Raw genomic sequence first — 115,343 nt, forward strand, 5'->3', positions numbered from 1 at the left:
GCAGACTCAAAGGGTTCTCCCCCAAGCAGCAGAATACGCGCACCCTCATGCAATTCCACGGTAATTTCGGTTACACCAGGCTCTAGTGCCAACATGTTGTCATCATTTAATTCATGACCATTGATAACCGCAGTACCTTCCAATGCCAAAAAGCCATATTCAAATTTAGGATTAAGTGACAAACGCGTCGAGGTAGAAACAGAAGCTCTCATATCGACACCCAACAGCTCCGTATGAACTTTTACAGGGGAAACCACCTGCAAGAACTCGCCCACCAACACTGTAAACTCAACTTGATCCTGCTCTAAAGTGGGTAATTCTGGATAATGATCGAAACGCGGCGCCATATTCTGCTTGTCATCAGGTAAAGCAATCCAGAGTTGTGCTGCATGCATATGGGTTTCTGTCGCAGGGGCAACTTCGGTATGAGAAATACCGTATCCAGCAGTCATCAAATTCACTTGTTTGGGGCGAATCAACTGTTTTGATCCTAAACTATCGGTATGCATCATCGTACCTTCAATCATCCATGTGAAGGTTTGCAAACCAATATGTGGATGCGGCCCTACATCTAAACCATCCCCTTGCGGAAAGCTAACTGGACCAGCATGATCCAAGAAGCACCATGCTCCGATCATACGTTTGTGTCGACTAGGCAAGGCACGTTTAATAATGGTCCCTTGGCCGATTTCTGCTGAACGTAAAGGAAACTCTTGAATAAATTGGTTAATATATTTTTCGCAGTCGTCTGAATCTGAGAGTTCAATATAGTTACTATTGGTCATATTGTTATCCTAAATTATGTTTTTCCAATACCATCAGCATAGCGATAACATCTGCAAACGACCAGTTCAATTTAAGATTTGCATGCAAATCTTTATCTGTAAGATAAAAATTCCATACAATAAAATACGGCTGTCTATATAATGACATCGCATTTATCTAATAAAATGAAAAAATATGAACAAGAACAAAGAATTTGGCTTTACATACCTATTTTAATGAAAAGTGTGCATTTTATATACAAAACTGTGATTAATGTTTATTATTTCATAAGAATACATTGTAGATACAATGGAGCAGTAGCCTATGATTAAAGGAGGAGATGGACAGGCTGAATTGAGTCATAAGCACAGCATTGAATTAGAAAACCGCAATAAAATTCAGCATACCCCTGAAAATAATTACATTTTACCATCCCAATTATGCGAACCTGAAAATCGTGCAGCAATCGTGAGTGCATTACAAGACCACAATGCTCCCCTTCCTCCGCAATTTGAGGAGTGTTATTACAGTTATCAGAACGTGCATCAACGACACCATTTAAGACAAATTAATTTTTTAGCACAACTGTCCTTTCTTTGTTATTTTTTTGCAGATTGGTTTTTATTGCCCGATATTGTCTATATTTCAGGCATAGCACGCACAAGCGCAGTGCTGAGCTTTATGCTACTGAATTGGGTCATGTTTAAATACTGTAAAAATATTCTGACCTTAGACTTATTACTGCCGATCTCGAGTGCCTTTGCTGCCACAGTATGGTTCTGGCTACTCCATCAATCCGACAACTCGAGTGTTTATTTTTATCAATATGCTTCGGTCATTTTTATCTTGTTGGGTTGTTTATCTATTCAAGTCCGCTTTCGACCTTCAGTTTTAACCGCCTTACTCATCAGTGCTGTCATTATTTCTGGCGTCATACATCTTGATAATAGTGCGCAACAAACGATTATCTTTTTACTGGTTTATATTCCCATTCTCATCTTTAGCCTCTATATCAGTTGGAATAACACCTTAAATGCCCGCCGCACCTTTCTACGCTCTATGCTCGAAGAATGGGATCGTCATATGTTGCGTGAACTGGCACATACCGATGAACTGACTCAATTAAATAACCGTCGCCAATTCGAATTGATTGCAGATCAAAAAATCCATCAATGGCCGCAATATCAATCCATTTGTTTACTCATGTTTGATGTCGACTTTTTTAAACGCATCAATGACAGCCATGGTCATGACATTGGCGATCAAGTTCTACAAAATATTGCAGAAATCGCGCGCAAAGAAATGCGTCGTGAAGATGTCTTGGCACGTTTTGGTGGTGAAGAATTTGTTGCGCTTCTTCCTGAAACTTCACTGGAAGATGCCATGATGATTGCCAACCGATTAAGACAAAAAATTGAATCTTCTACGGTATATATTGGCAATAATATTCAACTTCATTTCACTATTTCGATTGGTGTATCACGGCTTGATCCTAAAGATGTCGATTTACACCTGTTGATTAAAGAGGCCGATGTTGCCCTTTATCGCGCCAAACAGAATGGGCGCAATCAAGTGGTCTGTTTTGATTCTTTACCCAATGAAGTCTAAGGCAGTCCCAGATTATTTTTCTCTTCCTCTTGAACCGTGCGCTGTTGTGCCAAGGTCTGTTTAAGATGTTTCATAAACTGCCCGAACTGCGGCAATAACTGCTCGAACAGTGGATGCTGTCGATTCTCCAACAGGGTTTCACCAAACAACTTTAAACCGACTGCAAATGCCGCGGTTGCTTCTGCATCAAATAATTTTACCTGTTGCATACGCTCGACAATGGCCAAAATATCATCATGATTGCCGACATTAAAAGCCAATTTCTCAGTATAGGTTGATGGTTGCCCCTTGGCATCACAAAGATGTTGTACTGTAATATGATATTGATGCTGTTTCATTTTATTTTCCTCTAGATATATTCGATTCATATTCTGATTTGAGTTACATATGCAAAGTGAGTTCAACTTTCACCAACTGCTGTTGCATAGCATCGACCAACTGCTCTAGATATTTAGATAAATTGTCATGTTCAAAAGCTTTTATTTGCCCAGTTTGCAAATCTAAAATTTGAAACTGCGTTTGTTGCTGATGCATTACAAAACTGGCTTTGGCACGCTGATGGTATTGCCGCTCAATCAATTGTGCTTACTCCAACTCGGTCAGTACACGATAGATTGTGGCCAAACTCAAACCGCTTTGTTGCTGTTGCAACTGCAAATACAGCCGTTCTGCACTACATGCTGTTGTGGCATCCAATAATTGCTGCAAAATGGATGTTCGGGCTAAAGAGGCTTATAAATGTGCCTGTCTCAATAATTCCTGACTTTGCATATCCAAGCCCGAGATCCTAAAGTCGACTAATTGCCACGGCAGCTACATCAATTTGTGCAGCAATTTGACGTACGGTTTCTGCATCAACAGATTTGGCATTTAGTTTTAAACGTAGTGAAGTTTTTAAGTTTTCCATCGCACGATGAATATCCATCAATTCATCTTTACTTTGTATATCACGCTTGGTTTCCAACTTCTCTAATAGCTGTTGGATCACGGAATGCTGTTCTTTTAAATGTGCTTTTCCTGCATCCGTAATATAGAACTGCTTACGATCTCCTTCTGTCAGTTGCACCTGAACAAAACCCATATCTTCTAAATAAATTAAAGTCGGATAGATGGTGCCCGCACTTGGGCTATATCCCCCGCCCACCAACTCACTGATATCTTTAATCAGCTCATAACCATGTTTTGGAGCTTGGGCAATCAGGTACAACACCAGCAGTTTCATACGACCAGCTTCAAATAAACGACCACGACGTCCACCATGTGGGCGTTCTGAATGATGGGCGTAAGACTCATAGTCTGGATGAGAACCATGTTTCATGATGATTATTCGCGTTATCGATGAATTTATATTTATTAAGATATATCTTTATATATCTTAAAGCAACAATTCCTCGTTCTTATGAACTGAAAATCTTGTTTTAAATGTGAATTATTTTTTTGTTAAAAATGGATCTGAATCCCAAGTAATAAAAAAGGACGCTTAAGCGTCCTTAAAAATTATCTTCATCAAACCGATCTTGGTCTATTTTATAGAGATGAAAACTTCTTTCAATTTGCACACCCAGTCCAAATTCGATGATCAATAAAATGCGTTTATTACGATCAGAAGCATTTATTGATTATCTGTTAGGAGTGACATTGTATTTTCTACAATTAACATGATGATTTTGCACAATCTAAAATAAAAAAAGAGCGCCTAAGCGCCCTTTCTTAAATCATTCTATTCTGCCACGCGCAGAGCGCTTGGCGTAAATTTGGCTAAAAGCTACCGCTTTTAGAAAGCCCCAATTTACTCCCACTCAATCGTTGCTGGTGGCTTAGATGACACGTCGTATACAACACGTGATACATCTTTAATTTCATTCATAATACGCGTCGAGATTTTGTCGACCAATTCATACGGTAAGTGTGCAAAACGAGCCGTCATGAAATCCACAGTTTCAACCGCACGCAGTGCAATGACCCATGCATAACGACGACCATCACCGACAACACCAACAGACTTCACAGGTTGGAATACTGCAAATGCTTGCGCAGTCTTGTCATACCAACCGCTGTCGCGAAGCTCTTGCATGAAGATGTCGTCCGCAAGACGAAGAATATCCGCATATTCTTTTTTCACTTCACCCAAAATACGCACACCCAAACCTGGACCTGGGAATGGATGACGGTAGATCATGCTGTGCGGCAAGCCTAAAGTTGTACCTAATTTACGCACTTCATCTTTAAACAAGTCACGTAATGGCTCAACCAATTCAAACTCTAAATCGTCTGGTAAACCACCCACGTTGTGGTGTGATTTAATCACATGTGCTTTACCTTGTTTGCTTGCAGCAGATTCAATCACGTCTGGGTAAATCGTCCCTTGCGCCAAGAATTTCACGCCATCAAGTTTACGTGCTTCTTCAGCAAAGACCGCAATGAACTCACGCCCAATGATTTTACGTTTTTTCTCAGGATCAACTTCACCCGCCAACGCAGTCAAGAAACGCTCTTCAGCATCGGCACGGATCACACGGATACCCATGTTTTCAGCAAACATTTGCATGACTTGATCGCCTTCGTTTAAACGAAGTAAACCATTGTCAACAAATACACAGGTCAACTGATCGCCAATTGCTTTGTGCAATAACGCTGCAACGACAGATGAATCGACACCGCCAGATAAACCAAGGAGAACTTTTTCATCACCAATTTGTTGGCGTAATTGCTCTACACGAAGGTCAATAATGTGTTCTGGTGTCCATAAACCGCCACAACCACAAATTTTGTGTACAAAGTTAGCCAATAACTCTGCACCTTTTGCAGTGTGCGTTACTTCAGGATGGAACTGTACGCCATAGAAGCGACGGCTTTCATCAGATGCCGCAGCAAATGGGCAGCTCGGTGTGCTGGCTGTGGTTACAAAACCTTCTGGTAGACGGCTGACTTTATCGCCATGGCTCATCCACACATGTAATTGGTTTTCGCGGTCTTGAAGTTGACCAATGAGATGGTCACGCTGTTGAATATCAACTTCAGCATAGCCAAATTCGTGTACTGTACCCGCTTCAACCTTACCACCGAGTTGTTCAGACATGGTTTGGAAACCGTAGCAGATTCCCAATACAGGTACACCTAATTCAAACACCACTTGCGGTGCACGTGGACTGCCTTCTTCATGCACACTTTCTGGTCCACCCGATAAAATAATACCGTTTGGATTAAACGCACGGATGTCTTCTTCAGACATATCGTAGGCATACATTTCAGAATAAACGCCCGCCTCGCGTACGCGACGTGCAATAAGTTGACTATATTGAGAGCCGAAATCCAAAATAAGGATACGATCTTCAGTAATTTGAGAATTGGTAGTCATGACAAACAACTATAATAGGCAAGCGAATATAAGCGCCATATTCTAACATTTTTCCCTATATTAAGCACACTATTTGGACAATCAATAAATATATTTACAAAACAAATGTTTAAATAAAAAGCACCGAATTTGTCGGTGCTTGTGAATCGCAATAGGATTTAGTAACCCCACGGCAAATAATTTAGATATCTTATTTTTCAATGAGGGCATCTAGACTCAATTTACCTGCACCATGCAGCATTAAGAAAAACAAACCGCCCGCCATGGCAAAGTTTTTCATAAAGTTAATGGCATCTTCCGCACCGCCATGAAAAATGAAAGCAGTGATGATACTAAAAACACCTAAGCCTAAAGCAGCAAAGCGCGCTTGAAAACCAAAAAACAGCGCTAAACCACCACCAAACTCAACCAAGATGGTTAAGGGAAGTAGCGCACCAGGTACACCCATCGCCTCCATATAACCCACCGTTGCGCTATAAGCGGTGAGTTTTCCCCAACCTGCAACCAAAAAGATATAGGCGAGGAGCGCACGGGCGATTAAACTCACGGCGTTATCAAACGCAGGTTGAGTCACGATATTTTTCACAACAACATTGGGATTAAACATAATTGAACCTTTTCTTAATCTTGTGGATAGGCACAGCTTAGTTTTTAATGATTATAGAATAAATACTTATTTTCAGACTTATCGTTTTATATTTGAAACGATAGATCGCTAAAATTAATTACGTTTTTATACTGACTTTCCGTATATGGGCTGCTAGGATTTGGCTACATTTTCGCGATGTTTTACCCCATGGAACTCCTTGATTTTATTTTACACGTAGATGACCATTTACTCGAATTTATTACAAATTATGGGGTCTGGATTTACGCTATTTTATTTTTAATTATTTTTGTCGAAACGGGTTTGGTGGTCATGCCATTTTTACCGGGTGACAGCTTGTTATTTGCTGCGGGTGCGCTAGCAGCTTCTACAGGAGCCATGGATCCTTGGGTATTGGGCATTTTGCTGTTCGTTGCTGCTGTACTGGGCGATACCCTGAACTACCATATTGGCAAATATATTGGGCCACGGGTATTTGAAATTGATTCACGTTTTATTAATAAACAACATCTGATTAATACACAAAAATTCTTTGCAAAGCATGGTGGTAAAACCATTATTTTTGCACGCTTTGTGCCTTTTGCTCGAACCTTCGCGCCCTTTGTCGCAGGTGCTGGACAAATGAATTATAAATTCTTTTTAACCTATAATTTAATTGGTGCTTTTTGCTGGATTGCCTCGTTCGTTACACTCGGTTATTTATTTGGCAACATGCCTATTGTGAAAGAGAATTTCACTCACCTCATCTTCGGGATTATTATAATCAGTGTCTTGCCGGGTATTATTGGTTTTATTCGCCAGAAATTAGCAAAAAAGAAGGCTTAAAAGAAGCGCATCACCACAGGTAACATACAAATCAGCAATAACATGGCCGATCCTTTATACAAATGATCGGCTTTTATTGGCTTTAAATTCCCTGCCAAAATAGCCTTGCCAAAGACCATCCAAAACAATGCGGCTGGAACCAAAATTAAAGAAAAGACCAAAAATACCAGTCCTGCACTCAAACTACTGTTCCACATTTCTAACGGTAAAATTCCTGCGGCAAAAAGCAGTGCTTTGGGGTTTTTGAGCGTTGAAAAAAACAATTGATGTGGACGAATATGAGGATGCTTTTGATGATGTGATTGCAGATGTGTCGACTTCCATAAATGGAATGCGATCCAAAACACATACAACGCACTCAACACATGCAGCAAAGTAATCAAATGCGGCCAGACTGGACTGGTCAAATGGATAAACAGCGACCACAAACTAATTGCATAAATGTAGCCCAATAATTCGGCTGGAATAAGTAAACTGGTTTTAGTCACACCTTGTTGATGAGCAGAGCTTGCCAGTAATGCATTGGTTGGTCCCGGTATCAGAAACACTGCAATCATTGCAAAAACAAACAGCCAACTCTCAATCATCAAAACCTATCACTCAAATGCAAATTGTTGCACACCTTATCTGAAAGCTGCCCCAAACAACAAGCCAAGCCCAGTCTAAATCGAGACACAATAGGTTAGATTCAACTGTTAATACAATCTAATATACTGTTTATATTATCATTATTTTTGAAATATTTTGAAAAACTTTCATCCTCTAGCGCTTTTCAATCTTTTCGCTAGAGGGTGAGATTCTTCTGGTTTAAGTTCTTGGAACCACCTTAATGGGGCAATTTTTAAACTGTGCAGCTTGCACAATCGCATCCTGTTGCCCCATCAAACGTGAAATTTCGGTTTTTTTGGTATTTGAAGACTGTCCCATATTTAATGAAACACTTGGACCAAAGCCCCAGCCACCACCGTGACTCCAACCGCCACCCAAGCCAACACCCACACCAACACCTGTACGTTTTGCCACAGAAACACCTTGGTTTAAATATTGCTGAATTCGGTCATATTCTGCCTGTAGCTGTTGGCAGTTCAAAGACTGATATTGCGTTGGAGAAACATAGGTCGGTTTGACCGTAGTTGCGCACGCTGCAAGCAATACACTACTTGCTGCAAGGATAGATAAAGCAATTTTTTTCATAACTTTTCTCAATCTTATTTTTGCTCAATTTCATTGAACAATGAAAGATAGGCCTGCGTCAATTTGTGATCTTTCGCCAAATAGATTAATGGCTGGTTCTGATGATGGGATTCTTTCATCAGTACCGAAGGCGGCAACATATTTTCCAATACAGGCAGCCCCTCATCCTTCAATTGCTGCACCACTTCGCGAGGTAGTTTAGCTTGCGCTTGGTACTGATTCACTACAATACCTTCAATTTCCAATTGGTCATTATGATCATCTTGGGTTTCAATCACATTTTCAATCAGGCTTTGTAAGGCACGTTTCGAGAACACATCACAATCAAATGGAATTAACACGCGATCTGCCGAAATTAATGCAGATAAAGTAAAGAAATTAAATGCAGGGGGTGTATCAATATAGATACGGTCATATTTACCTTCGAGTAACTTTAAGGCATCCCGTAATTTATAAATTTTATGTTTGGCTTCTAAAGCATAGGCCAAAGCCCCTAAACTTGGACTTGCAGGAATAACATCCAGGTGCTTAAACGGGGTTTGATGCACATAACTTTCCAGACCTTTGGGGCGATTCTTTAATAAAGATCCAATCGCATTGCCTAATAGCCCAGCTTTACTTTGACTTGTCCCCAAAACGTCATCGAAGTAGTTTTCAATATTCGGTTCTAATGCAGGTTTATCAACCGAATAGGTGGCATCATCACCCAATAAATATTGACTGGAGTTGGCTTGCGGATCCAAATCAATCACCAGTGTCTTCAATCCCTGATACGCGCTAATCGCAGCCAAATTGACGGTAATACTCGACTTGCCCACACCACCTTTCTGATTAAACACCACACGTGTCCGCATATTCCCCCCTCCCTCAATTTTTATCTATGATCATTAAGCAGTGTAATCGATCATTTTTTTATCGCTATCGAAAATGTCTGACAATCAACCAAAATTTGGCTGAATCATCACCAAGCCTAAAATTGCAATAAACGCCACTACGGCTAAAAACAAGCCTGCACGGCGTTGCGCCAAGACAATCTGATCCTGCTTCTTATAGGCTTTGCTTAAAGAAGACAAAAGCACTAAAAACAGAATGATTTTGGCATAAAACCAAGACTGTACATCAAAACCTTTCATCACCAACAAGGCAACACCCGTCAAAATCAACAAGGTCATAGCACTGTGCTGAAAAGCCACAAAGAATGTACGTGCAGATGGATTCGGCAAATTACCTTCGGTTCCCGAAAATAAACTCCGCGCGCGAATCACAATTGCCACACCCGCCAGTACAACAGCCAACCAATGCAGCATTAACAACATTTGAGCATCCATAACCAGCCAATATCCTTAATGCTTAGGTGCATGTGCACATTCTGGGCTTGAAGTGTCTTGTCCCTGCCATTCCGATTCTACAAAGGCATGCAGGGCTAATGCATGGATGCGACTCGGTGCCAATAAATCACCTACAGCAGCATAAACCTTCTGATGACGTTGCACTAAACGTAAGCCATCAAAGGCTTCACTGACAATCACCACTTTAAAATGTGACTCTTTGCCTGGGAAATAACCACCATGTCCCGCAGACTCATTTACGATTTCTAGATAAATTGGTGCCAATTGTTGTAAGCGGTCGCGCAGTTGTAATTCTAAGCTCATGAGGATCTGCCTTTATCTTTTAACTGACTTACAGTATAGCGGTTCTACCCTGATGTTTTGTATTCACTCACAACTTTTACTGCTACAAGCCCATATTTTTAGAAAATCTGGCATAAAATGCTTTTATTTTATGCAATTGATACAAGTTTTTTCAGAAACATATTGACCATCATTTTTCATACTGTATTATACACGGCATGCGGGAATAGCTCAGTTGGTAGAGCACAACCTTGCCAAGGTTGGGGTCGCGAGTTCGAGTCTCGTTTCCCGCTCCAAATTTTTTAGTGTAAGTTTTAGAAAAAACTGCTCAATATGCGGGAATAGCTCAGTTGGTAGAGCACAACCTTGCCAAGGTTGGGGTCGCGAGTTCGAGTCTCGTTTCCCGCTCCAGATTCAAAAAAGCCCTAGTCGAAAGATTAGGGCTTTTTTATGGCTAAAATTAAAATTTGAATAATCCATTTTTCATTCAAGTAGCTCGCCAATTTTTTACAAAATTGATCTGATTCACCAGCAATCTTCTAGAAAATAGCCCACTCAAAACTTTTGCACCCAAATAGCCGTTGCCTGTGTTTTAAAAGCATTTTTGCATCACGGTAAAGTTCTAGTGGGTACATGCCACATCACGAAAAAAAACAACCACAACTAAAAACTACCCCTCACACCGCCCTTAAAGGACCACCGAGATAAATTAACAGGGTTTAAACGTTGTGGTGAAGTGAGTGACGAGGGTTGAGGTCTCGGTACAGTGTCTGGCTGGATCGAACAAACTAGCGGTGATGAATGTGATCTGGCAAATCGATTCAATGGTTTTCAAGATCGAACTTTGGGCGCAGGTCCTATTCTGACCTATGATAAAAAACTTAGCCAAAGTTCAGAACCGCCTGCATCACTCCGTGGCATATATGAGTTTGATGTCAAAAACTGCTCTGCAGGCAAGGCTTATCAACGATCCATACGAATACAGATGCCTTTCATTAAAACATCTGATCGATACCCCATAAAATTACCCCCTACTGGATGCAGGGGGCAATACATTACTTCAAGGTATTTTGGCGAATTTATCGCACCACAATTTTAGGATTGGAATTGCCCCACATGGTGTAGACATCTGCCAGCAAAGCACCATTGTATTCTTCTAAATCACTTTGCTTGACGCTTTCATTGCCTTGCTGACCAAACAACACCACTTCATCACTGGCACGAATATCTGGAAAATCAGTAACATCCACCATAGTGGTATTCATGGAAGTACGCCCGACCACAGGAACTTTATGTCCACGAATCAGCACATAGGCTTTATTACTAAAGGCACGACGGTAACCATCCGAATAGCCCATTGGCAAGTTCGCCAATAATGAATCACGCTTTAAAGTATAGGTCTGGTCATAACCCACAGTTGTACCTTTTAAATAAGCATTCACTGTAGCTACTTGGGTTTTAAAAGTCATCAGCTTCTTATATTCCACCCGATCAGGAATACTGTCGCCATAAATCACGCCACCTGCACGGACCATATCTAAATGTGACTCTGGCACTGTTAAAGTGGCAAATGAATTGGCTGTGTGCAAGGTTAAATCTTCACGCTTGAGTTTGGCTTTTTTAATCAACCAGTCGGCTTGTTGATTAAACACAGCTAAATGTTCCCGCACATATTTTTGATCTTCTACAGCATAATGCGTCATGATGCCGACCAACTTTAAATTTGGCAGTTTGGTCATATGCAGTGCTTGTTGTTTGCCTTGCTCACTGTTTAACTCTAAACCGTTTCGATCCATCCCACCTGCATTTAAACCCAAATGATAGGCAACTGTAATCCCTTGCTGTTTCGCCCAAGTGGAAATACGCTGCGCTTGCTCATAGTTTCCGAATAATTCTTCCATCTTGAGTGAAGCTGCATTTTGAATTTCTTGATCGGTGGCTGCACGCAGTCTTAAAATGCGACCTTGATAGCCCGACTGGCGCACCATCGCGGCTTCGGCATTACTGGTAATGCCGACACAGGGCACATTCAACTTGATAATGCTCGGCATGAGCAACTGAATACCGTGACCATAAGCATCGGCTTTCATGACCGCACAAATCTGGCTTTTGTCCTGTAGTTGCTGTTGTAAGGTCTGAATATTCTGCTCAAAGGTCTGCACATTAATTTCAACCCAAGCATTGGCTTGTGGTGCCGCTGCCTGTGTCGCTGAAAGATGTGGCGTCAATAAAGGTGCCGCCATCGTGCTACTGATATTCAGTAGCCCCGCCCCCAACATACATGTCAATAATGTTACTTTTTTCAAGACAAATCCCTCTTCGTCGTTATAAAAAGAGAGGGGCAATACCCTCTCACGCTTCATTAATTATTTTCTGGCATTTCATCCTGTTCAATGCGGCGACCATGGGTCAAAATCCAGTTACGCTCTGCATATTTTTTCGTTTTATAGTAATAAGCAATACCCAATCCAATAAACCAGATTGGAGAGAAGGCCAAAGAAATCATGGTGTCATGATCGAGCGCCAAAATCGCCACCACAAAAATTAAGAACAACAAGGTAAACCATGCCATAAAACGGCCACCCGGCATTTTATACACCGACTGTTCATGCAGTTCAGGCGCTTTTTTGCGATAAGCCAAGTACGACAAAATAATCATAGCAAAGGTGAAAATACACAAAATCGAGGTAAAGGCTGAAATGATGATAAATGCCGTCATGACATCAGGCACAATGAACAGAATTGAAGTGCCGACCACCACACAGAACATCGAGAACATTAAGCTCAATACAGGCACTTTGCTTTTCGATAATTTTGCAAAACTTTTTGGTGCATCTTTTTCTACCGCTAAACCGAACAACATCCGGCTGGTGGCAAACACACCACTATTCGCAGAAGACATGGCAGAGGTAGCCACGACAAAGTTGACAATACTGGCTGCCGCAGGCAAACCAATTAAAGTAAACATTTCAACAAATGGACTCTTGTCTGGAGAAATCTGCGACCACGAAGTGACTGCGATAATACAAACCAAAGCACCGATATAGAATAATAAAATACGTAATGGAATTGAATTAATCGCGCGTGGTAAAGCATGATGCGGATCTTTGGTTTCTGCTGCTGTGGTACCCACCAATTCAATCCCGACGAAGGCAAATACCGCAATTTGGAAACCAGCCAAGAAGCCCGTTAGACCATAAGGGAACAGTGACTCTTTCTCGACCACATGGGCCAAAGACGCTTTCACACCATCTGGAGAAACAAAACCAATCGTAATCAGGTAGACGCCAACCAAGAGGAACATAATGATCGCGATAATTTTAATTAAGGCAAACCAGAACTCCACTTCACCAAATAGTTTTACCGCGACAAAGTTCAACAAAGTCAAAATGGCAATAGAGGTGAAGGCGGGTATCCATGCGGGTAAATCGGGATACCAAAACTGTGCATAACCTCCAATCACAATCACATCCGCAATTGCGGTGACAATCCAACTGAGCCAGTACGACCAACCCAAAAAGAAGCCTGCCCACGGCCCCAAATAAGCCGTTGCAAAGTCTGCAAAAGATTTGTAATTGGTATTAGAAAGCAGTAATTCCCCCATCGCACGCATGACGAAGAAGAAGAAGAAGCCAATAATGAGGTAAGTTAAGATGATCGAAGTCCCCGACACCGCTAGTGTCTTGCCCGACCCCATAAAGAGACCTGTACCTATCGCACCACCAATCGCAATCATCTGAATATGGCGATTGGTCAGTGAGCGTTGCAGTTGTTCTTCCTCAACTGACTCGTAATGATGTCCACCCAGTAAATCACCTTCTAAAGGCTCTTTTTGTTGATGGGTCTGTTTTCCATTCATCATGTTTTTACTCCAATTCACATCCAAAAAAGATGCAAATACGGGACTGACATAAAATATTCACTTATTTCATATCTATCCAAAATTAAGCTACATATTATTTTTCAATAACATTAATTTTATTATTTAATCGCATCTTTAAAATAAAAACAGCGATCAAATAATTACGACACAGATTGCAAAATCTATACCAAATTTATTAATTTAGTATTAAAAAACAGCAGCTTAATAAAAACATGACGCAAGTTTATCCACTGATTAGAAGCGAACCCATAATCACTGGATGTAAATATTGCATTAATATTTTTCACAATATCCATATATTCAATTCCATTGAAAATTAATTTAACGATTTAAGTTCGATAAACCACCATCATCATATTTAATAAATCGAGACGAATAATCACGCACGAAGCTCAGTTAATATCAAGCCTGCCCTTAAGCCTTTTTTCACTTGGGTATTTGGAAATAAAATCCAGACCTGTTCTGGTGCAATCACATAAGGTTTGCCCTGTTGTAGGGCAATCACTGCATCCGATTGGAACATCGAGAAATTGGGGGCAGAATCGGCAAGATTAAGCTGAAAGTCATCTTCAGTTTTGATAATCGAATCGACGACACGAAAGTTTTTAATTGCTGACTTTTGGCGTGCAGGTAAAAGTTGTTCTGTCACTACCGCACGTAGAACTTGATTAATTGCAGCAAATGCTGCCAAATCATTTTGACCAAAAGGTTTGGCATGACCAAGCTCAAGGGTTGAACTCGCTGCCTGAAATCTTGAACTGGTATAGTGAGTAAAAGTTCGACCTGCCGTGTTGTGATATACCAAGGCATCCAGTTCCGCAGCACTTAAACATTCCAACATGACCGCATCATAGCGATGGGTTTGATAAGGAAATAAAGCAAACGTCGGAAGCAAAGACGGACGGATTGCTGTGTGCAAATCATAGTGATAGCGTTTAACCTGCGTAGGGCAAGATTGAAAGAAATCTGCCACCAACTGCTCTAGCTCCGCTACACGCTTCGCTTCAAAGGTTTCTGCAAATTGCTGATGTGCACCACAAAACATGCGGTTCATATCATTTTCAACATAGCGTTGACCTGAACGAATCGCGACAGGATTGCCCAAGATCAACATTAATTTGACCTTGAGCTGTAACGCACCTGCAAATAAATCCTGACTGAGCTGCGCCAATAACTCGATTGGCGCAGTTTCATTGCCATGTACACCCGCGGACAGCACAATGGCTTTTTCATAAGCCTGTTGAGGCGTAAAAGACAGTACCCCTTCAGCCAACCATTCCCAGCTAAAATTGTCCTGTATGCCTCGGGTTGAAGCAGCTACTTTTTGCTCTAACACACTACTTAAAAAATCCATCTTCTGCTGTCCTTACTCGTGAATTAACGCTGGAAGTGATATACCGAACCCAAGCCTAAAATTTGCGTTAACTCATCTAACGCAGTACGGCTTTCAATCAATAATTGCGGGTCAGCCAAATCTTGCTGTGCCAACTGGTCACGGTAGTATTGATCTACCCACGTGTTTAAACGGGTAAACAAGGCATCATTCATAAACAGATTCGGATTAATCGCATTCAGTTCTGCTTCATTCACTGCAACACGCAAACGTAAACATGCAGGACCACCGCCATTACGCATACTTTCACGTAAATCGAAGACTTTAATGTCATCAATTGGGGTACCCATTTGAATCATGTCGTTCAAGTAGCTCCATACCGCTGGGTTTTGACGCGATTCTTCAGGCACCACAATGCTCATACCGCCATCGGCACGCGTGAGTAATTGACTATTGAATAAATAGGTATTCACCGCATCTTTCACTGAAACACGCTGATCAGGCACTTCAATGGACACGAAGTCTTGACCCAAACGCGCCATTTTTTCACGAATTTCAGCCAAAGCTTCCGATTGGTTTAAAAATGCATGTTGATGATGGAACAAGACGTTTTGGTTACTCACCGCAATCACGTCGTTGTGGAAGACCCCTTGGTCAATCACATCGGGATGCTGCTGAACAAAAACGGTTTGTTCTGCTTTGAGTTGGTGTAAACGTGCTACTGCTTCACTCGCCTCACGCGACTGACGCGCAGGATAGTGTTTCGGGCCAATACCACCGCCAAGGAACTGCTGACCATAGACAAACACTTGTACGCTGGCTTGATCATAAGCACCGCCTAAACGGTTATGGTTCGCGGCACCTTCATCGCCAAACAACGCCACAGGTGGTAAAGCTTCATGATGAGCAAAGTGACGCTCATCATTAAACATTGCCGCCATAACACGCGATGTCGTTTCATGCTCGATGGAACGGTGGAATTTGTTGTTCAAGTTTGCCGCTGTAAAATGCACACGACCATCTGCACTGTCTGCCGACGGTGAAACCGTTGCCGCATTGGCTGTCCACATGCACGACGCAGAACTCAAAGCGGATAATAATGCAGGCGAGGTACGCATCGCTTGTTCAATCACGCTATGGTCATCCCCGCGGAAGCCCAATTTGCGCAAAGTGGGCACATGTGGGCGTTCTTGCGGTGCAAATACACCTTGCTTTAAGCCCATGTCGGCCAAAGCTTTCATCTTTAACAGACCTTGCTTGGCAGCCAACTTTGGGTTGGAAAGATTATTTTGGTTTTTGGTCGAGGCCTCGTTTCCAAAAGACAATCCCGCATAGTGATGCGTTGGACCGACTAAACCATCAAAATTAATTTCATAGCCTGACATTTCTAAACTCCCTTTTTGTCGACTTACAGCACAATGCCTGGCGATAATTTTTCAGGTAGGCTTACCTGCTGACTTTCTAATGATGCCATTGGCCATGCGCAATAATCTGCCGCATAGAAGGCACTGGCACGATGATTCCCTGATGCACCAACACCACCAAATGGCGCGGCACTTGAAGCGCCTGTTAATGGTTTATTCCAGTTCACAATGCCTGCACGCGCTTCAATCAATAAACGCTCGAACAGTTCACGATCTGGTGAAACTAAACCTACTGACAAACCAAAACGTGTTGCATTTGCAAGGGCTACAGCTTCATCAAAATGGTCATAACGATAAATGCAGCTCAATGGGCCAAAATATTCTTCATCTGGCACATTGTTAATGCCTGTAACGTCCAATAAACCTGGACTTAACAAGCTGCTGTTGGCATCTGCTTGAGTCACAGGCAATAACACCTCAGCGCCCAAATCCACTAAACGTTGTTGCGCTTGTAAAATTTGCTGTGCAGCATGCAATGAAATCACGCCCCCCATAAACGGTTGTGGCTGTGCATCCCACTGACCCACCACCAAGTTACGGCTGACTTCAACCAAACGTTGAATGAAAGCATCACCTACAGCACCATTTTTGATAATCAAACGGCGCGCACAGGTACAGCGCTGACCTGCGGAAATAAAGGCAGATTGGAGGGTTAAATTCACTACTGCATCAATATCGGTAATTTCATCAATAATTAATGCGTTGTTGCCACCCATTTCCAGCGCCAAGATTTTCTCTGGTGCGCCCGCAAGCTGCTTGTGTAAGTGGTAACCCGTATTGGCACTGCCTGTGAACAACAAGCCATCAATCTCATGGGATTGAGCCAGTGCTTCACCTGTGCTGCGACCACCTTGTACCAAGTTCAATACGCCTGCTGGTAAGCCTGCCTCATGCCACAACTTCACGGTTTCTTCTGCTGTCCACGGCGTGAGTTCACTTGGTTTAAAAACAATGGTGTTGCCCGCGATTAAGGCTGGAACAATGTGACCATTCGGTAAGTGACCTGGGAAATTATATGGGCCAAATACAGCCAATACCCCATGTGGACGGTGACGCAAAGATGCTGCACCATCAGCCATTTCCGTTACGCTTTCGCCTGTACGCTCATGGTAAGCACGAATCGAAATGACCACTTTAGCAATCATCGATTGAACTTCGGTTAAGGTTTCCCAAATTGGCTTGCTGGTTTCACGGCTAATGACTGTCGCTAACTGTTGTTTATTTTGTTCTAGCAAGCTCGCAAAGCGATGAATCACCTCAATACGCTCTGCAAGTGGGCGACGTGCCCAAGCAGCAAAGGCAGCACGTGCCGACTGACAAGCCTGTTCCACTTGTTCAGCCGTAGCTTCTGCACCTTGCCAAATTACTTCTTGAGAAACTGGATCGAGTTTGTTCCATGCTGCACCCTGCGCTGGAGACCATGTCCCATTAATATATAAATTTCCTTGTGACATTATTTTGACTCCATCTTGTCTAAAGGCAACATACGAATACTTTGCCCCGCTTGTACGCCAAGCGCATAGGCTTGTTCAGCCGTTAAACTTAAGTTATCTGCATCCGCAGCATGTTGAATTAAAATTGCGCGATAATCGTGATAACGGTCATTCGCCACCAAATAACGACCTGTCGCTTCTGGCAAACTGCTCACGATTTTCACAGCACAGGTCTGGCTTTCCTTGACTGCACGTAAGTTTTTCACTTCGGCTTCGAGGGTTGGCCCTGCATCAAAAATATCGACATACCCCTGATAGCGCAGACCTTCCGACTCTAAAACACGAGAAGCTGGAACCGTCTGAGGATGGACTTGCGCAATCACTTGCTGTGCTGCCAATGGCAATAAATCGGTATACACAGGGAAGCGAGGCATCAATTCCGCAATAAAGACTTTTTGCCCAATACCACTCAGGTAATCAGCCGTGGAGAAGTCCATATTGAAAAAGTGATAACCCAAGGCATCCCAAAAGGGTGATCGACCATTTTCATCGGAATAACCACGCATTTCTGCAATCAGGGTATTTTGAAACGCCTGTTGAAATGCAGCGATAAACAGAAAACGGATTTTAGAAAGCAATTTGCCATTTTGATCTTTACGGTACTCAGGATCTAAAAACAGCGTGCACAGCTCACTACATCCCGTGTGGTCATTGCTTAAAAATAGGGTATTTAAAGCCTTATAAACATTCAGAGCCTGTGAAGCATGCACTTGCTTGCCCACATGAAAGTTATAAAATGGTTCTGTCAAACCCACCGCAACTTCAATCGCACTCACACCGACCACGCGCTGTAACTGGGTATCTTCTAAAACAAATAAATAACCTTGCTCATTTGGCGCAGCTTGACCTTGTAAGGTCTTTTGGGTGCGTGCAATTCGAGCCAGTAAGATCTCTTTATTTTGGGGTAAAGAAGTCAGACCTACGCCCGACTTCCCCGCCAGAATGAAGATGTCATCTAAATCTCGATGCTCTGCATGTCTAACAATCATCATCAGCGGTGACCTATCACGCGCCAACGAAACGTGCGAGCGCACGCTCAAAACGTTGTAAACCTGCTTCAATATCCGCTTCTGGAATAATTAAAGATGGCGTGAAACGCACGACATTTGGACCTGCAACCAATGCCAACAAGCCTTCTTCACCTGCAAGGGTGACGATATCTTTGGCTTTACCTGCATATTCCGCTTTCAGTACACAGCCAATCAATAAACCTTGACCGCGAACTTCTTCGAACAAGCCAAAACGTTCATTCAAACGCTTTAAACCTTCGGCAAAGATTTGCGCACGGGTACGTACACCATTCAATACTTCAGGGGTGTTGATAAAGCCAAACACGGCATTTGCTACAGCAGATGCCAATGGATTACCGCCATAAGTCGTACCGTGATCACCCACCGCATACATATTCGCGTATTTATCAGTGGTAATCATGGCGCCAATTGGGAAACCACCACCGAGTGCTTTGGCTGTGGTTAAAATGTCTGGGGTCACTTCAGTGTTCATATAGGCATATAACGCCCCAGTACGACCCACGCCTGTTTGTACTTCATCAAAAATTAATACAGCACCGTGTTGATCACACAGCTCACGTAAACCTTTTAAGAATTTAGGATCGGCAGTAATGACTCCACCCTCACCTTGAATCGGTTCAACAATCACTGCGCAAGTGTCGGCATCAATCGCTGCACGCGCTGCATCCAAATCATTAAATGGAAGATGCTGAATGCCTTCTGGTAAAGGTGCAAAATCTTGCGAGTATTTCGGTTGACCACCCGCCGATACGGTAAATAACGTACGGCCGTGGAAAGCATTTTTAAATGCAATAATCTTATTCTTGCGCGCAGAGCCTGAAAGTAGGCCCACTTTGCGCGCAAGTTTCAAAGCCGCTTCGTTGGCTTCTGCACCAGAGTTACAAAAGAACACTTTATCGGCGAAGGTACTTTCAACCAATTGTTTTGCTAGAGTCAGTACAGGTTCATTAGTATAACCGTTACCGATATGCCATAACTTCTGACCTTGTTCGACTAAGGCTTTGACTGCAACTGGATGTGCATGTCCAAGCGCATTCACCGCAATGCCCCCTGCAAAATCAATATATTCTTTACCTTGCTGATCCCACAAACGAGAACCTTCGCCACGCACAGGAATAAATTGAGCAGGTGCAAAAACAGGCACCATATACTGATTAAAATCTTGGCGATTAGGTTGGCTATTCTGGTTCATGGTCTGTTCTTCCTTAATAAATCTGATGTTGTTGTTACTTGAATGTGCCCCGAAGGGCACAAAACTTTCCCTTAACCTGGGAAAATTCCTCGTTCTTTACGTGCTTTCAAAATACGTTCACAAGCCAAAATGTACGCTGCGGTACGCAAGCTACAATCTTTGTCATCTGCTGTATGCCAAACGTCTTCAACCGCTTTAATCATGAGCTTGTCTAAACGCTCATTAATTTCTTCTTCAGTCCAGAAGTAGCTTGCCATGTCTTGAACCCACTCGAAGTAACTCACGGTTACACCGCCTGCATTACACAGCACATCAGGAACAATCATGATTTGACGTTGTAAAAGAATATCTTCTGCATCTGGATAAGTTGGACCATTGGCACCTTCCAACACCAATTTGGCAGTCAATTTTTGCGCACGCTCAGGAGTAATCTGACCTTCTAACGCAGCCGGGATTAAAATATCCATCTCCACTGCCCAGAACGCTTCATCTTCAATTAACGTTGCATCAGGGAAACCTGCGACACCTTTATGAATCGCAACATAGTCTTGCAATTGCTTAACATTCATACCGTCTGCGTTGAAAATCGTGCCTGTATGGTCTTGCACACACACCACTTTCGCATTGGCTTTATGGAAGAGGTATGCGGCTTCACTGCCCACGTTACCAAAGCCCTGAACCGCAATACGGCTGCCTTCAAGTGCTAAGTTAATTTTCTTGGCAACTTCTAAACCTGTCACGAACACGCCGCGACCCGTAGCACGTACACGACCCAATGAACCGCCTAAATGCACAGGTTTACCCGTTACTACACCTGTGACGGTATGACCTTTGATCGTGGAATAGGTATCCATCATCCAACCCATAATGTCCGCATTTGTGCCGACATCTGGCGCTGGAATATCGGTTTGTGGGCCAATGATTGGGCTAATTTCAGTGGTAAAACGACGCGTCAAGCGTTCAAGTTCACGTGGAGACAATTTCCGCGGGTCGACTCGAATGCCACCTTTCGCACCGCCATACGGTAAATTTAATACCGCAGTTTTAATGGTCATCCACGCTGAGAGGGCCATGACCTCATTCAGTTCTACATCTGGGTGGTAACGAATACCGCCCTTACCCGGTCCACGCGACAAATTGTGTTGTACACGGTAACCTTCGAAATGCTGAATAGAACCGTCGTCCATAACAATAGGTACATCGACAATAAGCGCACGCTTTGGACGCTTTAAAGTATTGATAAATGGGATTAAGTCTTCTTCAAGATAAGGTGCTACACGGTTAATCTGAGCAAGGTAGGTTTGCCATGCGCCACTATTTTCCATTTCATACGACAAAGACATTATTTTATCCTCTGAGAATTTAATTAATTCAATCCATTCAAAATAGGAAACACCCCATCTATTGGACACCGCCTCAGCTCGGTGCTGTTCCAACTGGAGTGCTACCCAGTACACATAGTATGAAAAATCAAAACGACTCTAAAAAGTTGTAATTTTGATTAAAATGCAATAAATTTTAGCAAAATGATAATTTGGAAAATCAAAGTGAATGATACTGACAGCCAAATTCTAGGTTTACTGCGTGACAATGCTCGTATGTCAATTACCGATATTGCCCACAAAGTGCGCGTTTCTCGGAATACTGTGCAGAAACGAATCGAATATTTAGAATCGAGTGGCATCATTACGGGCTATACCGTCCGCTTAAAACCGGGCAGTGAGAAAAACACCATTCGTGCTTGGATGAATATTATGGTCGAAGGCACCAAAACCAGTGCCGTCGTGAAAGAATTAAGAATTGATCCTTCGGTACATACCCTGCATACCACCAATGGCAAATGGGATTTATTGGTTGAGCTGAAATCGGACAGTTTAGAAAGTTTTGATAAAACCCTAGAGCGCATTCGAACCATTTCTGGCATTTATAATACTGAAACCAGCATTTTACTTTCGACATATAAAGCATAAGTCATCCCGTCTTGGTGATTTCAAGTGAGGATCCTAAACACTTAGCAATCAAAACCATCCTGATCAATACCACTTCATTTGATAGAAAGGTGCAGTTCAACCCCGTTTTCTCGGAAATTTGAGCCGATTTTGACCCCATGAGTTTAACCGATTGTTCATTTTTAAATGGCACAACTCTTTTAAAGTCCCGCGTGGCTGTGTATAACAATCGACGTACAGAAAAGTAAAAGCATAGGCAAACTGTCTAAAAAAGCGTTAGACTATGCCACAATCAAAAATGCAAAGACTCTGGTCATTTGCAGACGAATAGAAAGGTGAAGATTGATGCCGCTCAATACCGTTGAAGAGCTCGTAGCAGATATCCGTGCAGGGAAAATGGTCATCCTGATGGATGATGAAGACCGTGAAAATGAAGGTGACTTGGTCATTGCGGCGACACACGTCCGCCCAGAAGACATTAACTTCATGATTACACATGCGCGTGGTTTGGTGTGCTTAACTTTAAGCCGTGAGCGCTGTCAGCAATTGAATTTACCTTTAATGGTCGATACCAACGGTGCGCAACATGCCACCAACTTCACCCTGTCAATTGAAGCAGCCGAAGGGATTACCACAGGTATTTCCGCCGCTGAACGTGCACACACCATTCAAACAGCGGTTGCTGCACATGCCAAGCCTAGCGATATTGTGCAACCTGGACATATCTTCCCGCTGATGGCTCAACCCGGTGGCGTACTGCACCGTGCGGGACATACCGAAGCAGGCTGTGACCTTGCACGGATTGCAGGCTTAGAACCCGCTTCAGTGATTTGTGAAATCATTAAAGAAGACGGCACTATGGCCCGTCGCCCAGATTTAGAAATTTTCGCTGAAAAGCATGGTCTTAAAATGGGGACCATTGCTGACCTGATCCATTACCGCATGACCAATGAACAAACGGTCGAGCGTTTAGGTCAAGAAACCATCGACACTGAATATGGTACATTTGAACTGTTCCGTTATCGTGAAATCGGGAATCCAGATATTCATTTGGCTTTGGTTAAAGGTGAGCCAAAAGATGGCATCACTACAGTTCGTGTACATGGTTTTAATCCGACCCGTGACTTGCTTAAACTCAATAAGCAAGATGGCGAACCTGCTTGGAACCTAGACCGTGCATTAAAAGAAATTGCACAAAGTGATCGTGGTGTACTGGTGTGGATTGGTCAACGTCACCTACAAGACCTAGGTCCTGCATTAGACAGTTTAACAGCACCGAAGAAAACCAAATCCAGTGCAGCATTGTCTCAGCAATACCAAACCATTGGGGTGGGTGCACAAATTTTACGTGATTTAGGCGTTGAAAAAATGAAGCTGCTCAGTTCGCCGCTACGTTTCAATGCATTATCAGGTTTTAATCTTGAAGTGGTAGAATATGTCACTGCTCAACAAACATTAACGAAATAATCGAGGTTGCTATGGCGATTCGCCGAATTGAAGGTTTATTACATCTCGCGAGCGAAGGCCGTTACGCGATTTTAGTGGGTCGTTTCAATAGCTTTGTGGTTGAACACTTACTAGAAGGTGCAATTGATACATTGAAACGTCATGGTGTATCAGAGGATAATATCACTGTTGTTCATGCACCAGGTGCATGGGAACTGCCAGTGGTTGCAAAAAAACTGGCAGCTTCTGATCGCTTTGATGCCATCATCGCACTAGGTGCAGTGATTCGTGGCAGCACGCCACACTTTGACTTTGTCGCAGGTGAATGTGCCAAAGGCTTAGGCGTTGTAGGCTTAGACACTGGCTTACCAGTGATTAATGGTGTATTGACTACGGACAGCATTGAACAAGCGATTGAACGCTCTGGAACAAAAGCAGGTAATAAAGGTAGTGAAGCTGCCCTTACTGCAATTGAAATGGTTAACTTGTTAAAGGCTATTTAAAGCATGTCGCAAACACTTCAAGCCGCTTATGCTGCAAAACGTAAAGCACGTCGTTTTGCTGTACAAGGCATTTATGAATGGCAAATGAGCCGCAACCCAGTGCATGAAATTGAAGCACGTACGCGTGTTGAAAATGCCATGCATAAAGTGGACCTAAGCTATTATCATGAATTGCTGACTCAAGTGGTTGCCAATCATGACGCTTTGGATGCGCTTCTTATTCCTGTGCTAGATCGCCAAATCGAAGCACTAGACGGTGTTGAACTTGCAACACTACGTTTAGGTGCTTACGAATTGAAAGAACATCTTGAAATCCCGTATCGCGTGGTTTTAGATGAAGCGATTGAGCTTGCGAAACACTTTGGTGGCGCAGACAGTCATAAATACATCAATGGTGTATTGGACCGTTTAGCCAACAGCCTTCGTGCAGCAGAAAAGCAACAAGCACAATAAGACGTGTAGTAAGTAGTATGGCTGAGTTTTCAATTATTGAGACCTATTTTAATCGAGCGCATAACTATTCGGTTGATTTAGGCGTCGGCGATGACTCAGCCCTACTTACCCCTCCTCCGCAGCAACAATTGGTGATCTGCACAGACACCTTAATTGCAGGACGACATTTTCCTCTCGATACTCCCGCTCATGCGATTGGCTGGAAATCGGTTGCCGTGAATCTTTCTGATATCGCTGCAATGGGTGCCAAACCGCACAGCATCTTATTGGCATTGAGCCTACCCCAAATTGATCATGACTGGCTAAAAGACTTTAGTCAGGGACTCTATGATTGCTGCGATCAATTTGGCGTAAGCTTAATTGGTGGTGATACCACCCAAAGTCCGCATCTCACCATTTCGGTCACTGCCCTCGGTTGGGTCGACACAGGACAAGCGGTAAAACGCTCAGGTGCTCAAGTGGGTGACTACGTTTGCGTCAGTGGTCAGGTCGGTGATGCAGCCTATGGACTTCAACATCCAAATCACGCCTTAAAGCAACGTTTAGATTACCCGACCCCACGCTGCCAGCTTGGACAGCAGCTCAAAGGCGTGGCCTCTGCCATGATAGATGTCTCGGATGGACTGGCACAGGATCTTGGACATATTCTCAAAGCATCGCAGGTCGGTGCTCGACTACAATTGGAACAGCTTCCTATCGATGTCAGTCTGCAACATTTAACACAAGTACAACAATGGCAATACGCACTGGCAGGTGGCGATGACTACGAGTTATGCTTTACAATCAGTCCGCAAAATTACCAACGGCTTTTACAACAACAATTAGATGTAAAAATTACGGTAATTGGAACCATTACAACATCAACAGGGCTTACATTTGAAAAAGATGGCAAAGATCATCCGTTTCAATTTCAAGGGTATCAACACTTTGCATAAACCTCCAATTCAGTTTAACCATATGTCTTGGTCGAACCGCTGTATTGTCTTTTGTGGTGTCGGTTTTGGCTCTGGTTTATTACCCAAAGCACCAGGCACATTTGGTTCGGCTTTTGCCCTGCTTTTTATTCCATTGTGGTTGAATTTAGGCTTTCTCAACTCCATATACGCCATCATCTTCATGTCGCTGATCGGCATCTATATTTGCGGTCAAACTGCCAAAATAATGGGTGTGCATGATGATGGACGCATTGTCTGGGATGAATTTGCAGGTCAATCCATTACCTTATTGCCGCTGATCTATTTCGGACAAATGAGTGTCTTCTCTGCATTGATCGGTTTCTTGCTGTTTCGCCTGTTTGATGTGTGGAAGCCATGGCCGATTCGCGTCATTGACCGCCAAGTCCACGGCGGATTTGGCATTATGCTCGATGACATTATTGCGGGGCTTTGGGCAGCGCTCTGTATTTTTATATACCTCAATATTTCTCTGGCTTAAAGTCAGCTTGTAAGGTGTGTTATGACAACTTCTGTGATTATTCTTGCTGCAGGTAAAGGAACCCGAATGCGTTCCCAACTCCCCAAAGTGTTACAACCTTTAGCAGGACGCCCCTTACTTGGACATGTGATTGAAACGGCAAAGCAACTCAATGCCGAGCACATCATCACCATCTATGGGCATGGGGGTGAACAAGTACAACAACACTTTAACCATGAACATATACAATGGGTAGAACAAGCGGAACAACTGGGTACGGGTCATGCCGTCCAAATGACCTTACCTGTACTGCCACAAGACGGCATTTCTCTGATTCTGTCTGGTGATGTCCCGTGTATCACACCCACAACATTACAAAAACTGCTCGATGCCTCACGTGAAACAGGGATTGGTCTGGTCACCTTAACGCTTGACGATGCCACAGGCTATGGACGCATTGTGCGTAAAGATGGCCAAATTCAAGCCATTGTTGAACACAAAGATGCCAACCAACAACAACACCAGATTCGTGAAATCAATACAGGCATCTATTGCGTAAGTAATGCCAAGTTGCATCAATGGCTACCACAGCTCACCAATAACAATGCGCAGGGTGAATACTACCTCACTGATATTGTCGCGATGGCACTGGCCGATGGTCTTGAAGTTACTTCCGTTGAGCCTGAAATGGCATTTGAAGTGGAAGGCGTGAATGACCGCATTCAACTTGCGGCATTAGAACGTCAATTTCAAAACTTCCAAGCCAGAAAATTAATGCAGCAAGGCGTGCATTTGATTGACCCGAGTCGTTTTGATTTACGCGGCAAGCTTAAAGTTGGTCAAGATGTACGGATCGATATTAACGTGATCATTGAAGGTGATTGTGAATTTGGTGATTCTGTTGAAATTGGCGCAGGTTGTGTAATTAAAAACACCAAAATTGCCGCAGGCACCAAGGTACAGCCATATAGCATTTTCGATCAAGCCATTGTTGGTGAAGATACCCAGATTGGACCTTTTGCGCGTTTACGTCCAGGTGCGAAACTCGCCAATGAAGTCCATATTGGTAATTTTGTTGAAGTGAAAAACTCAAGTATTGGTCTGGGTTCTAAAGCCAATCATTTTACTTATTTAGGCGATGCCGAAATTGGTGAAAATTCAAATATTGGCGCAGGAACCATTACCTGTAATTATGACGGTGCCAACAAATTCAAAACCATTATTGGTGACGCTGCCTTTATTGGCTCGAACAGTTCACTGGTCGCCCCTGTACGCATTGGTCATGGTGCCACTGTCGGCGCTGGTTCGGTGATTACTCGTGATGTTGAAGATCACAACTTAGCCTTTGAACGTTCAAAGCAGATAGTCAAAGAAAACTATCAACGTCCACAAAAATTGAAGAAATAAGAGGATATTCCTATGTGTGGTATTGTCGGTGGCGTTGCAGAACGTAGTATTACCAATATTTTAATTGAAGGTTTAAAGCGACTGGAATATCGTGGTTATGATTCGGCAGGCTTAGCGCTGGTAAATCATGATGCGATTTTACGTGAACGTCGCGTCGGTAAAGTTGCCAACCTTGAACAAGCTGTAAATGAATCATTAGTCTCAGGTTCACTTGGAATTGCGCATACCCGTTGGGCAACCCATGGGAAACCGACTGAAAATAATGCCCATCCGCATGTCTCAGGTCAGGTCGCTATCGTACATAACGGTATTATCGAAAACTATCAAGAATTGAAAGATGATCTTGAAGCTTTGGGTTATATCTTTACTTCGCAAACCGATACCGAAGTCGTAGCGCATCTGGTACATGATGCTTTGAAATCGACCTCTAGCCTGTTAGAAGCCGTACAAAGTGTGGTTCCTCAGCTTAAAGGTGCCTATGCACTGGGAATTATTCACACAGATTATCCTGATGAACTGATTACGGTACGTGAAGGCTCACCACTGGTGATTGGTGTGGGTATTGGTGAAAACTTCATTAGCTCGGATCAGTTGGCTTTATTGCCAATTACCAACCGTTTTATTTACCTTGAAGAAGGTGATATTGCCCGCTTAACACGCGACAAAATTGAAGTATTTGTGAATGGGCAATTGGTACAACGTCCTGTCAAAGAACTGGATGCAACGGTCAGCAATGCCTCGAAAGGTGAATTCAAGCATTACATGCTGAAAGAAATCTACGAACAGCCTGAAGCATTGCAACAAACTATTTCTCAAGCCTTAGATGGCAATGCCTTACGTGCAGACTTCTTACAACATGCTGAAGCGGATTTTGCGAACATCCAACAAGTGCAAATCCTGGCTTGTGGGACCAGTTACCATGCCGGCATGATTGCCAAATACTGGTTTGAACAGCTCATTGATGTGCCTTGTCAGGTTGAAATTGCCAGTGAGTTCCGTTATCGCACCCCTGTGATTGTGAATAACACACTTTACTTGTGTATTTCGCAATCGGGTGAAACCGCAGATACTTTAGCTGCATTACGCGATACCCAAAAACGTGCCGCAACAAAGAACATTAATATTGTCACCATGGCGATTTGTAATGTGGCCACTTCATCAATGATCCGTGAGACCAGCCACAGCTTATTGACCTTGGCAGGCCCTGAAATTGGAGTTGCTTCGACCAAAGCCTTCACCACGCAATTGGCCGCATTGATGTTACTGATTTTAAAAATTGGTCAAATCAAGCAAACCATTTCAGAACATCAAATTCAAAGCATCGCAGCAGAATTATGGCACTTGCCTAAGGTTGTTCTGGATACCCTGCAAAATAACGTGGCTATTTTGCGACTTTCAGAATTGTTTGTAGAAAAACAACACTGCTTATTCCTTGGTCGTGGCACTCACTTCCCGATTGCCTTAGAAGGCGCGCTCAAACTGAAAGAAATTTCTTATATTCACGCTGAAGGTTATGCTGCTGGCGAACTTAAGCATGGCCCATTGGCTTTGGTTGACAATGACATGCCTGTGGTTATTCTTGCGCCACAAGATGACATGTTGGATAAATTAAAATCCAATATGGAAGAAGTTCAGGCACGTGGAGGTGAGCTGTTTGTCTTTGCGGATGAGCACAGCGGTATTCACAGTAAAGAACGCCAACACGTAGTGAGTGTGCCGAGTATCAGTGCAACCTTAGCGCCAATCGTGTATAGCGTACCGGTGCAGCTACTGTCTTATCATGTTGCAGTATTACGTGGTACCGATGTAGACCAACCTCGAAACTTAGCCAAAAGTGTGACTGTAGAATAAAACCAAAGGCTCGAATATCGGGCCTTTTTTATACAATGATCAAGAGTTAAAAAATGACCACCCTGACCTGTTTTAAAGCATACGATATTCGAGGCAAACTCGGCACAGAATTGAATGAAGAGATTGCCTATAAAATTGGCCGTGCCTATGGGCAAATCTATCAACCTAAAACAGTGGTAATTGGTTGCGATATCCGTCTGAGCAGCGAAGGCTTAAAACAAGCCACCATCCAAGGACTCATCGATGCTGGTGTCAATGTTCTTGATTTGGGGATGACTGGAACTGAAGAGGTTTATTTCGGTGCCTTCCATCTTGATGTACAAGGGGGTATTGAAATCACGGCCAGTCACAATCCGATGGATTATAATGGCATGAAACTGGTACGTGAAAATGCACGTCCAATCAGTGCTGACACAGGTTTGAAAGACATTCAAGCGCTTGCTGAATTGGACACATTTAAAACCGTTGAGCACAAAGGTACAGTCGAAAGTTATAATATTCTGCCTGAATTTATCGACCATCTCCTCACCTACATTCACCCTGAAAAAATTCGTCCCCTCAAACTGGTGGTCAATGCGGGCAATGGTGCAGCAGGACATGTGATTGATGCACTAGAGCAAAAGTTCAATCAACTGCAAGTTCCCGTAGAATTTATCAAAATTCATCATGAAGCCGATGGCACATTCCCAAATGGTATTCCAAATCCGATTTTAGTTGAAAATCGTGATAGCACTCGTCATGCAGTACTAGAACATCAGGCAGATATGGGCATTGCTTGGGATGGCGATTTTGACCGCTGTTTCCTCTTTGATGAAAAAGGGCAATTCATTGAAGGCTATTATATTGTCGGCTTACTGGCACAAGCCTTCCTGTTAAAACAAGCCAATGAAAAAATTGTGCATGATCCACGTTTGGTCTGGAATACTTTAGATATTGTTAATCAATATCAAGGTATTACCGTACAGTCTAAATCAGGTCATGCCTTTATTAAAGATGTTATGCGCGAACATAATGCGGTTTATGGCGGGGAAATGAGTGCCCATCACTATTTCCGTGATTTTGCTTATTGCGATAGCGGCATGATCCCATGGTTACTGGCGATTAGCGTTTTATCTGAAACACAGCAATCTTTATCTAGCTTGGTTGAAGATATGATTACCAAGTTTCCATGTAGTGGTGAAATCAACTTTAAAGTTGCGGATACTCAAGCCACCATTCAAAAACTGTTTGACCATTTTGCCGATCAGAACCCTGAGATTGATCGCACCGATGGGGTAAGCTTAGATTTTGGCACTTGGCGTTTTAACGTGCGTGCATCCAATACAGAACCTTTGCTTCGCCTGAATATTGAAAGTCGTTTAGATCAAAATCCGAAGCCGATGCAAACTTACGTGCGTGAATTAACTCAGTTAATTCAATCATAATTTCTTTTGAACGGAGTCAACACATGGCTTCGTTCATTCTTGATTAGAAAATACATATGAAACGATATGAAACCCTTGATTGGTTAAGGGGTGTAACCGCCTGTGCCATCATGATTTATCACCTTATCAGTTGGACATTGTGGCACCCTCAAGCAGGCAGCCTCTTAGGTAATTTAGGTATTTATGGTGTTTCGATCTTTTTTGTACTTTCTGGGCTAAGTATGGGGATTGTGTATAATCATTTTTTCCACAATTATAAATCTTCCTTTATATTTTTCATCCGCCGCTTATTTAGATTACTCCCACTCCTCTGGATTGTGATTATCATTATTAGCATCGATCAATTTTATCTCACGCACTATTTTGATTTATCTAAATTCATATTAAACATAACACTGTTATATGGATTTTTAGCACCCAGTGAATATATTAATGTGGGGGCATGGAGCATAGGCAATGAATGTGTTTACTATGCTTTCACACCTATACTGATTCTACTTTACAATAAACGAAAATTATTCGGTAATTTAGCACTCTTAGGGGCGGTTATAATCGGAATATATTTCGCATTTTTCGCCCTTGATCATCATTTAACACTCGCACAGCAGTGGAAAATTTACATTAATCCATTTAATAATTTATTTTTATATTTTAGTGGCTTAGCGTTATATTACAATTTTAAAGAATTGACAATGAAACGTATTGCACCTCTGCTTATTTTCATATCAATCTGCCTTCTTTGGTTTTATCCTGTTAGCGGAGATCAGATTGAAATTGTCACAAATTTTAATCGTATTATTTTCTCTATTGCAGCAGTGACCTTAACACTTGGTTTTTATAAGCTAGAAGTCATTACAATCCCCTTAAGTCTTTCAAAACTTCTATCGAATATTGGGGAAGCAACCTATGGCATATATTTAATACATCCTGTCGTTTTTCTCTATATTACTCGCTTTTTTAACTTAAATTCTTATACAACTATCTTGCTTACTATTATTTTAACCCTATTGATTTCAAATCTTCTTTATTATTTTTATGAGAAGCCTTTTATCAAAATTGGCAAAAGGCTTACTACACGATCAATCACTTAAACTATAGTTATTGACCATAGCCCTTTGGATTTTGCTTCTGCCAGTTCCAACTGTCAGCGAGCATATCCTGAAGCCCATATTGCGGCTGCCAGTTCAACTCTGTCACTGCACGAGTATTGTCTGCGAATGAGGTGGCAACATCCCCCTCACGTCGTGGTGCAAATTCAAATGCAATCGCAATCCCATTGACTTGCTCAAAGGTATTTTTAATTTGCAAAACTGAGGCACCTTGCCCCGTACCAATATTCCATGCCCGACAGCCTGTCGCGGATAAGCGATTATTTAAGGCACAAAGATGTGCATTGGCTAAATCCACCACATGGATATAATCACGAACACCTGTACCATCAACGGTATCGTAATCTTGACCAAAAATAGATAATTTTTCACGACGCCCAACGGCCACCTGCGTCACATAAGGCATCAAATTATTTGGAATTCCTTGTGGATCTTCACCAATGCGACCACTTTTATGCGCGCCTACAGGGTTAAAGTAACGCAACAAAGCAATTGACCAACGCTCATCTGCAACACTTAGCTTTTGTAGCATTTGTTCAACAATCAGTTTGGTATAACCATAATTGTTGGATGGCATACCCGTCGGCATCTTTTCATTCAATGGTGAAACATTTGCCTCATCATAAACGGTCGCAGAAGAACTAAACACCAACTTAAATACGCCAGCACGTTCCATGGCTTTGACCAAATTCAGACTCCCTGAAATGTTATTATCAAAATAAGTCAAAGGAATCTGCTGGCTTTCACCTACTGCTTTTAAGCCGGCGAAATGAATTACCGCATCAATCGCATGCTGTGCAAAGACTTGATCAAGCGTTTCGCCATCTCGAATATCTCCCTCAATAAAATCGAGAGATTTTCCAGATAGTTGTTGTACCCGCGTTAAGGATTCAACCGAACTATTTGAGAGATTATCCAAAACCACAACTTCATGACCCGCGGTTAATAACTCAACACAGGTATGTGAGCCGATATAACCAGCTCCACCTGTGACTAAAATTTTAGCCATATTTTTTCCTTGCAAAACTTTCAGTAAGCCCTAAATTAAGCTATCAAATAAATCCTGTAATATCGAAATTATACTCATCAAGCAAATCTCTATAATTTAGTTAATTATAACTTGATTACCCCGTTTATACCCATCGACATAATGCTCAAGTTGAGTCAACAACCAATCTATATCTGGTTTTGCTGCATCCATTTGATTTATTCTATCAAAGACTATTAGTATTTCTTGTAAGGGATAATCTTTTTCAAAAGAACGGCGAATCCGCGCATGCTCTGTATACTCTGTATTCTCTTGGTCAATCAACAGTTCCTCATACAGTTTCTCTCCTGGACGTAAGCCACTATAGATGATTTCAATATCACCACTCAACGACCCAGTTTCTCGCACAGTGAAACCACTTAGTTTAATCATTTGTCGTGCCAAATTCTGAATGCATACAGGTTCCCCCATATCCAATAGGAAGACATCTCCACCTTGCCCCAATGCACCCGCCTGAATCACCAATTGCGAGGCTTCAGGAATTGTCATAAAGTAACGCGTAACTTCTGGATGAGTCACAGTAATGGGGCCCCCTTTGGCAATTTGCTGTTTAAATAAAGGGACTACTGAACCTGAAGACCCTAAAACATTACCAAATCGAACAATACTGATATGTGTATTTTTTTGTATTGCAGCGACAGATTGACAATATAGCTCTGCCATCCGCTTCGAAGCCCCCATCACATTGGTTGGTCGAACCGCTTTATCTGTCGAAATTAATACAAATGTTTCTACCCCTTTTTTTACTGCTGCATTGAGACTACATGCCGTACCAATCGCATTATTTTTCAATCCAGCAAGCGGATTACATTCAACTAGAGGCACATGCTTGTATGCTGCTGCATGGTAAACCGTTTGAACACCATACTGTTCAATCTCATACTCTAATTTGGCTTGATTCCGCACAGAACCCAAAACAGGAATGATTGTCACATCACAGCTCGAGTGTAATTCTTGATCAATGTTATACAGTGCGAATTCGTTCAGTTCATAAAGAACTAGCGCTTTCGGCTTATTCTTAACAATTTGACGACATAATTCAGATCCAATAGACCCACCTGCACCTGTCACCATCACAACTTTATTTTCAATATTCTTGGTCAATAAATGCGAAATCGGGGGAATAGGATCACGCCCTAACAAATCAATAATATCCACTTCCTGAATATCAGAAACTGTAATTTCACCATGAACCAACTGGGTCAAACCCGGTAGTGCCGTAATTTTTAAATTACAAGGCTCAAGCTCATGAATAATCTCTGCTTTTCTTACACGCTCCACTGAAGGAAGTGCCAATAAAATTTCGTCGATTCGATCTTTTTTCAACCGTTGTAATGCTTGAGCAACTGGATAAACAGGTATGCTGCCAATAATTCTTCCTTGTAAGGATGGATCATCATCAATAAAGAATACAGGTAGATACTGACCTGAACATTTAAGTGCCGCCTCAATTTGCTGACCAGCTGCACCTGCACCATAAATTGCAACTCTTTTACTGCCAATTTCAGCACAATATGAGGCTCTAACTAAAAAACGAATATATACTCGACTCAACCAGACCCATGTAAACATCATAAATCCGAATATAAATGGGACAGACATCGGTACAAATGTTGCAGTACTTGAACGCAGTACATATAAGGCTATCATCGTCATCGCGACAGCAAGTGCTAACTTCCATATCAGGATTTCTTCAAAAGTATGGACAATAAAACGATAAACTCCTGTGATCATCAAACTTAAGACTGCAATAAAACTGATCAAGAGAATGCCATATGTCGCATCTGAAATAATTGGAGTTTCAGGATCAAATAAACGAATCACATAGCACAACCATAAAATTACAGGGAAAGCCAATAAGTCCAAAAAACTTAAAAAAATTTGCTTATATATTCTTGGTTGTGCAGCAAATTGATGGATTATATTTTTCACAATGATGATCCTCTTTACAGGATTGCATCTTTATCTTTGTGCCCATTTTTATATCAATAAAAATGCATGTTGAAATGGCATATCCTCATGGGGACTTTTGTCCTTACATGGTTTAACTTTTTATTGCATCAATCGCCTGCACAATCTTCTTAATCGCATTCACAGTTTTTACATCTCTCTTCACTTAAGAGAGATATGTACCAAGAACATTAATTTTTTCACTTAGATATTGAGCATTCACTAAGCACACTTTAAGTCTCAAAGCAGACCTTCTCGATCAAGCAAACGAATGGCATAGCACAACTATAAAATCACCATAAATGTAAATAAATCCCCAAAAATTGGTAAATTTGATAAATTAATATTTGTTTTTAATTAAATTGAGATATTCATCAAAAAATAGAATTATTTTATTAAATTAATCAGAGATTAATGAAAAATCATGACAAATTACAACTTTGAGTTCTAAACAACTTTAAAACAATTACCATCTGGACAACTACGCACTGGTTAAACTTTTACTCTGAAGTCTCGGATTAAAGAGCGGACTGAAACGGTCTTAAATGCAGAAATTAAAAAATATCTGGACGTAAATCCTAAAAAATCAATTGTAGAAAGGGCTACTCTCGCAAGACCAAAAGATTCTGGTTCATTTAAACTGGAGAGTATTCTCTCCACAGAGAATCTCTCTAAATTCTTAAAATATTCTTGTTGAAATGCTGTCAAACTTAACTCACTATTTTCAGAGTGTTGTCTGATTCGATTGTAGTAAATCTCAATATATACAAACTAGATATCATTGGTTCGTTTGCAAGTAGACAATACGCTGCCGTGTACCACATGAACTTTTGATGTATGAATGGAACTTCTAGTTACTGTCATCCCAACAGTCTCTACGCACAAATATTATTTTAATTCAGCTACTTGTGTAATAGCACTCTAAAATCACAATACAGTCTCGTAAGCCTGAGAAGCACAGCTTCACAAGCTCATAAGCATTACACCTGATAGAGTTTCCTAGCGAACCATTGCATAATCAAATGCATCACATACCAAGTGATAGTTTATGTGTGAGCTAGTTTTCCAACCACGAATACAATGACTAAATTAATTCAATATTACCCATTAGTACAACTCACCTTCTTTCATTCAAATAGAGGCAATGTTGACTATCTAAATAGTCGCGGCGACTTGAATAATTGCAGATAAGCAATCCCTAAAATTTTGCGCTGTAGGCAAACGATGATTTGAATCGATTTGCATGACTAGAACAATAATACTGTACAAGGAAGCCATCTAATATCGCTAAAATTAACATTCCATTATTTTTAAAAGAACGATGTATCCAATCTTTTGTCGAGGATCACCTTAATTGGTTTAATTTTTTATTGCATTCATCATCTGTATAACCTGCTGAATAGCATTCACAGTTTTTGTCAGACTATCTTCTGTTAAGGTCGGATGTACCAAAAACATTAAACTGGTTTCACCTAATTGTTGAGCGTTCACTAAGCGTGTTTTGGGTCTCCAAATAGTACCTTCAAATGCTTTTTCTAAATAAACTTCTGAACAAGAGCCAATAAAGCATGGCACACCTTGTGCATTTATTTCATTCAAAATACGGTCACGTGACCAACCTGCCGGTAATTGTTCAATATTCACCTGTACATAGCACTTATAGTTGGCATGTACATAATCTTGGTTTGGATAATGTACGGAGAAATAACGACTATTTTGAAATACAGCCAATATACGCTGCGCATTCTGTGTACGTTTTTTTGTCCATATTGGCATTTTTTTCAGTTGCATACGCCCGAGCACGGCCTGCATTTCCATCATGCGCCAATTGGTTCCAAAAGAGTCATGTACCCAATGGAAACCAGGTGGGTGTTGTTTATGGTAAATGCTGTCATAATTTTTACCATGGTCTTTATAAGACCACATTTTTTCCCATAAGTTCTCATCATTGGTGGTAACCATCCCGCCTTCACCACCAGTGCTCATAATTTTGTCCTGACAGAAAGACCATGCCCCAATATGACCAATCGAACCCGCTGATTTTCCTTTATATTGTGCACCATGTGCTTGAGCACAATCTTCAATGACAAATAACCCTTTTTCTTCTGCCAACTGCATGATTGGATCCATATCACACATCCAGCCCGCTAAATGTACACAAATAATGGCTTTGGTATTCGGAGTTAATACCGCGTCAATGGTCTTTCGAGAAATATTCTGAGAATCCAGCTCAACATCTGCAAAAATAGGATTAGCACCTGCTGTAACAATACAGCTGGCAGATGCAAGAAAGGTTCTGGATGTAACAATTACATCATCTCCAGCACCAATATTTAAAGCTTTTAAAGCAACGTCAAGTGCTACCGTACCATTCGCTAGTGCTACGGCATATTTAGTTTGAGAAAATTGCGTAAATTCTTTCTCAAACTCTCGACATTCTTTTCCAGTCCAATAGTTCACTTTATTTGAAAGAAGCAGATCTTTAACAGCATCTGCCTCTTCTACTGTGAAGCTTGGCCATGGTTCAAATGTAGTATTTAGCATGATTTTTTTCCCTAAATATAATCTTGGGAATTGATATTAGGTGTGGTATCTACAGGACATACCGCATGAATAAACTCAGCTACATTAGGTAGAGCATCAAATTCATGCTTAAGAATTGCTATATCGTATACATCATGCCATTCTCCCTTACGAAAAATCGCTTCACGTTGTCGACCTTCAATCTTCCAACCACATTTTTTAACATAAGCCCCCATACTTGGCCCATTGAAGTCTAAAACTGGACCATATAAACGTCTGAGTCCGACATTGTAAAATGCCCATGCCATGGTTAACATAATGACTTCTGTACCAAAGCCTTTTTTATTTTTTTCGGGTAAGATTTTTATTGGCATATTCGCTGACTGATTATGCCAATCAATGTCCCACAACCCTGTGATACCAATTGCGTCATTCGTTTCATTATCTACAATAATTAAGCGATAATTTGAACTATTTGTATTTGACTGAATCCAATTATTTTGGGAAAAAACAGATACAGGAAAAGACCATCCTGTTACATTTCCAGCCACAAAAGGATCATTCATCAATTTTTGTAATAAAATATCATCGTGTAACTCAATTGGTCTAAGAGACACATTTTTAGATTTAATCATGACATTATTTCCCATTTGGTTTCCGATAAAGCGGAAAGTATTCTGTTAACTGTCCAACCCTGCCATTTTTATTTAACAATTTGAGATAAATATCAGAGTTCACGACAATACGATGCGTTTTAAATACATGTTCATTCGAACTGAATCCTTTTTTATACTCATATAATGAATCCAAACTTGCCCCAAAACCTCCGCCAAAATGCAAAATACTGTATCTCTTTTCACGCCCCCAGGCTCTTGCGATGTGTATAATCAGCTTAGCAGGTTGTAAATTTCGATAAGCATCAAGAGTACCGCCTAAATGATATTGGATAATTTTACTTTCTTGGCAATAGGTAAAGATTGAAGCAGCAATCGGTGTTTCATTATCATAAGCAGTAATTAATAAAATTCTGCCTTTTAGATTTTTGGCTAACGCTATAAAATATAAATCATCAAATAAATAAAAGTCTGATGCATTTACATGCTTCATAGTTTCAATGTAAATTTTAGAAAAGATTAAAGCATTATTTTCATTGAGTTCTTCAATCTTTGTATATATAGACTGTTTTAATGCCTTTTTAATGCCTCGTTGATGTCTAAGTTGAGTTTCAGACCAATGTTCTTCTTCTGTTTTACTCAAATCTGAAGATAATGTTGGCCCATGCTCAACGATAGTGCCAGATTTACTATTCCATCCAATATTTAAAATTGGATGTAATCGAATAAACCAAGAAACACAATTCTGCTCTTTTAAAAAATTAATTGCATTTTGTAATAACTGATCAATCTCTTGATTTGTTAATACACTATCTCCTAATGGACCACCATAACCATATGGCGAGGTTGCATCCCAAAATATACTATCTATTCTCCTAATAATTAAAGGAAAAAGTAACTCATTATTACCAAACTTAATCATTAAGCCTTTAGCCTGACCATCATCTATGACTGCTGAAGATTTAAGCCAGCCACTTAAATGATAAATATCAAAATTAAATTTCTTTACTGCAGTGTCCCATTCATCATCAACATCGACTAAAGAACATTTCACATTAGAATCCATTTTTATCACCCTGTTTATCCCCTGTAAATTTAGGCATAGAGTGACCTGATTCATCATTTACATTTTCTTTAATTAGAACAACTTTGATCGTTTTCAGCATGATTTTGAAATCCAGCCAAACAGATTGATTTTCAACATACCAAATATCAAGCTTCAATTTTTCATCCCAACTAATGGCATTACGACCATTCACTTGTGCATGACCTGTCATGCCGGGGCGCACATGATGCCGCTTGGCTTGTTCTTCATTATAAAGTGGTAAATATTCCATCAGTAACGGACGTGGCCCGACTATACTCATGTCACCTTTAATCACATTCCATAATTCAGGTAATTCATCCAAACTGCTAGATCGTAACATTCGCCCAAAGGGTGTTAATCGTTTAATATCTGGTAAAGGGTTCCCTTGGGCATCGATAGCATCATGCATACTTCTAAATTTAATCATTTCAAAAGGTTTGCCATGTAAACCTGGACGAACCTGACGGAACAAGACAGGAGTGCCTAAATTCTTTTTCACCTTATATGCAACATATAAATATAATGGCGACAGTAAAGTGAGCGCAAAAGAAGCAATCACAATATCTAGGAAGCGTTTTATCATTTTTCAGACTCCTAAAATATTTTGTAATCGTTGATTTACTTTTTCAACATCAAATTTATCAATTGCAATTTTGTGGCTTTCATCTCCCATAAATCGAATCTGTTTAGGATTCTCAATGAAATAAATCATATATTCAGCTAAAGTTTTGGAATCCCACCTTGGAATAATGAAACCGTTCCGATTTTGAATTACAGTTTCTCGGCAACCTGGAACATCTGTAGTAATAATTGCACGACCTATTGCCATGGCTTCTTGTGTGCTCCGAGGTACACCTTCACGATAAGAGGGCAATACAAATACATGACTATTCGTGATCCAGTCTTTTACATTATTCACTTGACCTCGATACTCAACAACACACGAAGCAATCAAATCATCCAACTCTGCTTGTTGTAGTGCGCCAATATTAAAAGTATCTATTTGTCCAAGAATCGTAAACTGTGTTTTAGGATATTGTTTTTTCACCAATTTAGCGGCTTGAACAAACTCATGTATTCCTTTTTCTTTAAGCAACCGACCAATGAATAAAAATTTAATAGGAAGTGAAATATCATCAACGGGTTGATATGGATATTCTTGTAAATTTAAACCTATTCCACCTAGGATCACTACTTTTTTTACTTTTATAGAATATGTTTCCAATAAATCTTTAGGGTCGTCTGGATTTAAGAAAATAAGTTGATCCAGCATTGGCAATGCCATTTTGTAGAGAAAAACCTGAATGTATCGGATAAATTTAGTTTTATGGCTTAGACCCTCTGGCTGCTCTGTAAAAGTGTAACCCAGACCCTCAAGCATACCGATTACACGAGGAACTTTTGCTAGTTTCGCAGCTAGAGTCCCAAAAATGACCGGCTTAGCAAAATATGAAAAGACCACATCAGGATTTATATGCTTTATTTTTTTTAAAAGTTGATAAGTTGCGACAATATCTGCCAGTGGATTTAATCCACCACGGTTTAAAGTATATGTAACTGGAATGGCACCTAGTTGTTCTATTTTATTTATATCTTCTACAGTGTATTGAGATGTAAAAGCATAGATTCGATGCCCCTGCTTTAAGAGGCTACGGATTAAATCTGCACGAAAATCATAAATGCTAGATGCTATCGTGCCAATAAACACTATCGTACTCATAATTTTTCAGCTTTTTTAATTTTTTTAAAAAATTATTCTTCCTGTATTTAAGTGACAAACATAGAACATTTTTCTAATAATGTGTTCCAATTGTCTCTTTTACATCTCTAATTAAAATACTTTTTTTGATCTGTGTCTTTTAAATAATTATCTATTTTGTTGCAAAAAGTTTTAAAAATTAAAGTTCCCCCAAGTCACAAAATCCAAGATATAACTTAGTCATAAAGTCTATCTAAATTTTGCAAATTTATTCAGAATGGTAAATGAGCATACAACTTTGAGCAAAGTTAGCAACTCTTTGTAAAAAATTAAAATTTCTAATATATGCATTAAAAAGCATTGAATTTCGATACCAGACTAAACTGATTTACCCCTTACCCAGCGTTAGGTTCGACGTACTGCAAGCTTTGTAAGTCAAAGCACATAAAATTCTAGCGACTGATTTGGGGCTGATTGTAAACTCATCAATTACGAGTGCAATAATTTTTAGGCTCAGGTGATCCATCAAAAAATATATTGATGAATAGCTCTTCAATAATGTCTTGCTACAATCAAACTACTTGTATTCATTTGCATTTTATTGTTGTTATTGAAGTAGCTTATCTACAAAATTAACTTTTATAAGCTCCTACTTTCTATTCACAACCAAATTTAATAATTCTTGCATTTCCTTTGCATCATCATCAGATAAATCCCGATTTCTTCTCCTCGAAAGATTCTGCCCCAAGCCCAAAAAACCAATTGTATAAATAAAAAAATATTTCAACTTAAAATAAATAAAATTATATATCTTATTATTCATTTGATAATAATTTCTTATTTTATGTTCATCTGAACATGTTTTCAAAAGATTATCGATAGAGATATTTCCAAATTCACGATAAAAAAGCAGTAAATCTGGAAGAATTGCTATTTTTAAATCATTTTTACCATATGCGCGGCACCACAGCTCAAAATCTTCAGCACGAGGATAGTCTAAACTATATAAATTTCTTAAATACCATTCTTTTCTAGCCATCACAGTTGGATGAGCTATATGAAACTTAAAAGGTTTAGATATTTCAGTAATAAGTGAATTAACACTTCTGAATCCACAGACTCTATTCTGATCATCTATAGAGACCAAACCCGTAGAAACAAGATCAACTTGATCATTTTCTAAAAGATATTTTAATTGTATTTCCAAACGACTGGGATGCATAATATCATCTGCATCCATCCTTGCTATAAATTTACCTTCAGATTCCTTTATTAATTGATTTAGACGCGTGGGTAATTTCTTATTTTCACCATCACAGAGCACTTTAATCCGTCGATCATTACCTGCAAACTCTTTAGCAATCTTCAGAGAATTATCTGTGGATCCATCATCCACAAGAATTAACTCCCAATTTTTATATGATTGACAAAGTACAGACTGAATGGCAAAAACCAAGAACTTTTCAGCATTATAAAATGGAATACCTACACTAATAGTAGGTGTATTTTCAGATTCATTTATCATAGAAATAAAAACCAATGTAAATTAGAATCAAGATCAAAACATAATGAATTTTTATTTTTTCCTTAACAAAAGGTGAATAAAATAACGGTGAAATTAGTAATGGAATAACACACCATGAAAACAATCCCCAACGATCTGAAAATGGCAGTTGAAATGCCATAAAAAATATAACACTTGCAATAATATAATAAGAAACAAGAATATTATATTGATAAGATAAATCAATATCAGTTAACTTATTTTTAACATACAGAGATACAAACAGAAAAAAAGTATTAAATATTACAAACTGTGGCCTAAAACCTATGCTGTAATCAGAAACTTCATCCGAAAAATAGTCTGCGTGTCTATCGTCACCTAAAAAATCTAAAAACACTGATGAAAAGTTTAAAAAACCATAATTAAAGTAAGATAAAATTATAGAAAATAAATAGATAAGAATTAGTAAATTAAAAGTTCTAATTTTACTTATGATAACAGAAGAAATAAATATTAAAATTGGTATAATTGAGGTCAAATGAAAAGCTAATGACAAAAACATACACAATAAAATTATAATATTATTTTTCTTACCAAGCCATAAAGAATAAGCAAGTAACAAAAAAGCTAAAGATACACCTTGCCTGATCACATTAATACTCATACTTAAATAAAAGAAAAATGAAATGCATGCAAAGAAAGTAATAAGAAGATTTGATTCAAATTTTTCAGTATAGTTCTTTAATGATTTGTAAGTAATTATATAAAATAAGAAGGATATTAATAAAAGAAAATAAGTATAACCTAAATTAAAATATCTTAGAGTCGAAGCAATTAAACCGAATAAAATACCATCACTAAAATTCAACTCAGATGTTTCATTCCAAAGTATATCAAAATAACTAACTGTATCAGCTCCTACATCATATTCCCTGAGACCCACAAGGAATATTAAAAAAATTAAAGGTAAAAAAACTAAATATTGACCTAATTTATTCTGTAGTAAAACATCCTTCTTAATTTCAGAAGATAAAGCAGAAGCCAAGACCAAGCAGGCTGTACAAAAATAAATTAAATTGTATAAATTTAAAAAAGCAGTATTATCAATTAATATCATTAGAAATACTATCCATATTATTATACAGGGCTAAAAGTTCGACGGATTTTTGTTTTATATCAAAACCCCTCTTAGCAAGCACTTCGATATCACTACCAAACTGATTGCTTACTGGATTTATATATTCAAACGCTTTAATCCATCCTTCAATGTTATTTAAGTCTTTAAAATCAATTAAGTTTACACCCAGATCAACTTCTTTTGATATCTTAGAGGATATTATAGACTTTAAACCAATTGCTTGACTTTCCACTAACACCACTGGAAATCCTTCATGTAATGATGGCATTAACATGACATCAGCACCAGCCATTAAGTTTGGTATATCATCTCTAATACCTAATAAATACACATTTTTATCTAAAGTGTAATCTTGTATCATTTGCCTAATAGGGTTCTCTAAAGGACCTTGACCTACAATCAAAAATGTAAAAGAAATATCTTGCTCCTTTAATTTTCTAGCAATTTCTAACGAAAATCTATGGTTCTTTACCTCACTTAACCGGCCAACTTGAATAATTTTCAATCCTTGAATATCATGTTTAATGCTTTTCCAATAATTTTTATTTTTTTCTGCTATTTGTCTATATAATTTTAAATCAATAGCATTATTTAATAACCAAACATTTTCTGTTGTCCCAAATAAATATTCCGCTGCTTCTTTGCCACACGCTATTTTTTTGGTTGATAATCTTTTATTTAAATATACTGCAAATTTTTCATATAAAAAAGCTAGAACTCCAAATTTACCATTACTTGTATTATGCGAATGTGAAATTCGATGCTGAATACCAGCCCTTTTTGCTGCTAACAGATGAAAAGCATTACTTAGCAACATATGTGCATGTACAATTCGATATTCAGAATGTTGCTTTAAAAAACTTGTTAGCTTAAACATACGTTCAATTGGATTCTCGGCAAGAATTGGAAAAATTCTGCCACCCAATTCTTGAATTTCATCATCATAATCCCCTTGTTGAGTCGTAAATTTAATAAAGTCAAATTGAACTTGGGTGCGATCAATATTACGATATAGATTCATAAGCATAGTTTCTGCACCAGCACGATCCATTTGACCAACTATATGTAAAACTCTAATCACTAAAGATTCCTACCCATACATTTTTAAAATTTTCGGTATTAAACTGATTTGCATTCCTGACAGGAGTTTTATATATTCAGGATTTTGCTATTGTTATATTGCAGCTGCAAAACCAGTCTCTTTATGTTCAAATTCAACAACAGTTCAATATTTATTCGAGCTATTTAATGCTAGTTTTTATTAGAAATCCTTATTATCCAGTATTAAAAATGATGTTCTATCGAATAATCGACCAGCTAAAACATCAACGATTCAAGAAAACTCTAGAATGAATCTAAGCCTATCAACTTAAGTATCCGTTACTACTAAAATATCACTTTATCTTTGATTTTAAATAACTTTTAATCAATTTCTTATGCGTTTTTTCGATACCTAAACCATATATTAGCGAAATTACTACTAAAGTTTCTAACACAAAAATGGTTAAAAATCCAACAAAACCACGTAAAACAACAAATTCAGCTATCACCTTGAGGGCTAAAATAATTGCACCAGTCGTAATCATTATATTAACTAAAACATTCCTTAAAAATTGAGATAGATCAAAATCAGTGATCAGTTTTTTTACTATCCATAAGTTTAAAAATGATGCTAATGCAGTATTAATGACATAAATAATATAAGCATAATAATAATTAAAACCAAATTTAAATAAGACATAAACCAATGGAACGGATAACAGAATAAGAGTACCAGTTAAAATACTAAATTTTTTCAAATTACCAGTAGCATGAATTAACATAACAATTGGATAAAAAATCACCTCAATTAAACTAGAAATTAGTACAAAAATAGTAATGACTTTAGTATAATCCGGTGGAGATCCCAGCCAAAATTTTAGAATATAATCAATATTAAATATAATAGGAGCACAAAATATCAACATAAAATAATAAGAATATTTTGCCGAGTAAAATGTTAACATATTCATTCTATCAACATCATTATCAGCATAGCTACGCATTAATTGAGGTTTAACCGCAACCGATAGATTACTAGATAAGCTATATAAAGCTGCATTAATTTGATAACTTATCTTTATACTTGCCACTGCTATCAAACCAAAAAAGTTATTCATCAAGAGCATTATTCCCTCGACTTTAAAAACCACACAAAAATTTAAATACAATTCCCAACCAATAAAATTTATTATTTTTTTTAAAAAATCATTATCTATATAAAATTTAATCCTTGCTTCAACAATATTTAATTGACTATAAATTACATAAGTTAATCTTGTCAAAAATACTATACAAACAAAACCTAACGCATAATATAAAAGCTTATCATGAGTAAAGAATATTAAAATATACGCCAATATTAACTTCAAAGTTACATCAAGTATAGAAATCAAAGCATATATTCCAAATTTCTCTTTCGCCATCAATATGGATTCAAATGGAATAGTAATAACCAAAATAAATAGAGATATTATTGATAAATGAAAAACTTGCATGGAAATATTTATTTTTTCAGCAGGTAACTTAACAAATGAACCAATTATATAAGCACCAAAAATTTCAATTAATATGCAAAAAAATAATGCAATTAAAATATGTAGAAAAAATGCTGTAGAAAATATTTTTTGAATATAAGATGTAGTACCTTTCCCCATCTCTATATTTAAGAAGCGATTTGTTGCATTTGATAATGCAGCCTGAAAAAATGAAATTAATGCAATAACTCCTGCTATTGTCCCATAAAGACCAAAATCCTCTACTCCAAGATTATTTAATAATATTCTAGTTGAATATAAGTTCAGAACAACCGTAACCAAAAGCCTAATATACAAAGCCAATGTATTATTTAAAATTTTTTTATTTTTAGACATAATTTTAAATCAACTTTTAAATATTCAAACATATAAAAAATTGCTTTATTTAATTTTTGCAAAACCAAATAAACTGGCCTATGATTTCGAAAACTTTTTTATTTTAATATGCTTGCCTGCGAATTCCTTATATGACCTTACCAGCATTGAATTCATAATTAATCGATGGTTGAGTAAATTTTACACCACTTTATCTAATGTATTTTTAATTATATTAAAGAAATCATACACTCAATAAAGTGCTGTCACTAAATACAATACTGTAATTATTGTAGATTAGAGAATTTCAATCCTTTTTCATCATATCCTGCTTGTATCACATATACAAATACTACGTCATATTGATGCCACGTTTATACTCTTGGAATGCAGTTCGCTTGCACTATCGTAAAAAATTATAATTGCACTGTATAATTTGATGTATTAGTATATTTATTAAACAATCTCAATCACTCCCCAAAGATTGAAATATATTTATAATTTACAATAGTTTATAGGGGTACAGAGTGAAATTACTACAATATATTGGCCTTTTAGGGTTCACACTCAGCACTGTCGGTTGTGCTCTAGCACCAGGCCTTCAAACTTACAATTTACCTGAACAAGGTGTCTACCAAACTGAACTTGGTAGTACAGTGCATGTCATTCAACTCAACCAAAATACTTTACGTGACTTAAATCAAACTTCAAACAACGATCTACAAGATTATTCTAGCTTATTTCGCCACTCCCAACTCTCATACAAGTTGAGTCCAGGCGATATTCTATCCATTTACTTGTGGGCTTATCCTGAAATTACACCTGCAGCGAGTAATGTTTCCAGCGAACAATCGGTTCAAGCCAATGGTTATCAAATTGATCAAAGCGGCTATATTCAATTTCCCATGATTGGGCGCTATAAAGCTGCTGGAAAATCACTCCCTCAAGTGAATCAAGAGTTGCGTAGTCAACTCTCTGGTTATTTAAAAACACCTGATGTGATTGCGCGTGTCTTGTCTTATCAAGGCCAGCGTTATTCAGTCCAAGGCAATGTAATGAGAGGTGGGCAGTTCTTTCTGAGTGATCAGCCCGTCAGTGTCTATACCGCTCTTAGTATGGCTGGTGGGATTAATACGCAATATGGTGATAACACCTCTATCACGTTGGTACGCCAAGGGCGAACTTACAAGTTGAATAGCATCCAACTCGAAAAATCTGGTTATTCATTACATAATTTGCTTATCCAACCCAATGATACACTCTATGTAAATTCTAAAGAGGATCAGAAAATTTATGTCATGGGTGAATCTGGTAGGAATCAATCTTTGCCCATGCGTGATCAAGGCATGACCCTAAGTGATGTTCTGGGAGAAAGCCTAGGCATTGATTCAAATACTGCAAGTGCAAAACGAATTTATGTACTCCGTAGTGACCCGAAGCAGCAACAAACTGAACTGTATCATATGAATTTAATGAGTCTTGGTGATTTCGGTTTAGCCAATCAATTTAGAATGCGTAGCAATGATATTGTTTATGTTGACTCTACAGGCTTAGCCCGTTGGCAACGTATCATTACCCAAATTTTACCGTTCTCTAATGCTTTATATAATATTGATCGATTGGGAACTAACTAATACATATTCAAAATATTCTTATTATGGGCTGTATTGGAAATATTTGTCCTTGTCCGATGGCAAAATACGTTTCCAAGCAGAAATTTCTTCAATTGCATATTGGACAAGCATAGCCGTTTCCCAAAGGGAGAATATTTCGTTTGGGTCCCTGATAAGGTAAAAATATTTCCAATCCTTACCAGCATGAACGAGCCGTTTTTGATGACACTGGTCAACTTATACAAACCTGTATAAGTGACTGGAAACAATAAATTTAACCCATAGATAATAAAATTATGAGCCAAAATACCAATAAAGTAGAAACAAGTGATTTAAAAGAACTATTTTTTTCACTCATCGCTCAATGGAAACTGATTGCGTTATGCACCATCTTTAGCTTGGGGTGTGCACTGCTTTATTTAAGAGCTACACCTAACACTTATGCAGTGAGCGCTTTAATTCAGGTGGAAGACAGTAACGGGGCTGGTACCGCTGCCTTACTCGGTGATTTATCATCCATGGTAGATCAAAACTCACCGGCTCAAGCTGAAATCGAGATTCTTAAATCTCACTTAGTACTCGGAAATGTAATTCAACATCTCAACCTAGACTTACAAGTCTCTGGTACAGAAAACTCATTTTTCGACCGTTTACTCTCTCCGCACATTTATAAAACCCAGTACAGTACGCAATCTGTCCTGTTTAAAGATAACGAAAAAGCATTCGACATAACACAATTTAAAGTCCCAGAAAACTACGAAGATCAAAGCCTTGAACTTCGCTTCACAGATCATCAATTCAGTTTAACAGATCCCAAAACTGAGCAAGTCTTGCTTACAGCCAAGGTCAATCAACCGAATAGCATTCGTACTGCGGATGGCGTGTGGAATATTACGATTCACACTCAAGATCAACTCAATGATACCTATCTCATTCAGAAACAATCTTTACCTGCCGCAATAGATAATATCCTCACCAATTACTCAGTTGCAGAAAAAGGCAGGCTCACTGGTATTCTAGGACTCAACTATCAAGGCACAGATAAAGAGCATATTATTAAAGTACTGAATGCCATTTTAGTCTCATATAGCCAACAAAATATTGAACGTCGTTCTGCAGAAACCGCACAGACACTGAAGTTCTTAGATGAGCAACTACCTGAGCTAAAACAACAACTTGATGTTGCAGAACGTGAATTTAACAAATTCCGGGAAGAATACAATACGGTTGATGTTACCAGAGAGTCTGAGCTTTATCTTACACAAAGTATTAACCTTGAAACTCAGAAAATCGCCCTACAACAAACACGTGCTGAATTGGCACAGAAGTACACGGCTGCACACCCTGAAATGAAACAAGTTAATGCTCAACTTGAAGCAATTAACAATAAAATTAATGAACTCAATACAACACTTAAACAATTACCCGACTTGCAACGCCGCTATTTACAGTTGTACCGTGAAGTCGAAGTTAAACAACAACTCTATACCAACTTATTAAATTCTTACCAACAACTGCGTATTTCCAAAGCAGGTGAAATTGGCAATGTTCGTATTGTCGATACTGCAATCAAACCAATTAAACCGATTTCACCTAAAAAATTACAGATTTTAGTTTTATCTATTTTCTTAGGTGCTTTCTTCGGTACACTTTTAGCCTTTCTACGCAACTTGCTACGTACAGGCATTAAAGATGCAGCTCAAATTGAAAATGTATTAGATCTGCCTGTGTATGCAACTGTTCCGCATTCACCTATACAAGAAAGCCATAGTAAACTGCTTGAAAAGAAGAAACATATTCCTATTCTTGCAGTTAAAAATAGTGATGATATTGCGATTGAAAGCTTACGCAGCATGCGTACCGCTATTCAATTTGCGCTCAATCATGCACCTAACAATATAATTATGATTTCTAGTCCAGCACCAGGACTAGGTAAATCCTTTATTGCCACTAACCTCGCAGTGATTCTAGCGCAAACCAATAAGCGTATATTGTTGATTGATGCTAACCTGCGTCGTGGACATTTACACCAATATTTCAATCAAGATAATCAAGCAGGTTTAGCAGACTTTTTAAAGGGTCAGCAGCCTCTTGAAAAGATTATCAAACATACAGAAGTTGAAAATCTATCGTTCATTACATGTGGTGAAAGCCCAGCAAATCCTTCAGAGTTATTAAGCATGGAGGGCTTTAAAAATCTACTCGAACAGCTCTCTGGTCAATTCGATCATATTATTATTGATACACCACCCATTTTGGCGGTGACCGACAGTATTATCATTTCACAATATGCAGGTGTGAATCTTGTGATTGCACGTTATGCAAAAACCCAAATGAAAGAGTTAGATCTTGTTATTCATCGGTTTGAACAAGCCAATACCAAAATTACGGGGATTATCATCAACGATATTCAACGTACTGTAGATTCACATTATGGCTATAACTATGCTTATGATTATAAGAGCTCGAAAAAAGTTTAATTTATTTTCAAAATCCATTCATAGAAAGAACGAGTATCATGCTCGTTCTTTCTCACTTATATAATCAAATCAAGTGCAACATAATAGTCGAATAAAGTTGGATAGATCCTCCATCCCCCTAACCTCTTCTAATGCTCATTTATGCAGAATATTAAACGATCCTCAATCAATATGAGAATCAATTAAGCCACTTTACCTGTGACTAAAATTTTAGTCATGCGTATTGCCTAATAAAGCTTTCAGTAAACCCTGAGTCGAAGCATCAAACTGTGCAATATCCGTTTGCTGACCATTCAGTACTGGCAATAACTGATTGGCAATTTCTTTGCCTTTTTCCACGCCCCATTGATCAAAGGGATTAATATTCCAAATCACCGATTGCACAAACACTTTATGTTCATAGAGTGCAATAAGCATACCTAAAGTTTTTGGATTCAACTCATTCACCAATATTGTCGTGCTTGGCTGATTTCCCTCATATTTTTTATATTCAGGTAGATTTTCTACCTCATTCTCGCACAATGCTTGATTACCAAAAGCCAGTAATCTTGATTGTGCCAAACAGTTGGATAGTGCCAAATGATGTTGCTCAATGAGAGCCTCGGCATTTTCCACATAAGTGAATTGCTTGGCATTATAACGCTGTACGGGTGCGATAAAATCGCAACTCACCGCATGTGTACCTTGATGTAACAACTGATAAAACGCATGCTGTGCATTCGGACCCACCTCTCCCCACACAATCGGGCAAGTCGAGGATTCAACTTTTTGATGATCACGTTGTAAAGATTTACCGTTAGATTCCATCTCAAGTTGCTGTAAATACGCAGCAAAATATTTCAATCGACCATCATAAGGCAGAACAGCATGGGTTTGCATATTCAGATAGTTGGTATTCCATACCCCCAATAACCCCATTAGCACAGGAATATTTTGCTCAAACGGTGCATTTTGAAAATGCTGATCCACCAAATGTGCACCTGACAACAATGCTTTAAAGCCGTCAACCCCAATTTGCAAAGCAATGGGTAATCCAATGCAAGACCAAAGTGAATAACGCCCCCCGACCCAGTCCCATAATAAGAACTGATGATCAGGATGAATCCCCCAAGCCGTCATTTTTTCAGGTTTAGTCGACACGCCAATAAAATGACTTTTTAGAACACAATCACGTTGCCCTAAAGTTTTCTCTAACCATAGGCGAACTGTTTCAGCATTCGACAAGGTATCAATCGTGCCGAAAGATTTGGAAGAGATAATAAATAAGGTCGTTTCAGGTCTTAGCTGATGCAAGAGCTCTGAAAGCTGGCTGCCATCCATCGTCGAAACAAAATGTACATTTAAGGGTTTCGCTGTTTGGACTTTAAAATCCGATAAGGCATGAGAAACCATCAAAGGACCCAAATCTGAGCCACCTACCCCAATGTTTACCACATCTTGAATGACTTCACCCGTCACACCACGATATTGCCCCGCATGAATTTTTTCGACCAAATTAAACATCCGATCTAATTGTTCATGCACTTGCTGAGATAATTCTGGGAAAACTTCAGAATCTTGAGGCAAGCGCAAAGCCCAATGCATCGCTGCACGTTGCTCTGTGTAATTAATGGCCTCAACGGAGAATAACCGACTGATCCAAGCTTTTAATTGTTTTGCTTCTGCTAATAAGAACAATGCCTTTATCACAGGCAAATTGACACGGTGCTTACTAAAATCGAAAAGTAAATCTTCACAACGCAGACTGAAGTTTTCAAAGCGTTGTGCTTGTTCTGCAAAAAGCTGGTTCAAATGAATCGACTGCATTTCTTCCGCTAACTGATGTAGTTTTTGTTCAGTAGAAGGAAATGCTTGCTTAGGAAAATTTTCGATATTTTCTCTCATATTCGACCAACTCCCTCATATGCAAAACCCTGCGCTTTGACATATAGAGGATCATAAATATTACGTCCATCTAGAATAAGTGGATGACGCATCAATTGCTGTAGTTTTTTATAATCAGGGCTAGAGTATTGTTTCCATGCGGTGATCACACATAAGGCATCCGCACCTTGAGCTGCATCATAAGCATCTGTACACAAAGTTAAATCTTCACGATGACCATACTGTTGATATATTTCTTTCAGCGCTTGTGGGTCATGAAGTTTAACCTTTGCACCTTGTGCCCAGAGTGCATTCAGCATTGCATGAATTGGGGAATTATGAATACTCGAGGTATTTTCTTTGAATGATGCTCCCCAAATTGCAACAATTTTATTTTTTAAATCCGAATGGTAATAATTCCAGAGTTTACGAAATAAAATTTCTTTTTGCTGCTCATTGATCTCCAAAACTTGCTGCAACAGACGGCTTTTTGCACCACTTTTTGAAACTTCACTGGATAATGTCAAAATATCATGCGAAAAATTTTCGCCACCAAAACCGGCTCCAGGTGCTAAATAAGCCGAGCCTATTCGCGTATCTGCCCCCATCCCCTGTTTAACATTGGCAATATCAATACCTAATTTTTCAGCCACCATCGCCAAATCATTGATATAACTGATCCGAGTCGCCAACATGCCTGAAATACTCAGTTTAGTAAATTCTGCATCTAGAATCGGCATGAACAAATATTGATTAGTTGTACTAAATATCGGTCGTAATAATTCTTCAACCAAAGTTTTAGCCTGTTCTTCTTCCACCCCCACAATGATCTGCTTCAGATGAAGTACACTATTGATGGCATTACCTTCTTGAATCACATCAGGTAAATAAACCCAATAATCTTGAGGTGAAATCTCACTAAGCTTGTTCGTACCATTTAATCCAAAAGTTGCAGCATTAATCATCAATCTTGGATGAATAATCGGTTTCATAGCCAATGCTTTAAGGGCCTGAACCGCTAATCCAATCTCAGTTGGACTATAACAAAAGAAATAAACATCTACATCTAAAGGAAGTTCAACGACAGAACAATAAAGAAGATGCCCAAGTTTATGCTGTCGATTAAGACGAAAATTGACATCTTCATCTAAATACTGAACCCTTTTCTGATGGGAATGCTCATTATTTTTATGACTGCACCAATACACTTGATTGCCATATTCGGATAACAATACTGCCATGACACCAGCATTCAGTGTCGCACCTAATATCGCAACTTTCATGATTCACCTACAAAGCTTATTTTTATTCGACATTCAATTCGGCAATCAACTGCTTAAACTCATGTCCTAATTTTGGATGAGCAATACCATAATGTAAAACAGCCTTTAAGTAGCCAAGTTTGCTTCCACAGTCAAAAGTTTCCCCTTTCATGCGATAGGCTTCAACAACATCAGTGGTCTGCAACATGGCAATCGCATCTGTTAACTGGATTTCATTGCCTGCCCCTTTGGGGGTCTGCTCTAAGAGCTGCATAATTTTTGCAGGCAGAATATAACGACCCACCACAGATAAATTCGATGGCGCAGTTCCAACCGCAGGTTTTTCTACAATGCCCTGCATGGCAATACTTTCACCTTCTGCAGGAGATTTAGCTACATCCACAATACCATATTGATCCACCATGTGATCAGGAACTGCTTCAACCATAATTTGTGCAGCTTGAGCAGCTTCATAACGCTGAATCATGCAGGCAAGATCATTTTGATCCGATTTTTCTTTGACCAAAACGTCTGGCAATAAAACTGCAAAATCATCATTACCAATAATACTCTTGGCACAAAGCACAGCATGACCCAAACCTAACGGTTGCGGTTGGCGTACACTCACAACACTGACGTGCGCAGGTAAAATTTCAGTAATTTCTTTTAGAAGATCGGTTTTATTTTTTTGTGCCAATGTTGTTTCAAGTTCAAAATTTCGGTCGAAATAGTTTTCGATCGATGCTTTAGATGCATGGGTCACTAAAATAATTTGTTCAATCCCAGCTTGAACCGCTTCACGCACCACATATTCAATTGCAGGACGGTCAACTACCGTGACCATTTCTTTAGGAATTGACTTACTTGCAGGTAAAAAACGCGTACCTAAACCAGCAACAGGTAAGATTGCTTTTTTAATCATGAAATTGAACTCGAATCATTACTAAATTTAAGACTTAACTTGATCTTCAGATTTTTTTGGTGCGTTACCTTGAAATAAAGAGGGGCCAACATGACCAGGGGCATTAATCCCTTCACGCTTTGCCATCACTGCAACCGTTCTAAACATAATTTTAAAATCGACTAAGGTGTTATGGTGATCGACATACCATACATCACACTTAAAGCGTTCTTCATAATCTAACTCATTACGCCCACTGACTTGTGCAAGCCCAGTCATGCCCGGTCGAACTTCTAAGCGACGTGCTTGTTCTGGTGAATAAAGCTCTACAAAGTCTTTCAACATTGGTCGTGGGCCGACAACGCTCATGTCACCCTTTAATACATTAATGAGTTGTGGCATTTCATCTAAAGAGGTTGAACGTAATTTTTGCCCAAATGGGGTAATGCGTTTTTCATCGGGTAGTAAGTTGCCATCCCGATCATACGCATCTTTCATAGAGCGAAATTTAATCATTTTAAAAAGTTTGCCATTCTTACCAGGACGTTCTTGGCAAAAAAAGATTGGTGACCCCAAATTTTTTCGTACTTTATAACTAACAATGAGGAAAATTGGAGACAATAATGTTAGTGCAATTAATGATATAACGATATCAACCAGTCTTTTCATTGCTATCTTACTCTGTTTTTTCAACTTTCTTACGTAGAAACGTATTATAAATTTTACCTAGCAGATTCGCTGGCATAAGTCTAAATGTAGACCGTACAATGAAGTACATATTAGCATAAAACGGTGACTGTATTTTTAGTTGTTTTTTTAAATCTAGTAACTGTTTTTCACTTTTAATATATTGGAAACCTTTACGGCGTGCGTGCATACCATTACCTACACGAGCATATAACAGTACATCTGGCAAGTTCGCAACTTGATAGTCGTTACCAATTACACGTAGCCATAAGTTGTAGTCTTCCATAAACAAATGATGTTGATACCCTCCCAAGCTTAAAATCACATCACGTTTATACGCAACTGTCATATGATTGAATGGACAGCGATTTTGTGCAAATTTCTTTATTTGTTCATAAGTTGTAGGTACAGCTTTAAGTACATCTGCATCTGAAATATTTTGATCAAACTCTAAAATCTGACCACCGAACAAGACTACATTTGGATTCTGTTCTATAAATTTAATCTGCTTTTCAAATCGATCAGATGTACAAATATCATCTGTATCCATACGAAAAACCCAATTATAACTACATTGTTTTAAACCTTCATTTAAGGCTTTTCCAAGACCCACATTTTGAGGTAAAGGTACCACCTTCAGTGGACTACCAATTTTTGACTGCCACTTTTGTACACAAGCAGTCAGTTCCTCACCGATGGGACCATCTAAAACTAATACAATTTCAGTTGGTTTAGTCATCTGTGAGTCCCAAATACTTTCAAAGCATTGATCTAGAAATTTAGGATTCTCTTTATAATAGAGCGATATTAATATAGAAAAATTCACGTTAAACTCGCTCCATATGCACTTCCGACTTTTTAGAAAAAGCTAAAATTAACAAGTAAAATAATACGAAATCTAATGGGGAGAAAAAACCTAATTTATCAAAAAAATATCGTATATAAATAACTAATAGTAGAAAAAGAAAAAACCACTGTTTCTTTAAAATTAAAAAAAATGGGATACACAAAAAAATAAAAGTTTGAAGTAAACCAAAACGAGAATGTCCTAAAATAAAAGAATTATGCGGATTACCATTGTAACTTACAGCTAGCTGACAACAGTGGTCAATATTTCTACCCCAAAATAATTCATTATATGAATTTAAAATTCCACTAAAATATTCAGCTCTTAATGCAGTCCTTGGGCTCTCTAAACCATACTGAAAACTTGTATTCAATGTAAGAAAAGAAATGATTGATTCAATATTTAAAAGTATCGCTAATGATAATAAAATAAATATTGATGTAAATAAGATTATATTATTCTTGAGTCTATCTAAGAATGGAGTCATAAGAAGCAGGAAAGAAAGAGCAATTCCTGTTCTACCAAAAAGAAAAATGCATAAAATAAAAGTAATAACAAACACAAATAAAGGTTGTTTTTTGTTTTCGATATAATATGACGCTGAAACAAAAATTGCTAAGAGCAATAAAATTGCACTAACAACATTTCTACTACCTGCATTCAAAATTTCATTTAGACTTTCAATATCAAAGCCAGAGTGAACAATACACAAAATACAAAATACAGCATAAAAAATGTAAACATATAAAGAGAATTTAGCTTTATTGTTAATTTTAGAAGCACTATAAGCTAAAATAATAGAGGATAAACCATAAAATACATTTACCACATTACTCAGTGCAAAATAGTTTCCTGCAAAAAGAGAAAGGAGCAAAAAAAATAAAAAAAAGAATAAAATTAAAAATAAGCTTTCATATTTCATTGATTTAACAATGTATAAAAATAACATACATGTTGTCGAAATAATTAAAGCTTGAGATACCATCCCCCCAATCCAATAATATATAAAGATAGAAAGTAAGAGTAGGGAAGAAATAAATATATTAATAAAATTATTATTGATTCTAATCATTTCAATCCCCCATGAGCCGAAATAAATCCATCCACAGTTTATTAATAGTTTCAGGATCAAATCGTTTAGAAGCTTTCAAGGAATTTAACGAAAACTCATTAATTTTATCTTCACTTTTCATTAAAACTCTTAACTTATTTGAAAAATCATCAACATCACCTAGCTTAACTAAAAATCCATTAAGTTCATGATTTATTACTTCTGAAGGACCATATGGACAATCATAAGAAATAATTGGGAGAGAGAATTGCTGAGCCTCAATTAAAACCATCGGCAAGCCCTCGAATATTGAAGTCATTACATATATAGAAGAACTCTTATAAACTGATATAATATCCGAAGTTACATCTTTTAAATAGATATTCTCTAGATCATATGTCTTTTTCAACTGAAGTAAATTTTCCTTTTCCTCACCCTCTCCATAGATCTCTAAAACCCAATCTGGAAACTCTTTATAAAGTTTAGCCCATATTTTCAAAAGATCCTTGTAGTTTTTTTGAAAATTATACCGACCAACAGCAATAATTTTTTTATTTTTAGATACATTAGAAACATTACTGTTAACTTTTAAATAACTAGCATTGGGTATGCAAACTTTACTATTAATAAAACTATAACTTTGTAAATCATTCTGCGTTAAGGTAACAACATAATTTACGACTTTAGGATAAATTAAAGCACTTAATTTTCTAATTAAAAAAGATCTACTTATGAAAGCCACATGCTCTAAAGAAATAACCTTCCCTTTATTACGCGGCAACACCAGACCAGTGAATAATGTTAATTTCCCCATATTATGCACAACAATATAATCATAATTATTTTTTGATAATTTTTCTTTGAGCTTAATATAAAATGAAAATAAATTTCCTTTTAGCGATTGAACCTTTACAGCATCATTTAATTCATAAGCAACTGATTTTTTATCAGTATTTCTATTTATTATTGTCACATCAAAATTATTAGTTTCGACCAATTCATTTGCTAAATTACATGCAACCCTTTCTATTCCTGATCTAAATTTTAATGAATTAACTAAAAAAAGAACTTTTTTCTGTGCTGACATATAGATACTTCCAAGTCTTACAAATCAATATTTGATATTTTTATATTCAAAAATATCAAATAAACTTAAATAATAAAATTTCAAATATTCTATTTTAAATGCATTAAGCTTAAAATTCTTCAAACTACTTACACTAAATAAAGCTAAGAAAAAGAAAAAAGTATATAATGAACTTCTGTTAATCATATGTTATCTCTCCACTCCAAGTTCACTACTCCCTTTTCAGCAAAAATATCATATAACTTCTTATATTTATTTCGCAACCGCTCATCACTTAATGAAAAAACTTTTACTCTATCGCAACTAATAACATTCAAAGCAGCACTGCTAAAAAAAGTATAAACATTAATCTTAATATGTGAATCACTAACCAATAGATTATAAATATAATCCTCAAAAATTAGTTCTGTACTTATATACTCTATACTATCATATATAGTATTTTCTCTAGGATGAGGGAAATAATAACTATTTTTAAATTTAGAAAGTATTTTTTTTAACTTATCATCCGACATTTCATGCAACAGAAATTCTTTATATGGTTGACCAAGGAATATAGAAATCTCTCTTTCTACAACTCCATTAGCAATATTTTGATTTAAATTCAAGCTGACAATCTTTTTACAATCAACTATATTTGGTAAACCTTTATAAATTGTATAATGTTTTGAAATCTTACCTTTTATATACTCTAATCTTTTATTATTTTCAAAAAAATCACCATCAACAAATATATTACCTAATCCATCATCAAATGAGATAATATCTTTAAATCCAATAAGTTTTAGCAAAGTAAAAATATGCTTATCATTAATAGTTGATAAAAAAACGCTATCTACATTTGATAAATGTTTTCTTAATTTCAAAACAAATAGAAAAAAATAAATAAATTTTACAAAAGGGTTGCTTTTATCAACTGTATACCTAAAACTCTTACTCATCTTCTTAGATAAAATATTGTAATAATAATCATTTTTTGCATTTCCAACATGTTCAATAAAAATCAATGTATAGATCCCTTTCTCTTCTTTTAGAAGCTTATCTACAAGAAACATCTGGAAAGGTGTCATACACACTATAAGATTATTTTTTTCCAACACGATTAATTATCACCCACAACATTACTATTAGAACCACATTGCTTAACAGCAATGAATAAGGAATTAAGTCAAGAGATAATGTAACTAAATAAATCATAGCTACAAAATAAACAATAGCCGAAAAAAATGTAATCTTAGAGATTACAAAATTCTTGCCGTAGAAAAAGAAGTAATTTACTAAAACTAGATATGGCAAATTCGCACCATAACCAAGTAAATACATTACTACATAGTACTTCGAACCAACATAACTTTGCCCTAAAAACCAAAGGTACACTTGCTCTGGCAACAACCAACCAACTAGTGCGGGTAGTATACTTAAAGGCAAGCTGTACAATGTATATTTTTTTATCTTAGCTATAGTTAACGAGTTATCTTTAAGCCCTTGATAGTAATACGGTACTATTGCCTTATTGAGTGCCATAAGAACAATTGGCAATACAGTTGCTATCTGCACCCCCGCAGAATAAATACCTAAATCTGTTTTTGAGTATTGTTGATAAATAAAGATACGATCTAACTGACCTTTAATGAAAAAACTCGACTGATGCAGAATGAGTGGCAGCCCAAATGAAAAGATATACAGTAGGCCTAAGCGCATTCTTTGCCATGTAAAGCGATAATTATCTCTAAATAAGTCTCCCAACACCAAACTTGCAATCAAAAAAGTTGTTAGATTTGTAACGACTATTGCCAATATACGATAAGCGACTAGCTCCTGACTAAAGTATTCAAGAGCAGCAACCGTAAATAGAACATTGGTCAAAGATAATATAATTTGAATTATTATATATTTAAAAGGTTGCTGTTGACATTGGCGTAAGGCAAGCTGCACATTAACAAAAGACTGAAACATAGTTGCCAACACAACATATGCCATAATTTCAGCTTTAAACCACCAACAACCAAGTAATAGGATGAAAGAAATAGTAATATTAAATAAATAGCCAGCTTTAACAACTGTATTTAAAGCTTTTTTACCATAAAAATAGAAATAACGTGTAACGGCACCATCCTGACTTAATCCAACAAAAATAGCGAATAAAGACAACATGGTTAGGTAATAAGATAACTCACCAAAACCATCAGGTCCTAATTTTCTTGTTAGATAAGGCAACATGAGAAAAGGGAGACTTTTCGCAAAAAGCTCCCCAATCAAATAAATGAAACTGTCTTTTAAAACCTTCACTCAGTAGCCCTTATTCCTTTTCCTATATTAAATTTTGCTATTTTATTAGCCAATTTAATTGCGAAGTCATCAAAAACCCTACAGTAGATTTCAGACATTAATAAAGTAAGGCCGAGTACTGTTACACATGAAATAATACTTGAGATTACAAAATTATATCCATTAACTATTGCATAGTTGAATACTGGTACACCGATAATATAGATGATAGAAATATGAATTAAATAAATTGAAAATGAAAGTTTCCCTAAGTATATCAATGGTTTTTTATCTAAAATTTTATTAATAGCTTTTGACTTAAGTGCTGCGACTACAATAAAGAAACCACCTAAAAAATTTAATAAATTGTAGGTTCGATTGTCCAAAAATTTAAAAAAAACAGAATAACTTTCACTATTGTTATGTACACCACACAAATAAAGTCCAAATACAAAAAGTGATAAACTTAAAAATTCAGGAATTGACCTTTTAAATAAGTATAAAAAATAACCAAGTATAAAGCTAATAATACCTAAAAAAGCTATTCCAGAAATCTGTGCAGATAAAAACACACTCAACAAGAGGAACATATATTTAAAAATTCTATTATTATGTAAATAGCATGTAAAATATATTATAAAAGAGCCTAACAGCTCTATCTGCATAGTCCACAAAACTGGATTATATCTATTATCACCATAAATAAATGCTCCCACCCCGCCAGAATACAATGCATCTAAAAAAAATGGTGAAATTTTGATAGATTGAAACCATTCTGATGTTCTTGATAGATCAATATCAATATGAAGTATTCCCCAAAAAATCAAACATGAAAACAGTGCTGGAATAGCAAGTCTTGGATATCTCTTTATTAAAGACTCGCGTAGTTTCTTTTTCTGATCCACTGCTTTCAAGGAAGAAAGCGTCAATACGTAACCACTTAATACAAAGAAGACAAAAACGGCTCCTGTTCCAGAATAAAAAAATGCAAAAGGCGAATTATATATTGCTTCAGCAAAATTAAATTTTGGTAGCTGACTTTCATAAAAATTATGGAGTTGTGGATAAAAGACTCCGAGTAAATGAGAGAAGACAACCGCTAAGCAAGCAATCCCGCGCAGACTCTCAGCCGAGTGTATTTTATTCATATATTTAATCTCAGAAATCCTGCTTATCTCTACATACGATTTTAGGAAACCACATGCATTTATATTGCTATGGATTTAACTTATAAACTAAAACCATCATCTACAATAATATTCTGGCCAGTTACATATCTTGATTGCTCAGAAAGCAAGAATAAAACTGAACCTATGATTTCTGTAACATCTAGCATACCTGCTCCGTGCGTATGACTCTTATATGCTTCTAAAAATGGTTCAGGTTGATGATCAAAGATACCACCTGGACTTACACAATTAATGCGGAACCGACTATCGTTGACATAAGCAACTGTGTATTTGTTTAAATGGAGTGTTGCTGATTTAATTGCAGCATACTCAACAGGCATTGTCATTTTCGTGTTGTTATAGATATCAAATTTTGGAGCAACTACTCCGTAAATAGATGAGATATTTACAAGCGAAAAAGGAGTCTGACATTGTGTAAAATATTTTGCACATTGCTGTGTGAACAAAAACATACTACCTAAATGAAGTGACAAGTTCTCATTAAAGCTTTCTAGAGTCACATCAAAAAAATGTGAACCATAAGTCTTATTACGTGGATATGTTGTATTAACAGCTCCATCAATTTTAAGATCTGTTAAAAAAAATGACTTTACACTTGTTTCATTTGTTACATCCAAAGAAACCAACGATAACTTTTCGTTGGTAGGATCAACTCCTAAACTACGTAATCGAGTTTCCATAGATTCAACGTTTATATCAGCAGCAATAACTTTTGCACCTTGCTCTAATATAGCCGCCACTAAACGCGTACCTAATAATCCACCAGCACCTGCTACTAAAAAGGTTTTATTCTGTAATAAATTTTGCATCAATTATTCACCTTTAATAATAGCTTCTGCTAAACGAAAATCGTAAATATCATCAATATCTACGGCTCTTGCTTTTGGCACTTCAATACTCACAACTTTCCCTGAAAATAAACCATAGTTATTCAATACAAACTGAGGTGTTGTCGCATAGACTACCGTTGTAATATCAAAAACTTTCGGGGCATCTTGACGGCGTGACACCTCGCCTTCAGGCTGATTTACAAGCTCAACAAAACCAGACTCGTTGTACTTAACCATATTGAAATATGGACTGCGGCTTGCTGGTGTAACTGCAATACAAATATCAGCAGTTTCAGCTTGTCTTTTTAGAATCGCAGCTTCTACATCGTATTGGCTACGTAATGGACTAGTTGCAGGCAAACTAACAAAACCATCAAATGAACCGTAGTGCTCAGTTGCCCACTCAATGGCATGACGCCAAGACAACCATTCCGGGCTTTGATCAGTTGCTAGTTCAGCAGGTCGCTCTATAAGAATTGCTCCACATTCTATAGCGACTTGAGCAATAGCCTGATCATCTGTTGAAACAAAAACTTGTTCAATCAAATCCGATGCTAAAGCTGTATCAATTGAATACTGTAATAACGGTTTTCCAGCCAGTGGTTTAATATTTTTTCCTGGTAAACCCTTAGAGCCGCCTCTAGCAAAAATAAATGCAAAATTTCTCATATAAGCAGCCTCATTTTTTCTTCACAAATTCTTTCATCTCTACAATAAGCCCTACTGTTCTTTCAGCTTCTTGTAGACTAATAGATTGGTTTGGCTGCCCATTTATTTTTCTAATAAAATCAGTAACCATTTCTAAATACATTTGATTTTTATCCCACTCAGGAGCGCTATAAATTTCTTGTCGCTCTTTAGCAGTAATCAGCACAACTTCATTTTGAATTAAATCCCACTCAATACATCCTTCACTGCCAATAAAACGACATTTACGATGTGCTTTACGCTGCAGGAAATCTAAGTGGATATTAACAACAGTTCCTTTCGATGTTGTCATTAAAAGATCTGCATTATCCTCAACTTCTAGCCCTAGCTCTTCTGAAGCACGTAAAAGGACATGTTGAGGAGTAAGTGAGCCTAAAATCCATTGAGCATAATCCAACTCGTGACTCAGCTCTAGGAGGACTCCTCCCCCTAATTCAGCTCTAGCAGATACTGTTTCGCGATAATCCTTAGTAGGTCGCCAATCTGGTAAATACTGTCCAATTTCAATAAAAGCATTATATAAGTTACCAATGACACCCTTTTGTAGCATTTGTCTTACTTGCTGCGCTGAAGGTAAATAGCGCAAACAATAACCTACTGCTACAGGTGTTTGATACTGAGCTTGAGCATATATTAATGCTTGAGCATCTGTCTGGGTAACTGAAACTGGTTTTTCTATTAATACAGGAATACTAGCTTTAATGAGCGGTATTGCATGTTGAGCATGGAAAGGGGCAGGTGAAGCAATTATTGCAAACTGAACTTGCAACTGAATAATTTCATCAATACTTTCTGCTATATGATCACTATCAGTTACTGGCTCTTTAGGAGTACGACCACTAGCAGACATCACAATTAATTTTGCTTCTGGAAAAAGCATTTTAAGGTTACGGCGATGTCGGGTAGCAATATTACCTAAACCAATAACAGCAATATTTTTCATATTATTCTAAACCCAACATATGAATATCTTTTTGCGCACGATTATAATCTTCCATATGTCCGATATCCAACCAATATTCGTGTAAAGGATAACTCGTGACCTTTTGCTGTAAAGTAATCTGCTGTTCTAATATTGTTGGCATTCCTATAAATTCAGCATTCACCTGCGCAAGTAACTCAGGAGAAATCACATATATGCCGGTATTTATATCAAAGAAATAGCTTGGCTTTTCTGTCATGCTTTGTATGACATTATCTTCTGAATTAACCACGCCATAAGGTATTTGGTACTGAAATTCACGCACACACATTGTTGCTATCGATTGATTTTTCTCATGAAAATCTAACAGTTTACCAAAATTCATATTGGTAAGTACATCACCATTGATGACCACAAAAGGTAGTTTAATTTCTTCTTTCGGCAACAAGCTTAATGCTCCACCTGTACCTAGCGGATCATTTTCATGCACATATTGAATTTGAACATCAAATTTTTCACCATTGCCAAAATGCTCGTGAATAATTTCAGGCAAATAATGTGTTGAAATATAAAACTTATAAAATCCTTGCTCTTTTAAACTTAATACGATGGTTTCTAACAGCGGCTTTCCACCAACGGGTAACATAGGTTTTGGACATTTATCAGTCAATGGGCGTAATCTGGTACCAAAACCACCTGCCATAATAAATACAGGGTTTTCTTTTCTTTTACGGCTAATTAGGTCTTCTAGCGTAATAATATTAACCAATTGACCTGCTTTTAAAACAGGTAAAGCCAAATAACGCTTTTCTCGCATTATTTCAAAAATCTGTCGATTGGTTAATTCACCCTCTTCAATTGAATAAGGGGTTAGATGCATAATCGTTTCAACAGAAGCATGTAAGTCTTGCCCTTTAAGCAAGCCACGACGGATGTCACCATCCGTTATACTGCCGAGTAAATGATTATCTTCATCGACCACTAGCACAATTCTTAACGCATACAAGTCTAACAACTCTAATGCTTTTAATATTGTGTCTTTCTTGTTCAGAACTATTTTTTTTACATCAATCATTACGTTTTAATTCCTTCGCTGGTGCACCGACATATGTTGTATGCACTAAAGTATTTTTTAACACTACAGCACCAGCGCCAATTATTGAGTGTTCACCCAACTTCTTTAATTCTAGAGGCCCCTTACCTGGCAAAATTGCAGCATTTGTGCCAATGTATACGCCAGTACCCACATGGATACAACCAGACAAATTCACGCCTGGCATAATCGACACGTAGCTATCAAATTTACAGTCATGCCCAATAGTGCAGTTGAAACTCACCACTACAAAATCTCCAAAACTGCAAGAGTTGGTAACTCTTGCACCAGCAGCAATGATCACGCCTTTAGAATGATGTAGTTGTTCACGAATTCCAAAACCTAATGTGGCCTGAGAATGGATTAAATTTGGAAAATTCAAATGAGGATAAAATTCATAAATTTTTTGACGAATTTTCGGAGCAGCGATACCTATAGTAAAGTCAATATTGGCAACACCAACGATTTCAGATTCCAAAAACACAGGGAAACCTAACAAAGTTTGGTTTTGCCCTGCTTCCTTTTCTAAAAAGCAAATATCGGTATAACCTTGATCGAGAGCTAAATCTAATAGCTCTTTCGCAAAGCCGCTAGTTCCAAAAATCGCCAGTTTTTTCATTTATAGTTCAATAAAATCATTCTTTTTAAATGCTTTGGTTGCATAAGTCCCCAAAACATCCCAATATTTATTTGGTTCTAAGACAACCTTACCAGCACGTTTGGTTGTAATATTTTCTTCTGTAAACAGTTCACCTTCGGCAATCTCTTTACTCGCCACAATACTACGTCGCACTAAGTAATAATTATCGCTTTCTTGCTCTAGCATAAATTTTATGCCATCACCAAGAGCTGCATGGGTTTTATGCAAGATCTCAACATAGCTCTTAAATTCATCAGCTTCCATAGACGCTGCATGGTCTGGTCCAGCCATATTTTTATCAAGCGTTATATGCTTTTCAAAAATCCGAGCACCTAAGCTCAAACTAATGACTGCTGCATATTCATCTAAAGTATGATCAGAATAGCCCGTCGTTAATCCAAAAACATTTTTAATTGTTTCAATCGCACGTAAATTGGTTTGCTCAAATAGTGCTGGATACTGCGTCACACAGTGCAAAATTGATACCTGTTCTTTTAACTTTTTACGAACAGCAAATTTTGAATATGACTCTCTAAATAATTGTTGTGATGGTCTAACCTGAGTACCTTTATCAATCACAAATGCAAAAACAGACAATGCTTGTTCAATATCTCCTAAACTTGCTGTACCGGTCGACAAAATTACATGTTTTCCAGTACATGCCAATTCATATAAAAATGGTAAGTTAGAAATATCTGCCGATGAAACTTTTAAAAATGGTACATCAAGGTCGTCAACCAAAAACCTTAAGCTTTCAGAATCAAAAGGGGTTGAAATAAACGTAATATTTTCTGCATAACAAAAGTCCTGAATCTCTTTTGTTTGCTCATAAGTCAACTCAAGACTTTTCACAAGTTCAAGCTGGCTTTGTGCTGAACCCGTATTTTCTTTCTGGTAAGCAGCCATTTCTGTTTGATCTGAAAGCAGACTATCAGCCTTAAAAGTCTGAAATTTAACCGCATTAGCCCCACATTCTTTTGCTTTTAAAATGAGTTCTTTTGCCAGTTCTACAGAACCATTATGATTCACACCAATTTCAGCAATCACATAAATTTCATTTTCATCAAAGATCATAAAATGGCGCCTTTTTCTTAAAATCTATTGTCTTAATTACTTCTATAATTTTTTGAGAAGTATTTCCGTAGCCCAAAGGAGGATGAACCTGCTCCAGTTCAGATTTTGGAAATTCCTGCGCCTGCTTTAACGCATTCTGAATCTCAATTTGATCAAGTTTTACGTCAATAATCGATTTACAACGTAATCGCCCTTTTTGACGGTCACCAATATTAATCGTAACTATTTGTAATGCAGGCGCTTCTGATAAACCACTAGAAGAATTCCCAACCATTGCAAGTGAGTATTTCAATACACTCAAATAGTTCTGGATACCAAAACTCTTGACCAAAAGTACACGGTCTGGCATTTCTGCTTTTAATGCCAACATCGCTTTTACAATTTCTGTATTTCCATTGTCCGCATTTGGGTAACTAAAAACAAAATTGAGGTTCTCTTGAGCCCTTAATGCCTTAAACAATGGTGTTACATCTTCATCATTTAAGTTGGTTTCAGGGTGGTAGGTGATTAAAATATAAGGCTGTGCGAAATTAAAGTCATAGATTTTATTTAATTCGTCTAGGGTTCTAAATTGCGTGCGCTGAATATGATCAAGCCCCACGGCACCTACATTAAAGACTTTTGTTGGCTGCTCACCAAGTTGAATAATTCGCTTTTGATATGGTTCAGCGGCAGCAAAATGAATCGTTGCCATTTTTGTAATTGCATGACGGATTGATTCGTCATAAGCGCCTTCTGTAATTTCACCACCATGCAAATGCGCTACAGGAATTTGCATAATCAAGGCAGCTTGCGTCACGGCTAATGCCTCAAAACGATCACCCAAAACCACCAGCAAATCGGGTTGCATACGGCGCAATGCATCTGCAAAACCGAGCAACCCCACTCCCATAGACTTCACAACAGCACTTGGAGTGTCTGAAGATAGTAACATTTCCACCGATTCTGTAATTTCAAAACCATCATTAACAATGGTTTTCCACGTTTCTCCATGCTCAGGAGAATAATGCATTGCCGTGGCTAAAATCTGTAGCTCAAGGTCTGGATCACTTTGTATATCTTTCATTAACCAATACAGCAACCCATATTCTGCTCGGGTTCCTGTAAATACGGCTATTTTTTTCATCTCAAAACTCCAAAGGAACAGAGCTTGGGATATTGACAACGCGCTCTTCTAACCAATTTGAATGTGTTAAATGATCTTGTAACGCATTCTTGTACATTGGTAATTTGGTCATTAATGTCCAAATTGGACGAGTCATTACTTTACTTTCGTTAGTACTGTGCAATACCTGATCTCGATGCGCTTTATTTTCACAAATAATCGCATTTAACCAATAGTTTGAATGACAGTCTTGAGGTTCTACAAAAAATTGAGTATCTGAGTCTTTAAAAAACTCTAAATAGTGCTGAGCAAGGTTTCTTTTTTTATCAAGGAAATCATTTAAGTTTTCCATTTGAGCACAGCCTAACGCAGCATTTAAATTTGGCATACGATAGTTAAATCCGTTCTCATCATGATAAAACTCATAGGGATGAGGAATTTTTGCAGTGGTCGTAATATGTTTTGTTTTGATACCAAGCTGTTCATCTTGACATAAAACCATTCCACCACCACCCGTGGTGATAACTTTATTACCGTTAAAACTTAATGCTGAAATTGGACCTAAAGTCCCTGTATGCTGACCTTTATAATATGAGCCTAAACTCTCCGCAGCATCTTCCACCAATGTTAAATGCCATTTTTGACATACAACCATTAACTCATCCAATTCTACAGGATGACCAAATGTATGCATTGGTACAACTGCCGAGATTCTCTGATTTGTTGCTTTGTGACGACACTCACCCAAATCATTAATATAAGCATGTTCTTCTAAATATTGTGCTAATGCAGCAGGACATAAGCCCATCGTTTTTAAGGAAACATCAACAAACAATGGTTCTGCACCGATGTAGGAAAGTGCATTGCATGTTGCGACAAAAGTTAATGCTTGTGTTACTACAAGATCGTCTCGCTTAACGCCTGCCATCAGCAATGCAACATGAAGTGCAGCAGTGCCATTCACCGTAGCTACAGCACGCTTAGCTCCTGTGAAATTTTGCATTTTTTCTTCAAACTCAGTAACAAATGCGCCAACACTTGATACAAATGTACTTTCTATTGTGTCTAATACGTACTGTTTTTCATTTCCAATAAAACGGGGTTCATGCAGTGGAATGAATTGATCCGTTTTATAAATATCACGTACAAATTGATTAAATTTTGCAATTTCCACTACATTTTCCCATCTAAATATAGACCAGTTTCTTTATGACCAAAGTTAGGCATCATATAGTTAAACAAATCAACTATTTCTTCTTTGTTCCATTGTTTTGCTTCTAACATTGCACTGATTTTATTTTCGAAAGTCTGTAATTTATCTTCTTCAATATTTAGTGCATTTTTAATTACGCCTAAATTGTTAAAACGCTGCATATCCAGAACTTCATGATCTGTGAAAAATTCTTCAAAATCTTTTTCACCAGTCGTCGTGCTACCAGCAAATAAACATGGCCACTTACCTTGTTTTGGTAAAGTCTTAATTAATTCTCGTGCTTCATCTTCAGTCTCACAAAGATGTGGTTCATAACCCAAATGCTTTAAATATTTCACTGCAATATCAGCAAAAGTAATGAGGTGTAAATGTTCACTTAATTTTGGGAAGAAAATATCTCTGTTTTCACCCAATAAACATGACATTAAACAAAGTTCACCCGATTCTTTAGGAGTCACAAAATAACGTCGAATATCGTTTGGAGCGGCAATTGGTTGTTGTTTTTGAATACGTTGATTAAAGCCATGCAGTAATGAACCATCCGAAAATGCCACATTCGCAAATCGTGCTGTCGAGATGTCAATATATTGACTTTGACGCATTAAAAACATTTCCATAATCCGTTTTGAGCCACCCATCATATTGACGGGGTTAGCGGCCTTATCGGTAGAAACACAGAAGTATTTTTTTACGCCTTTTTCTATAGACTGTTGAATTGTTTTTTCAGTATTTAAAATATTGACATGAATCATTCGCATTAAAGTATAAGGATCTTTTTCACTACGAACATGCTTTAACGCAGATAAATTTAATACATAATCAAATTTTCCGTCATTCTGAATAAATGCATCATACTCATCAGATCCAATGTCTAATGCAAAAGTTTGAAAGTCACCCTCAATGTAACCAAATGAACTACGAATATCTCGCACAACCTCAGTTAAATTGTTTTCAGAGATATCAACAACATGTAACTTTAATGGGTTTCTTTTAAAAATTTCTTTAACTACAGCTTGACCTATAGATCCCGCACCGCCAAGGACTAAAAATTTTGAAGATGAAACAATATTTTTTAATTTTTCATCCCATAATTGAATATCATCAATAAAAAGTTCTTGCTTACGACCAATTAATTCTAATTGAATATCAACTGACATTATTTAAAACCCTACTTCCTAAAGTCTAATATTAGATTCTTCTTTATCTAATATATATTTCAAATCGTATAAGACATGATTCTGTTTACCCAATGCATGCATTTCTTGTGAGGTCATTGCCTTAAATTGATCATGTGCAACTGCAAGAATAATGGCGTCATATTGCCCTGATTCTAAATTTTCAACAGGGGCCAAACCATATTCTTGTTTCACCTCTTCCGGATCAACCCATGGATCATAAATATCCAAATCTAAGTCATAATCTTTGAGTGCATTGACCATATCGATGATTTTACTGTTTCGAATATCTGGACAATTTTCTTTAAAACTCAAACCCATCACTAAGATTTTTGAACCGACAACCTGAATACGCTTCTTCACCATTTCTTTAATGAGTTGTGTCGCTACATATTCACCCATGCGATCATTCAATCGACGTGCGGCTAAAATAATTTCTGGGTGTAATCCAATCGATTGAGCTTTATGGGTTAAATAATACGGATCAACCCCAATACAGTGCCCTCCGACCAAACCTGGACGGAATGGTAAAAAGTTCCATTTGGTTCCAGCAGCCTTAAGGACATCTTCTGTATCAATATCTAATTTATTAAAAATGAGTGCTAACTCATTGATTAACGCAATATTCACATCACGTTGGGTATTTTCAATGACTTTTGCAGCTTCAGCCACTTTAATACTAGGTGCTTTATGTGTACCTGCCTCAACAATTAAATTATAAACCTGATCGACATAGTCAGCAGTTTCAGGCGTAGAGCCTGAAGTAATTTTCAAAATATTAGTCACACGGTGTAACTTGTCACCAGGATTAATGCGTTCTGGGCTATAACCCGCAAAAAAGTCTTGATTAAATTTAAGTCCAGATACTTGCTCTAATACAGGAATACAAACTTCTTCTGTTGCACCAGGATAAACGGTTGATTCATAAACAACGATATCGCCTTTTTTTAATACTTTCCCGATACTTTGGGATGCTTTAATTAATGGTGTTAAATCAGGTTGTTTAAAGTCATCAATTGGCGTTGGTACGGTTACAATAAAAAAATTGCAGTGTTTTAAATCTTGTAATTCTGCGGAATAGCTTAATTGCGTTGCAGCCAATAGTTCATCAGGAGTGACTTCTAGCGTATGGTCTTGCATACTTTTTAATTCATCAATTCGTTTCTGATGAATATCGAACCCCACAACAGGGACTTTTTTCCCAAACTCTACCGCCAATGGCAACCCCACATACCCCAGACCAATAATGGCTATTTTTAACTCTGAATTCTGCAACATGTGTTTGCCTTGATGCCCGTGCTCATTGACTTTGGAATAAATTAAATGCCATTTTATCGGCTTTTGGCTAATATAACAGAAATACATTTTGTCTTAACGCAAATGCGTATAAATAAATTATACAATTTGTTATAGTTAGCTAAATTTTGAATAGATACACTCAATCTCATCCAAAGATTGAAATATTTTTATAATAGGGTTCAGAGTGAAATTTCTACAATATATTGGCCTTTTGGGGTTCACACTCAGCACTGTCGGTTGTGCTCTAGCGCCCGGCCTACAAACATATGATTTACCTGAACAAGGAATCTATCAAACCGAACTTGGAAGTTCTGTAAATGTTATCCAGTTAAACCAAAACACTTTGCGTCATTTACAGCAAAACCAAAATACTGATATACAAGATATTTCACGTTTATTTCGCCATTCTCAACTTAACTACAAACTTAGTCCTGGCGACATTCTGTCTATCTATTTATGGGCTTATCCTGAAATTACGCCACCTGTAAGTAATGCTAACAATGATCAATCGATTCAAGCCAACGGTTTCCAAATTGATCAAACAGGATATATTCAATTCCCAATTATTGGACGCTACAAAGCAGCAGGGAAGTCACTTGCCCAAGTCAATCAGGAACTGCGCAGCCAACTTTCTCGCTATTTAAAAACACCTGACGTGATTGCACGTGTCCTGTCTTATCAAGGGCAGCGTTACTCTGTACAAGGCAATGTCATGAAAGGCGGGCAATTCTTCCTGAGTGATCAACCTGTGAGTGTCTATACAGCACTTGGCTTAGCAGGTGGCGTTAACACACAATTCGGTGATAACACCTCCATCACTTTGGTTCGTCAGGGTCGCACCTTTCAATTAAATAGTATTGATTTAGAGAAAGCAGGTTATTCACTGCACAATCTTTTAATTCAACCCAACGACACACTTTATGTAAATTCAAAAGAAAATCAGAAAGTTTACGTGATGGGTGAATCTGGTAAAAATCAATCCTTATTGATGCGTGATCAGGGCATGACCTTAAGTGATGTCTTAGGTGAAAGCCTCGGTTTAAATCCAAATACCGCCAGTGCCAGTCGGATTTATGTGTTACGTAGCGATGCGCAAACGCAACAAACTGAACTGTATCATATGAATTTACTCAGTTTGGGTGATTTCGGTTTAGCCAATCAGTTTAAAATGCGCAGTAATGACATTGTTTATGTAGATTCTACTGGTTTAGCCCGTTGGCAACGTGTTGTGACCCAAATTCTACCTTTCTCAAATGCTTTATATAATATCGACCGTTTGGGGCAATAATGCATATTCAAAATATTCTCGTGGTCTGTATTGGAAATATTTGTCGTAGCCCGATGGCTGAATACTTTTTAAAGCAGGAATTTCCTCAACTTCATGTTGAATCAGCAGGAATCTCTGGTTTAATTGGTCATAATGCTGACGATAAAGCCATTTTATGCATGCAAAGGCATGGCATTGATATGCAGGCACATATTGCAAAAAAATTAAATGCCGACCTAATAAAAAAATCCGACTTAATTTTAGTCATGAGTCAAAATCAGCAAAAGCATATTGAGCAAACATGGCCCTTTTCCAAAGGAAAAACCTTTCGATTAGGTCACTGGCAAGGTAAGAATGTCCCTGACCCTTACCAGCATGAACAAGCCGTTTTTGATGATACCTGTCAGCTTATACAAAACTGTATAAATGACTGGAAGAAACATATTTAACCCATTGATAGCAAAATTATGAGCCAAAATACCAATACAGAAGACACAATTGATTTAAAAGAGCTGTTCTTTTCGTTAATTGCTCAATGGAAACTGATTGCATTATGTACCATCTTAAGTTTGGTGTGTGCATTACTCTATTTAAGAACAACTCAAGATATCTATGCGGTTGATGCACTCATACAGGTTGAAGATAGCAAAGGTGCAGGTACCGCAGCTTTATTGGGTGATTTATCATCAATGGTCGACCAGAAGTCCCCTGCCCAAGCTGAAATTGAAATTCTGAGATCGCGTTTGGTTTTAGGGCAAGTTATTCAACAACTGCATTTAGATTTTAGTATTTCATCAACAGATGATACGATCTTTCATCGTTTACTCAATCAAGATAGTTTTCAAACCGAGTATCTGCCACAGGCTGTTACTTTTTACAATAATGAGCAGTCATTTCAGGTTCGAAAATTTGATGTCCCTACTGAATACCTCAACAAACGACTGCTTTTAAGTTTTGAGGATAAACAATTTACCCTGACCGATCAAAAGACGGATGAAGTGGTTTTTAAAGGGACATTAAACCAAGTCAACCAAAGTCGCTCTTCTGTTGGTACTTGGAATATTGGCATTTTTAGCCGTGACCCATTAAGTTCAAGTTACAATGTTCAGAAAATGTCTTTACCAGCAGCTGTGGATACGGTTCTCCAGAATTATTCTGTGGCAGAAAAAGGCAAACTCACGGGTGTACTTGGGCTCAATTATCAAGGTGCAGATAAAGAGCACATCGCAAAAGTCCTGAATTCTATTTTAGTTGCCTATAGCAAACAAAACATTGAACGTCGTTCTGCTGAAACAGCACAAACTTTAAAGTTCCTCGATGAACAATTACCAGAGTTAAAACAGCAACTCGATGTGGCTGAACGTGAATTCAACAAATTCCGTGAACAGTACAACACCGTTGATGTCACGAAAGAATCTGAACTTTATCTGACTCAAAGTATTAGTCTTGAAACTCAAAAAATTGAACTGGAACAGAAGCAGGCTGAACTTTCAGAAAAATACACTGCTGAACACCCAGCCATGCAACAAATTGATGCCCAGCTCGCAGCAATTAACAGTAAAATTAAAGAGTTGAATGCGACGCTAAAACAATTACCAGACCTGCAACGTCGTTATTTACAGTTATATCGTGAAGTTGAAGTTAAACAACAGCTCTACACTACACTATTGAACTCTTATCAACAGTTACGGATTGCTAAAGCGGGTGAAATTGGGAATGTCCGTATTGTCGATACAGCCGTATTGCCAATTGAACCCATTAAGCCTAAAAAATTGTTGGTGCTGTTGTTATCGATTTTTGTCGGTGGGTTTATCGGTGTATTAATCGCATTAATGCGAAATATGCTACGTACGGGTATTAAAGATTCTGGTCAAATTGAAACTGAACTCGATCTTCCTGTCTATGCGACTGTGCCACGTTCACCTGTGCAAGAGAGTCGTATTAACATTATCAAGAAGAAGAAACACATTCCTATTCTTGCTGTTAAAAATAGCGATGATATTGCGATTGAAAGCTTACGTAGCATGCGGACTGCCATTCATTTCGCACTGAACAATGCGCGTAACAACATTATTATGATTTCAGGTCCCGCACCAGAACTCGGTAAATCATTTGTATCAACCAACCTTGCGGTTATTTTGGCACAAAGCAACAAGCGTGTATTGTTGATTGATGCGGACTTACGTCGTGGCTATTTACATAAGTATTTCCATCAAGATAACCAAGCAGGGCTTGCTGAATACCTCAATGGTCAACATCCACTTGAGAACATTCTCAAAACCACAGAAGTTGAAAATTTATCGGTGATTACTCGCGGTAAGAGTCCCGCAAATCCATCTGAGTTACTCAGTACTGAACGCTTTAAAAACTTATTGGAACAGCTATCTACCCAATTTGACCATATCATTGTCGATACGCCACCTATTTTGGCAGTTACCGATGGTATTATCATTTCCCAATACGCAGGCGTTAACCTTGTGATTGCACGTTATGGTAAGACTCAAATTAAAGAACTTGAGTTGGTAGTCAATCGCTTTGAACAAGCGAGCGTTAAAGTGACAGGTATTATCTTAAACGATATCCAACGTACGGCAGGCTCAAGTTATGGTTATAACTATGCCTATGCCTATAAAAATGCGAAAGATGACTGATAGCTTAGCAATCATTTTTCACCTAAAAGGATCAGCATGACGCTGGTCCTTTTTATTTGTATAAAAAATGTTTTAGGTAATCAGTCTGTTATAGCTTCTTTACCTATACAGGCATATAGTAATATCCAAATATATAGTCGGTTGAAATACCATCTAAGCATTAAAAAATTTGCTAAAATAGCAGCAAATTTTTGATTACTACAATGAATTTTGGAAAACCCTATGAGTAAAGCCTTACCCATCGCTGTTGCTGTAATTTTAGGCGGTGCTGCACTTGTTCCAGTTTATTATGCCACCAAACATCCTGAAGCAATCACATCAAAAGCCTCTAAAAATGCTTCTGCTGTTGAAAAAATTAGTTATGCTTTAGGTTATGAAGTTGCACATCAAACACCTCCTGAACTTGACATCAATAGCTTTGTAACAGGCGTACGTGAAGGTCATGCTCGTACACAACCTGCATACACTGAACAAGAATTACAGCAAGCTTATCAGCAATTCCAACAAGAAATGCAGAAAAAACAGGCAGATCAAGCTAAAAATGCACAGAGCGCAAGCGACAGCTTCCTTACAGAAAATGCCAAAAAGCCTGGGGTAAAAACGACTGCTTCTGGATTGCAATATATTATTACTCAAGAAGGCACTGGCAAGCAGCCAGCGGCTGACTCGGTCGTGACGGTACATTACACAGGTAAATTGGTCGACGGGAAGGTATTTGATAGCTCAATCCAACGTGGTGAGCCAATTGAGTTCCCACTCAATCAAGTGATTCCGGGTTGGACCGAAGGCTTACAATTAATGAAGGAAGGTGGTAAAGCCACTTTATTTATTCCAGCGAAATTGGGCTATGGCGAACAAGGCGTACCTGGTACGATTCCAGCCAACAGTACACTGATCTTTGATGTTGAATTGATTAAAGTGAAGTAAAAAATGAAGGAGAGCTCGGCTCTCCTTCTTTCACTTTCAATATTAATTTTGCACAATATACAGGTTTCAATCGAACAAACAGATCGACTCAAAATGATTTTAACGTGAGACTGATTTAAATCTAACACGCAAAAAATAAAAAAGAACTGTCATCGATATTCCCCCAAACTTGTAGATATTCCGACACGAAAAATACTTTAGGAAGGTTGAATGAAAATACAAATTCTCTTGGCATCGGCGCTGTTATTCAGTGCGACTACTTTTGCAAAACCCATTACCACCAGCAGTTCAAGCTCAGAACAGGCTGGGTATAGTTTTGGCTATTTAATGGGTCGTACCAATGCCGAATCAATGAAAGATTTAAATCTCGAAGCCTTCATTCAAGGGCTCAGAGAGGCCGCTCAGGGCAAAGAGGCTTCATTAACAGATGAAGAAATGGCACGCGTCCTAACCCAATATAAAAAACAGGCAGAAGCCCAACAACTGATTGAATTAAGAAAACAAGCTGAAGAAAATAGCAAGATCGGGACAGCCTTTTTAGCAGAGAATGCTAAAAAGGCTGGCATGCAAACCACGGCGTCAGGATTACAATATCAAGTGCTTAAAGCAGGCACAGGAAAAACCCCGAAAGTCAGCTCAAAAGTTAAAGTGGATTATGAAGGTCGTCTGATTGATGGCACCATTTTCGATAGCTCGATTGCACGTCAACAGCCTGCCGAATTCCAAGTCAATCAAGTCATTCAAGGCTGGACCGAAGGCTTACAATTAATGAAAGAAGGGGCTAAATATCGCTTCTTTATTCCTGCTCATCTCGCCTATGGTCAGATTGGTTCTGGCGATATTATCGAGCCGAACAGCACGCTAATTTTTGATGTCGAATTATTACAAGTACTGCCTTGAAAAAAAGGGACTGATCACAGTCCCTTTTTTCGTTCTAAATCAATTCACCGTAGCAAGCATTGAGTTTAGATTTCAATTTAAAATCAGACTTATGGGCGTAAATCACGCGGACGGAAACCCATTACAATTAATCCGATCAGGTAAGCCACAACGCCAACGACGCACAAGCCAATCACTTCGGCCACACGCAACCATTGGGATAAGCTACCGTCATACCAAGTTAAGCCATAAGCCAATGCAGCAATCATGACAATATTAGCCACAGCATATTGTAAAAACAGCTTTTTCCAATGCGAACCAAAGCGGAAAATATGACGTTTATGCAAGTAGAAGTACAACATGCCTGCATTGACTAAAGCCGAACCAGAAGATGCCATTGCCAATGCCATGTGTTCGGCCTGCCAATCAATCAATTTAAAGAAACCAATAAACACCACGTTCAAAATAGCATTTGCTGCTACCGCCATTAAACCAACACGTACTGGGGTTTTGGTATCTTGCTGCGCATAAAACCCGGGTGCAAAGACTTTAATCAACATGAAAGCAATGACCCCTGCACTCATACACTGTAAAGCCAGCGCTGTCATTTGCGTATCTTCTACAGTGAATTCACCCCGTTGAAACAAGGCTTGAATAATCGGGGTCGAAAGCATAAACAAAGCAATACTAGCAGGAAGCCCAACCAAAACAATGACTTTGGCAGCCCAGTCCATCATGCCACGGAATTTATGTTGATCTTGTTCCGCGTGTCGTGCCGACAATGACGGCAAAATGACCGTTCCGATGGCAACGCCAATCAGGCCCAATGGTAACTCGGTCATACGCTCCGCACTATATAGCCATGACACAGAACCATCCTGCATAAAGGATGCCCAAATGGTATTCAGCAGTAAATTAATCTGCGTCACGGATACCCCAAACAACGCTGGCAGCATCAACTTCATGATGCGGTCGACACCTTCGTGCTTAAAATCAACCTTCGGTGGAATTAATAAATTTTTGCGCCAAAGTTCTGGAATCTGAATCGCAAGCTGTAACACCCCCGCCACGACCACTGACCAACCCAAGGCCATAATCGGTTCAGCCATATACGGTGTGAGCCACCATGCTCCCGCAATCATTGCCACATTAAGGAGGACTGGCGAAAATGCAGGCGAAGCAAATGAGCCATAACTGTTCAAAATACTGCTGGCAAAGGCGGTCAGTGACATGAACATTAAATATGGAATGGTGAGGCGGAACATGCTCACGGCCAGATCAAATTTCTCTGGATCTGAATGGAAACCCGGCGCATAGATATACAAAATTGCTGGCGCGGCCACCATCGCGATAAATGTCAGCAAGGTCATGACCGTCAGTAAACCACCAAATACACGACTGATGAGAATTTGGACTTCTGCATGTGTCTTACTGGTTTTATATTCGGTCAGTACAGGAATAAAGGCTTGTGAAAAGGCACCTTCCGCGAATAGGCGCCGAAAAAAATTGGGGATACGGAAAGCAACCACAAATGTATCGAAATCCTTCCCTGCACCAAAGACATTGAGCAAGACGATATCACGTACTAATCCGAGTACACGAGACAACATGGTCATTGCACTGACAATAAAGGTCGATCGCCAAAGCGCCATCGTATCCACCCAGTTAAAAAATTAGTCGCTATTGTAATGAAACTTGTGAAGAAAAATCGTTGTTAAATGATTAACCTCAACGGAAATGTCTCTTTATTTTGAGTTCTTTATCTGTTGCACCAAGCTTCTGAACTTCACCCAATCAAAGTAAGGACCTGGGTCAGTTTTGCGCCCTGGTGCAATATCAGAGTGCCCTGCCACATGCTGTTGTATCGCTGGATAAGCCTGTTGCAAACTCACCACCACTTGCGCCAAAACCTGATATTGCAGGGTTTCAAAGGCACAGTCATCGCTTCCTTCGAGTTCAATTCCGATGGAATAATCATTACATTCCTGCTGCCCTAAATATGAAGAGCGTCCTGCATGCCAAGCCCGTTGCTGAAAATTCACAAATTGTAGTACCTCTCCAGTACGTAAAATCAGCAGATGTGCCGAAACCTTCAGGTCTTGAATGGTTTCAAAGTAGGGGTGTTGCGTTGAATCTAGCTGGTTCTGGAAAAATTGCTGGATATAGCCTCCCCCAAACTGCGACGGCGGTAAACTGATATTATGAATCACCACCAATTCAATTTTTGCCTCTGCTGGTCGCTGATTAAAATTGGGCGATGGAATTTGCTTCGCACCGATGAGTTGACCATCGACAACCTGAAAAGACGAGCGCTGCTGCATAATCCATTCCTCGCTATATTGAAGCTTTATTTATAAGTACACCATGCTAAAACTTTCATCATAAAATCTCAAATCTACGGCATAAACTGTAAAGAACAATGTTAAGATAACGCGCAATTTTCATGGGTTAAAAAGACACGGAAAGACTATGAGTATTTCTCCAACGCTGCTTGAACAATCAATTCAAATCAATATTCAACAAGCACTCCAAGAAGACATTGGTGATGGGGATATTACGGCCTTATTAACCCCCGAAGATGAGCAAGCGACTGCAACCATCATTAGTCGCGAAGACATGATTCTTGCAGGTCAACCTTGGGTGGATGCCTTAATTCAGGCTTTTGATGCTTCAGTTCAAGTCACTTGGTTAAAACAAGACGGCGATAAAGTTGCAGCCAATGAAGCATTTCTAAAGCTTGCAGGCTCAGCGCGCAGTCTACTGACCGTCGAGCGCCCTGCGCTGAACTTTATTCAGACTTTATCTGCGGTTTCGACCAAAACTGCTGATTATGTCAAACAGCTAGATGGTTTAAACACCAAATTGCTCGATACTCGCAAAACCCTACCAGGTTTACGTATTGCGCAGAAATATGCCGTTGCAGTAGGCGGTGGGCAAAATCATCGCTTAGGCTTATTTGATGCATTCTTAATTAAAGAAAATCACATTATGGCAGCAGGTGGCATTGCCGAAGCCATTGCCAAAGCCCATCAGATTGCGCCGGGCAAACCTGTCGAGGTTGAAGTTGAAACTTGGGATGAACTTAATCAAGCCCTTGAAGCCAAAGCGGATATTGTGATGCTGGATAATTTTAGTCAGCAACAAATGATTGATGCCGTCCAACATGTCGCAGGTCGTTGCAAATTAGAAGCATCGGGTAACATCACCATTGATAATTTACGCCAAGTTGCCACGACTGGCGTTGACTATATTTCAATGGGTGTACTGACTAAAGATGTCAAAGCGATTGATTTATCGATGCGTTTTAATGGCTAATAATTGATCAGATTCTAGTGGTCACTGTTAAACGTGATCACCAATTTTGAATCTATATAAAGTGCATTGAAAATAATCTTGAAAGTTCTATAATCCTGAGCTGCCTTTCTCCTCCCTCAACATCTGTTATGAATATCTGGAAACAGCAACTTTTATTTTTGCTGATTGCCCTCGTGTCTGTGGCCTTTTTCTGCCTTTATCCTGCCCTTCCACGCATCCTGAATAATCCCGAGCAGTATCTTCAGCTCAATGGCGCAAAAATTGTCATTTCAGTGCTGATTAATTACGCCCTGATTTCCTTTATTTACTTATTGTTCAGAAAAACCTTTATTACCATTTTTTTTAGTCAGTTTATTTTTTTATTACTGATTTTTATCAATACACAAAAAGAAAAATACTTATCGGCCAGTTTAGTGCCTAGCGATTTCTTATTGATTAAAGAAACCTTTGTTGTTGCACCTTGGTTACTTAAATTTTCGGTCCTATCAGGGGCTGCTGTATGTATTGCCCTTATGGTCTTTCTCTACCGTAAAGAACGGCTTGAGAAAAAACGCCTGTTTTTCTCAAATGCTTTACTGTCTCTTTTCGGTTTAGGACTTTTTGTTAGCGCAAATTTTAGTAATAACTTTGGTCAGTTATGTAAACAAAACCAGCTCGGCTGGCTATGTGAATATCGACAAGCTTTTCCCAACACCAAAGGTGATTGGATCGGTGATCATCTCACCATTCAAAAAATTGGTTTTATTCCCTTCTTTTTTTCAAAATCTATGGATAGTCTGAATACTCGGCTATTTAATACCGAAAATATTCCTGAACCCACCATCAAAGCGCTATATACACCTTTTAGCACAACTCCACCTGTGCTCAAGGCGCAACAGCAACAGCCCAATATTGTAATAATTATGAGCGAGGCACATTGGGATGCACGTCAGTTGGGCAAAAGTATTCCGCAGAACATCACCCCAACACTTGATCGCTACCAAACCTCAAGTTTGCTTTCGCCAAGTTTTGGTGGCGGTACAGCCAATGTGGAATTTGAAGTCCTGACCAGTTTGAATATCTATTTAAATCATAATGAATTGATGTATGTGTCCAAACTGAAACGCCCCACTTATTCCTTGGCCACTTATTTGAATAGTTTGGGTTATGACACCACTGCCATGCACAACAGCGGTAAGTTTTTTTACAACCGCAACACGGTTTATCAAAACTTAGGCTTTAATCGCTTTACTTCGCTGGAAAATATGACCAGTGCACAAGATCGTGCCAAATATATCAATCAGGCGGGTTGGGCAACGGATGATTTACTCTATCAATCCATTCACAAGCAACTGAAACAAACGGAACAACCGCAATTTATTTATGCCATTACAGTCGAAAATCACTTTAACTACAATGATGATCGTTATGGTAAAGATCATTTCAACATTGATCAGCAAGGCCTCAGTGAGCGTTCCAAACGCCAACTCAACACCTATCTGACTGGCTTACAGCGTGCGGATCAACATGTTGAACAATTACTGCAAGATTTAAAACAACTTGAACGCCCAACCCTTGTAATTTTCTTTGGTGATCATTTACCAAACTTGGGGCAAGTCTATGATGACTATCATTTCTTTGCTTCAGCTCAGGAAAAAGCTGAAAAGAAAGATGTGAAGTTTTTTAGCACACCTCTAGCCGTCTGGAGTAACTACCCAATTGATCGCAGTCTTTTCCAGCAAAAAAATATTGCAGCACATTTTCTTGCGCCTAAGGTGCTGACAGCGGCTCAATTGCCACTGCCCCCTTATTACCAATTTATCCAAGCTGTAAATGCCTGTTATAGTGCCATTCATCAAACTGGGGTCGAACTCAATCCTGAATGTAAATATCCGCATCCGCAATTGTTAAACCAATACAAAGATTTAAATATGGATGTGCTGAATGGGAAGAATCATAGTTATCAACTGCTGACTCAAAAGGCATCTTAAGTTTTTATGATGCTGTTGAATCTTTTGAACTTTGCTGATCTTGTTGTGAGGGATGAGAGGTTTGATCCCAAGCAGATACCGTTTGTTTTAATTCAGCAGGACGCGGATCACAGGCCATTAATGCAAAGGTCACCACTGCACAAAACAGTATAAAGAATTGAGCCATAAATTCATGCTCCAATAAAATGAATGGCATGAAGTTTACATAACGATCATGAGCATAAAATTAAGTGCATGTTATGGATTGATCTTGATTTGATTAGGTTTTGTAATAAAAAAATGCACCCTGATGGGTGCATTTTTAATGTTTTACATGATTAAGCGTATTACCAACCCAAAGCTTCTTGCTGCTTCTGGATCAGCGCTTGAATGCCTTTTTCAGCCATTTCTAACATGTCATTGGTTTGAGTACGGGTAAACGGTTTATCTTCCGCAGTGCCCTGAATTTCAATAAACTCGCCTGCTTGCGTCATGACAACATTCAAGTCGGTCTGGCAGTTTGAATCTTCTTCATAGCACAAATCTAACAATACTTCGTCTTTAAAAATGCCGACAGAAATAGCAGCAACTAAGCCTTTTAATGGATCATGCTTAATTTTCTTTTGTTCAAGCAAAACATTCATGGCATCAACTAATGCAACTGCTGCACCTGTAATCGCAGCAGTACGTGTGCCACCATCGGCCTGAATCACATCACAGTCAATGGTAATGGTATTTTCACCCAGTTTTTTTAGATCGATCATGGCACGTAAGCTACGACCAATCAAACGTTGGATTTCTTGAGTACGTCCAGACTGTTTACCACGTGCCGCTTCACGGTCACTACGGGTATGCGTTGAACGTGGCAACATACCGTACTCTGCGGTTACCCAACCTTGTCCTTTGCCTTTCAAGAAACGCGGTACAGAATTATCAATACTGGCAGTACATAGCACTTTGGTGTGGCCAAATTCAACCAGCACAGAACCTTCAGCATAACGTGTGTAATTGCGGGTAATTTTTACATCACGTAATTGATCTAGAGTACGTTGGTCGATACGCATAATTCGCCTTTAATCTTGACAGGAATTCGTTGCGCACAAGTATAGCAGATGCAATCTCGTCAAATGGGATATCCACAATCCTGTCATCAAAAAACCCCGTTGAATAACATGCCACGACTTTTTACCCCCAATTTCTGCTGTTTTTTTGGACAAAAAATTTGTTAAACTCTATCAAAACCAGTCGAGAGCTATTATGTCGATTAGAGATGAACGTAAACAACAAAGTCGCCAAGCCCTGCTGGATGCTGTCTTAAGTTTAAGTTCATCAGGAATTTCTTTTAGCAGCATGAGTTTGCGAGAAATTACGCGCCATGTTGGTTTGGTTCCAACGGCGTTTTATCGTCACTTTTTAGATAAAAATCAGCTCGGTTTAGAGTTAATTGATCAAGTTGCCCTACAACATAAACGGGTCTTGCATGAACTCAAGTTAGCCTCCTTACTCCAACAACATACCGACATAGAACCTCGCCTAGATCAGTTTTTTACAGCCGTACAACAACATCCTGAATGGTGGATTTTTATTAGTGCTGAACGTTGGGGCGGCAGTGCTTTATTACGCTATGCGATTGCCCGAGAAATTGAGTATCTGATTGAAGATTTGAGTGATGAACTGAGTGAAGTTGAACCTACTTATGCTGTTCAAGACCTTCAAGTACTGGCTAATCTGCTGATTAATTTATCTTTTAATTGGGCCATGTCTTGGATTAATTTAATGGTTAGCACCGACACCCCACAACTGATACAGCAACGGCTAAGTTTTAAAAATCAAACCGTTCAACAAATAGAGTTGCTGTTTCGGGGCATCATCCATAAGAAATAAAGGCTTCTGCCTATCCTTGATCCAGAAAAGCTCTCATAAAAAAACCTGCAACAATGCAGGTTTTTAACACTTCACAGATTATTTGGCTTTACGCTCTTTCTCAACCAAGTAGCTCACGACTTGCGTCACTTTGGCATCTTCACCCTGTACCACATATTTACCATTCACCACCACCGCAGGCACACCTGTTAACTGGTATTGTCTAGCCAGTTGCTGTGATTGAGCAACTTTCGAGGTAATCATAAATGAGTTAAACATGCTGTTAAATTTAGCTTCAGGAACCCCATATTTGCTAAAGAATTTCGCTTGCGATTTTTGATCAAAAATCTGTTGACCATTCACATGGATCGCATGGAACAAGGGTAAATGGGTCTTTTGACGTACACCTAATGCCTCAGAGACATAGTAACCACGTGCACCTTGCTCCCACACTGGGTTCATGGATGCTGGGGTACGCACAAAACGCACATCTTTTGGAATATTTTTTAGCCAAGTCTGCATATGTGGTTCTAACTTAAAGCAATGTGGGCAACCATACCAAAAGAATTCACGCACTTCGATTTTTCCTGGCACTTCAACTTTGCCTGGGTTGGCGACTACCGTATAGTCCTTGCCTGCAACAAAATTCGCTGCCATAACACTACCAGAAAATGCAAATACGGCCGTTGCAAGGCTACCCAAAAGGAATTTTTTCATTGCGTTTGTTGTCCTCTAAATCATTATGATGAGCTTATGCGAAAACTATAAAACAATTTAGTCGATTTCGTTTTCCTTCTGTGAACTTTTTTACTGCTTTTATCGCTTTTTTTAGAATTAACGCTACACTAGCCCTATTGATCTTTATACCAAAACAACTTGATTGAGGTGGCGCAGATGTCGCAATTAAATGTTGATCCGCAAGAAATTGCCAAATTTGAAGCCTTCGCTGCTATATGGTGGGATCAGCATTCTGAATTCCGACCGCTCCATCAAATTAACCCGCTACGCCTCAATTGGATTGATGAACGCGCCAATGGTCTTGCTGGGAAAAAAGTGCTCGACGTGGGCTGTGGTGGTGGCATCTTGGCAGAAAGCATGGCACGCCGTGGTGCAAATGTACTTGGCATTGATATGGGCGTAGCACCACTGAATGTTGCACGGATTCATGCCGAACAAGAAGGCGTACAAAATATCGAATATCGCCAAATTCCAGTGGAAGAATTAGCCAAAGAGCAAGCAGGTCAATACGATGTGGTGACCTGTATGGAAATGCTGGAACACGTGCCAGACCCTGCCTCGATTATTCAAGCCTGCCAAACGCTGGTAAAGCCGGGTGGACAGGTGTTTTTCTCAACCATTAACCGCAATCCCAAGGCCTATTTATTTGCCATTATCGGTGCAGAATATATTTTAAGAATGTTAGCCAAAGGCACGCATGATTATCATAAATTTATTAAGCCATCGGAATTGGCGCATGATATTCGTCAAGCAGGACTTAACCTGAAAGACATGACAGGATTACATTATAATCCGCTGACGAAACGCTACTGGTTGGCACCGAATGTCGATGTGAACTATATGGTCTACACCGTAAAAGCAGGTGCAGAATGAAAGCCGTTCTGTTCGATCTCGATGGTACTTTAATTGATACTGCTGCGGACTTCATTCGTATTATTCAAGGCATGTGTCGTGATGCAGGTCGTGAAGTGGTCGATGCTGCGCTCATTCGAACCCAAGTGTCTGAAGGCGCGCGCGCCATGGTCAAACTGGTCTATCCAGAACTTGAAGTGGATGATCCCCTTTTTCTGACGCATCGCCAACGCTTTCTCGATTTATATGGCGCTGAGATTGCAGTGGATACCGACCTATTTATGGGGATGTCTCCGCTTTTGGCAGAATTAGAGCAACACAATATTCCATGGGGGATTGTCACCAACAAACCCCGCGGACTCAGTGAGTCTTTACTGGCTGCGCTGAACCTGACCGAACGTTGTGCCGTATTGGTTTGCCCTGAAGATGTCAGTAAAACCAAGCCTGATCCTGAACCAATGTATCTTGCAGCACAACAATTGCAACTGCCAGCAGAACAATGTATTTATGTGGGTGATCATCCACGGGATATCGATGCAGGTCGCAATGCTCAGATGTACACCATCTTGGCGGCGTATGGTTACTTACCCTTGGCGCACAAAGATGACCTTGCTGCATGGCAAGCCAATTGTATTGTGAACACCGTGACCGAATTACAACACGTGATTCAACAAAAACTCACGCTCAACAGTGCTATAAATACATAAACTTGATGAAGTAAAAATAAGAAGGAGGTGACCATGAAATATTCTGAATATCAACCTCGCCCAGATCTACTTAAAGATCGCATCATTTTAATTACTGGGGCTGGTGATGGCATTGGTCGTGCTGCAGCACTCAGCTATGCCTTACATGGTGCAACCGTGGTCTTGCATGGTCGCACCTTAAACAAACTGGAAGTCATTTATGATGAAATCGAAAGTTTGGGTGCACCACAACCTGCCATTTTGCCACTGCAATTATCCAGTGCTTCACAACGCGATTATGAATTGTTGTACGACACTTTAGAAAAACAGTTTGGTCGTCTGGATGGCATTTTGCATAATGCAGGCATTTTAGGTGAGCGTACCGAGCTTGAGCATTATCCGATTGATGTTTGGGATGATGTCATGGCCGTCAACCTTCGCGCTCCCTTCATTTTGACACAGGAACTGTTACCTCTGCTGCAAAAGTCAGACAATGCCTCGGTGGTTTTTGCCAGTTCTGGAGTTGGACGTCAGGTTCGGGAAAAATGGGGAGCTTATTCGGTTTCTAAAGTTGCGATTGAAGCGGTGAGTCAATTGTTTGCCAAAGAAAATCAACATCCGAATGTCCGCTTTAATTGTATTAACCCTGGCGCAACACGTACCGCGATGCGTGCCAAAGCCTATCCAGATGAAGACCCAAAAACCTTAGCCACGCCAGAATCCATTATGCCTGCTTACTTATATTTGATGGGCGATGACAGTCTGCATCTTAGTGGGCAAAGTATTGATGCCCAAGATTAATTTTTTTGCTGTTTAAAGCTGAACCAAAAATCCTTTGTTTTTAACAAAGGATTTTTTTACAACCCAGCAATCGTTTTATCTTATTAATTTGATAAAAATATTCGGTTTTATAAATAAAAACATCTCTCCTAAACTCTATCGACATGCTCAGCAACAAATTTAGGAGGCAATTTCCATGACCGATTTACAGCACAAAGGTGAATTGATTCGCTCAATCCAATCCCTACAACTGCCTGAAACGTTGCTACACGCCTTGGATGATGCACAACAAGCGCCTAGCGTGATTGAAGCAATAGACTATTTACAACACTGGGCCAAACAGTGGAATTAGACCATTCACTGATCCTGTATAGAAATGTCTGCCACTAAAAATTTGCTGGGTTCTTGCCGCGTAAATCGACTGAACGGAGAAAATTGCCCATACAGAAAGATTTTCAAAATGGATGATTTCATGGATAATATTCTTAATTTATCTATTTTTTTAAAGAATTAATCTAATTCCTTCACAGTTTCTCTGCATTTTTTTCGTACATTAAGAACTGTGAAATGAATACATCTATAACGAGGGGTCAACATGAAAAAGACGATGGCAATATTGACCATTTCTTTCAGTGCATTGATGGCAAGCAGCCTGAGTTCTGCTGCCCCCCACTTTGATCATCGTGGGGATGACCATCCACGCGGCAATCAAGGTAAAGGGCGCGACTTTCGTGATTTTGATCAAGATGATGAACGCATGCAAGATAAACGTCGCATGCGTGAAGAACGTGGGGTAAAACGTCTACAGCAGCATCAATGGCAAACGGGTTATGTCATGCCACAACATTATCGTGGTAACGGCTATAAAGTCGGCTACAAAGAACATAACTTACCGAAACCCGCACGTAATCAGCAATGGTACAAAATCAACAATGACTACATTTTAATCGATTCAGGCAGTAATGGTATTTTACGTATTGTGAATGATTAAGTCTTCCACTTTAACCGTTCTGTTTTCGCCAGTCTTACCTCAAGTTAGACTGGCTTTTTTATGGCTACATTTTCCTGAAGCGCTATGATTCACTGCCCATAAGCCTTAGGCCTAAACGCTGAGACCCTGTTTACAATCTTCGTTTTCTCTTCATCAAATTCACATTTACACAATACTGCTCTCATTTTTTCTCTGCTGTTGTTGGTTACCTTAAGCCTATCGAAAGACATAAAGATACATTGAGGTTCAACATGAAAAAAATCGTTTCTGCTCTCGTTTTTACTTTAGGCAGTGCAATTGCGGCGTCAGCCATCGCAGCACCCGCTTATGAACATCGTTACGATAAGCGCCACTATGCAGAACAACATGATCATGATTGGCACAAAGAAGATGGCCGTTGGAAAGACCAGCGCTATCAACGTATTAACCCAAGCCGCGATTGGCGTGTAGGTCAAACGTTACCTCGTGGTTATGATTCTTCACGTTATGCCGTGGATTATCGTGATGCAAAACGCTTGCACAAACCTACACGTAATCAACAGTGGTACAAAATTAATGGTGATTATGTCTTAGTCAACGAACGTAACAACCGCATTATTCATATTTTGAGTTAATGCTTACAGCCCTCCAGATAAATTCCTTCCCCCTCGGCACCTTAACGAAAGTTAAGGTGTTTTTTTATCTAAGATTGTTCGCCTGTGAGTTTTTTGATTAGAATCTACTATTGATCAGTTTTTTTGAGATAGGCATGCAAGCGAATTCGAACGATGTTTCACAAAGCACAACCTTACAATATGTGCACTGGTTTCGACATTCTGCACCCTACATCAATGCACACCGGAACAAAACCTTTGTCATCATGTTTGATGGTGAAGCGGTTCTACACGAAAACTTCCAACATATTATTCACGATATTGCTTTGCTCAACTCATTGGGTATTCGGCTGATTTTGGTACACGGCGCGCGTCAGCAAATTAATCAGAATCTTAAAAGCACTGGACTCAGTACCCCATTTCATCAACACCGTCGCATTACCACCCGAGAGTCTCTGGGCTGTGTGATGAATGCCGTGGGTTCAGTTCGCCTACAAATTGAAGCGTTGTTGTCTATGGGTTTGGCCAATTCGCCGATGTATGGCGCGCGCATTGATGTCGTTTCAGGTAATTTTATTACTGCTAAACCGTATGGTATTCGGGATGGTATTGATTTTCAACTGACAGGAGAAGTCCGCAGTGTCGATACCGATGCCATTCAAAAACATCTGCAACAACACAATATTGTAATGCTCGGTCCAGTAGGATATTCCACAACGGGTGAAGTTTTTAACTTACCTGCCGAAGAAGTGGCGACCAAAACTGCCATTAGCCTCAAAGCGGATAAATTGATTTTTCTAGGCAAACAGCATGGTCTACTCAATGAACAAGGTCAGTTACAACGTGAAATTACCCCGCAACGCCTAGATCAGTATATTTTGCAATCTCAAGAGCATAATCCCGAACTGGCGCAGCAACTCCGCAGTGCACAAAACGCCTCACTCAAAGGGGTGCATCGTGTGCATCTGATTTCCTATACCTATGATGGGGCTTTACTCGAAGAACTGTTTACCCGTGATGGTTCAGGCACGATGGTCACAGATGCGCATTATGAAGATGTGCGTATGGCGAATATTCAAGATGTCGGTGGACTGATCAATTTGCTACGCCCACTCGAAGAAGATGGCATCTTGGTCTACCGTTCACGCGAACGACTGGAAACGGAAATCGAACAATTTGCGGTAATTGAACGTGATGGCATGATTCTAGCCTGTGCAGCCCTGTATCCAATCCCTGCGCAAGAACATGAATTACGTAGTGCTGAAATTGCCTGTGTGGCCGTGCATCCAAGCTACCGAAAATCAAATCGTGGTAGCCAAATTCTGCACTATTTGGAAGGCAAAGCCCGCAGTATGGGCATACAACAGTTGTTCGTCCTGACCACACGAACAGCGCACTGGTTTTTAGAGCATGGCTTTGAAACTGCCAATGTCGATGATTTACCCAATGCACGTCAGGCGTTGTACAACTATCAGCGCAATTCATTGGTGTTTAAAAAGCGGATTTAATCCGCTTTGCCCATTTCAACAACGTTCACCTGAATCACAATGACTTTATCCAGCTCTCAAAAGGCGAGGTAAAGTCATTCTGAGATTAACCTTTCCGCCTGAGCATTCACCTATTCATGTGCCATCGCCTTAGCAGCATTTATGCAATGCATATCGTCCAGCGTACTAATTCAGGCTGAATGCTATATTCCGCTACGGCATAAACTTATACAGATAGCTTAATTACAAAATAAATCTAATATTTTCAATAAATTAAATAAATACAAATTGATATTCTATTTTTCTTATAAATCAACTTTAACGCTAAGTTTTGCATTTTTTTATTTATCTTTTTTTTTCATGACCAATCCTTGTTTTTTTATTTTTTCCGCAAAAGAAAGCGCTATAGCGTATCTGCTCAAGCTTATCGCAACTTAAATTACAACGGAGCACGTCGAACATGAGCAAGCCATCTTTTACATCAACACGTCCATGGATTCTTTTGACTGTTGTGGCTGGTAGCATGCTCATGGCGGGCTGTAGCCCCAAAAAAGTTGAGACCACCACTTTAAATATTGGTTTTCAAAAGTACGGCATCTTACCGATTGTGAAAGCCCGCGGCACTTTAGAGCAAGCTTTGGCCGCACAAGGCGTACAGGTGAAATGGGTTGAGTTTCCAGCAGGTCCACAATTACTGGAAGGGCTAAATGTGGGTAGTGTAGTGTTGGGTGAAGCTGGTGAAGCACCGCCCATTTTTGCCCAAGCTGCCAACTCGAATTTAGTTTACCTCGCCAATCAACCACCCGCACCACAAGCTGAAGCCCTGATTGTGCCGAAAACATCGAACCTTAAAAGCATTCAAGATTTGAAAGGTAAGCGTGTAGTGCTGAACAAAGGCTCCAACGTGCATTATTTATTGTTAAAAGTGCTTGAAGCCAATCAGCTCAAACTCTCTGATATTGAAGTGGTATACCTGCCACCTGCGGATGCTCGTGCCGCTTTTGAACGCGGTGCAGTCGATGCATGGGTCATTTGGGACCCATTCTTTGCCGCAGCCGAGCAACAGTTAGGAGCACGCGTACTCGCTACGGGTAAAAATCTAGTCAACAACCATCAGTTTTACTTAGCAGATCGCAAATTTGCACAACAACATCCTGACCTTTTAAAAACAGTGGTGAATGAATTAAATCAGACCACCACGTGGGTCTCACAGCATCAACAACAGGCTGCTCAGTTGCTACAACAACCGACTGGCTTGCCTATTGAAGTCTTAAACCGTTCGATTTCTCGCATGGGATTTGGAGTTCAACCCATTTCTGAACAAGTGGCCAAACAACAGCAATTTGTCGCAGATGCTTTTTATCAACAAAAGCTGATTCCGAACAAAATTGACATTCAAACTGCGCTGTTAAAAGCGACACCATAATCATGAGGAACAGCAAAAATGAACGCCCTTAAAACAATAACTTTCGTTGGCATTACTGCACTGAGCCTTGCGCTGAGTGCTTGCCAAAAATCTGAATCGAGTCAGACCCAAGCTGCCACCCCAAATAAAGCTGAATCGGTAGATACGCTTTCTATTGGCTACCAAAAATCTTCCCTAAATTTGTTGGTGGCACGTCAGCAAAAGTTGTTTGAACAGGAATTTCCTCACGCCAAAATTGAATGGAAAGAGTTCCCTGCGGGTCCACAAATGTTAGAAGCTCTAGCGGTAGGTGCTGTTGATTTTGGTGCCGTCGGCAATACTCCTCCCATTTTTGCTCAAGCAGCAGGTAAAGACTTAAGTTATGTCGGTTATGAGCTAGTGCCTGCCAACTCTCAGGCATTACTGATTCCCAAAAGTAGCGGCATTCAGTCCATTCAAGAGCTAAAAGGCAAACGCATTGCGGTACAGAAAGGTTCAAGTGCGCATGAGTTACTCGCCAAAATTTTGCAAAAAGCTGGCTTAAGTTGGCAGGACATTCAACCGATTTGGTTACCCCCTGCCGATGCACGCGCCGCTTTTGACAAACAGTCGATTGATGCTTGGGCCATTTGGGAACCCTACCTCAGTGCGGCGGAGCAAGATACACATGCCAAAGTGCTGATTGATGGGACTGCCTTCCCCAAAACCTACTCTTTCTATATTGGGAACCCAAAATTCATCGCAGCACATCCTCAAGCGACTTCACAGTTTTTACATGGCTTGAATCAGGCCGATCAATGGGTATTAAAAAATCAGCCGCAAGCCTTAACCGTCTATACCCAAAGTACGGGTTTACAGACTTCGATTGCCCAACGCGTGATTGATAAACGCCTGAAACCATCGCCGATTCATACCTTAACCCCTGAAGTGGTACAAGCGCAGCAACAAATCGCAGATCTGTTCCAACAGGTTCAATTGATTCCGAAAAGCATTCAAGTTCAAACCACCATTTGGGCAGCACCGAAAACTCACTAATCTGTAGAAATTGTAAGGATATTGATAATGAAAATTTTCTGGTTTATTCCCACCCATGGTGACAGTCGTTATTTAGGAACCAGCAAAGGTGCGCGCCAAGTCGATCATGCTTATATGAAGCAAATTGCAGTTGCAGTGGACAATTTAGGCTATGAAGGTGTGCTGATCCCAACGGGACGTTCATGTGAAGATCCATGGATTACGGCTGCCAGTTTGATTGATGCAACCAAAAATCTGAAGTTTCTCGTGGCATTACGCCCAGGAGTGACTACACCTGCATTAGCTGCGCGTATGGCTGCCACGTTTGACCGTTTATCCAATGGACGTGTCTTGTTAAATCTGGTGACGGGTGGTGACGAACAAGAGCTTAAAGGTGATGGCATTTATGAAGACCATGCCACCCGTTATGAAACTGCCAGTGAATACACCAAAATCTGGCGTGAGATTCTGACCCGTTCACACACAGGCGAATCTTTCAGTTTTCATGGAGAACACTTAAAAGTTGATGATGCCAAACTACTTTACCCGCCAGTGCAACAGCCCTACCCACCTTTATGGTTTGGTGGTTCTTCAGAAGCAGCGGTTGAACTAGCAACCGAACAGGTTGATACCTATTTAACTTGGGGTGAACCACCCGCAGCAGTCAAAGAAAAACTTGAAAATGTCCGCGCGAAAGCCGCAGCAAAAGGACGCCAACTTAACTACGGTATTCGTCTGCACGTCATTGTGCGTGAAACCAACGAAGAAGCCTGGAAAGCGGCCGATGAGCTGATTCAGTATGTCGATGATGCGACCATTGCTGCGGCACAACAAAAATTCAAGCAAATGGACTCTGTGGGACAGCGTCGTATGGCTGAACTGCATAATGGTGATCGCAGCAAACTTGAAGTGTCACCAAACTTATGGGCAGGGGTTGGACTGGTACGTGGCGGAGCGGGTACAGCTTTGGTAGGTGACCCGCAGACTGTGGCGGATCGAATTCAGGAATATGCCGATTTGGGCATCAGCACCTTTATTTTTTCTGGCTATCCGCACTTGGAAGAATCGATTCGCTTTGCCGAACTGGTGTTCCCTTTATTGCCTTTAGAAACACGAAAAAAATTGACGCAACCAAACTTGACTGGCCCCTTCGGAGAAATTGTGGCCAACAATTATGTGCCAAATCAGACCTCGGTTTCGCGTCCAATTAAGGAGCCTGCCTAATGTCCAAAAGTACTGCGGCTGAAACTTTCCCAAAACGGAAAGTTTCACGTGGAACAAACTTTGGGCAGCGTTTGCTGCCTTGGTTGTTCCCTTTTTTACTGATTCTGATCTGGCAAATTGCATCTAGTACAGGTTTGCTACAGAGTCGCATTTTACCTGCACCGACTGCGGTCATTAGTGCCTTCTGGCATTTACTCATCAGTGGTGAACTTTGGCATCATGTCAAAGTCAGCGCAGGACGTGCCTTATTAGGACTGGCTATCGGTGGTGGCTTCGGGTTGCTGTTAGGATTACTCAATGGCTCGTCTAAAACGGCCTCGACCCTACTCGACACCACCTTGCAGATGATCCGCAATATTCCTGCCCTCGCCTTGATTCCGTTGGTGATTCTCTGGTTTGGCATAGATGAAACTGCAAAACTGTTTTTGGTGGCAGTTGGGGTATTTTTCCCAATTTATATCAATACCTACCACGGCATTCGTTCGGTCGATCCTCAACTGATTGAAATGGGCAAAAGCTACGGTCTCAGCCGATGGGAACTGTATAAAAATATTATTTTACCTGGGGCGATGCCCTCCATTTTGGTCGGCTTACGTTTTGCCCTTGGCTTGGTTTGGGTCTTACTCATTGTTGCGGAAACCATTTCTGCCCAAGCGGGCATTGGCTATATGACCATGAATGCACGTGAATTTTTACAGACCGATGTGGTACTGGTTGGCATCTTACTCTATGCCCTATTAGGTAAACTGGCAGATGTGCTAGCGGTCAGCTTAGAAAAATATTTATTGCGCTGGCACCCGGGCTATCAAAAATAAGGAGCCGAACATGACAGATCTCAGTATTGGCCAGCATGTTGCTGAACAGATTCAACACCCACAATCACCACAGGCAGATATCCAACCGAAAGCCGTAATTGGTGCAGAAATTCTGATTGAACAACTCTATAAGTTTTATGGTGATGTCAAAGTTCTTGAAGATTTAGATCTCCATATTCAACCTGGAGAATTTCTTGCCATTGTCGGGCGTAGTGGTTGTGGCAAAAGTACCTTATTAAGACTGATTGCTGACTTAGAACAACCAAGCTACGGTGAAATTAAATTCAAGTCCGCTCGCCATTTGCGTGAAGGCATTACCAGTGACGATATTCGGGTTATGTTTCAAGATCCACGTCTGCTGCCTTGGCGCAGTATTGAACAGAATGTACAGCTTGGACTCAACAAAGACGCGCATGCACATGCCACTGCATTATTAGAAAAAGTCGGTTTAAAAGAAAAAGCGCCTCTTTGGCCTACGCAACTTTCAGGCGGACAGCGCCAACGCACCGCACTCGCACGTGCATTGTCTCATCAACCCCGCGTGTTGTTATTAGATGAACCGCTTGGTGCTCTCGATGCCTTAACTCGATTAGAAATGCAGAATCTGATTGAAAAGCTATGGCGAGAACAAGGCTTTACCGCCGTTTTAGTGACCCATGATGTCAGTGAGGCAGTACAACTGGCCGACCGCATTATTCTACTCGACAAAGGCCATATTGCCCGTCAGTTTCAGGTAGGCCTACCACGCCCGCGTGAAAAAAATCTGCATTTCGCTGAACTTGAACAGCAAGTCTTGAATGCCGTTCTCTCCACTTAAATGATATTTTTGCGCTAAGCTTAAACCCAAGCTTGGCGCAAAAATGCTAAGTGAAAAGGGATCAATCGCATTCGCAGCACTGTCATCAAACTGTAATATTTGAAATAAAAAATGACCCAAATTGATGCATTTTCCCGCTCCGCTATCCTTTTGATTTTTTTAATGGAATGAATGTGAAATCGCGCACTGTTTTTTATCCGTAAAATACAGGATTTCATCAAATTACCTGATTTGTTGATGCACAAATCTGATGATTTGCCGTACAATTTGAGCTTCCCTGAATTTTTTAAAGCTACGAATGGAACAAAAAAAGAGTACTCAAAAGCGCCATCAATTGCTGAATGCCGCACTTGATGTTTTTTCCTTATATGGATTTAACGGGGCTAGTTTAGATGAAATTGCTCAACTTGCAGAAATGCATAAGTCGAACATTTTTTACTACTATGAAAATAAAGAAGCACTGTATGTTGAAGTGCTAACCACCGTTTTACAAAAATGGTTAGCACCTCTGCAAATGCTCGAATCAGAGCTTGAGCCGACAGAAGCCATTACCAATTACTTAATGCAAAAAATTGAGCTGTCGCGCACTCAGCCCAAAGCATCACGTTTGTTTGCCTTAGAAATTATCCAAGGTGCACCGCATATCTTAGAAATTCTCAAAGGACCGCTTAAGAAACTGGTCAAGCGTAAAGCCAAAGTCATTAGCATGTGGCAAGAACAAGGTAAAATTTCAGCAGATATCGATCCTGAATTGCTCATTCTCAATATCTGGGCTGTGACGCAAAACTACGCCGACTTTGCGACTCAAATGGAAATGGTAACAGGTAAAACCTTGCGCAACCGCAGTATGCAACAACGTGTGATTCAACATACCGTCCATATGATGCTATACGGCATTCTACCGCGTGAGCAACACAACTAAGCCCTATATTGATTTTGGCATACGACCATAGACGCCTATGGTCGCCGAGCCAATTAAGCCGAAATAGACTGATATAACGACAATAACTTTTTCGCCCCGAGCATTAAATTATCTTCCCAATCAAGATGCGCACTATCGTCTGCACCATCAGTAATATATTTGACTGAAATTAAACGTACCCCCAGTTTTTTACACACTTTGGCCATGGCATAGCCTTCCATATCAACCAAATGACATGGGACTTTCGGTTGACCTGTCTCAAAGCTATCCCCTGTTCCACACACACCCTTCGGCAAATGGGCAAAATAAGGTTCTAGATCAATCGCCGCAGGATGGTCATGATCCATAGGCGTTACCCCCACGGCAAAACCGAGCGGTGAAACATCCATATCGCGCTGTACAAAGCTGGTTACTTCAACCAATGCATGACGGTCAAAGTGCGAACTGCCTGCACTACCAAGGTTTAATAAAGTTTTGCAGCCTGTCGCCTGAATCACTTCAAAGGCTTTAAATGCCGCATTAACCTTGCCAATGCCACTGTAATGCACATCAATCTGTGCTTGCTCAAATAAACCTTTCGACTCATTTGGTAAAGCCATAATCAGCGCCAAAGAAGATTTCATTGCACTACTCAAAATCAGAATTGTGCTATTAAAAATCAAAACCACCCTGTGTGCAAATTCTCCCGTCATCTACATCTCAATTTTTTGTCCCCAGCTAGATGCGGTTATTTTTGTTGCAGATACAGATTTAAACACGGTGAGAAGAAAAGCCGCCCTGCATAAAACCCAGCCATGGTTTTGCTCATGACCACTCCCCATAACAGCATCAACAAGATTGCCAAGCCATAGCCTATATTCAGTAACCAATAAAGCTGCAATTGCTGGGCAAGTTGTAAAGTGGCCAAACTAAATACGCCTAAGGGAAAAGTCATGCCCCACCAACCTAAATTAAAAATCAAATGTGAACCTGCATGTTTCAGGGTAATCATGATCGCTATTCCTAACCACCACACCCCAAAACCAAGCAGCAACAAACTGCTCAAAACCCCTGCCTGATGGAGAAACTCACCCAGTCCTGTAAAATGTGTTGCATGTAGTAAGCGTGTAGCTTGCTGACCCAAAAGTAACAACGCCAATGCTCCTGTGCCAATCGGCCCGACCGCCAACCAGCCTGTCATGGCCAATTCCTGACTGGGCAATTGATGCAAGGCCAAACGCAAAAATAAAATGCCCAAAATCAGCATGGCAGGAAAAACTGAAATGCCCCACAAAATATAGCTGCCAAATAAAATACCCACGGCATGAGGACTGACTGGCAAATGCTGTAACAACACTGCACCCGAAGCTGCCGCCACTTCACAGGCAACTATCGGAAGTAACCAGACTGCGGTCATCTGTTGTAATTGATGGCGCTGACAACTGAACATACAAAATGGCACCACAAACGCCACCATCACGGCCATCAATACGTCGAGATACCACAACCATTCAGCAACACCTATTATGGCTGCACCATACAGTACTACCCCATATTTCAAAGCGCCATTAATCAGCGTCGCCAATACCATTGGAATGGTGCCTAAAAATAAACTCATACTGGGATGAGCAAAAATCTGTTTGGCTTCCTGTGGGTACAGCAGCCAACGCAAACCATACAAACTGCTAAATAAGATAAAAAGCAGCCCATTGAACACCCACAATCCCGCACCCAATTGCCAAAAAATAGGATGCACAAGACTAAACTCCGCCAATACAATCGACAAAATGCCAGTCCCCATACAAACGGTAAACCAGTTCGGTGTAAACTGACGGATCACATCATGCCATTGTGGCAACTGATGAAAGGGTTTGTTCATGTGGCTTCAACCCAAATTAAGAAGTTATGTTGATATTACAACCCATTTTAAATAAGAAAAATTGATTATTGTTTATTTTTAAAATCAGCTTTTCTAATATTGACGCAGTAGATCAATAAATTTTTCTGGGTAAAAACACAACAACAAGACGAATGCTCAAGAATATGGCAATATATAAGCCTGATTATTTTTCATTTATTGATTAGCCCATGAAGCTGCTCCGCCTGAATGCTTTAGCGCCAGACTTTCAATTACCTCAAACCGCTGTGACGATTGGTAATTTTGATGGCGTCCATTTGGGACATCAAGCGATGATTCAGCAACTGAAACAGGTTGCTGCACAACAACAACTCAAATCGTTAGTCATGATTTTTGAGCCACAGCCTTTAGAATTTTTTCAAGGCTATGAGGCTCCGCCACGCATCAGTTCACTTCGCGAAAAAGTCGAATACTTAACTGAATTGGGCGTGGACTATATTGCCGTGGCCAAGTTTGACAATACTTTCCGCAGCTTAAGTGCGGAAGCATTTGCCAGTATTTTAAAAGACCAACTGAATGCGCAAAGCCTCATATTGGGCGATGACTTTCACTTTGGCAAAAACCGACAAGGCAACAGTGAATTTCTGAAAAATTATGGCTTTGATGTTCATAATTTACACACCATTGCACTTGAAGGTGAACGGGTCAGTTCAACCCGTATTCGTCAAACCCTCGCAGCAGGTAATTTAGCACTCGCGGCACAGTTATTAGGGCGACCTTATAGCATCACAGGTCGGGTGCAATATGGCGACCAAATTGGACGAACCCTTGATTTTCCAACGATTAATGTACGCCTCAACCGTCATAAACCTTGTTTAAATGGTATTTATGGTGTCGATGTGATTTGTGAAACTATGTCTTTACAAGACAAAGTTGTACAAGAGAATTCAGAACAAAAAGGAATTTTGGGTTATCAAGCAACAGCTTTGTTTGGTGCGGGGCATGTCGGAACACGACCTGCCATACAACAAGCGCATCCAGAATGGCGATTAGAAGTACATTTTCCCAATGTTTCTGCTAATCTGTATGGCTTGTTAATGCGGGTCACTTTCTTAAACTACTTACATGGTGAAAAGAACTACCCTTCGCTGGAAGCACTTAAAGCGGGAATTGATGATGATGTGGTGAAACTACTAGAGTTTCGCCAAAACACCCCCACATTTCCCTTTTAAATACTAATCAATTTTATGTAAAACGCGTCAGCCGAGCCGCTGATTAAATTGGAAGACATCTTGCATGAGCGATAAGCAAACTCCTGAAAATGCAGTGGATTATAAAGCCACACTAAACCTCCCAGGTACTGAATTTGCAATGAAAGCAAATCTTGCAGTACGTGAAGCAAAATGGTTAGAAGAGTGGTATGCCGACAACATTTATCAGCAGATTCGTGCGTCGCGTATTGGCAAGAAAAAATATGTCCTGCATGACGGCCCTCCGTATGCCAATGGTCAAATCCATTTAGGTCACGCGGTCAATAAAGTCTTAAAAGACATCATTATCAAAAGCCGCATCATGGATGGTTTTGATGCCCCCTACGTGCCGGGTTGGGACTGTCACGGTCTGCCAATCGAATTAAAAGTGGAAGAAAAAGTCGGTAAAGTGGGCGTGAAGGTAGATGCTTCAACTTTCCGTAAAGCTTGCCGTGAATATGCCTACACCCAAGTTGAACTGCAAAAGAAAGACTTTGTGCGTATGGGCGTATTTGGCGATTGGGATAATCCTTACCTGACCATGAACTTCAAGCAGGAAGCGGACATCGTTCGTTCGCTGGGCGCAATTGCAAAAGCAGGTCATATTGAACCGGGCTTAAAACCTGTCAACTGGTGTTTGGACTGTGGTTCAGCTTTGGCTGAAGCCGAAGTGGAATACGAAGACAAAAAATCAGATGCGATTGACGTTGGTTTCGGTGTTGTTGATTTGGCGGATCTTTCTGCCCGTTTAGGTGTTGACGTTCAAGATACGACAGACATTGTGATCTGGACCACCACCCCGTGGACTTTACCAGCGAACCAAGCAGTAGCTTTGCACGCTGAACTTGAGTACCAATTGGTCAAAGCACGCGGTGAAGAAAAAGCAGAGCAAAACTTTATCTTGGCGAAAAACTTAGTTGAATCTGCAACTGAACGTTATGGTTTTAACAGTGTTGAAGTTTTGGCTGAATTCACTGGGAATAAACTTGAGCATTTAAGCTTAAAACACCCACTCATCGCAGATCGCCAAGTGCCTGTGATTTTAGGTGAACACGTGACTGCCGATAGCGGTACAGGCGCAGTCCACACTGCACCTGGCCATGGTGTGGACGACTATAAAGTTGGCTTACAGTACAACTTAAAAGTTGACAATCCAGTGGGTGGCAACGGCGTCTACTTACCAACGTCTCCAATTTTTGCTGGCGAACATATTTATAAAGCCAACCCACAAATCATTGCCGCTTTAAGCGAAGCTGGCAAATTGTGGGCGCACAAGCCAATCAAGCACAGCTACCCACACTGCTGGCGCCACAAAACGCCGATTATCTTCCGTGCCACGCCACAGTGGTTTATCAGCATGGATGCTCAAGGTCTACGTCAAAACGCTTTAAATGCGATTGAAAACGAGATCAGTTTTGTGCCAGATTGGGGTAAAAACCGTATTCAAGCGATGATCGAAGGTCGTCCCGACTGGTGTATCTCACGTCAACGTACTTGGGGTGTGCCAATCCCATTCTTCGTGCATAAAGACACCAACGAGCTCCATCCACGCACAGCAGAGTTGATCGAAGAAGTTGCGAAACTGATCGAACAAGAAGGCATTGACGCTTGGTATAACCGCGAAGCGAAAGACTTTATCGGGGATGAAGCAGAACAGTACAACTGTGTGCGTGACACTTTAGATGTGTGGTTCGACTCAGGCACAACGCACTATGCTGTGCTGCGTGAACGCGAAGAACTCACCGATCCTGCTGATTTATACCTTGAAGGTTCAGACCAGCACCGTGGCTGGTTCCAGTCTTCATTGTTGACTTCAATTGCCATCAATAAACGCGCACCGTACAAAGGCTTACTGACCCACGGTTTCGTGGTGGATGAAAAAGGCCGTAAGATGTCAAAATCTTTAGGCAACATCATCACCCCGCAAGACATCATTAAAGATATGGGTGCAGATGGTTTACGTTTCTGGATTGCGTCGGCTGATTACCGTTATGAAATGACCGCAGGTAAAGAAATCTTTAACCGTGCATCAGATGGCTATCGTCGTATCCGTAATACCTTGCGTTTCTTATTGGCAAACTTAAATGGTTTCACCCCATCGACTGATGCCCTGCCTGTAGATCAATTGATTGCACTAGATCAATACATCTTGCAACGTGCAACAGACGTACAGAAAACCATTCAACAAGCTTATGAGGATATGAACTTCCATATCGTCACCAATGCCTTAACTAACTTCTGTATTAACGACTTGGGTGGTTTCTACCTCGACATCATCAAAGACCGTCAGTACACCACCAAAGCAGATTCGCAAGCGCGCCATTCAGCTCAAACTGCGCTGTATCATTTGGTTCAAGCCTTTGTGCGTTGGATGTCACCGATTTTAAGCTTTACCGCACAAGAAGCATGGCCACTGATTCCAGAACAAACTGAGAAATATGTGTTCACTGCGGAATGGTATGACATTCCTATGTCATCGACTGCAAACTTATTGTCAGAAGCGGACTGGCAAACCTTGATTGCGGTGAAGTCTGCCGTGAACAAGCATATTGAAGTTGCACGCAACGAAAAACTGGTGGGTTCGAATCTCTCTGCCAAAGTCGAACTTTGGGCAAATGAAGAGTTGAAAGCGGTGCTAGATCGCCTAAGTGATGAGCTTCGCTTTGTCCTGATTACTTCACAAGTACAGGTCTATGCCTTTGATGCAACTCAGGGTCAGGAAGCCGATCTAGCGGGTTTACGCGTGCAAGTCTCTGCTGCGGAAGGTGAAAAATGTGCACGTTGCTGGCATGTCCTGCCAGATGTGAATACACATCACGAACATCCAGGGCTATGCGCACGTTGTATTATTAACCTCCCTACTGGTCAAGGCGAAGAGAGAAAATATGCCTAATCCACAACAGAAAGCGGGCCTGTTTCAATTCTACCCACACAATTTGCTGTGGGTAGGATTATCTATTGTGGCGATTGTTCTAGATCAATGGACCAAATGGATTGCGTCTACGCACCTGAATTATGCAGATCCGGTACCTGTACTGCCTTTTTTAAATTGGACCTTGTTACATAACTATGGCGCAGCCTTTAGTTTCTTGTCCGATGCTGGCGGTTGGCAACGTTATTTCTTTACCTCACTTGCAGCCTTGGTTTCAGTGATTTTTGTGTTTTGGCTGATGCGCATGCCAAAACACATCACGATTTTACCCATGGCAATTGCCCTGATTTTAGGTGGTGCTGTAGGAAATTTAATTGATCGCGTCACCTTGGGTTATGTGGTCGATTTTATTCATGTCTATTACAACAATAGTCACTTCCCTGCATTTAACCTTGCCGACAGTGCCATTACCTTGGGCACCATTCTGCTGCTTATAGATACGTTTTTCTTAGAAAAACATCGAATTCAACGTGCGGATATGCAACACCATGAATGAAATTATTAATCCAAATGAAGAAACTCGTATTGAACACGGTTCAAAAGTCGATCTTCATTTTTCCGTTGCCATTGAAAATGGCGTAGAAATTGACAATACCCGTAGCCGTGCTGAACCTGTCAGCTTAGTGATGGGCGATGGCAGTTTACTCCCAGGTTTTGAAAAATCCCTATTTGGTCTACGTGCAGGTGACCGTCGTACCGTCAGCCTTCCGCCAGAAGATGCGTTTGGACCATGGAACCCTGAAAATGTGCAGACATTTGATACGGTAAAATTCGAGCAACGCCCTATTGAAGGCCACATGATTGAGTTTGAAGATAAAGCCAAACAAAGTCTGTATGGCGTCGTTAAAACTGTCGGTGATGACATTACCGAAGTGGATTTTAACCATCCATTGGCGGGTAAAAACATTACCTTTGAAGTGGAAATCTTCAAAGTGACTCCTGCGGGTCAACAAGGCGTGAAATTCATGTAAAAGCCTGCTTTTACAACATAAAAAACCCTTCAACTGTGAAGGGTTTTTTTATGCCGTACAGAAAACTAAAGATATTTTAATAACGGAATCTGCTTATTCTGATGCTTAAATTTAGAAAACCACAGCATCAAAGGATAAAGCACGATGCACAGGATAATCGCAATCCACCAAAGGGTAGATACTTGATTTACCCCAAAGTAGTCACCATGATTCTGTCCCCAAAGCGCCACGGCAAGCACATACAGTAATTTTAAAACAAATAAATGCACAATATAAAAGAACATCGGTACTGAGCCATAAATAATTAAGGGACGTACCCATGCCCGCTGTTGCACTTTTTCCAATACCACAAGCAGTAACAGCCCCAAGCCAACATTCCATAAAATAAACAATAAGGACGGCGGATACTTGGTCAGATTAAAAAAGCTCATCAAGGTTTGCAGTGGCGTCGACATTTCTAACCATGCACTATCACCATAAAAATTTAACATTCGGAGTATCAGAAACACGGTGATACTGCCACAGCCAAATACCCATAAATATATACTTCTTCGTTGTGGCGTCATCTGCGCTTGAAAAACAGTTGCCCCAATACTATAACCCAGTAAAATCACTCCAATCCAAGGCAGTACAGGATAAGAAGTACGAAGTTTGAGGAATTCCCCCCATTCAATCCAACCACGCTCATGTAAAATCAACCAGATCGGCTGTAAAATAGGCATTTGTTGCAAGGAAACCTGATCCAACAGGTTATGCCCAAAAATAATCAATATAGCAATCAACCACAGAATTCTCTGTGGCAACCCAATCAGCATCGCCAAAACAATCATGCTGATACCAATGGCCCAAATCACTTGTAGATAAATCACGTGCGGTGGGAACTGTCCTGTCCATGTAAAATTAATCACCAACAACTCGAGTATCACTAAAAATAAACCACGTTTAAGCAAAAACTCGCGCGTCATGCTCAAACTGTTGTGTTTAGCTTGGTATAAATACGCTGATAATCCCGTCAAAACCACAAAAACTGGAGCACACAAATGTGCCAAAATACGGCTAAAGAACAAACTGGCTTCCGTTTCCTCAATACGCATGGGGTCGGGAACTTGATGATGTAAATAAAAGGTTTCACGGACATGGTCGACCATCATAATTAAAATGACCAGACCACGAAGTGCATCAATCGCTTGAAGGCGTTGGGAAAGTGCAGACATGATGAAATAAATAGATATGTTATAATATTACATATACTATGCGTTTTTGAACCCAAAATAAACCCAAGCGCGCTATTTAGCACGCCTAATTTTTAAGATAAATTAAATAAAAATAGGATTTATGGGCGAATTTCTTTGAGCTCACGGCGAATAAAATGCTGAATCATTTCCCGATAAATCTGTTCAATTAAATCAGGGTCGGTGCCCTGTTGTGCCGCCTGTTTACGAACTTTGGTAATCACCTGCTCTACCCGTTCTGGAGATTGCACTTCATGTTCAGTGCGCTTAAAACGTACCGCTTGATCGACATAAAACTGTCGGGTGGTAATGAGCTCAATCAGGTGCTGATCAATCACATCAATTTTATCTCGAACTTGCTCGAGCGACTCACATTTCTCTTTCTGCATTGGTTTTATCTTCTGGTGTTAAGCTGGAGTGATCTGCTTCGTTTTCAATTTTATATTTTTCTTCTAACACATTACTGAAAATACTTTCAATCATCCAGACTCGATATAAGCTATTAAAGGTATAACGTTGCCCATCAAGACGTAATTCGAGCACTGGAAAATCAGGTTGTGACTTCATTTCACACAATACATCATTTTCTTTCAGTTTGGCTTGAATATCCTCTTGTTTCACATCCTGCAACTCTAGCTCCAACTCACGTTGCAATTCTTGATAATGTGCCTTAAACGATAAATCTTTGCCTTGGGTCCATACCGCTTGCAAAATACGGTGCATGGCTGCAATCCGCTGTTCTTCAGGCACACGATAATACAACTGTGCCATCGCATAAGTGGCTTCTTTAGTCGGACGACAAAATGGGGTAAATGCCACTTCTGTCCGTTTAGATAAACGGGTTGCCAAGCTCCAGTCAAACCAGTCTCGCCCATGATAACTCAATGGGTACACAGTTAACTGAATATTATAATAATCTGCCAATTCCTCTTTAATATAGGCCAATAACAGCCATGAAACTGGGTCTTCTAACGCAATATATAAATCTAACTCTGGATCAAGTGCTTGAATTTCATTTAGTTCTTCTGCATCACTAATTAAATGCTCTCGCCATTCAATATGATTGATGAGGAAGATCGGATTACCTGTCAATAATTTTTGTTGTTTTAAACGGCGGGTTAAACGCAGCAGATCATCCACTGCATGGTATTTACGGTCTGAAAATTCAAAATAACTGGCAAGGATGGCATCATCATTAAATACCCGTTCTGGAAAGTGCTGTTCCTGATGATGTTTACTCGCCATGGCATATAAAGTACGCAACTTGCCATACTGCTTCTGCCACAGCATATGAAACACATCTTCGAGTAAATACAGAAAGTCCTGACCTTGTAATGGGGTATTTCTTAAAATGGTCTCCGCTTGTGCCAAGGCTTCTTGTGGTGGCTGTTCAGGGGTTTCATGGAAACTGAAGCGGTGCTGTTTCGATAAAATCTGCGCATCGTTCAGGCAATAGTGTTGCCATTCTTGCGCTGACATCTGATTCGGCGGCTCAGGAGCTTGACTGGAAATAATGACTTTGAGAGGTTTAAGTTCATCACTCAAAATTTCTTCTAATTGTGGCAACTGCTGCACAGCCAAATAACTATAAACATCGTCTAAACGTAAATGAATATTGAGCCCATGCTCCGTGGACAATACCTCTTGACGAGTTGGCTTTTGATAAAACCATCTCGATCGGATCGGATCGAACCAACGGCGTAACAGTGACATGAATTGCCTCTAATCTAGAAAGAGCGGGTAATGTTGTTTTGAACCCGCAGAAAATGACCAATACGATGAACAGAATGTCTTAAAATACAATAAGTCTTGAGCAAAACGTAACATAATTCAAGACAAAATGTTCAATCCTTCCCGATAGGCTACAGTTCTAAATTTAAATCAGTCACTGCACCTTTTTCGGCTCCGGTGGTCAGTTTAGCAAACTTCGCCAACGCACCGTGGGTATAATTTGGTTTTGGCTTGACCCAACGGTTTTGCCGTGCGGCAATTTCCTGTTCAGAAACATGCCACGTCATTTCCCGTGTTTCGGCATTAATCGAGATGCGATCTCCGTTTTGAACGAGACCAATTGGCCCCCCTTCATAGGCTTCTGGGGTCACATGTCCAATCACAAAGCCATGACTACCGCCAGAGAAACGGCCATCGGTGATCAGCGCCACAGATTTTCCCAAACCTTTACCAATAATCGCTGAGGTCGGTTTCAGCATTTCTGGCATGCCCGGCCCCCCTTTAGGCCCTTCGCCACGAATCACCACCACCTCACCCGCTTGAACTTCGCCATCTAAAATCCCACGCATTGCGCCAATTTCACCTTCAAAGACACGCGCAGGCCCTTCAAAGTACAGGCCTTCTTTACCCGTGATTTTAGCCACGGCACCTGTTGGAGACAAATTACCTTTGAGTACCACCAAGTGAGAGTCTTTTTTAATTGGCGCGTCGAACGGTAAAATAATCTGCTGACCTTCTGGATAGTCTTCAACCTCAGCCAAATTTTCCGCCAAGGTCTTTCCAGTCACGGTTAGACATGAACCATCAAGCATGCCAGCATCTAACATCCGCTTCATCAGCGGTTGAATGCCTCCAATCGCAATCAGCTCAGACATCAGATATTTGCCAGATGGACGTACATCGGCCACTACAGGAATATCTTGCCCGATACGGACAAAATCATCCAAACTCAGTTCAACTCCAGCGGTATGTGCCATCGCCAGTAAGTGCAGCACCCCATTGGTCGAACCGCCCAAGGCAATCAACACTTTAATCGAGTTTTCAAATGCAGCTTTGGTCATAATATCGCGCGGTTTCAGGTCTAAGCGTAGCAAATTCATCACCGCTTCACCTGCTTTTTGACAGTCGATCCGTTTTTCATCCGAAACCGCTTCTTGGGCAGATGAACCCGGTAAACTCATGCCCAAAGCTTCAATCGCAGAGGCCATCGAATTTGCAGTGTACATACCACCACAGGAACCCGGCCCCGGCAGCGCCACTTCTTCAATCTGTTTGACTTGAATGGCACTGATTTCACCTTTGGCGTGCTGACCCACAGCTTCAAAGACAGAAATCATGTCAGTATGCCCTGCGCCCGGCTTAATTGTACCGCCATAAACAAACAACCCCGGACGGTTTAAACGGGCTAAGCCCATGATGCAACCCGGCATGTTTTTGTCACAACCACCAATCGCAATCACCCCGTCATAAGCCTGACAGCCCACCACGGCTTCAATCGAGTCGGCAATAATTTCACGGCTCAACAATGAATACTTCATACCTTCAGTGCCATTAGAAATGCCATCTGAAATGGTGATGGTATTAAAAATAATGCCTTTACCGCCTGCCTGATTGACCCCTTTTTCAGCCTCACGTGCCAAACCATCGATGTGCATATTACAGGGCGTGACATTGGCCCATGTCGAAGCAATACCCACAAAAGGACGAGTAAAGTCTGAATCTTTAAAACCTGTGGCACGCATCATGGAACGTGCAGGTGCATTTTCGATGCCTTCATAAACAGGGGCTGAATGTTCGCGGATATTGTCTTTACTCATTGTATTTTTCCTTGGCGATGGCTGCGTATTTCTCTACAGTCTTGGCAATTTTTCTGTTTTTATTGTATAGAAAGCAAACTACACATGAAAGCGACTCGCTGGGTATTACATGAGCCCATTTATTGTTTTTCTACCCAAATCAGGTCACATGACCAAGCGACATGGATGTCGCTGTTGCCCTATGCAGCAAGGATGCTGCATTAGGACAACAAAGCGTTTTGTTACTTTTACGCTGTCAAAAGTAAGGAATTATCTACTCATTACCATTTTAAAATCTTAAAGCAAAATGTGATCGTGACAGTTTCTAGCAACATTAAAAAAGCACTCCATTTGGAGTGCTCTTTCTCATCAGTAAAACCTACCGATTAAATGTCACGTACTGCGCCTTTTGAGGCACTGGTAGTATGCATCGCATAGGCTTTTAAAGCTTTAGAGACTTTACGCGGACGCTGTTCAGCAGGCTGCCAGCCTTTGGCTTCTTGCACTTCACGGCGCGCTGCCATGGTTGCTTCATCCACGGCTAAGTGAATGCTACGGTTTGGAATATCGATTTCGATACGGTCGCCATCTTCCACCAAACCAATCGCACCGCCTTCAGCCGCTTCAGGCGAAACGTGACCAATGGAAAGACCCGATGAACCACCCGAGAAACGACCATCGGTGAGTAAAGCACAATCTTTACCGAGACCTTTCGATTTTAAATAACTGGTTGGATACAACATTTCTTGCATACCCGGACCACCACGTGGACCTTCGTAACGAATCACCACCACATCACCTGCGGTAATTTTGCCACCTAAAATCGCTTCTACCGCAGCATCTTGGCTTTCAAAAACACGTGCTGTACCGTTGAATTTCAAGATGGAATCATCCACACCTGCTGTTTTCACAATACAGCCTTCTAATGCGATGTTGCCATATAGTACAGCCAGACCACCATCTTGAGAGAAAGCATGTTCAGCATTACGAATAACACCGTTGTTACGGTCACCATCTAAACGAGAGTAGTAACGGTCTTGTGAGAATGCCGTTTGCGTCGGTACACCGCCCGGTGCTGAGCGGAAGAATTGATACACTTCTTCATCTTCAGTACGGATGATGTCCCATTTATCCAAAGCATCTTTTAAGGTTTTTTCATGCACAGTCGGTACAGACGTATCCAACAAGCCTGCACGGTCTAATTCACCCAAAATCGACATAATGCCACCTGCACGGTGTACATCTTCCATATGCACGTCTTGTTTTGCAGGTGCAACTTTACACAAAACAGGCACTTGACGTGATAAACGGTCAATGTCGGTCATGGTAAAGTCAACTTCTGCTTCATGCGCCGCTGCCAACAAATGCAATACCGTATTGGTTGAACCGCCCATTGAAATATCAAGCGTCATGGCATTTTCAAAGGCTGCTTTGGTGGCGATTGAGCGTGGCAACAAGCTGTAATCGTTTTGTTCGTAATGGCGTTTGGTAATTTCAACGATCAATTGACCAGCACGCTCGAATAGTTTTTTACGATTCGCATGTGTCGCCAAAGTTGAACCATTGCCCGGAAGGGACAGACCCAAAGCTTCGGTTAAACAGTTCATTGAGTTTGCAGTGAACATGCCCGAACATGAACCACACGTCGGACAAGCTGAACGCTCGTATTCAGCCACTTCTTCATCAGTGAAGCTGTCATCTGCTGCCACAATCATGGCATCGACAAGGTCAATCGCGTGTTCATTGCCACGGATTTTCACTTTACCCGCTTCCATCGGCCCGCCAGAAACAAAAACCACAGGAATGTTCAGACGCATAGACGCCATCAACATGCCTGGGGTAATTTTGTCACAGTTTGAAATACAGACCATCGCATCAGCACAGTGCGCATTGACCATGTATTCCACTGAGTCTGCGATTAAGTCACGTGAAGGCAATGAGTACAGCATGCCATCATGCCCCATCGCAATTCCATCATCGACTGCAATGGTATTAAATTCTTTTGCTACACCGCCTGACGCTTCAATTTGACGTGCCACAAGTTGACCTAAGTCTTTAAGATGCACATGACCAGGAACAAATTGAGTAAAAGAGTTGACCACCGCAATAATCGGCTTGCCAAAATCTTCATCTTTCATACCTGTTGCACGCCATAAACCACGTGCGCCAGCCATATTTCTTCCATGTGTTGATGTTTTTGAACGATAGTCAGGCATTGTGTATTTCCAACAAAATTTGTGCTTGATATGAATCTGCGATTCATTCTGGCTAAAGAAGACTGATCATTGAGCATGAATCAATCGAAACATAGGCAACATCATAATACTACAGCTATGTGTTTAACAGACAACCCGCTTTTCTCTTTCCTGCATCACGATATACAGGCTATATTTCGACAAATGATCTCAAAGAAAACTGTACGAACCTACTATAAACCGAGCACAGGAAATTAAATATAAAACTTTCATGAATATTTTTTTAATTTTGCATAACTAAAAGTTTTCAAATACCGATACCCTTGCTATTTTTTTGCGTCGCATATTCAACCAATATCGTGATTGTTACAGCGCATATTGTAGATTCGGCTTAGCGTTGCTTTTGACATATAATAGACACAAGTTTCTATGGAATTTGATGTGTGAAAATCATCTTTGCCGGTACACCTGAATTTGCTGCATGTGCTTTGGCAGCGTTACTGAAAACAGAACATGAAATTGTGGCGGTATACACCCAACCCGACCGCAAAGCAGGTCGTGGTCAAAAACTGACGGCTTCAGCGGTCAAACAGTTGGCATTGGAACATGATTTACCGGTGTATCAACCTTTACACTTCAAATCTTCCACTGAGGAAGGCTTAGCAGCACAACAACAATTAAAAGATTTAAATGCCGATGTGATGGTGGTGGCCGCTTATGGTCTGATCTTGCCGCAAGTGGTTTTAGATACGCCGAAATATGGCTGTCTGAATATTCATGGTTCCTTGTTACCACGCTGGCGTGGTGCTGCACCGATTCAACGTGCCATTGCTACAGGAGATGCTGAAACAGGTGTCACCATTATGAAAATGGCGGCAGGCTTAGATACAGGCGATATGATGTATAAAACCCTGTGTCCCATTGAAGCCACCGATACCTCTGCCTCATTGCATGACAAACTGGCGCTACAAGGAGCGGAAGCAATTGTTGCCGTGTTGCACTCTGAACAAACCTTACAGCACTATTTAGCCGAACGTGAGGTACAAGATGAAGCTTTCACGGTCTATGCACATAAACTCAGCAAAGCTGAAGCGCAAATTGATTGGTCTTTAGATGCCGTACAGATTGACCGTAATATCCGTGCTTTTAACCCTTGGCCAGTCGCATTTATCGCACTGGATGAGCAAAATAACTTAAGAGTCTGGAATTCCGTCTTATCGCATGAAACTGCAGAAAATGCCCAAGTCGGTGAAATTATTACGATTGATAAACACGGTGTACATGTTGCCTGTGCCAATCATACCGTCATCACACTAACTGCTTTACAATGGCCGGGTGGTAAACCGCTTAATGCCGTACAAATTTTACAAACCCAAAAACTGAATATTGGACAAATTTTATAATGAGACAATCTCCCAACGCCTCTGGTAAGACTTTAAACTTACGTGCTCAGGTTGTTAAAACGTTATTGGCTGTCCAAAATGGTCAATCACTGGCATCGGTGCTTCAGCAACACATGGCCATTGTGTCTGACAAAGATCGTGCCTTGTACCATGAATTAGTTCTTGGCTGTTTACGCCAATGGCACGCACTGAAACAAGTGACTTTACCGTTGTTGTCTAAACCACTGGAAAACCAAGTCGTTGAAACCTGTTTATACGTGGGTTTATACCAATTGTTGTGTACCCGCGTTGCAGCGCATGCGGCTATTTCTGAAACGGTAGATGCAGCAAAACAATTGGGTATGGAAAGCTTAAGTGGTGTGGTGAATGCCATTTTGCGCCGTGCAACACGCGAAACAGAACAGTTCTACGATGTTCTAGAACAAGCCTCGAATTTGCCGAGCTGGTTATCCAAACGTTTGAAAAAAGACTGGGGCGAGCAATTGGCTGAAATCAGCTACGAGCTGAAACAAGTTGCACCCTTAACCTTGCGGGTTAACACCTTACAAGTCAGCCGTGACGAATATCTTGAAATTTTAGAAGATGAAGGCATTGAAGCACATGCCTGTGAACTTTCGAATGTCGGTATTGTACTTGATGAGAGTATTCATGTGCCTAGCCTGCCTGGTTTTGAAGCAGGTGGTTTTTCAGTACAAGATGAACATGCACAACTCTGTGCAACATTGTTACCTGACTTGAATGGCAAATTCGTGATTGATGCCTGTGCAGCACCTGGGGGCAAAACAGCGCATATTTTAGAGAAATATCAGCCTAGAAAACTGATCGCACTCGACCAAGATGAAAAACGCTTAAAACGTGTCGCTGAAAACTTAGAACGTTTGGCTTTAAGCGAAGAGCCAGTGGAAATTATCACTGCCGATGCAGTGAAATGGACATCGCCTGAACTTGCGGATTGTATCGTCCTCGATGCACCTTGTTCAGCCATTGGGGTAATGCGTCGCCATCCCGATATTCGTTTACTGCGTCAGTCGGGCGATATTGCCAAAACGGTACAACTCCAAAAGCAAATTCTTGAAAATATGTGGCAACAACTCAAAGTCGGCGGCACATTGCTGTACATCACCTGCTCGATTTTGAAAGCCGAAAATGAACAGCAAATGGTCGACTTCTTTGCTGGGCATACAGATGCGAAAGAAATTAAAATTGATGCCGATTGGGGGATTGAACAGATTCATGGTCGCCAATTGTTCCCACAAATAGGCCGTGGCGATGGTTTTTATTATTGCTTAATCGAAAAAACGGCCTAAACCTTTTTAAGGAAAACAGAAACTTTGGTTTCTGTTTTTCAACCTTAACTCACATACTTAAATATCACCAGACTCAGCGCCAAACAGGCCATACCTGTGACTAAGCCATAGACGGTTTCATGCCCTTGTGCATATTTTTTAGCGGTCGGCAGTAGTTCATCGAGTGCCAAATACACCATCACCCCACCAATAATGCCAAATACGGTGCCATACACACTAAAACTTAAATACGGTGCCAAAAGAAAATAACCAATCATTGCACCTAAAGGTTCAGCAAGCCCTGAGAGTAAACTAGCAAGTAAAGCTGCACTTTTTTTCCGTGTTGCCATATAGACAGGCAAAGCAATCGCAATACCTTCAGGAATATTATGAATAGCAATGGCTACCGCAAGCGGTGCTCCAAGTGCCGGACTTTCCAAAGTTGCAAAAAAAGTGGCCAAGCCTTCGGGCAAGTTATGTGCCGTAATCGCAAATAAAGTCAGCAATCCTGTACGTAATAATTGTTGTTGATTAATCCCCTGCACACTTTGGTTTTCAATGGTTTCGTGAGGGTTGGGGATACAACGGTCGAGAATTAAAACTAAAATCACACCCAGTAATAATGATAAAGTGCCGAAGGCATAGCCCATTTTATCATCAAAAGCCTGACTAAAAGAATGAATGGATTTGTTTAAAATTTCGGTCAAAGAAACATAAATCATCGCCCCAGCGGAAAATGCCAATCCAAACGAGAGAAAGCGATAACTCGGCTGTTTAAAGAATACGACCAAAGCACCGCCCAGAACTGTCGCCAGTCCTGCAAGCAAGGTCACGCCAAATGCAACCCACACCTGATGCGGTAATAAGGTGTCCATAAGTGATGCTCTAAATAAGAAAGCCACTATCTTAAATGATAATGGCTTTCATTTGCATATACTCAGTATTTACTGAAACAAATTATTTACAACGTGTGCTGATCTTTCACTTCGTCCAGCACTTCATCCAATTCTTCAGGGTTTTTCATCAAATGGAGAATCGACAATGCCAACCCACCCCAGAGAAATACCATTGAGATAATCATCATTATGATAGCTTTAGTATTCATTCTGCTTCTCCTAGCGATCTTTCATTTTGCTGAGCACAATTGCCACAACAGCACAGAAAATCACGCTGCCCCATCCAAATACACCTTGCAAGCTCATGCTGTAAGTGTCGTAACCATTCATCACTAAGTTGAACAGGGTCATTCCTAGTGTAGTAATTAAAATAAACGTGGTAATTACAGTTAATGTAAATGCCCAACCTTTACCTAATTGAATGGTCGAGATACGGTTGACATGATCACGCAGTTCCATCAGTGCAGAACGTTTAAACCAAGCGATACAGATAATTGATGCCAATGCACCACCGATAATCCCGATATTGTTGATAAAGTGGTCAATAATATCCACCAGCTTAATCGCATTTACGCTAGAGAATAAAAAGATTGAAACCAGCGCACTACCACCACCAATAATCGATACAGCTTTTGAACGGCTCCATTTTAACTTGTCTTGCATGGCAGCAATTGGAACTTCCAAAATACTCACCATAGAAGAAATACCCGCTACAAATAACGAGGAGAAAAACAGAAGACCAAATAAATCTGCACCAGCACCCAAGCTCGAAATAATTTTCGGGAAAGCAATAAATGCAAGACCAATACCGCCACTCACAACATCTTTAACGTCTGTACCTGCAGCATGTGCCATAAAGCCCAATGCAGCAAAAATACCAATACCCGCTAAAATTTCAGTTGAAGCATTGGCAAAGCCAACAATTAAGCCCGAGCCTGTTAAATTGGTTTTTGGTTTTAAATAAGATGAATAGGTCAC

107 protein-coding genes, 2 tRNA genes and 1 pseudogene (2 of these 110 only partly in view) are annotated in these 115,343 nt (G+C 39.9%); 43 read left to right on the forward strand and 67 right to left on the reverse strand.

Going from position 1 to position 115,343, the window contains the following annotated elements; all coding sequences use genetic code 11:
* A protein-coding gene (locus M5E07_RS15530) for a pirin family protein (protein WP_252220565.1) crosses the window boundary here: on the reverse strand, positions 1-785 show its 5' portion. It extends 163 nt beyond the left edge of the window; the window shows 785 of its 948 coding nt (coding positions 1-785); its start codon is at positions 783-785; its stop codon lies beyond the left edge, outside the window.
* A 304-nt stretch (positions 786-1,089) separates the two neighbouring features.
* Between M5E07_RS15530 and M5E07_RS15535 the strand changes: the two genes are divergently transcribed.
* Complete coding sequence (locus M5E07_RS15535; RefSeq protein WP_252220567.1) at positions 1,090-2,373, forward strand: GGDEF domain-containing protein; 1,284 nt, start codon at positions 1,090-1,092, stop codon at positions 2,371-2,373.
* Here M5E07_RS15535 and M5E07_RS15540 read toward each other — a convergent pair.
* The 6 genes from M5E07_RS15540 to M5E07_RS15570 all read right to left on the reverse strand — a co-directional run bounded on the left by M5E07_RS15540 (position 2,370) and on the right by M5E07_RS15570 (position 6,338).
* Positions 2,370-2,711, reverse strand: coding sequence for a DUF3861 domain-containing protein (locus M5E07_RS15540; RefSeq protein ID WP_252220569.1), 342 nt, complete (start codon positions 2,709-2,711; stop codon positions 2,370-2,372). The two genes, M5E07_RS15535 and M5E07_RS15540, sit on opposite strands and share 4 nt — an antisense overlap.
* Positions 2,712-2,754: 43 nt before the next feature.
* Complete coding sequence (locus tag M5E07_RS15545; protein WP_252220571.1) at positions 2,755-2,952, reverse strand: hypothetical protein; 198 nt, start codon at positions 2,950-2,952, stop codon at positions 2,755-2,757.
* Between the two features lie 6 nt (positions 2,953-2,958).
* A complete protein-coding gene (locus M5E07_RS15550) occupies positions 2,959-3,081 on the reverse strand; it encodes a transcriptional repressor (RefSeq protein ID WP_252220573.1) in 123 nt (40 codons plus the stop codon).
* A 79-nt stretch (positions 3,082-3,160) separates the two neighbouring features.
* Entirely contained in the window at positions 3,161-3,691 is a 531-nt protein-coding gene (locus M5E07_RS15555) for a PadR family transcriptional regulator (RefSeq protein ID WP_252220575.1), read from the reverse strand.
* Positions 3,692-4,162: 471 nt separating this feature from the next.
* Positions 4,163-5,731: a glutamine-hydrolyzing GMP synthase gene (gene guaA / locus M5E07_RS15565; protein WP_131262710.1), complete on the reverse strand. Its 1,569-nt coding sequence runs from the start codon at positions 5,729-5,731 to the stop codon at positions 4,163-4,165.
* Positions 5,732-5,921: 190 nt separating this feature from the next.
* Positions 5,922-6,338, reverse strand: coding sequence for a DoxX family protein (locus tag M5E07_RS15570; protein ID WP_252220577.1), 417 nt, complete (start codon positions 6,336-6,338; stop codon positions 5,922-5,924).
* 189 nt (positions 6,339-6,527) lie between these two features.
* Here M5E07_RS15570 and M5E07_RS15575 point away from each other — a divergent pair, with 189 nt between their 5' ends.
* Entirely contained in the window at positions 6,528-7,163 is a 636-nt protein-coding gene (locus tag M5E07_RS15575; protein WP_116762708.1) for a DedA family protein, read from the forward strand.
* Here the strand turns inward: M5E07_RS15575 and M5E07_RS15580 are convergent.
* From M5E07_RS15580 to M5E07_RS15600, 5 genes are all read right to left on the reverse strand, one after another.
* Positions 7,160-7,750: a LysE family translocator gene (locus M5E07_RS15580; protein ID WP_116762706.1), complete on the reverse strand. Its 591-nt coding sequence runs from the start codon at positions 7,748-7,750 to the stop codon at positions 7,160-7,162. The genes M5E07_RS15575 and M5E07_RS15580 overlap by 4 nt on opposite strands.
* A gap of 220 nt (positions 7,751-7,970) precedes the next feature.
* Positions 7,971-8,357, reverse strand: coding sequence for a hypothetical protein (locus M5E07_RS15585; protein WP_252220579.1), 387 nt, complete (start codon positions 8,355-8,357; stop codon positions 7,971-7,973).
* Positions 8,358-8,371: 14 nt separating this feature from the next.
* Complete coding sequence (locus M5E07_RS15590; protein WP_252220581.1) at positions 8,372-9,211, reverse strand: ParA family protein; 840 nt, start codon at positions 9,209-9,211, stop codon at positions 8,372-8,374.
* Between the two features lie 84 nt (positions 9,212-9,295).
* Entirely contained in the window at positions 9,296-9,685 is a 390-nt protein-coding gene (locus M5E07_RS15595) for a SirB2 family protein (protein WP_116762700.1), read from the reverse strand.
* Positions 9,686-9,700: 15 nt separating this feature from the next.
* Positions 9,701-10,009, reverse strand: a complete 309-nt coding sequence (locus M5E07_RS15600; RefSeq protein WP_116762698.1) for a BolA family protein — start codon at positions 10,007-10,009, stop codon at positions 9,701-9,703.
* Positions 10,010-10,208: 199 nt separating this feature from the next.
* Here M5E07_RS15600 and M5E07_RS15605 point away from each other — a divergent pair.
* Positions 10,209-10,284 (forward strand) — tRNA-Gly (locus M5E07_RS15605).
* A 39-nt stretch (positions 10,285-10,323) separates the two neighbouring features.
* A tRNA-Gly gene (locus tag M5E07_RS15610) sits at positions 10,324-10,399 on the forward strand.
* A 668-nt stretch (positions 10,400-11,067) separates the two neighbouring features.
* On the opposite strand, the gene alr is transcribed toward M5E07_RS15610, so the two are convergent.
* From alr to M5E07_RS15650, 8 genes are all read right to left on the reverse strand, one after another.
* Complete coding sequence (gene alr / locus M5E07_RS15615; protein WP_252223862.1) at positions 11,068-12,267, reverse strand: alanine racemase; 1,200 nt, start codon at positions 12,265-12,267, stop codon at positions 11,068-11,070.
* An 83-nt stretch (positions 12,268-12,350) separates the two neighbouring features.
* Positions 12,351-13,850, reverse strand: coding sequence for an amino acid permease (locus M5E07_RS15620; RefSeq protein ID WP_252220583.1), 1,500 nt, complete (start codon positions 13,848-13,850; stop codon positions 12,351-12,353).
* Positions 13,851-14,250: 400 nt separating this feature from the next.
* Positions 14,251-15,225, reverse strand: coding sequence for a succinylglutamate desuccinylase (gene astE, locus M5E07_RS15625; RefSeq protein ID WP_252220585.1), 975 nt, complete (start codon positions 15,223-15,225; stop codon positions 14,251-14,253).
* A gap of 23 nt (positions 15,226-15,248) precedes the next feature.
* Positions 15,249-16,589 (reverse strand): N-succinylarginine dihydrolase, encoded by a 1,341-nt coding sequence (gene astB / locus M5E07_RS15630; protein WP_252220587.1) that lies wholly within the window; start codon positions 16,587-16,589, stop codon positions 15,249-15,251.
* 23 nt (positions 16,590-16,612) lie between these two features.
* Positions 16,613-18,082, reverse strand: a complete 1,470-nt coding sequence (gene astD / locus M5E07_RS15635; RefSeq protein ID WP_252220589.1) for a succinylglutamate-semialdehyde dehydrogenase — start codon at positions 18,080-18,082, stop codon at positions 16,613-16,615.
* The gene (astA, locus tag M5E07_RS15640; RefSeq protein ID WP_116762684.1) at positions 18,082-19,113 is read right to left on the reverse strand and encodes an arginine N-succinyltransferase; all 1,032 of its coding nucleotides are present in this window, start codon (positions 19,111-19,113) and stop codon (positions 18,082-18,084) included. The genes astD and astA overlap by 1 nt, the downstream gene beginning before the upstream one ends.
* A 13-nt stretch (positions 19,114-19,126) precedes the next feature.
* Positions 19,127-20,344, reverse strand: coding sequence for a bifunctional succinylornithine transaminase/acetylornithine transaminase (locus M5E07_RS15645; protein ID WP_252220591.1), 1,218 nt, complete (start codon positions 20,342-20,344; stop codon positions 19,127-19,129).
* A 71-nt stretch (positions 20,345-20,415) separates the two neighbouring features.
* The gene (locus M5E07_RS15650) at positions 20,416-21,690 is read right to left on the reverse strand and encodes a Glu/Leu/Phe/Val family dehydrogenase (RefSeq protein WP_171304984.1); all 1,275 of its coding nucleotides are present in this window, start codon (positions 21,688-21,690) and stop codon (positions 20,416-20,418) included.
* Positions 21,691-21,870: 180 nt separating this feature from the next.
* Between M5E07_RS15650 and M5E07_RS15655 the strand changes: the two genes are divergently transcribed.
* From M5E07_RS15655 to M5E07_RS15700, 10 genes are all read left to right on the forward strand, one after another.
* The gene (locus tag M5E07_RS15655) at positions 21,871-22,314 is read left to right on the forward strand and encodes an Lrp/AsnC family transcriptional regulator (protein WP_416253329.1); all 444 of its coding nucleotides are present in this window, start codon (positions 21,871-21,873) and stop codon (positions 22,312-22,314) included.
* Between the two features lie 324 nt (positions 22,315-22,638).
* Positions 22,639-23,760, forward strand: coding sequence for a bifunctional 3,4-dihydroxy-2-butanone-4-phosphate synthase/GTP cyclohydrolase II (gene ribBA / locus M5E07_RS15660; RefSeq protein WP_252220594.1), 1,122 nt, complete (start codon positions 22,639-22,641; stop codon positions 23,758-23,760).
* Between the two features lie 11 nt (positions 23,761-23,771).
* Complete coding sequence (gene ribH / locus M5E07_RS15665; RefSeq protein ID WP_016165653.1) at positions 23,772-24,242, forward strand: 6,7-dimethyl-8-ribityllumazine synthase; 471 nt, start codon at positions 23,772-23,774, stop codon at positions 24,240-24,242.
* A 3-nt stretch (positions 24,243-24,245) separates the two neighbouring features.
* The gene (gene nusB / locus M5E07_RS15670) at positions 24,246-24,695 is read left to right on the forward strand and encodes a transcription antitermination factor NusB (RefSeq protein WP_116762674.1); all 450 of its coding nucleotides are present in this window, start codon (positions 24,246-24,248) and stop codon (positions 24,693-24,695) included.
* Between the two features lie 17 nt (positions 24,696-24,712).
* Positions 24,713-25,630, forward strand: a complete 918-nt coding sequence (gene thiL / locus M5E07_RS15675; protein WP_252220596.1) for a thiamine-phosphate kinase — start codon at positions 24,713-24,715, stop codon at positions 25,628-25,630.
* On the forward strand, positions 25,581-26,129 hold the full coding sequence (locus tag M5E07_RS15680) for a phosphatidylglycerophosphatase A family protein (protein ID WP_252220599.1): 549 nt from the start codon (positions 25,581-25,583) through the stop codon (positions 26,127-26,129). Before thiL ends, M5E07_RS15680 begins: the two co-directional genes overlap by 50 nt.
* Before the next feature lie 21 nt (positions 26,130-26,150).
* Entirely contained in the window at positions 26,151-27,515 is a 1,365-nt protein-coding gene (glmU, locus tag M5E07_RS15685; RefSeq protein ID WP_252220601.1) for a bifunctional UDP-N-acetylglucosamine diphosphorylase/glucosamine-1-phosphate N-acetyltransferase GlmU, read from the forward strand.
* Between the two features lie 12 nt (positions 27,516-27,527).
* Positions 27,528-29,366, forward strand: coding sequence for a glutamine--fructose-6-phosphate transaminase (isomerizing) (gene glmS / locus M5E07_RS15690; RefSeq protein ID WP_252220603.1), 1,839 nt, complete (start codon positions 27,528-27,530; stop codon positions 29,364-29,366).
* Between the two features lie 53 nt (positions 29,367-29,419).
* Positions 29,420-30,790: a phosphohexomutase domain-containing protein gene (locus M5E07_RS15695; protein WP_252220605.1), complete on the forward strand. Its 1,371-nt coding sequence runs from the start codon at positions 29,420-29,422 to the stop codon at positions 30,788-30,790.
* Positions 30,791-30,846: 56 nt separating this feature from the next.
* Positions 30,847-31,881 carry an acyltransferase family protein gene (locus tag M5E07_RS15700; protein ID WP_252220607.1) on the forward strand — a complete coding sequence of 345 codons (1,035 nt, stop codon included), beginning with the start codon at positions 30,847-30,849 and terminating at the stop codon, positions 31,879-31,881.
* Between the two features lie 7 nt (positions 31,882-31,888).
* Here the strand turns inward: M5E07_RS15700 and galE are convergent, their stop codons facing one another.
* From galE to M5E07_RS15755, 12 genes and pseudogenes are all read right to left on the reverse strand, one after another.
* Positions 31,889-32,908, reverse strand: coding sequence for a UDP-glucose 4-epimerase GalE (gene galE, locus M5E07_RS15705; RefSeq protein ID WP_252220609.1), 1,020 nt, complete (start codon positions 32,906-32,908; stop codon positions 31,889-31,891).
* A 96-nt stretch (positions 32,909-33,004) separates the two neighbouring features.
* A complete protein-coding gene (locus M5E07_RS15710) occupies positions 33,005-34,879 on the reverse strand; it encodes a polysaccharide biosynthesis protein (RefSeq protein ID WP_252220611.1) in 1,875 nt (624 codons plus the stop codon).
* Positions 34,880-35,554: 675 nt separating this feature from the next.
* Positions 35,555-35,777 (reverse strand): annotated as a pseudogene (locus tag M5E07_RS16415) (IS3 family transposase); the annotation flags it as partial.
* Between the two features lie 479 nt (positions 35,778-36,256).
* The gene (locus M5E07_RS15715; RefSeq protein WP_252220614.1) at positions 36,257-37,441 is read right to left on the reverse strand and encodes a DegT/DnrJ/EryC1/StrS family aminotransferase; all 1,185 of its coding nucleotides are present in this window, start codon (positions 37,439-37,441) and stop codon (positions 36,257-36,259) included.
* Between the two features lie 11 nt (positions 37,442-37,452).
* A complete protein-coding gene (locus M5E07_RS15720) occupies positions 37,453-38,055 on the reverse strand; it encodes a GNAT family N-acetyltransferase (RefSeq protein WP_252220615.1) in 603 nt (200 codons plus the stop codon).
* Positions 38,056-38,059: 4 nt separating this feature from the next.
* A complete protein-coding gene (locus M5E07_RS15725; protein WP_252220617.1) occupies positions 38,060-39,100 on the reverse strand; it encodes a GNAT family N-acetyltransferase in 1,041 nt (346 codons plus the stop codon).
* Positions 39,090-39,704, reverse strand: coding sequence for a sugar transferase (locus tag M5E07_RS15730; RefSeq protein WP_252220619.1), 615 nt, complete (start codon positions 39,702-39,704; stop codon positions 39,090-39,092). The genes M5E07_RS15725 and M5E07_RS15730 overlap by 11 nt, the downstream gene beginning before the upstream one ends.
* 3 nt (positions 39,705-39,707) lie before the next feature.
* Positions 39,708-40,841, reverse strand: a complete 1,134-nt coding sequence (locus tag M5E07_RS15735) for a glycosyltransferase family 4 protein (RefSeq protein WP_252220621.1) — start codon at positions 40,839-40,841, stop codon at positions 39,708-39,710.
* A 628-nt stretch (positions 40,842-41,469) separates the two neighbouring features.
* Positions 41,470-42,345 (reverse strand): glycosyltransferase family 2 protein, encoded by an 876-nt coding sequence (locus M5E07_RS15740; protein ID WP_252220623.1) that lies wholly within the window; start codon positions 42,343-42,345, stop codon positions 41,470-41,472.
* Positions 42,335-43,441 (reverse strand): EpsG family protein, encoded by a 1,107-nt coding sequence (locus tag M5E07_RS15745; protein WP_252220625.1) that lies wholly within the window; start codon positions 43,439-43,441, stop codon positions 42,335-42,337. Before M5E07_RS15745 ends, M5E07_RS15740 begins: the two co-directional genes overlap by 11 nt.
* Positions 43,428-44,543, reverse strand: coding sequence for a glycosyltransferase (locus M5E07_RS15750; RefSeq protein ID WP_252220651.1), 1,116 nt, complete (start codon positions 44,541-44,543; stop codon positions 43,428-43,430). Before M5E07_RS15750 ends, M5E07_RS15745 begins: the two co-directional genes overlap by 14 nt.
* Positions 44,544-44,856: 313 nt before the next feature.
* Positions 44,857-46,374, reverse strand: coding sequence for a lipopolysaccharide biosynthesis protein (locus M5E07_RS15755; RefSeq protein WP_252220654.1), 1,518 nt, complete (start codon positions 46,372-46,374; stop codon positions 44,857-44,859).
* Positions 46,375-46,880: 506 nt separating this feature from the next.
* Between M5E07_RS15755 and M5E07_RS15760 the strand changes: the two genes are divergently transcribed.
* The gene (locus tag M5E07_RS15760; RefSeq protein ID WP_252220656.1) at positions 46,881-47,987 is read left to right on the forward strand and encodes a polysaccharide biosynthesis/export family protein; all 1,107 of its coding nucleotides are present in this window, start codon (positions 46,881-46,883) and stop codon (positions 47,985-47,987) included.
* Between the two features lie 275 nt (positions 47,988-48,262).
* A complete protein-coding gene (locus M5E07_RS15770; protein ID WP_252220664.1) occupies positions 48,263-50,446 on the forward strand; it encodes a polysaccharide biosynthesis tyrosine autokinase in 2,184 nt (727 codons plus the stop codon).
* A gap of 210 nt (positions 50,447-50,656) precedes the next feature.
* Here the strand turns inward: M5E07_RS15770 and pgi are convergent, their stop codons facing one another.
* The 20 genes from pgi to tviB form a co-directional block, all read right to left on the reverse strand.
* Positions 50,657-52,330 (reverse strand): glucose-6-phosphate isomerase, encoded by a 1,674-nt coding sequence (pgi, locus tag M5E07_RS15775; protein WP_252220666.1) that lies wholly within the window; start codon positions 52,328-52,330, stop codon positions 50,657-50,659.
* On the reverse strand, positions 52,327-53,592 hold the full coding sequence (locus tag M5E07_RS15780; RefSeq protein ID WP_252220674.1) for a nucleotide sugar dehydrogenase: 1,266 nt from the start codon (positions 53,590-53,592) through the stop codon (positions 52,327-52,329). The genes pgi and M5E07_RS15780 overlap by 4 nt, the downstream gene beginning before the upstream one ends.
* Before the next feature lie 22 nt (positions 53,593-53,614).
* Complete coding sequence (galU, locus tag M5E07_RS15785) at positions 53,615-54,493, reverse strand: UTP--glucose-1-phosphate uridylyltransferase GalU (protein ID WP_252220682.1); 879 nt, start codon at positions 54,491-54,493, stop codon at positions 53,615-53,617.
* 27 nt (positions 54,494-54,520) lie between these two features.
* Positions 54,521-55,141, reverse strand: a complete 621-nt coding sequence (locus M5E07_RS15790) for a sugar transferase (RefSeq protein ID WP_116763684.1) — start codon at positions 55,139-55,141, stop codon at positions 54,521-54,523.
* Between the two features lie 7 nt (positions 55,142-55,148).
* On the reverse strand, positions 55,149-55,985 hold the full coding sequence (locus M5E07_RS15795) for a glycosyltransferase (protein ID WP_252220684.1): 837 nt from the start codon (positions 55,983-55,985) through the stop codon (positions 55,149-55,151).
* Between the two features lies 1 nt (position 55,986).
* Positions 55,987-57,078: a hypothetical protein gene (locus M5E07_RS15800; RefSeq protein WP_252220686.1), complete on the reverse strand. Its 1,092-nt coding sequence runs from the start codon at positions 57,076-57,078 to the stop codon at positions 55,987-55,989.
* 1 nt (position 57,079) lies between these two features.
* Positions 57,080-58,144 carry a glycosyltransferase family 4 protein gene (locus M5E07_RS15805; protein ID WP_252220688.1) on the reverse strand — a complete coding sequence of 355 codons (1,065 nt, stop codon included), beginning with the start codon at positions 58,142-58,144 and terminating at the stop codon, positions 57,080-57,082.
* 182 nt (positions 58,145-58,326) lie between these two features.
* Entirely contained in the window at positions 58,327-59,199 is an 873-nt protein-coding gene (locus M5E07_RS15810) for a glycosyltransferase family 52 (RefSeq protein WP_252220690.1), read from the reverse strand.
* Between the two features lie 28 nt (positions 59,200-59,227).
* The gene (locus M5E07_RS15815) at positions 59,228-60,433 is read right to left on the reverse strand and encodes an oligosaccharide flippase family protein (protein ID WP_252220693.1); all 1,206 of its coding nucleotides are present in this window, start codon (positions 60,431-60,433) and stop codon (positions 59,228-59,230) included.
* On the reverse strand, positions 60,430-61,560 hold the full coding sequence (locus tag M5E07_RS15820) for an acyltransferase family protein (RefSeq protein ID WP_252220695.1): 1,131 nt from the start codon (positions 61,558-61,560) through the stop codon (positions 60,430-60,432). The genes M5E07_RS15815 and M5E07_RS15820 overlap by 4 nt, the downstream gene beginning before the upstream one ends.
* An 80-nt stretch (positions 61,561-61,640) precedes the next feature.
* Entirely contained in the window at positions 61,641-62,411 is a 771-nt protein-coding gene (locus M5E07_RS15825) for an oxidoreductase (protein WP_252220697.1), read from the reverse strand.
* A gap of 3 nt (positions 62,412-62,414) precedes the next feature.
* Positions 62,415-63,101 (reverse strand): acylneuraminate cytidylyltransferase family protein, encoded by a 687-nt coding sequence (locus M5E07_RS15830; protein WP_252220699.1) that lies wholly within the window; start codon positions 63,099-63,101, stop codon positions 62,415-62,417.
* 10 nt (positions 63,102-63,111) lie between these two features.
* Positions 63,112-64,083 (reverse strand): Gfo/Idh/MocA family protein, encoded by a 972-nt coding sequence (locus tag M5E07_RS15835; RefSeq protein ID WP_252220701.1) that lies wholly within the window; start codon positions 64,081-64,083, stop codon positions 63,112-63,114.
* 1 nt (position 64,084) lies between these two features.
* Positions 64,085-65,137 carry a nucleotidyltransferase family protein gene (locus tag M5E07_RS15840; protein ID WP_252220703.1) on the reverse strand — a complete coding sequence of 351 codons (1,053 nt, stop codon included), beginning with the start codon at positions 65,135-65,137 and terminating at the stop codon, positions 64,085-64,087.
* Positions 65,130-65,774: a PglD-related sugar-binding protein gene (locus tag M5E07_RS15845; RefSeq protein WP_252220705.1), complete on the reverse strand. Its 645-nt coding sequence runs from the start codon at positions 65,772-65,774 to the stop codon at positions 65,130-65,132. The genes M5E07_RS15840 and M5E07_RS15845 overlap by 8 nt, the downstream gene beginning before the upstream one ends.
* Entirely contained in the window at positions 65,775-66,869 is a 1,095-nt protein-coding gene (locus M5E07_RS15850) for an N-acetylneuraminate synthase family protein (protein WP_252220707.1), read from the reverse strand.
* Positions 66,859-67,995: a UDP-N-acetylglucosamine 2-epimerase gene (gene neuC, locus M5E07_RS15855; RefSeq protein ID WP_252220709.1), complete on the reverse strand. Its 1,137-nt coding sequence runs from the start codon at positions 67,993-67,995 to the stop codon at positions 66,859-66,861. Before neuC ends, M5E07_RS15850 begins: the two co-directional genes overlap by 11 nt.
* A 1-nt stretch (position 67,996) precedes the next feature.
* A complete protein-coding gene (locus tag M5E07_RS15860; RefSeq protein ID WP_252220718.1) occupies positions 67,997-69,148 on the reverse strand; it encodes a LegC family aminotransferase in 1,152 nt (383 codons plus the stop codon).
* Entirely contained in the window at positions 69,148-70,344 is a 1,197-nt protein-coding gene (locus tag M5E07_RS15865) for a UDP-N-acetylglucosamine 4,6-dehydratase (protein ID WP_252220720.1), read from the reverse strand. The genes M5E07_RS15860 and M5E07_RS15865 overlap by 1 nt, the downstream gene beginning before the upstream one ends.
* Positions 70,345-70,362: 18 nt before the next feature.
* Positions 70,363-71,640: a Vi polysaccharide biosynthesis UDP-N-acetylglucosamine C-6 dehydrogenase TviB gene (tviB, locus tag M5E07_RS15870; RefSeq protein WP_252220722.1), complete on the reverse strand. Its 1,278-nt coding sequence runs from the start codon at positions 71,638-71,640 to the stop codon at positions 70,363-70,365.
* A gap of 205 nt (positions 71,641-71,845) precedes the next feature.
* Between tviB and M5E07_RS15875 the strand changes: the two genes are divergently transcribed.
* The 5 genes from M5E07_RS15875 (at position 71,846) to bamJ (M5E07_RS15895) (ending at position 77,406) form a co-directional block, all read left to right on the forward strand.
* A complete protein-coding gene (locus tag M5E07_RS15875) occupies positions 71,846-72,949 on the forward strand; it encodes a polysaccharide biosynthesis/export family protein (RefSeq protein ID WP_252220724.1) in 1,104 nt (367 codons plus the stop codon).
* The gene (locus M5E07_RS15880; protein WP_116763153.1) at positions 72,949-73,377 is read left to right on the forward strand and encodes a low molecular weight protein-tyrosine-phosphatase; all 429 of its coding nucleotides are present in this window, start codon (positions 72,949-72,951) and stop codon (positions 73,375-73,377) included. The genes M5E07_RS15875 and M5E07_RS15880 overlap by 1 nt, the downstream gene beginning before the upstream one ends.
* Before the next feature lie 18 nt (positions 73,378-73,395).
* A complete protein-coding gene (locus M5E07_RS15885) occupies positions 73,396-75,579 on the forward strand; it encodes a polysaccharide biosynthesis tyrosine autokinase (protein ID WP_252220726.1) in 2,184 nt (727 codons plus the stop codon).
* Between the two features lie 222 nt (positions 75,580-75,801).
* A complete protein-coding gene (gene bamJ / locus M5E07_RS15890; protein WP_116763157.1) occupies positions 75,802-76,506 on the forward strand; it encodes a BamJ family beta-barrel-assembly machinery protein in 705 nt (234 codons plus the stop codon).
* 210 nt (positions 76,507-76,716) lie between these two features.
* Entirely contained in the window at positions 76,717-77,406 is a 690-nt protein-coding gene (bamJ, locus tag M5E07_RS15895; RefSeq protein ID WP_116763159.1) for a BamJ family beta-barrel-assembly machinery protein, read from the forward strand.
* 89 nt (positions 77,407-77,495) lie between these two features.
* On the opposite strand, the gene murJ is transcribed toward bamJ (M5E07_RS15895), so the two are convergent.
* Together murJ and ampD are read right to left on the reverse strand one after the other, a co-directional pair.
* On the reverse strand, positions 77,496-79,046 hold the full coding sequence (murJ, locus tag M5E07_RS15900; RefSeq protein WP_252220728.1) for a murein biosynthesis integral membrane protein MurJ: 1,551 nt from the start codon (positions 79,044-79,046) through the stop codon (positions 77,496-77,498).
* A gap of 84 nt (positions 79,047-79,130) precedes the next feature.
* Complete coding sequence (gene ampD, locus M5E07_RS15905) at positions 79,131-79,706, reverse strand: 1,6-anhydro-N-acetylmuramyl-L-alanine amidase AmpD (protein ID WP_252220730.1); 576 nt, start codon at positions 79,704-79,706, stop codon at positions 79,131-79,133.
* Positions 79,707-79,854: 148 nt separating this feature from the next.
* Here ampD and nadC point away from each other — a divergent pair, with 148 nt between their 5' ends.
* Both nadC and M5E07_RS15915 read left to right on the forward strand, forming a co-directional pair.
* Positions 79,855-80,700: a carboxylating nicotinate-nucleotide diphosphorylase gene (gene nadC / locus M5E07_RS15910; RefSeq protein ID WP_252220732.1), complete on the forward strand. Its 846-nt coding sequence runs from the start codon at positions 79,855-79,857 to the stop codon at positions 80,698-80,700.
* 128 nt (positions 80,701-80,828) lie between these two features.
* Positions 80,829-82,670: an LTA synthase family protein gene (locus M5E07_RS15915; protein WP_252220739.1), complete on the forward strand. Its 1,842-nt coding sequence runs from the start codon at positions 80,829-80,831 to the stop codon at positions 82,668-82,670.
* Between the two features lie 4 nt (positions 82,671-82,674).
* On the opposite strand, the gene M5E07_RS15920 is transcribed toward M5E07_RS15915, so the two are convergent.
* Positions 82,675-82,836, reverse strand: coding sequence for an ABZJ_00068 family colistin stress protein (locus M5E07_RS15920; RefSeq protein ID WP_165815730.1), 162 nt, complete (start codon positions 82,834-82,836; stop codon positions 82,675-82,677).
* A gap of 160 nt (positions 82,837-82,996) precedes the next feature.
* Positions 82,997-83,713: a ribonuclease PH gene (gene rph / locus M5E07_RS15925; RefSeq protein WP_116763170.1), complete on the reverse strand. Its 717-nt coding sequence runs from the start codon at positions 83,711-83,713 to the stop codon at positions 82,997-82,999.
* A gap of 193 nt (positions 83,714-83,906) precedes the next feature.
* Here rph and M5E07_RS15930 point away from each other — a divergent pair, with 193 nt between their 5' ends.
* Positions 83,907-84,533, forward strand: a complete 627-nt coding sequence (locus tag M5E07_RS15930) for a TetR family transcriptional regulator (protein ID WP_252220742.1) — start codon at positions 83,907-83,909, stop codon at positions 84,531-84,533.
* A gap of 78 nt (positions 84,534-84,611) precedes the next feature.
* Here the strand turns inward: M5E07_RS15930 and M5E07_RS15935 are convergent, their stop codons facing one another.
* Positions 84,612-85,229, reverse strand: coding sequence for a thiol:disulfide interchange protein DsbA/DsbL (locus M5E07_RS15935; RefSeq protein ID WP_116763175.1), 618 nt, complete (start codon positions 85,227-85,229; stop codon positions 84,612-84,614).
* Between the two features lie 177 nt (positions 85,230-85,406).
* Between M5E07_RS15935 and ubiG the strand changes: the two genes are divergently transcribed.
* The 13 genes from ubiG (at position 85,407) to M5E07_RS16000 (ending at position 96,836) form a co-directional block, all read left to right on the forward strand.
* A complete protein-coding gene (ubiG, locus tag M5E07_RS15940) occupies positions 85,407-86,123 on the forward strand; it encodes a bifunctional 2-polyprenyl-6-hydroxyphenol methylase/3-demethylubiquinol 3-O-methyltransferase UbiG (protein WP_116763177.1) in 717 nt (238 codons plus the stop codon).
* Entirely contained in the window at positions 86,120-86,809 is a 690-nt protein-coding gene (locus M5E07_RS15945; RefSeq protein ID WP_116763179.1) for an HAD family hydrolase, read from the forward strand. The genes ubiG and M5E07_RS15945 overlap by 4 nt, the downstream gene beginning before the upstream one ends.
* A gap of 33 nt (positions 86,810-86,842) precedes the next feature.
* Entirely contained in the window at positions 86,843-87,589 is a 747-nt protein-coding gene (locus M5E07_RS15950; protein WP_252220744.1) for a YciK family oxidoreductase, read from the forward strand.
* Positions 87,590-87,764: 175 nt separating this feature from the next.
* Positions 87,765-87,920 carry a hypothetical protein gene (locus M5E07_RS15955; RefSeq protein ID WP_252220746.1) on the forward strand — a complete coding sequence of 52 codons (156 nt, stop codon included), beginning with the start codon at positions 87,765-87,767 and terminating at the stop codon, positions 87,918-87,920.
* Between the two features lie 243 nt (positions 87,921-88,163).
* Complete coding sequence (locus tag M5E07_RS15960) at positions 88,164-88,559, forward strand: RcnB family protein (protein WP_116763183.1); 396 nt, start codon at positions 88,164-88,166, stop codon at positions 88,557-88,559.
* Positions 88,560-88,810: 251 nt separating this feature from the next.
* Positions 88,811-89,173 carry an RcnB family protein gene (locus M5E07_RS15965; RefSeq protein ID WP_116763184.1) on the forward strand — a complete coding sequence of 121 codons (363 nt, stop codon included), beginning with the start codon at positions 88,811-88,813 and terminating at the stop codon, positions 89,171-89,173.
* Positions 89,174-89,307: 134 nt separating this feature from the next.
* Positions 89,308-90,660, forward strand: a complete 1,353-nt coding sequence (argA, locus tag M5E07_RS15970) for an amino-acid N-acetyltransferase (RefSeq protein ID WP_252220748.1) — start codon at positions 89,308-89,310, stop codon at positions 90,658-90,660.
* 439 nt (positions 90,661-91,099) lie between these two features.
* On the forward strand, positions 91,100-92,065 hold the full coding sequence (locus tag M5E07_RS15975; protein ID WP_252220750.1) for a sulfonate ABC transporter substrate-binding protein: 966 nt from the start codon (positions 91,100-91,102) through the stop codon (positions 92,063-92,065).
* A gap of 18 nt (positions 92,066-92,083) precedes the next feature.
* The gene (locus tag M5E07_RS15980) at positions 92,084-93,079 is read left to right on the forward strand and encodes an aliphatic sulfonate ABC transporter substrate-binding protein (RefSeq protein WP_252220752.1); all 996 of its coding nucleotides are present in this window, start codon (positions 92,084-92,086) and stop codon (positions 93,077-93,079) included.
* A gap of 27 nt (positions 93,080-93,106) precedes the next feature.
* On the forward strand, positions 93,107-94,282 hold the full coding sequence (gene ssuD, locus M5E07_RS15985) for an FMNH2-dependent alkanesulfonate monooxygenase (RefSeq protein ID WP_252220755.1): 1,176 nt from the start codon (positions 93,107-93,109) through the stop codon (positions 94,280-94,282).
* Positions 94,282-95,097 carry an aliphatic sulfonate ABC transporter permease SsuC gene (gene ssuC, locus M5E07_RS15990; protein WP_252220757.1) on the forward strand — a complete coding sequence of 272 codons (816 nt, stop codon included), beginning with the start codon at positions 94,282-94,284 and terminating at the stop codon, positions 95,095-95,097. The genes ssuD and ssuC overlap by 1 nt, the downstream gene beginning before the upstream one ends.
* 10 nt (positions 95,098-95,107) lie before the next feature.
* Complete coding sequence (locus tag M5E07_RS15995; protein WP_252220759.1) at positions 95,108-95,914, forward strand: ABC transporter ATP-binding protein; 807 nt, start codon at positions 95,108-95,110, stop codon at positions 95,912-95,914.
* A 298-nt stretch (positions 95,915-96,212) separates the two neighbouring features.
* Complete coding sequence (locus M5E07_RS16000; protein WP_116763198.1) at positions 96,213-96,836, forward strand: TetR/AcrR family transcriptional regulator; 624 nt, start codon at positions 96,213-96,215, stop codon at positions 96,834-96,836.
* A gap of 53 nt (positions 96,837-96,889) precedes the next feature.
* On the opposite strand, the gene M5E07_RS16005 is transcribed toward M5E07_RS16000, so the two are convergent.
* Entirely contained in the window at positions 96,890-97,459 is a 570-nt protein-coding gene (locus M5E07_RS16005) for a phosphorylase family protein (protein WP_252220761.1), read from the reverse strand.
* A 104-nt stretch (positions 97,460-97,563) separates the two neighbouring features.
* Positions 97,564-98,694 carry a TDT family transporter gene (locus tag M5E07_RS16010; protein ID WP_252220763.1) on the reverse strand — a complete coding sequence of 377 codons (1,131 nt, stop codon included), beginning with the start codon at positions 98,692-98,694 and terminating at the stop codon, positions 97,564-97,566.
* A gap of 209 nt (positions 98,695-98,903) precedes the next feature.
* Here M5E07_RS16010 and ribF point away from each other — a divergent pair, with 209 nt between their 5' ends.
* The 4 genes from ribF to M5E07_RS16030 all read left to right on the forward strand — a co-directional run bounded on the left by ribF (position 98,904) and on the right by M5E07_RS16030 (position 103,826).
* Complete coding sequence (ribF, locus tag M5E07_RS16015; RefSeq protein ID WP_252220765.1) at positions 98,904-99,905, forward strand: riboflavin biosynthesis protein RibF; 1,002 nt, start codon at positions 98,904-98,906, stop codon at positions 99,903-99,905.
* A gap of 64 nt (positions 99,906-99,969) precedes the next feature.
* Entirely contained in the window at positions 99,970-102,816 is a 2,847-nt protein-coding gene (ileS, locus tag M5E07_RS16020; protein ID WP_252220767.1) for an isoleucine--tRNA ligase, read from the forward strand.
* Positions 102,809-103,351: a signal peptidase II gene (gene lspA, locus M5E07_RS16025; protein ID WP_116763517.1), complete on the forward strand. Its 543-nt coding sequence runs from the start codon at positions 102,809-102,811 to the stop codon at positions 103,349-103,351. Before ileS ends, lspA begins: the two co-directional genes overlap by 8 nt.
* The gene (locus M5E07_RS16030; protein WP_116763519.1) at positions 103,344-103,826 is read left to right on the forward strand and encodes an FKBP-type peptidyl-prolyl cis-trans isomerase; all 483 of its coding nucleotides are present in this window, start codon (positions 103,344-103,346) and stop codon (positions 103,824-103,826) included. Before lspA ends, M5E07_RS16030 begins: the two co-directional genes overlap by 8 nt.
* 65 nt (positions 103,827-103,891) lie before the next feature.
* Here the strand turns inward: M5E07_RS16030 and M5E07_RS16035 are convergent, their stop codons facing one another.
* The 5 genes from M5E07_RS16035 to ilvD (M5E07_RS16055) form a co-directional block, all read right to left on the reverse strand.
* On the reverse strand, positions 103,892-105,040 hold the full coding sequence (locus M5E07_RS16035) for an acetyltransferase domain-containing protein (RefSeq protein WP_252220770.1): 1,149 nt from the start codon (positions 105,038-105,040) through the stop codon (positions 103,892-103,894).
* A gap of 119 nt (positions 105,041-105,159) precedes the next feature.
* Positions 105,160-105,447 (reverse strand): chorismate mutase, encoded by a 288-nt coding sequence (locus tag M5E07_RS16040; RefSeq protein WP_252220772.1) that lies wholly within the window; start codon positions 105,445-105,447, stop codon positions 105,160-105,162.
* Complete coding sequence (locus tag M5E07_RS16045; protein WP_116763525.1) at positions 105,428-106,771, reverse strand: hypothetical protein; 1,344 nt, start codon at positions 106,769-106,771, stop codon at positions 105,428-105,430. Before M5E07_RS16045 ends, M5E07_RS16040 begins: the two co-directional genes overlap by 20 nt.
* 149 nt (positions 106,772-106,920) lie before the next feature.
* Positions 106,921-108,606 (reverse strand): dihydroxy-acid dehydratase, encoded by a 1,686-nt coding sequence (gene ilvD, locus M5E07_RS16050; RefSeq protein ID WP_116763527.1) that lies wholly within the window; start codon positions 108,604-108,606, stop codon positions 106,921-106,923.
* A 365-nt stretch (positions 108,607-108,971) separates the two neighbouring features.
* On the reverse strand, positions 108,972-110,801 hold the full coding sequence (gene ilvD, locus M5E07_RS16055) for a dihydroxy-acid dehydratase (RefSeq protein ID WP_252220774.1): 1,830 nt from the start codon (positions 110,799-110,801) through the stop codon (positions 108,972-108,974).
* 422 nt (positions 110,802-111,223) lie between these two features.
* Here ilvD (M5E07_RS16055) and fmt point away from each other — a divergent pair, with 422 nt between their 5' ends.
* A complete protein-coding gene (fmt, locus tag M5E07_RS16060) occupies positions 111,224-112,183 on the forward strand; it encodes a methionyl-tRNA formyltransferase (RefSeq protein ID WP_252220776.1) in 960 nt (319 codons plus the stop codon).
* Positions 112,183-113,490 (forward strand): 16S rRNA (cytosine(967)-C(5))-methyltransferase RsmB, encoded by a 1,308-nt coding sequence (rsmB, locus tag M5E07_RS16065; RefSeq protein ID WP_252220779.1) that lies wholly within the window; start codon positions 112,183-112,185, stop codon positions 113,488-113,490. The genes fmt and rsmB overlap by 1 nt, the downstream gene beginning before the upstream one ends.
* 44 nt (positions 113,491-113,534) lie before the next feature.
* Here the strand turns inward: rsmB and zupT are convergent, their stop codons facing one another.
* The 3 genes from zupT to M5E07_RS16080 all read right to left on the reverse strand — a co-directional run.
* Entirely contained in the window at positions 113,535-114,344 is an 810-nt protein-coding gene (gene zupT / locus M5E07_RS16070) for a zinc transporter ZupT (RefSeq protein WP_252220781.1), read from the reverse strand.
* Between the two features lie 86 nt (positions 114,345-114,430).
* Positions 114,431-114,574, reverse strand: coding sequence for a methionine/alanine import family NSS transporter small subunit (locus M5E07_RS16075; protein WP_016165722.1), 144 nt, complete (start codon positions 114,572-114,574; stop codon positions 114,431-114,433).
* Positions 114,575-114,584: 10 nt separating this feature from the next.
* Positions 114,585-115,343, reverse strand: partial view of a sodium-dependent transporter gene (locus M5E07_RS16080; RefSeq protein ID WP_116763537.1) — the 3' portion only. The gene runs 720 nt beyond the window's last position; 759 of the gene's 1,479 nt are visible here — the last part of the coding sequence; its start codon lies off the right edge, out of view; it ends in the stop codon at positions 114,585-114,587.

The sequence above is a fragment of the Acinetobacter tibetensis genome (assembly GCF_023824315.1).
GTDB classification, from domain to species: Bacteria; Pseudomonadota; Gammaproteobacteria; order Pseudomonadales; family Moraxellaceae; genus Acinetobacter; species Acinetobacter tibetensis.

What these genes read in the sequence shown, in the direction of transcription:
- M5E07_RS15535 (WP_252220567.1), top strand. Translation starts at nt 1,090, where the DNA reads ATGATTAAAGGAGGAGATGGACAGGCTGAATTGAGTCATAAGCACAGC.
- M5E07_RS15540 (WP_252220569.1), bottom strand. Translation starts at nt 2,711, where the DNA reads ATGAAACAGCATCAATATCATATTACAGTACAACATCTTTGTGATGCC.
- M5E07_RS15555 (WP_252220575.1), bottom strand. Translation starts at nt 3,691, where the DNA reads ATGAAACATGGTTCTCATCCAGACTATGAGTCTTACGCCCATCATTCA.
- guaA (WP_131262710.1), bottom strand. Translation starts at nt 5,731, where the DNA reads ATGACTACCAATTCTCAAATTACTGAAGATCGTATCCTTATTTTGGAT.
- M5E07_RS15570 (WP_252220577.1), bottom strand. Translation starts at nt 6,338, where the DNA reads ATGTTTAATCCCAATGTTGTTGTGAAAAATATCGTGACTCAACCTGCG.
- M5E07_RS15575 (WP_116762708.1), top strand. Translation starts at nt 6,528, where the DNA reads ATGGAACTCCTTGATTTTATTTTACACGTAGATGACCATTTACTCGAA.
- M5E07_RS15580 (WP_116762706.1), bottom strand. Translation starts at nt 7,750, where the DNA reads ATGATTGAGAGTTGGCTGTTTGTTTTTGCAATGATTGCAGTGTTTCTG.
- M5E07_RS15585 (WP_252220579.1), bottom strand. Translation starts at nt 8,357, where the DNA reads ATGAAAAAAATTGCTTTATCTATCCTTGCAGCAAGTAGTGTATTGCTT.
- M5E07_RS15590 (WP_252220581.1), bottom strand. Translation starts at nt 9,211, where the DNA reads ATGCGGACACGTGTGGTGTTTAATCAGAAAGGTGGTGTGGGCAAGTCG.
- M5E07_RS15595 (WP_116762700.1), bottom strand. Translation starts at nt 9,685, where the DNA reads ATGGATGCTCAAATGTTGTTAATGCTGCATTGGTTGGCTGTTGTACTG.
- M5E07_RS15600 (WP_116762698.1), bottom strand. Translation starts at nt 10,009, where the DNA reads ATGAGCTTAGAATTACAACTGCGCGACCGCTTACAACAATTGGCACCA.
- alr (WP_252223862.1), bottom strand. Translation starts at nt 12,267, where the DNA reads ATGTTGGGGGCGGGGCTACTGAATATCAGTAGCACGATGGCGGCACCT.
- M5E07_RS15620 (WP_252220583.1), bottom strand. Translation starts at nt 13,850, where the DNA reads ATGATGAATGGAAAACAGACCCATCAACAAAAAGAGCCTTTAGAAGGT.
- astE (WP_252220585.1), bottom strand. Translation starts at nt 15,225, where the DNA reads ATGGATTTTTTAAGTAGTGTGTTAGAGCAAAAAGTAGCTGCTTCAACC.
- astB (WP_252220587.1), bottom strand. Translation starts at nt 16,589, where the DNA reads ATGTCAGGCTATGAAATTAATTTTGATGGTTTAGTCGGTCCAACGCAT.
- astD (WP_252220589.1), bottom strand. Translation starts at nt 18,082, where the DNA reads ATGTCACAAGGAAATTTATATATTAATGGGACATGGTCTCCAGCGCAG.
- astA (WP_116762684.1), bottom strand. Translation starts at nt 19,113, where the DNA reads ATGATGATTGTTAGACATGCAGAGCATCGAGATTTAGATGACATCTTC.
- M5E07_RS15645 (WP_252220591.1), bottom strand. Translation starts at nt 20,344, where the DNA reads ATGAACCAGAATAGCCAACCTAATCGCCAAGATTTTAATCAGTATATG.
- M5E07_RS15655 (WP_416253329.1), top strand. Translation starts at nt 21,871, where the DNA reads ATGATAATTTGGAAAATCAAAGTGAATGATACTGACAGCCAAATTCTA.
- ribBA (WP_252220594.1), top strand. Translation starts at nt 22,639, where the DNA reads ATGCCGCTCAATACCGTTGAAGAGCTCGTAGCAGATATCCGTGCAGGG.
- ribH (WP_016165653.1), top strand. Translation starts at nt 23,772, where the DNA reads ATGGCGATTCGCCGAATTGAAGGTTTATTACATCTCGCGAGCGAAGGC.
- nusB (WP_116762674.1), top strand. Translation starts at nt 24,246, where the DNA reads ATGTCGCAAACACTTCAAGCCGCTTATGCTGCAAAACGTAAAGCACGT.
- thiL (WP_252220596.1), top strand. Translation starts at nt 24,713, where the DNA reads ATGGCTGAGTTTTCAATTATTGAGACCTATTTTAATCGAGCGCATAAC.
- M5E07_RS15680 (WP_252220599.1), top strand. Translation starts at nt 25,581, where the DNA reads ATGGCAAAGATCATCCGTTTCAATTTCAAGGGTATCAACACTTTGCAT.
- glmU (WP_252220601.1), top strand. Translation starts at nt 26,151, where the DNA reads ATGACAACTTCTGTGATTATTCTTGCTGCAGGTAAAGGAACCCGAATG.
- glmS (WP_252220603.1), top strand. Translation starts at nt 27,528, where the DNA reads ATGTGTGGTATTGTCGGTGGCGTTGCAGAACGTAGTATTACCAATATT.
- M5E07_RS15695 (WP_252220605.1), top strand. Translation starts at nt 29,420, where the DNA reads ATGACCACCCTGACCTGTTTTAAAGCATACGATATTCGAGGCAAACTC.
- M5E07_RS15700 (WP_252220607.1), top strand. Translation starts at nt 30,847, where the DNA reads ATGAAACGATATGAAACCCTTGATTGGTTAAGGGGTGTAACCGCCTGT.
- galE (WP_252220609.1), bottom strand. Translation starts at nt 32,908, where the DNA reads ATGGCTAAAATTTTAGTCACAGGTGGAGCTGGTTATATCGGCTCACAT.
- M5E07_RS15715 (WP_252220614.1), bottom strand. Translation starts at nt 37,441, where the DNA reads ATGCTAAATACTACATTTGAACCATGGCCAAGCTTCACAGTAGAAGAG.
- M5E07_RS15720 (WP_252220615.1), bottom strand. Translation starts at nt 38,055, where the DNA reads ATGATTAAATCTAAAAATGTGTCTCTTAGACCAATTGAGTTACACGAT.
- M5E07_RS15725 (WP_252220617.1), bottom strand. Translation starts at nt 39,100, where the DNA reads ATGGATTCTAATGTGAAATGTTCTTTAGTCGATGTTGATGATGAATGG.
- M5E07_RS15730 (WP_252220619.1), bottom strand. Translation starts at nt 39,704, where the DNA reads ATGATAAAACGCTTCCTAGATATTGTGATTGCTTCTTTTGCGCTCACT.
- M5E07_RS15735 (WP_252220621.1), bottom strand. Translation starts at nt 40,841, where the DNA reads ATGAGTACGATAGTGTTTATTGGCACGATAGCATCTAGCATTTATGAT.
- M5E07_RS15740 (WP_252220623.1), bottom strand. Translation starts at nt 42,345, where the DNA reads ATGATAAATGAATCTGAAAATACACCTACTATTAGTGTAGGTATTCCA.
- M5E07_RS15745 (WP_252220625.1), bottom strand. Translation starts at nt 43,441, where the DNA reads ATGATATTAATTGATAATACTGCTTTTTTAAATTTATACAATTTAATT.
- M5E07_RS15755 (WP_252220654.1), bottom strand. Translation starts at nt 46,374, where the DNA reads ATGTCTAAAAATAAAAAAATTTTAAATAATACATTGGCTTTGTATATT.
- M5E07_RS15770 (WP_252220664.1), top strand. Translation starts at nt 48,263, where the DNA reads ATGAGCCAAAATACCAATAAAGTAGAAACAAGTGATTTAAAAGAACTA.
- pgi (WP_252220666.1), bottom strand. Translation starts at nt 52,330, where the DNA reads ATGAGAGAAAATATCGAAAATTTTCCTAAGCAAGCATTTCCTTCTACT.
- M5E07_RS15780 (WP_252220674.1), bottom strand. Translation starts at nt 53,592, where the DNA reads ATGAAAGTTGCGATATTAGGTGCGACACTGAATGCTGGTGTCATGGCA.
- galU (WP_252220682.1), bottom strand. Translation starts at nt 54,493, where the DNA reads ATGATTAAAAAAGCAATCTTACCTGTTGCTGGTTTAGGTACGCGTTTT.
- M5E07_RS15790 (WP_116763684.1), bottom strand. Translation starts at nt 55,141, where the DNA reads ATGAAAAGACTGGTTGATATCGTTATATCATTAATTGCACTAACATTA.
- M5E07_RS15800 (WP_252220686.1), bottom strand. Translation starts at nt 57,078, where the DNA reads ATGATTAGAATCAATAATAATTTTATTAATATATTTATTTCTTCCCTA.
- M5E07_RS15805 (WP_252220688.1), bottom strand. Translation starts at nt 58,144, where the DNA reads ATGTCAGCACAGAAAAAAGTTCTTTTTTTAGTTAATTCATTAAAATTT.
- M5E07_RS15810 (WP_252220690.1), bottom strand. Translation starts at nt 59,199, where the DNA reads ATGTTTCTTGTAGATAAGCTTCTAAAAGAAGAGAAAGGGATCTATACA.
- M5E07_RS15820 (WP_252220695.1), bottom strand. Translation starts at nt 61,560, where the DNA reads ATGAATAAAATACACTCGGCTGAGAGTCTGCGCGGGATTGCTTGCTTA.
- M5E07_RS15825 (WP_252220697.1), bottom strand. Translation starts at nt 62,411, where the DNA reads ATGCAAAATTTATTACAGAATAAAACCTTTTTAGTAGCAGGTGCTGGT.
- M5E07_RS15830 (WP_252220699.1), bottom strand. Translation starts at nt 63,101, where the DNA reads ATGAGAAATTTTGCATTTATTTTTGCTAGAGGCGGCTCTAAGGGTTTA.
- M5E07_RS15835 (WP_252220701.1), bottom strand. Translation starts at nt 64,083, where the DNA reads ATGAAAAATATTGCTGTTATTGGTTTAGGTAATATTGCTACCCGACAT.
- M5E07_RS15840 (WP_252220703.1), bottom strand. Translation starts at nt 65,137, where the DNA reads ATGATTGATGTAAAAAAAATAGTTCTGAACAAGAAAGACACAATATTA.
- M5E07_RS15845 (WP_252220705.1), bottom strand. Translation starts at nt 65,774, where the DNA reads ATGAAAAAACTGGCGATTTTTGGAACTAGCGGCTTTGCGAAAGAGCTA.
- M5E07_RS15850 (WP_252220707.1), bottom strand. Translation starts at nt 66,869, where the DNA reads ATGATCTTTGATGAAAATGAAATTTATGTGATTGCTGAAATTGGTGTG.
- neuC (WP_252220709.1), bottom strand. Translation starts at nt 67,995, where the DNA reads ATGAAAAAAATAGCCGTATTTACAGGAACCCGAGCAGAATATGGGTTG.
- M5E07_RS15865 (WP_252220720.1), bottom strand. Translation starts at nt 70,344, where the DNA reads ATGTCAGTTGATATTCAATTAGAATTAATTGGTCGTAAGCAAGAACTT.
- tviB (WP_252220722.1), bottom strand. Translation starts at nt 71,640, where the DNA reads ATGTTGCAGAATTCAGAGTTAAAAATAGCCATTATTGGTCTGGGGTAT.
- M5E07_RS15880 (WP_116763153.1), top strand. Translation starts at nt 72,949, where the DNA reads ATGCATATTCAAAATATTCTCGTGGTCTGTATTGGAAATATTTGTCGT.
- M5E07_RS15885 (WP_252220726.1), top strand. Translation starts at nt 73,396, where the DNA reads ATGAGCCAAAATACCAATACAGAAGACACAATTGATTTAAAAGAGCTG.
- bamJ (WP_116763157.1), top strand. Translation starts at nt 75,802, where the DNA reads ATGAGTAAAGCCTTACCCATCGCTGTTGCTGTAATTTTAGGCGGTGCT.
- bamJ (WP_116763159.1), top strand. Translation starts at nt 76,717, where the DNA reads ATGAAAATACAAATTCTCTTGGCATCGGCGCTGTTATTCAGTGCGACT.
- ampD (WP_252220730.1), bottom strand. Translation starts at nt 79,706, where the DNA reads ATGCAGCAGCGCTCGTCTTTTCAGGTTGTCGATGGTCAACTCATCGGT.
- nadC (WP_252220732.1), top strand. Translation starts at nt 79,855, where the DNA reads ATGAGTATTTCTCCAACGCTGCTTGAACAATCAATTCAAATCAATATT.
- M5E07_RS15915 (WP_252220739.1), top strand. Translation starts at nt 80,829, where the DNA reads ATGAATATCTGGAAACAGCAACTTTTATTTTTGCTGATTGCCCTCGTG.
- M5E07_RS15920 (WP_165815730.1), bottom strand. Translation starts at nt 82,836, where the DNA reads ATGGCTCAATTCTTTATACTGTTTTGTGCAGTGGTGACCTTTGCATTA.
- rph (WP_116763170.1), bottom strand. Translation starts at nt 83,713, where the DNA reads ATGCGTATCGACCAACGTACTCTAGATCAATTACGTGATGTAAAAATT.
- M5E07_RS15930 (WP_252220742.1), top strand. Translation starts at nt 83,907, where the DNA reads ATGTCGATTAGAGATGAACGTAAACAACAAAGTCGCCAAGCCCTGCTG.
- M5E07_RS15935 (WP_116763175.1), bottom strand. Translation starts at nt 85,229, where the DNA reads ATGAAAAAATTCCTTTTGGGTAGCCTTGCAACGGCCGTATTTGCATTT.
- ubiG (WP_116763177.1), top strand. Translation starts at nt 85,407, where the DNA reads ATGTCGCAATTAAATGTTGATCCGCAAGAAATTGCCAAATTTGAAGCC.
- M5E07_RS15945 (WP_116763179.1), top strand. Translation starts at nt 86,120, where the DNA reads ATGAAAGCCGTTCTGTTCGATCTCGATGGTACTTTAATTGATACTGCT.
- M5E07_RS15950 (WP_252220744.1), top strand. Translation starts at nt 86,843, where the DNA reads ATGAAATATTCTGAATATCAACCTCGCCCAGATCTACTTAAAGATCGC.
- M5E07_RS15955 (WP_252220746.1), top strand. Translation starts at nt 87,765, where the DNA reads ATGACCGATTTACAGCACAAAGGTGAATTGATTCGCTCAATCCAATCC.
- M5E07_RS15960 (WP_116763183.1), top strand. Translation starts at nt 88,164, where the DNA reads ATGAAAAAGACGATGGCAATATTGACCATTTCTTTCAGTGCATTGATG.
- M5E07_RS15965 (WP_116763184.1), top strand. Translation starts at nt 88,811, where the DNA reads ATGAAAAAAATCGTTTCTGCTCTCGTTTTTACTTTAGGCAGTGCAATT.
- argA (WP_252220748.1), top strand. Translation starts at nt 89,308, where the DNA reads ATGCAAGCGAATTCGAACGATGTTTCACAAAGCACAACCTTACAATAT.
- M5E07_RS15975 (WP_252220750.1), top strand. Translation starts at nt 91,100, where the DNA reads ATGAGCAAGCCATCTTTTACATCAACACGTCCATGGATTCTTTTGACT.
- M5E07_RS15980 (WP_252220752.1), top strand. Translation starts at nt 92,084, where the DNA reads ATGAACGCCCTTAAAACAATAACTTTCGTTGGCATTACTGCACTGAGC.
- ssuD (WP_252220755.1), top strand. Translation starts at nt 93,107, where the DNA reads ATGAAAATTTTCTGGTTTATTCCCACCCATGGTGACAGTCGTTATTTA.
- ssuC (WP_252220757.1), top strand. Translation starts at nt 94,282, where the DNA reads ATGTCCAAAAGTACTGCGGCTGAAACTTTCCCAAAACGGAAAGTTTCA.
- M5E07_RS15995 (WP_252220759.1), top strand. Translation starts at nt 95,108, where the DNA reads ATGACAGATCTCAGTATTGGCCAGCATGTTGCTGAACAGATTCAACAC.
- M5E07_RS16000 (WP_116763198.1), top strand. Translation starts at nt 96,213, where the DNA reads ATGGAACAAAAAAAGAGTACTCAAAAGCGCCATCAATTGCTGAATGCC.
- M5E07_RS16005 (WP_252220761.1), bottom strand. Translation starts at nt 97,459, where the DNA reads ATGAAATCTTCTTTGGCGCTGATTATGGCTTTACCAAATGAGTCGAAA.
- M5E07_RS16010 (WP_252220763.1), bottom strand. Translation starts at nt 98,694, where the DNA reads ATGAACAAACCCTTTCATCAGTTGCCACAATGGCATGATGTGATCCGT.
- ribF (WP_252220765.1), top strand. Translation starts at nt 98,904, where the DNA reads ATGAAGCTGCTCCGCCTGAATGCTTTAGCGCCAGACTTTCAATTACCT.
- ileS (WP_252220767.1), top strand. Translation starts at nt 99,970, where the DNA reads ATGAGCGATAAGCAAACTCCTGAAAATGCAGTGGATTATAAAGCCACA.
- lspA (WP_116763517.1), top strand. Translation starts at nt 102,809, where the DNA reads ATGCCTAATCCACAACAGAAAGCGGGCCTGTTTCAATTCTACCCACAC.
- M5E07_RS16030 (WP_116763519.1), top strand. Translation starts at nt 103,344, where the DNA reads ATGAATGAAATTATTAATCCAAATGAAGAAACTCGTATTGAACACGGT.
- M5E07_RS16035 (WP_252220770.1), bottom strand. Translation starts at nt 105,040, where the DNA reads ATGTCTGCACTTTCCCAACGCCTTCAAGCGATTGATGCACTTCGTGGT.
- M5E07_RS16040 (WP_252220772.1), bottom strand. Translation starts at nt 105,447, where the DNA reads ATGCAGAAAGAGAAATGTGAGTCGCTCGAGCAAGTTCGAGATAAAATT.
- M5E07_RS16045 (WP_116763525.1), bottom strand. Translation starts at nt 106,771, where the DNA reads ATGTCACTGTTACGCCGTTGGTTCGATCCGATCCGATCGAGATGGTTT.
- ilvD (WP_116763527.1), bottom strand. Translation starts at nt 108,606, where the DNA reads ATGAGTAAAGACAATATCCGCGAACATTCAGCCCCTGTTTATGAAGGC.
- ilvD (WP_252220774.1), bottom strand. Translation starts at nt 110,801, where the DNA reads ATGCCTGACTATCGTTCAAAAACATCAACACATGGAAGAAATATGGCT.
- rsmB (WP_252220779.1), top strand. Translation starts at nt 112,183, where the DNA reads ATGAGACAATCTCCCAACGCCTCTGGTAAGACTTTAAACTTACGTGCT.
- zupT (WP_252220781.1), bottom strand. Translation starts at nt 114,344, where the DNA reads ATGGACACCTTATTACCGCATCAGGTGTGGGTTGCATTTGGCGTGACC.
- M5E07_RS16075 (WP_016165722.1), bottom strand. Translation starts at nt 114,574, where the DNA reads ATGAATACTAAAGCTATCATAATGATGATTATCTCAATGGTATTTCTC.